The organism is Ramlibacter sp. WS9 (genome assembly GCF_003797765.1).
GTDB lineage: Bacteria > Pseudomonadota > Gammaproteobacteria > Burkholderiales > Burkholderiaceae_C > Ramlibacter.
On the sequence record NZ_RKMB01000002.1, the window covers coordinates 276,715 to 385,486 of the forward strand.

Genomic DNA, 108,772 nt, shown 5'->3' on the forward strand with positions numbered 1-108,772 from the left:
CGAGCGCGGCGCGCAAGTTGTCGTGTTCCGCATCGAGCCGGTCCAGCCATTCGAGCGCCTGGGGCCCAATCAATGCGTTCGCGCCAGCCTCGGCAAGACCCATGAAGTAGCTGAAGTGGCGCGCCTGCGCCGCATCGGTGAGCCCCGATTCGGTCAGCTTCTCACCGGCGTACTGCTTGATGGTTTCCAGCAGCCGGTAGCGCGTTTCAGTGCCTTCCTGCGTTTGCGCGATCAGCAGGGACTTGGCGACCAGCTGATCGATGAAATCGAACACCGGAGCTGGGGCCGGTGCCTCGTGCGCGGCGACGTTTTCCGCTGCCTCGAGCGAGAAGTCGCCCGCGAACACCGACAGCGCGTTGAGCACCTCGCGCTCCTCGGGGGCGAGCAGGTCGTAGCTCCAGTCCACCAGCGCGCGCAGCGTGCGTTGCCGCGGCAACGCGGTGCGCAGGCCGCCCGTGAGCAAGCGGAAGCGGTCATCGAGGCGTCGCGCAATTTCCTCCACCGACAGGGCCGTCAGCCGCGCCGCGGCGAGCTCGATCGCCAGCGGGATCCCATCGAGCTGCCGGCACACCTGCGCAACGGCGGCGGCGTTGCCGGGCGTGAGCGCAAAGGCAGGCCGGACGGCGATGGCCCGGTCGACGAAGAGCTGAGCGGCTTCACTGGCGATGACGGACGCCGGCATCGGGGACTCGGCGGGTTCTGGCAGGGTCAGCGACGGCACCCGATAGAGGGTCTCGCCTTCGACGCCGAGCGCCTGGCGACTGGTGGCCAGCAGCACCAGCCCAGGCAGTGCCCGCAACAGCGCCTGCGCGGTCTTCGCGGCTTCATCCAGGAGGTGTTCGCAGTTGTCGAGCAGCAGCAGCACCCGCTGGTCGCGCAGCGTGCTCTCGATCAGCGCCATCGGCGGCGTGTCACCCTCGGCACGCGCGCCCAATGCCGCCACGATGGCCCTGGGCACGAGCGTGGCGTCGATCAGCTGCGCGAGTTCGACCAGCCATACACCATCGGGAAAATCGGCGACGAGCCGGCCCGCGGCCTCCAGGGACAAGCGCGTCTTGCCTGTGCCGCCCGCACCCACCAGCGTCACCATCCGGGATCGGCGCAGCTGCTCGCTGACTTGTTCCAGCGCTTGCTGGCGGCCGATGAACAGGGTCAGCGACGAAGGCAGGTTCGTGCGCCGCGCCTCCCGGGCATTCACCGCGGCTGGTTGAGATTCTTCCGCGACCTCGCCGACGAAGCGATAGCCCCGCTTCGGCAGGGTCTCGATCAGTCCTTCGCCGAGCGCTTTGCGCAGCTGGGAAATGTGGGAGGTGAGGCTGCCCTCTTCGACGACGACGCCCGCCCATACCGACTGCAGCAGTTCATCCTTCGTGACCGGCCGCCCGCGCGCCTCCACCAGCGCAACGAGGACGTCGACCGCTTTGGGCGTCAGCGCGACACGTTCACCGTCGCGATACAGCACCCGCCCGCCGGCATCGAGGCGAAAGGGGCCGAACTGCAGGCGCTGGCTGGCTGGCATGGGAGGGAAGAGCAATCCATCAGAAAACCATCAGATATTACGCAGGATTTCCAGAAGGCCGGCTCCTACGATCCGTTCACCTCAACCCACCCATGGAGCCACCATGTCTTTGCGCATCAACGATACCGCCCCCGACTTCCAGGCCGCCACCACCCACGGCCCGATCCGCTTCCACGACTGGATGGGCGACGGCTGGGCCTGCCTGTTCTCGCACCCGAAGGATTTCACCCCGGTCTGCACCACCGAGCTGGGCTACATGGCCCGGATCGAGCCGGAGTTCACCCAACGCAACTGCAAGCTGATCGGCCTTTCGATCGACCCGGTGGACACCCATGCCAAGTGGGCCGCGGACATCGAGGAGACGCAAGGCTACCTGCCCAAGTACCCGATGATCGGCGACACCGACCTGGCCGTGGCCAAGCTGTACAACATGCTGCCGGCGGAGGAAGGCGGCACCTCCGAAGGCCGCACGGCCGCCACCAACGCCACGGTGCGATCGGTCTTCATCATCGGCCCGGACAAGAAGGTCAAGCTGATGCTGACCTACCCGATGACCACCGGCCGCAACTTCGACGAGATCCTGCGCGTGCTCGACTCGATGCAGCTCACCGCCAAGTACAAGGTGGCGACGCCGGTGAACTGGAAGCAGGGCCAGGACGTGATCATCACGGCCGCGGTGTCGAACGACGAGGCGGACAAGTTGTTCCCCGGCTTCAAGACCATCAAGCCCTACCTGCGCACCACGCAGCAACCGGGCTGAGCCGCATCATGGCCACCCCCCGCATCACCATCCTGGGCGCCGGCTTTGCCGGCCTGGAGCTGAGCACCTTGCTGTCGGAGGCGCTGGGTGACCAGGTGCAAGTCACCCTGATCGACCAGAGCGATGCGTTCGTCTTCGGCTTCTCGAAGCTGGATGTGATGTTCGGCCGCTCGACGCTGGATGCCGTGCGCATGCCCTACAGCCGCTTCGCCAAGCCGGGCGTGCGCCTGCTGCGTGAGTCGATACACGCCATCGACCCCGAGACCCGGTGCGTCACGACCGATGCCGGCACGCACGACTGCGACTATCTCGTCGTGGCGCTCGGTGCCGACTACGACATCGCGGCGACGCCGGGCCTGGAAAGCGCCAACGAGTTCTACACGGTGGCCGGCGCGAACCGCCTGCGGGGCATCCTGCCCGGGTTTTCGAAGGGGCACGCCGTCATCGGCGTCTGCGGCGCGCCCTACAAGTGCCCACCGGCGCCGAGCGAGTGTGCGCTGATGCTGCACGACCTGCTCGCGAGCCGCGGCGTGCGCGAGCAGTGCGAGATCACGCTGGTGCTGCCGCTGTCCAGCCCGGTGCCGCCGTCGCCGGAGACCAGCCGCGCCCTGATGGGCGCGTTTGCAGAACGCGGGATCCGCTTCATGGCCAACCGGCGCGTGAGCTCGGTGGACGCGCAGCGCGGCGTGGCGACGCTGGACGACGGCACTGAACTGGCCTGGGACCTGTTCCTGGGCGTTCCCAAGCACCGCGCCCCGGCCGTGGTGCAGGCCGCCGGCATGGCGGCCGAGGACGGCTGGGTGCCGGTGAACCCGCGCACGCTCGAGACCCGCTTCCCCAAGGTCTACGCCGCCGGCGACATCGCCAACACCGGCACACCGAAAGCCGGCGTTTTCGCCGAGGGTGCGGCCAAGGCGGTGGCCAGCGCGCTCATCGCGCGCATCCGCGGCGAGGGCGAGCCTTCGCTCTATGCGGGTGCGGGCACCTGCTACATCGAGTTCGGCGCCGGCCGGATCGGACGCGTGGACGTCGACTTCTTCTCAGGCCCCAAACCGACGGGCACCTACCACGCACCCGACGTGGCCTCACGGGTGCACAAGGAGCACTTTGGGGCGAGTCGCCGGGCACGCTGGTTTGGCCTGTGAAGACGGGGACTCAATCGGGCCGCCCATGAAAAACCCCTGCGGCTTGCCTGCCGCAGGGGCTGTAAAGACCGGGTTGAAGAAACTTGCAAAGAACTCCCGGTAACACAGAGATTACGCGGGCAGGCGCGCTATTTCTGTGCTGGAAATCACCTTTTTGCCGATTGAGGCCGCTGTTACCTTTGGCCCGTTGTCAGCGCAACAGGCCCGGCGGCCGTGGGGACATGTGCAACGCGGCCTGGGAGCGCGCCATGCAGCGTCTATATTTGCGGCCCTATGACCCAGACCCTGGCAACCGCTCTCTCCGACTTCCCCATCACGCGCAAATGGCCGGCGCAGCACCCCGACAGGCTGCAGCTGTATTCGCTGCCTACGCCCAATGGCGTGAAGGTTTCGATCATGCTGGAAGAAGCCGGCCTGCCCTATGAAGTGCACCTGGTCTCGTTCGGTACCAACGACCAGATGTCACCGGAATTCCGCTCGCTCAGTCCGAACAACAAGATCCCGGCCATCATCGATCCCGACGGCCCCGGCGGAAAGCCGCTGCCGCTGTTCGAGTCGGGCGCGATCCTTCTGTACCTCGCCGAGAAAACGGGCAAGTTCATGACGGGCAGTGCCGCCGGCCGTTACGAAACCATCCAGTGGCTGATGTTCCAGATGGGCGGCATCGGCCCGATGTTCGGCCAGGTGGGCTTCTTCCACAAGTTCGCCGGCAAGGAGTACGAAGACAAGCGCCCGCGTGACCGCTACATCGACGAAGCGAAGCGCCTGCTCAACGTGCTGGAGCAGCACATGGCCGGCCGGGCCTGGCTCGTCGGCGACGAGTACACGATCGCCGACATCGCAACGTGGCCCTGGGTGCGGAACCTGGTCGGCTTCTACGGCGCCGGGGACTTGGTGGAGTTCGCGAAATTTCCCAACGTCAAGCGCGTGCTGGATGCTTTCCTGGCCCGGCCCGCGGTCGAGCGCGGGTTGAACATTCCGAAGCGGCCAGGCTGACAACTCCTGTCATGCCTGACTTGATCTGGCATCCATGCCCGATTTGTCATTGCGGACTTGGTCCGCAATCCATGACTTTGCTTTCCACTGTGGTGGCGCGGCCGGCGGCCGAGTCACGTATGTGCGCGCGCGACCGTCGCACGCCAACAATGTCTCAGAGCGCCAGGCGGTATCCGGCAGGGCCGATCTCTGTGGCGGCTGGGATTCTTGGCCTGGGGCCGGGCGCGCTTGCGCGCTTCGTTGACTAGCTCGCCGGACTTGTCCGAGCACAGCGGCCTTAGGCGCTGTGCGAGTTGTACGGCGCCGGTCCCAGGCCAAGAATCTCAGCGAAGTCGGCGCAACAGCGACGACCGGCACAGTGTGAGGCCCTGCCGGGTACCGCCTGGCGCGACGCGAGGATGAAGAACACAAGAAATCCGGAAGTCATGGATTGCGGATCAAGCGAGAGAGTCTGCAATGACGGGATATCAACGGCGCGCCTTGGCGCGCGCCGTCTTGCCTGGCTGCTCGATCGGCAGCCGTGTGTCGGCCTTCACCTCCTTGAGCACCACGCTGGACCGCACGTGCGTCACGCCGGGCAGCTTGAACGCGGTCTCGTGCAGGAAGCGTTCATACGCCTTGATGTCCGGCATCAGCACCTTGAGCACGTAGTCGGCTTGTCCTGTGGTGGAGTAGCAGCTGACGATCTGCGGGCAGGCCGCCACCTCCTTTTCGAACTGCTGCACGACGTCCTCGTTGTGGCGCGTGAGGTTGACCTCGGCGATGACGCACAGTGCCAGCCCGACCTTCTCGCGATCGATCAGCGCTGTGTAACCGCGGATGACGCCGTTGGCCTCCATCTCCTTGATGCGCTTCCAGCACGGTGTGCTGGACAGCCCCACCCGGTCGGCCAGCTGCTGCACCGTCTGGTGCGAGTCGCGCTGGAGTTCGGTGAGCAGCACCACGTCCTGCCTGTCCAACTCTTCCATTCTCTTCGTCTCCTTGAACCTGTAGAAGGATATTCTCCAAACATTGTGGATTTGGAGAAGAAAAGAAGCAAATTCTCTGTGTGAAGTCCTACGCTCGGCGGCATGTCCCAGACACTCCTGCGCCCCGATTACCAGCTGTCCGACGCCTTGTGGGCGCGCGAGGGGCAGATCTTCCTCACGGGCACCCAGGCCGTCGTCCGCCTGATGCTGATGCAGCGGCAGCGCGACGCCGCCGCGGGTCTTGCGACACAGGGCTTCATCAGCGGCTACCGCGGCTCGCCGCTGGGCATGGTCGACAAGGCCGTGTGGCAAGCCGGCAAGAAGTTCGAAGAGCAAGGCATCCGCTTCCTGCCCGCGATCAACGAGGAACTGGCGGCCACGGCTGTCCTGGGCACGCAGCGCGTCGAGGCCGACCCGCAGCGCACCTGCGAGGGTGTGTTCTCGCTCTGGTATGGAAAGGGCCCGGGCGTGGACCGCGCCGGCGATGCGCTGAAACACGGCAATGCCTACGGCGCGTCGCCACACGGCGGCGTGCTGATGGTGGCGGGCGACGATCACGGCTGCGTGTCGTCGTCGATGCCGCACCAGAGCGACCAGACGTTCCAGTCGTGGCATGCGCCCATCGTCTCGCCGGCGAGCGTGGCCGAGTACCTGGAGTTCGGCCTGTACGGCTGGGCCCTCTCGCGCTACTCGGGCAACTGGGTCGGGTTCACCGCGCTGTCGGAGGTGGTGGAGAGCAGCAGCACCGTCGATCTGGACTTGATCAACGCACGCATGGCCGCGTGGCAGGACAAGGCGACCATCGATGCGATCACCGGCTACAAGGCGCCCGCGACCGGCCTGCATTACCGCTGGCCCGACCTGCCGTCGCTTGTGATCGAGCAGCGGCTGCACGCCAAGCTCGATGCGGTGCGCGCCTTTGCGCGAGTGAACAGCATCGATCGCGCGGTTGTCGACAGCCCGCGGGCCGCCTGCGGCATCGTCACCGCCGGCAAGGCGCACTACGACTTCATGGAAGTGCTGCGGCGGCTGGACATCGCGCCCGAGACTTTGGCCAAGCACGGCGTGCGCATCATCAAGCTGGGCCTGACCTACCCCGTCGAGCCGCTGCGCATCGGCGAGTTCGCTCGCGGCCTGCGCGAAGTGCTGGTGATCGAGGAGAAGGGTCCCGTCGTCGAGTCGCAGCTGCGCGACATGTTCTACAACGCGCCCAATCGCCCGGTGATCGTCGGCAAGCGCAACGGCATGGGCGACCCGCTGGTTTCTGAAGTGGGCGAACTGCGGCCATCGCGCCTGATCGAGATCGTCGCCAACTGGCTGGCCGCGCACTTCCCCGACCTGGACCGCCGCCACCTGGTGCGCGACTTCACCCCGCCACAGCTGCTATCCAACGCGAGCGACAGCGTCAAGCGCCTGCCCTACTTCTGCGCCGGCTGCCCGCACAACACCAGCACCAAGGTGCCCGAAGGCTCGCACGCGCAGGCAGGCATCGGCTGCCACTTCATGGCCAGCTGGATGGACCGCGACACCGAGGGCCTGATCCAGATGGGCGGCGAGGGCGTGGACTGGGTGTCGCACGCGATGTTCACCAAAGTGCCGCACGTGTTCCAGAACCTGGGCGACGGCACGTACTACCACTCGGGCTACCTCGCGATCCGCCAAGCGGTGGCGGCCAAGGCCACGCTGACCTACAAGATCCTGTTCAACGACGCGGTGGCGATGACCGGCGGCCAGCCGGTGGACGGCATCATCACTGTCGATGGCATCGCGCGCCAGGTCGAGGCGGAAGGCGTCAAGCAGGTGATCGTCGTGTCCGATGACATCTCCAAGTACGACGCGATCCACAACCGCTTCCCCGCCGGCACGGAATTCCACGACCGCGCCGAACTCGACGCGGTGCAGCGCCGCCTGCGCGAGATGCAGGGTGTCACCGTGCTGATCTACGAGCAGACCTGCGCCGCCGAGAAGCGGCGGCGCCGCAAGAAGGGCGAGCTGGTCGAGCCCACCCGTCGCCTGTTCATCAACGACCGCGTCTGCGAGGGCTGCGGCGACTGCTCGGTGCAATCCAACTGCGTCGCCGTGCTGCCCATCGAAACACCGCTCGGACGCAAGCGCAAGATCGACCAGAGCGCCTGCAACAAGGACTACTCGTGCGCCAAGGGGTTCTGCCCCAGCTTCGTCGGCGTGCTGGGCGGCCAGCCGCGCAAGAAGGCCGGTGCGCTGACGCGGCGCGCGAGTGAAGTGGCGCGGCTGGTGGACTCGCTTGCACGTCCGCCCGCGCATCAATGGACCGGCCCGTATGACCTGCTCTACACCGGCGTCGGCGGCACCGGCATCGTGACCGTGGGCGCACTCACAGCAATGGCCGCGCACCTGGAGGGCAAATCGTCCAGCACGCTGGACTTCATGGGCTTTGCGCAAAAAGGCGGCAGCGTGCTGGCCTTCGTGCGCATCGCCGACACCCCGTCGCGCCTGAACCAGGTGCGCATCGACACGCAGCAGGCCGATGCCATCGTGGCCTGCGACGCGGTGGTCGGCGCTTCGGCCGAAGCCTTGCAGACCGTACGCCACGGCCGCACCCGCGTGCTGGCCAACACGCACGAGCTGCCGGTGGCCGAGTCGCTGCACAACCCGGACGCGCAGATGAAGATCCCGCAGCTGATCGAGAAGCTGCGCTTCGCTGCCGGCGACGACCGTGTCGAAACGCTGGACGCACAGGGCCTGGCGGAAGCGCTGCTCGGCGATTCCATTCTCGCCAACATGCTGGCACTGGGTTACGCGTGGCAGCGTGGCCTGTTGCCTGTGGGATTGGAATCCCTGCTGCGCGCGATCGAGTTGAACAACGTCGCGGTGGACACGAACAAGCTGGCCTTCTCGCTGGGCCGCCTGGAAGCCGCCGCGCCGTCCGCGCTGCGCCAGCTGCTGCAAGGCGACAGCCTGGACGTGGCGCCGTCCGAAACGCTGGATGCGTTGATCGCGCGGGGCGTGGCGCATCTGGCTCGCTACCAGAACGCGGGCTATGCCGCGCGCTACGTTGACTTTGTGAATGAAGTGCGCGCGCGCGAGGCCCAACTGGACGCCGACGCCAACCTGCCCCTCACCACCGCCGTCGCGCGCAGCTTGCTCAAGCTGATGGCCTACAAGGATGAATACGAGGTGGCCCGCCTCTACACCGACGGGCAATTCCAGGAAACGTTGCGGCAACAGTTCGAAGGCGACTTCGAACTGGAGTTCTACATGGCGCCGCCATTCCTCGCGCGTTCCAAAGACGGGCAGCCTCCGCGCAAGATCCGCATCGGTTCCTGGCTGTACCGGGCGATGCAGCTATTGGCCAAGGGCCGCAAGTTGCGCGGCACACCGCTGGATCTGTTTGGAAGGACGCATGAGCGGCGAATGGAGCGCGAGCTGATCGAGAGTTATGTGGGGCGCATCCGCTCGCTGCTGCCCGCACTCGATGCGCAGCGCGTGGCTCTGGCCACCGACATCGCGGCGCTGCCACTGTCGATGCGCGGCTACGGACATGTGAAGATGGCCAATGTGGCGATGGCACGCCTACGCGAAACCGAACTGCTGCATCGCTTCGATCCGGAAACCTATCCGCGGCCCGCGCCGGAACTCCCCCAGACGGGCCAACTGCGCGGCATCGCGATCGTCAACGAGCGCAAGGCGGCCGTTTAGGAATCGGCTCAGGCAACGTCGGACGCGTCGGCCTGGCAATACATCGCGGCGGCGGTTTCGAATGCGCGCAGCCGCTCGGGCGGGGCCGGCGCGGCTGCTAGCTGCTGGCCCTGGACGCCGCGGCGCTGCAGCAGCATCACGATGCCGGCGCCAGCGGCGAAGACGAGCAGGTACTGCAAGGTGAACAGGCCCGACCACACCAGGTGCTGATACCGCTCGGACGCCCCGATCCACGCGTACATCTCGGCCGGTATCCCCATGAACCACCAGTAGAGCAAGCCCTGGCGATTGGCTGCATCCACGAAGTTGAGCCATTGGCCAACGGCCGACGATACGGCACCCAGGGCGATCGCCAAAGAGAGATAGACCGGCCAACGGCGGCTGAGGAAGTTACTGCTTGGCATACGGCGTAATTTATAGTTGCGCCGCCGAATAGCCATTGCACTACTGCCCACTATTCCTGTGAAATCAGGCACAGAATGGCGACCATGAATCGAAGACTGCTGTTGGTGGCCGGCACCTGGCTCGCGCTGGGTGGCTGCTCGGTCGCATCGCGCGCGCAGGCGCAACCCATCTACAAGGTGACGCTCGATCAGCTGGAGCGCGTGCTGGCACGCCGCTTCCCGCTGCGCTACCCCGTCAGCGGCCTGCTGCAGATCGAGATGCGCCAGCCGCGCCTTCGCCTCTTGCCCGAGCAAAATCGGCTGGGCAGCGAACTGCCGATCGAGGCGGCGGGCCCCGCCTTGCGGCGCCCCTACTCTGGCAGCGTGGATGTCGACTTTGCGTTGCGCTATGAAGCCAGCGACCAGTCGATCCGCGCGCACGGCATCCGTGTGAACGCCGTGCATGTGGAAGGTCTGGGGCGCGACGCGGCCCGGCTGATCGACGGCTACCTGCGGCAGCTGTCGGACCAGGCGCTTGCGGAGGTGGTGGTGCACAAGCTGCGCCCGGAAGACCTGGCGCTGCCGTCGACGATGGGCCTGGAGCCCGGCAGCATCACCGTTACGCCGCAAGGGCTCGTGATTGGGTTTGTTTCCAAACAGCCGGCTTAGGGTCGCCCCATCCGGACATCGCTACTTATAAGGCCAGCAAAGCACCTTGCTCAAGAGCGGGTCGGAAGTGAACTTGTTCCGATCCACGGACTTCAGCGAGCGCAATGCGTTCTGTGCACCGAGAGGGTTTGATGTCGTGCACGCATCCGCGGCAGCAGTGAGCTTCACCGCAGCAGATTCATCATTGGTAAGCGCGTGCTTCTCTGGACCGAACAAGTTGGATATGCCGTCGAACTTCACAGGTTCGAGCCTTGCGCGGTAGAGATTTGAAGGCTGGTGGATTTGCGCCTCGAACACCACTGATCGGTAACCATTGCGAGCGACCTCAACGTTATATTTTCCATAAGGGAGTTCGAACTTGGAACTCTGGCGCGCGTTGGCATTGATCACCGGCGCGCCCGTTCTGGCGTCGTAGATGTAGATACGGGTGTCCGGGGCGTCTGAGTCCTGGATACCATGGACCGCAAGCCACAACTCGCCACGATCCCGATCACTGTTTTGGGTCTGCGCATGCGCGCTCGACAACCAGAAAGTGGCCCGTGCGGCTGGCTGACCCGTCGTCTCCAAGGTGGCTTGCTTTGCCCCTGGCACGGACGGCGGTTTGACCAGCGCGTTGAGCATCGCCAACACGCCGGCTCCAAGGATGAACGCTTCTTTGGCCTCACGCGGCTTGTATGCGAAAGTGACCAGCGCGGAAAATAGACAGAAGAAGACCAGGGCAAGAACGAACCAGATACCGGCTTGATCGCTGCCGGCAAATACACGGGAAAACCAGCCGCCCGTCTTTATAAGGACCGCCGCTTTCTCGTTCATGACTCCGTCAAACACCGTGACAGCCGCAGCGGCGCCCATCGAACAGATGTAGATGGAGATGCCCAGCGGCAAGTCGGCTGTACGCGCCGCTCCCTGCTTGTCATCCCCGCGATCGGACTCGTTCCCCATGATGGCGCTCCTTTTGGGCTCTACGACCCTCAGGCTGTACCTTGCCAAAGTCCGGCCGCCTTCGCACCCACCGAATTGATTAGGGAAAAACCCTCGCTTCGCCTGGATCGGCAAGGATTTGGCGCGCGCCCCGCTGGGTGTCCATGTACTCGCGCATGCGGTAGATGCGGCCATCTTTCACTTCGATCACGAAGCAGTAGTCGTTGTCGTAGTGGCCGCCGTTGGAGAGCGTGCCCTGGAAGCGTGTCTCCAGCACAGCGACGGCGCCTTCGGCTGTCAGGCTCCGGGGCGTGGACTGCACGTCGCCGACGAAGAGCGTCTGAAGTTCGCGCGACAGGAACCGTACGATCGTTGTCCGGTCCAGGACGAAGTCGGTGTAGCCCAGCGCTGCGCCTGTGGCATTGCCGGGCGGCGCGAACCACTTAGCGTCTTCGGTGAATACGGCTTCGATTTGCGCGGCGTCACGCGTGCCGAAAGCCTTCCATGCGTTCTTGACGATGTCTTTGGTGGTGTTCGAATCCATGAGGGCTCCTTGGTGTGAAGTCTCATGATCGGCTGCGGCAGGCGGCTTGGCTGGCTGTTTTCGGACGCATGCATCCGGGCCCTACGAGCCTCCAAGAAGTGAAGGCGGTCATCGCAAAACCCTAATCCAGAACGCCTATGCGACAAGCGCTCTCACCTTGTTGACAAAACCGGAGTAGTTTGCGAACGATGCCGCATCGTTAAGAGCGAGAATCTTATCAAGAAACTTTTTCTTGTTGAAGATCCGTTCAGTCTTAGTCCCTCCATACTCTATATCTATCGTCCTTGTTTCGTAAACGTCGTCGGTGAACAAGCCCGGATCGTATAGGTTTTCGATCCCCTTCTTGGCGAGGCCATTTCCGCCCCAGACCGGAAGCGCGTAGGTGTGAAATGCATCGGTTTCAGCAATCGCCGATACCAAATCAGCAGCATCGCAGTCCCAGACGAAAAGGAAACTCCCGGCGTGGCTACCGCTCCGCATGACTTCAAATGCATTTTTCAGTTGTTGGCTGCCTGTACGATCCTCCGCCCCACTTATTACGCCGACCTTGTCGATCAGATCAGGGGCCAAGATAGACAACGCCTTCCTCAAGTGCTCCGTATTTTTGCCTTCGGTGACTATCTGAAGACCCGTACTTGTCAGTTTTGCAAGCAACCCCTCGTACATCTCGCGAAACCTCTCGTTCTGGTGAATCATCAGTTCGTAGACTTCGACAAGCTGTGGATCCGTCATGGGGGTAATAGCAAGACCGGTCTGAATGTCAATTGCGCGGGTTCTTTCCGAACACGTTTCTGCCAGACCCATGTGTAGGAAAGGGGAATGAGAGCTCACGAGAAATTGAATCTTGGGAAACAGTTCAAGTAGTCGGGGGAGAGCCTCCTTCTGAAGCTTTATGTGAAGGTGCTTGTCGATCTCGTCAACCAATACAATTCCGGTTATCTCCTCGAGCTTAATGTTGGTCGCATTTAAATCAGCGATCCGGCAAATTTCGCCGAACAAGCAAAGCAGGGCCGCCTCCCCGGATGACAGTCGAAACAGATTGGGGTACAGCATAGTCGGATCCGGTTCGTCGGTGACGATCTGCAATCGCGTCGCTCCCATATTGCGCTGCCCGACACCCAAGCGAACAGGTCTATTCAACTTTGGCTCAAGAATTTCACATAGTATCTTGTTGATATTGCCGAAGGTAGCTGCGTTTCCCGTTTGGGTGTATTGGAGATCCAGCGTGACATCCATCAACCAGTTCGTCAGCAATGGCAGGCATCCTGTGCTTTCAAGTGGTCGCCCTAAGCGCCCCGAATAGGGGCTCTGCTTTGTGAACTGCGGCTCTTGCTGATGGGTGTAACGCAAATAGGACGGGACTTCAAAGCGGTACGGTGGAAAGTACGCGGTGACGTTTTTTCCAAAAATCTCATGCGCGCGTTCACGGGTGAGCTTTGGTGAGATCGCCTTGGCGGCACCCAATTGCTTGACACTGTTGGCCAGATGCTCCTCGTAAGGGATTACTTCTTCCAAAGCAACTGCGGCAGCGTACTCTGCTTCGGTACAAGGCCCTCGGACATCTGAAAAATCAATGACGTCTGCGCCCTCCATGAAGCGCATATAGACGATAGAGGGTTTGCTCCTATCAACTGCGTCGAGTGGGCTAGACAGGCGAAAGTAGGCTTTCGAGTCGCTTGCCACGTCGGTATAGTAGTTTTTGGTCATCTCATAGAAGGCGTCCACTATGTACGACATTAGCGTGGTCTTGCCCCGGCCGTTTATTGCGGATAGCAAGGCGATTTCTTTCTCGAAGAACTTCAAGCGCAGATTTCCAAACGGAGCGCGATTCCAGATAACTATCTCGCTTAAATGCATTGTTCCTCCAGAAACATTTGTGCGTACATCCTAAAGGCACGCACGTGGACTTGCATTTTTTAGCCTTCACGCCACTCAGTGCAGCAAAGCGACCGCGCCAGAGAACGTGAAGAACGCCGCCGCCGTGGTCAGCAGGATGATCCTGGCGATCCGCCCTGTATCGGCGCCGAACCGCTCTGCCAACAACGCCACATTGCTCGCAGAAGGCAAGGCCGCCACCAGCACCATCACCGTCAGCGCGAACTTGCCCAGCGGCAGTCCTAGCGCAATCGCGATGCTGCCCACACCCCACACCAGCACCGGGTGCACCAGCAGCTTGAACAGCGCGACCGGCACAAAGTCGCGCCAGGGCATCGGGTCATGCTCTTCCAGTGCCGCGACGTATTGCGACCGGGCCAGCACCGCGCCGATGGTGAACAGCGCCACGGGTGACGCCGCGTCCGCGAGGAGGCCGATGGTCTGCGCTACGGGCTTGATCGGCTCCAGCTGCAATGCGGACGCCACGCCGCCCAGCACGATGGCCCAGGGCATTGGGTTGAGCGCGACGCCTTTCAATGCGTTTGTCGCTGCCTTCGCGGCGCCGTGTTCATCGGCGCCGTCCAGGCGGGAGAGCGCGATGCACAGCGAACTAGTGACGAGCAGGTCGACCAGGATGGTGAGGATCGCCGGCCCCGCCGCTTGCGCGCCGAGCAGTGCCACCAGCAGCGGCACGCCCATGAAGCCGGTGTTGGGAAAGGCCGCGACCAAGGCGCCGAAGGACGCATCGTTCCACCCGATGCGCGAGTTGCGGCTGGCCCAGACCACGAAAGCCACCATCGCCAGCGCACACAACATGTAGACCGTCACCGCTGCCGCATCCAGCAGCTGCGCGATGGGCGTGCTGGCACCGAATCGGTACAGCATGCAGGGCAGCGCGAAGTACAGGACGAAGGTGTTGAGCCCCGGGATCGCGTCCAGCGGCAGCATGCGCCGTCGCGCCGCGACGTAGCCGCACAGCACCAGGGCGAAGAAAGGGAAAGTGACCAGCAGGATGGCGAGCACGAAGATATTGTCGCTGCTTGTGCAATATCTCTCGCAGCGGTGCGGTGCCCTCACCCCAGCCCTCTCCCAGAGGGAGAGGGCGCGACATCCCCGGTATGATTCGGCGGCTTCCTCCGCTGTCCCTCCCCTTCCCTTTTCCCCCCCGAATGTCCGCCGGCCTCAACTTTGCCCAGCAGGAAGCTGTGAACTACATGCACGGGCCCTGCCTGGTGCTGGCGGGCGCGGGCTCCGGCAAGACGCGCGTCATCACGCACAAGATCGGGCGGTTGATCACGGCGGGGTTGGAGGCCAAGCGCATCGCGGCCATCACCTTCACCAACAAGGCGGCTGCGGAGATGCGCGAGCGGGCCAAGAGCCTGATCGGGCGCGAAGCCCGAGACGTGCTGATCTGCACCTTCCACGCGCTGGGCGTGCGCATGCTGCGCCAGGACGGCGCTGCGCTGGGCTTGAAGCCGCAGTTTTCGATTCTCGACAGCGACGACGTGACCAGCATTTTGAAAGACGCGGGCGGCAGCACCGACGCGGCCACAGCGCGCCAGTGGCAATGGGCGATCAGCCTGTGGAAGAACATGGGGCTGAATGCCGCGCAGGCCGAGGCCCAGGCCAAGGACGACAACGAGCGCGTCACGGCGCGCATCATGGCGCGCTATGAAGAGCGCCTGGCGGCTTACCAGAGCGTGGATTTCGACGACCTGATCGGCCTGCCGCTCAAGCTCTTGCAGCAGCACGCCGAGGTGCGTGAAAAGTGGCAGGCGCAAATGGGCCACGTGCTGGTCGACGAATACCAGGACACCAACGCCACGCAATACGAGGTGCTCAAGCTGCTCGTCGGCGAGCGCGGCCGCTTCACCGCGGTGGGCGACGATGACCAGTCGATCTACGGCTGGCGTGGCGCGACGCTGGACAACCTGAAGAAGCTGCCGCTGGATTTCCCGCAGCTCAAGGTGGTGAAGCTGGAGCAGAACTACCGCTCTACCAGCGCCATCTTGCGTGCGGCCAACAACGTGATCGGGCCCAACCCCAAGCTGTTCCCGAAGACGCTGTTTTCGGAACTGGGCGAAGGCGAACCGGTGCGCGTGGTCGATGCCGACAACGAGGAACACGAGGCCGAGCGCGTGGTCGCACGCATCCAGTCGATTCGCGCCAATGGCCTCGGCCAGGAGTGGAAGGAGTTCGCGGTGCTCTACCGCGCGAATCACCAGGCCCGCATCTTCGAGCAGGCCCTTCGCAAGGCCCAGATTCCGTACAAGGTGTCGGGCGGGCAGAGCTTCTTCGACCGCGCGGAGATCAAGGACCTGTGCGCCTGGTTCCGCCTGTGGATCAACAACGACGACGACCCGGCCTTCCTGCGCGCCGTGACGACGCCCAAGCGCGGCATCGGCCACACGACGCTGCAGAACCTGGGCACTTTCGCCAGCAAGTACAAACTGAGCCTGTTCGAAGCGCTCTTCTCCAACTCGCTGGGTGCGGCCCTTCCGGCCAAGGCCGTGGGCAGCCTGCACGAGTTCGGCCGCTACGTGAACGACCTGGAATTCCGCGCCCGCCACACGCATGGCGCCGTGGACTCTCGCGCCTTCATGCTGGAGTGGCTCAAGGACATTGACTACGAGAAGCACCTGTACGACGGCGAGGACAGCGAGAAGGTGGCGGCCAGCCGCTGGACCAACGTGCTGGACTTCTGCGACTGGATGTCGCAGCGTGCGGGCGGCGAGATCGACGACACGGCGGGCGTGACGACCACGAGCGAGAAGAAGAGCCTGCTGGAAGTGGCCCAGACCATCGCCCTGCTCTCGACCATCAGCGAGCGCGAGCAGGACCAGAACGTGGTGACGCTGTCGACGCTGCACGCCTCCAAGGGCCTGGAGTGGCCGCACGTGATGCTGGTGGGCGTGACCGAGGGCATGCTGCCTTTCAAGCTCGGTGACGAAGACAACCCGACCGGCCGCGCCGATGGTCCGATGAGTGAAGGCATCCTGCAGCGGCTCCAGGAAGAGCGCCGATTGATGTATGTGGGCATCACCCGCGCGCAGCGCTCGCTGGCCGTGAGCTGGACCAAGAAGCGCAAGAAGGGCCGCGAGATGATCGCGGCGCAACCCAGCCGCTTCATCGCGGAGATGGCGTTGGAGAAGCTCACGACCAAGGAAGACCCGCGCGAGAAGCTCAAGGCCCTGCGCGCGGAATTCGCCAAGAAGGCGCTGGACACGGCGGCGGCCGCGGCCGCTGCGGCAGCGAGCGCGCCATGAAGCGTCGCGCCTCTCGGCTTCTCTTCGTCCTGGCGATGTCGGCCTGCGGCTTGGCGAGCGCACAGGACGTCGGCAGATCGGTCGCCGTTGCGTGTCCGAAGGCCCATGAAGTCACGCACGCCCACCTGCTGGGCATGTGGCGGGCCGAGTTCGACGGCCTCGCGCAGGGCGCCACGCTGCTGCTGGAAAAGCATCCGGAACTCGGCGAGAGCGTGCGCGGGCGCATCAACCGCAATGGCGAACGCGCTGAAGTGGCGGGCGATGTGGACGAGGGCGAATTCACACTGGAAGAATCCGAGAACGGCGTCAACATCAGCGCGACCTGGATGGGTGACGTGGTGGAAGGCTCGTGCGGCCGCGAGATTCGCGGCACCTGGCAAGCGGAGCGAGACCGGCGATCCCACAGCTTCGTGCTGCGCAAGATGTAGCTTGCCCGCGAGCCTTTCGCGGTGCCGGGTTGTGTCTCTTGACCCCGCCTTCGAAGTTTGTCACGCTCATCCACAAGCCCCGCGCCGGGGCCCCGACAAGGAGCCCGCATGAACATCCGGATAGCGCTTGCTGCCCTGCTCGTCTTCGCGCCCGCGCTGGCATGCGCCCAGAGCGTGTTCGACGGCAGCTGGATGGTCCAGAAGGAAGACAAGACCCTGGACCTCAATTCGGTCGTGACGTTCAAGGTGGGCCGGGAGGTGGCCGAACTCTCGACGCTCAGCGGGATCACCTACAAGGCCAAGCTCAATGGCGCCGATGCCAAGGTGGAAGGCGACCCGAAGACCACCACCGTTTCGGTCACCCGGCCCAGCAAGAACGTGCTGCTCGAGATATCCAAGCGGGACGGCAAACCGTGGCTTTCCATGCGCATGGCGGTCGAGCCCGACGGCAAGACCGCGAAGGTCACCTGGAAGAACCTGAACACGGACAAGGGCGGCAGCTACGAGATGGCCAAGCAGTAGGCCTGGGCGTCGTCGGATAAGAGTCGCCGTCGCGCTCAGATCGCGAAGTCGTACTCCACCGTGATGGGCGCGTGGTCGGAGAACTTTTCTTTCCTGTAAATCGCTTCCGTGCGCGCCAGGCGGGCCGTCGCGGGCGTGGCCAGGTGGTAGTCCAGCCGCCAGCCCACGTTGTTCAGGTAGGCCTGGCCGCGGTTGCTCCACCACGTGTAGCACTCTTCGGTCGTATCGGGCTTGAGATGGCGATAAACGTCGACCAGGCCCGTTTCGTCCAACAATTTTGTCATCCAGGCGCGTTCCTCCGGCAGGAAACCGCTGTTTTTCTTGTTGCTGCGGAAGTTCTTCAGGTCCTGTTCCTTGTGCGCGATGTTCACATCGCCGCACAGGATGAACTCCCGCTGTGACTTCAGCCGCGCGAGGTATGGGTCGAACTCATCCAGGAAGCGGAACTTGGCCTGCTGCCGCTCTTCGCCCGATGAGCCACTGGGGAAATAGCAGCTGATGACCGAGAACTTTCGCTGGGGCGTGTCGAAGCGCAGTTCGACATAACGGCCCTCGGCGTCGAACTCCTTGGAGCCGTAACCCACGACCACGTCGCTGGGCGCATGCTTCGTGTAAACCGCGACACCGGAATAGCCCTTCTTCTGCGCGTAATGGAAGTGTCCCTTCAGCCCGGCCATCTCCTCGAAACGCCCCTGGACGTCGGCGGCCTGGGCCTTGACTTCCTGCAGGCAAATACAATCCGGCTTGGTTTTTGCAAGCCATGCCTCCACACCCTTGGTCGCGGCCGAACGGATCCCGTTCATGTTGAGGCTGGTCAGTTTGAACAAGGAATTTCCCATGGCTTTCGGTATGACGGACCAGGATCAACTGGCCCAGGATTTTGTGCAGTTCTCGGTGGATTCGGGTGTGCTGCGCTTCGGCCAATTCAAGACCAAGGCGGGCCGCCTTTCCCCCTACTTCTTCAACGCCGGCCTCTTCGACGACGGCGCCAAGCTCGGGCGGCTGGCGCAATTCTATTCACAGCGCATCTTGGCCTCGAACATCGAATTCGACATGATCTTCGGCCCGGCCTACAAGGGTATTCCCCTGGCCGCCGCGGTGGCCATCGAACTTGCGCGTCTGGGGCGCAATGTGCCTTACGCGTACAACCGCAAGGAAGCCAAGGACCACGGCGAAGGCGGCACGCTGGTGGGCGCGCCGGTTCAAGGCAAGGTGCTGATCGTGGACGACGTGATGTCGGCGGGCACGGCGGCGCGCGAATCGATTGCCATCATCCAGGCCGCGGGCGCGGTGCCGCACGCGGTGGCCATCGCGCTGGACCGGCAGGAGATGGCCACGGAGAACGGAAAGGACGTCGCGCACAGCGCCGTGCAATATGTCCGCGACCAGCTGGGCCTGCACGTTTGCGCGATTGCGCGGCTCCAGGATTTGCTCCAGTATCTCAAGAACCACAGTGGCGAAGGCCTAGGCGCGTACCATGAGCAGGTACTCGCTTACAGGCAACGCTACGGCGTTGACTAAGGACCGATCGTGCCAGGCTCGGGACGCGACATCGTTGCCGCATTGCTGTTGGGGGCCGTGTGCATGCAGGTCTCCGCGCAAGGCATCTTCACGTGCGTCGACGCCAAGGGCCGCCGCCTGACGGCCGACCGTCCCATCCCGGAGTGCACGGACCGCGAGCAAAAAGAGCTCAACCCCACCGGCACCGTCAAGCGCAAGATCGGCCCCGTGCTCACGGCGGACGAACGCGCGGCGGAAGAGGAGAAGAATCGTAAGGCGCTCGAGGAGCGCAACCGCCTGGCCGAAGAAAAGAAGCGGGACCGGGCCTTGCTCATACGCTACCCCGACCAGCGCGCGCACGACAAGGAGCGGGTCGGCGCGCTCGCCGTTGCCGACGACGCTATCGTCCTCGCAAAGAAGAATGTGGAAGATCTTGCCAAGCAGCGCCGCAAGCTGGAGACGGAGCTGGAGTTCTATCAGAACAATCCGTCCAAGGTGCCGGGCATGCTGAAGCGCCAGGTCGAGGAAAACAACGAGCACACCGAAGCGCAAAAGCGCTTCATCGCGAACCAGGACAAAGAGAAGCTGCGCATCAACGCGCGCTTCGACGACGAGCTGGTGAAGCTCAAGCAGCTGTGGGCGCAGCGCGGAACGCCGCCTACGGCGGTGGGCGCAGCGTCCGCGCCGGCGAAGCGTTAGCTGTCCTTGTCATTGCGGACTCGATCCGCCATCCATGCATCGCTTGCCTAGACCGTGGGCGTGATCGGGGCGGCAATTACTCCGCGAGCTTTTTCCGCAGGAGGTCGTTCACTTGCGTCGGGTTGGCTTTGCCTTTGCTCGCCTTCATGGCTTGGCCCACGAGGGCGTTGAACGCCTTCTCCTTGCCGGCCTTGAATTGCGCGACGTTGTCGGGGTTGGCGGCGATCACTTCGTCGATGATTTTCTCCAGCGCGCCGGAGTCCGACATCTGCTTCAAGCCCTTGGCTTCGATGACCGCGTCGACGTCCTGCGCTTCGCCACTCCACAGCGCGTCGAACACCTGCCGCGCGGCGTTGTTGGAGATGGTTCCGTCGGCGATGCGCGCGATCAATGACGCGAGCATCGCTGATGTGACGGGCGTCTGTTCGATCGACACCTCGCCGGCATTGATGCGCCGCGACAACTCGCCCATGATCCAGTTGCTGGCCAGCTTGGGCTGGTCGCTGGCCTTGGCCGCGGCTTCGAAATAGGCGGCCATCGCCTTGCTCTGCGTCAACGTCGTCGCGTCGTACTCCGGCAGGCCATAGTCCTTCACGAAGCGCGCGGCCATCACGCGCGGCAGTTCCGCCATCTCGCTGCGCACGCGCTCCACCCATTCGGGCGCCACCACCAATGGCGGCAGATCGGGGTCGGGAAAGTAGCGGTAGTCCGCGGCGTCTTCCTTTGTGCGCATCGCACGCGTCTCACCGGTGTCGGGGTCGAACAGCACTGTGGCCTGCTGGATCGCGCGGCCGTCTTCGATTTCTTCGATCTGCCACCGGATCTCGTAGTCGATCGCCTGCTGCATGAACTTGAAGCTGTTCAGGTTCTTGATCTCGCGGCGCGTGCCCAACGGGCCACCGGGCTTGCGCACCGAGACGTTGGCGTCGCAGCGGAAGCTGCCTTCCTGCATGTTGCCGTCGCAGATACCGATCCACGTCACGATCTTGTGCAGCTCTTTGGCGTATGCCACGGCTTCGTCGGACGAGCGCATGTCGGGCTCGGTCACGATCTCCAGCAGCGGCGTGCCGGCGCGGTTCAGGTCGATGCCCGACTGGCCGATGAAATCTTCATGCAACGACTTGCCGGCGTCTTCTTCCAGGTGCGCGCGCACCAGGCGCACCGACTTCTTCTCGTCGCCAAGGTAAAACTCGACGCTGCCGCCTTGCACCACTGGAATCTCGAACTGGCTGATCTGGTAGCCCTTGGGCAAATCGGGATAGAAGTAGTTCTTGCGCGCGAAGATGCTCTTGGGCGCAATGGTCGAATTGACGGCGAGGCCGAACTCGATGGCGCGTTCCACCGCGCCCTTGTTCATCACCGGCAGCGTGCCCGGCAGCGCAAGGTCCACCGCGCAGGCCTGTGTATTGGGCTCGGCGCCGAAAGCCGTGGGCGCGCGGCTGAAGATCTTCGATTGCGTGGACAGCTGGGCGTGCGTCTCGAAGCCGATCACGACTTCGTAGCCCTGGATCAATTTGCTCATCTCAGTATCCCTCCGGCTTGCGGAGGTGGAAGTCGGTTGCTTGCTGGAAGCGGTGCGCGGCGTTCAACAGCTTGCCTTCGGCGAAGTAGTTGCCGAGCAACTGCAAACCCACCGGCATCTGCGCATCGCCGAAGCCCACGGGCACGCTCATGCCGGGCAGACCCGCGAGCGAACCCGGGAGCGTGAAGATGTCGGCCAGGTAATCGGCCAGCGGATCGTTGCCGTGCTCGCCGAGCTTCCACGCGACCGTCGGCGCGACCGGGCCGGCGATGACGTCGCATTGCTTGAACGCCTGCTGGAAATCGTCGGCGATCATGCGGCGGATCTTCTGCGCCTGCAGGTAATACGCGTCGTAGTAGCCGTGCGACAGCACGTAAGCACCGATCATGATGCGGCGCTTCACTTCGTCGCCGAAGCCTTCGGCGCGCGTCTTCTTGTACATGTCGAGCAGGTCGCCGTGCTGCTTCGCGCGATGGCCGAACTTCACGCCGTCGAAGCGCGAGAGGTTGGACGATGCTTCGGCCGGCGCGATGATGTAGTACACGGGGATCGCGAGCTCGGTGCGCGGCAGCGACACTTCCAACAGCTTCGCGCCGAGCTTCTGGTATTCCTTCAGCGCGTTGTCGATGGCGGCGCGCACGTCGGGCGCGAGGCCTTCACCGAAGAACTCTTTCGGGATGCCGATGCGCAGTCCTTCGATCGAGCCGTTCAAGGATTTCGTGAAGTCTTCCGCCGGCACGTCCAGCGACGTGGAGTCGCGGTCCGGGTCAGGCCCGCACATCGCCGACAGCAAGAGCGCGCAGTCTTCGGCCGTGCGCGCCATCGGGCCGGCCTGGTCCAGGCTGGAGGCGAACGCGATCATGCCGTAGCGCGATGCGCGTCCATACGTGGGCTTGATGCCGGTGATGCCGCAAAACGATGCGGGTTGACGGATCGAACCACCGGTGTCGGTGCCGGTCGTCGCGGGTGCGAGACGCGCCGCCACCGCCACCGCGCTGCCGCCCGAAGACCCGCCAGGGATGCGCGTGATGTCCCACGGATTCTTCACGGGCTTGAAGGCGGAGTTTTCATTGGACGAGCCCATGGCGAACTCGTCGCAATTCAATTTGCCCAGCGTGACCACGCCGGCGCGCGCCAGGTTCGCAACCACAGTTGCGTCGAACGGCGAGCGATAGTTGTCGAGTATCTTCGAGCCTGCGGTGCTCGGAAAATCCTTCGTGACGAAGATGTCCTTGTGCGCCATGGGCACGCCCGCCAGCGCACCGGCCTGGCCGCGCGCGATCTGTTCGTCGGCGGCGCGGGCCTGCGCCAAGGTGGCGTCTTCATCGGTCGACAGATAGGCACCCAGCGACTCATACGCCTTGCCGCGTGAGAGAAAGTGCTTTGCCGTTTCGACCGCGGAAACTTCTTTCCCGCGCAGCTTCCCGGCCAGCTCGGAGACCGTCAAATCCTGCAACGCGCTCATTCGATCACCTTCGGCACCAGGAACAGGCCGCGCTCCACCGCGGGTGCGCTGCGCTGGTTCGCCTCCCGGTTGTTCGGCTCGCTGGCCACGTCTTCGCGCAGGCGCAAAGCGACGTCCTGGATGGCGGCGACGGGGTGGGCCAGAGGCTCGACGCCTGAGGTATCCACAGCCCCAATCTTCTCCACGATGTCGAAGAAGCCGTTGATCTGGGTCAGCATGCGCTCGCTCTCGGATGGGCTCAACTCCAACCGGGCGAGGTTGGCGATCCGGGCGATGTCTTGGGAGGTCAATGCCATGGCGGAAAAAAGAGGTGTAACTCGGCGGTTTTGGCCCGTGGAAGGCCAGTTATTCACAGGGGATCGGGTATTATCCCGCCTTTAGTGCAGTGGCCGCGGAAGCGGCCTTTTTCGCAGAAGAAACGAGGACTTCCTGATGTTCGGAGCTTTCCGTCGGTATTTTTCGACCGACCTGGCCATTGACCTGGGCACCGCCAACACCCTGATCTTTGTGCGCGACAAGGGCATCGTTCTGGATGAACCCTCGGTGGTGGCGATCCGCCACGAAGGCGGCCCCCAAGGCAAGAAGACGATCCAGGCCGTCGGCCACGAAGCCAAGGCCATGCTGGGCAAGGTCCCGGGCAACATCGAGGCCATCCGTCCGATGAAAGACGGCGTGATCGCCGATTTCACCGTCACCGAGCAGATGCTCAAGCAATTCATCAAGATGGTCCATCCGCGGTCCGTCCTGAAACCGTCACCACGCATCATCATCTGCGTGCCCTGCGGTTCCACGCAAGTCGAGCGCCGCGCCATCCGTGAATCGGCGCTGGGCGCCGGCGCGTCCGAGGTGTACCTGATCGAAGAACCGATGGCCGCCGCGATCGGCGCCGGCCTGCCGGTGTCGGAAGCCTCCGGCTCGATGGTCGTCGACATCGGCGGCGGCACGACGGAAGTCGGCGTCATCTCGCTGGGCGGCATGGTCTACAAGGGCAGCGTGCGCGTCGGCGGCGACAAATTCGACGAAGCCATCATCAGCTACATCCGCCGCAACTACGGCATGCTGATCGGCGAGCCCACCGCCGAAGCGATCAAGAAGAACATCGGCTCGGCCTTCCCGGGCAGCGAAGTCAAGGAAATGGAAGTCAAGGGCCGCAACCTCTCCGAGGGTGTGCCGCGTTCCTTCACGATCTCCTCCAACGAAATCCTGGAAGCGCTGACGGACCCGCTGAACAACATCGTCTCGGCGGTGAAGAACGCGCTGGAGCAGACGCCGCCGGAACTGGGCGCGGACATCGCCGAGCGCGGGATGATGCTCACCGGCGGCGGCGCGCTGCTGCGCGACCTGGACCGCCTGCTGGCGGAAGAAACGGGCCTGCCCGTGCTGGTGGCCGAAGACCCGCTGACCTGCGTGGTGCGCGGCTGCGGCATCGCGCTGGAGCGCATGGAACGGCTGGGAAGCATCTTCACGAGCGAATGATTGTCTTGTCCCCTCTCCCTTTGGGAGAGGGTTAGGGTGAGGGCGCACCCGCCGGCCCTCACCCCAGCCCTCTCCCAAAGGGAGAGGGAGCGGAATCCAAAATGCCTCTCGGCACTCTCGACCGCAACCCGCCACCCTTCTTCAAGCAGGGCCCCTCCGCCCTGTCGAAGCTCATGGTGTTCAGCGCGATCGCGTTGTTCCTGATGGTGGCCGACACGCGCTTTCGCATCGGCCAGCCGCTGCGCGCTGTGGTTGGCACCGTCCTGTACCCGGTCCAGTGGGTTGCGATGCGGCCGGTGTTCCTGGCGCGCTACGGCGGGCAGTACTTCGAATCGCTCACGAGCGCTCAGGCGTCCGAGGCCGCGGCGCGGGCGAAACTCGCCTTGCAGTCGCAGCGGGCCAACCAGGTCGAACAGCTGGCGCTGGAAAACGAGCGGCTTCGCAAGTTGCTGCAGTTGCGCGAACGCGTGACCACGCCCGGCGATGCCGCCGAAGTGCTGTACGACGCGGCGGACCCGTACACCCGCAAGGTGATCATCGACAAGGGCCTGGCCAATGGCATCGAAGCCGGCTCGCCGGTGATCGACGAATCGGGCGTGCTGGGACAGGTCACCCGGGTCCATCCGCTGATCAGCGAGGTGACACTGATCACCGACCGCGACCACGCGATCCCCGTGCTCAACGCGCGCACCGGCGCGCGCAGCGTGGCGTATGGGGACCCGTCCACGCACAGCGGCTCGCTGGAACTGCGCTTCATGGCCGGCAACGCCGATGTCAAGCCCGGTGACCTGCTGACCACCAGCGGCGTGGATGGCGTTTACCCCGCCGGCCTGCCGGTGGCGCGGGTGGAGAAGGTGGAGCGCCGGGCCGACTCCGGCTTCGCGCGCATCACCTGCTCGCCGCAGGCGCTGGTCAACGGCGCCCGGCATGTGATGGTACTCAAGGCAGGCGCGGCCAACCTGCCGCCGCGGCCCGCGCCCGAAGATACCAACGCGCCGGTGAAGAAGGGCAAGAAAGCGAGCCTCACGCCATGATCATGCGCCCCGGCCAGCAGCTGCTGCTGCCCGCCAACCCGTTCTTCATCTGGGCCACCCTCCTGCTGGCGCTGCTGTGCAACATGCTGCCGCTCGGCCGCACGCCGTGGATGCCCGACTTCCTCGCTCTGGTGCTGGTTTTCTGGAGCGTGCACCAGCCGCTGCGCGTGGGCATCGGCTCCGCGTTCTTCTTCGGCATGGCGATGGACGTGCACCAGTCGGCGCTGCTGGGGCAGCATGCGCTGGCGTACACCATCCTCAGCTTCTTCGCGATCACGATCCACCGGCGGCTGCTCTGGTTCAGTGTGCCTTCGCAGGCGCTGCAGGTCCTGCCATTGTTCGCGGCGGCGCATGCGGTCGAGCTCGCGGTGCGGATGCTGGCCGGCGGCGTGTTCCCGGGCTTTTCCATCCTGCTGTCGCCCCTCCTGGAAGCCGTGCTGTGGCCGGTGGTGAGCGTGCTGCTGCTCGCGCCGCAGAGGCGTGCGCCCGACCCCGACGCGAACCGGCCGCTCTAGAACTTTGCGCGTGACGACGAGTCGCACACATCCAGGCCGCCTCCACCCATGACCGAACTTCGCAACGTAGAAGCTGACCTTTCGAGGTTCCGCGTGCGCGTGTTCGTGGCCAGCCTGGCCGTGCTGGTGTGCTTCCTGCTGCTCGCGAGCCGCCTGGTCTACCTGCAGGTGTTCCGCCATACCGACCTTTCCGAGCAGGCCGAGAACAACCGCACGGCCATCGTCCCGGTGGTGCCCAACCGCGGCCTGATCCTGGACCGCAACGGCGTCGTCCTGGCCACCAACTTCTCGGCCTACACGCTGGAGATCACGCCTGCGCGCCTGAAGGTCGGTCTGGACAAGCTGGTCGAAGAGCTGGGCCAGGTGGTGGAGATCCAGCCGCGCGACAAGCGGCGCTTCAAGAAGCTCCTGGAAGAGTCGAAGAACTTCGAGTCGCTGCCGATCCGCACGCGCCTGACCGACGAGGAAGTGGCCCGCTTCGCCGCCAACAGCTGGCGCTTCCCCGGCGTGGACATCAAGGCGCGCCTGTTCCGCAGCTACCCGTGGGGCGAATTGGCCAGCCACGTCATCGGCTACATCGGCCGCGTGAACCAGGCTGAAAAGAAGGTGATCGAAGAGTGGCCCGAGGAGAAGCAGGCCAACTACCGCGGCACCGAATACATCGGCAAACTGGGCGTCGAGCAGAGCTACGAGGACCAGCTGCACGGCATCACCGGCGTGGAGCAGGTGGAAACCTCCGCCGGCGGGCGCGCCGTGCGCAAGCTGGCCAGCAACCCGGCAACGCCCGGGCACACGGTGGTGATGTCGATCGACATCAAGCTGCAGAAGCTGATCGAGGATCTGTACGGCGACCGGCGCGGCGCGCTGGTGGCGCTGGACCCGAAGACCGGCGAGGTGCTGGCCTTCGTGAGCAAGCCGACGTTCGATCCCAACCTGTTCGTCGACGGCATCGACAGCGAAAACTGGATCGCGCTTAACGAGTCGCTGGACAAGCCGCTGCTCAACCGTGCGCTGCGCGGCACCTACCCGCCCGGCTCCACCTACAAACCTTTCATGGCGCTGGCCGCGCTGGAGACCGGCAAGCGCACGCCGCAGCAGAGCATCTCGGACCCCGGCTTCTTCATGTTCGGCGGCCACCGCTTTCGCGACGACAAGGAAGGCGGGCACGGCTCGGTCGACATGTACAAGTCGATCGTCCACTCGTGCGACACCTACTACTACATCCTGGCCAACGACATGGGCGTGGATCTGATGCACGACAACCTGAGCAAGTACGGCTTCGGCTCACTCACCGGCATCGACATCCTGGGCGAGTCGCGCGGACTCCTGCCGTCGACGCGCTGGAAGAAGGCCGCGTACCGCAAGCCGGAGCAGCAGAAGTGGTACGCCGGCGAGACGATTTCGCTGGGCATCGGCCAGGGCTACAACAACTTCACGATGCTGCAGCTCGCGCTAGCCACGGCCACCGTGGCCAACGACGGCGTGAAGATGAAGCCGCACCTGGTCCAGAAGGTGATCGACGTCGTGACGCGTGCGCCGACCAGCGCGGTGCATGAGGTGGTGGGCGAGCGTGTCGCCAAGCCCGAGAACATCGAGATCATTCGCAAGGCGCTGGTGGGCGTGAACCTCGAGGGCACCTCGGCGAGGTCGTTCGCGGGCGCGCCTTACACCAGCGGCGGCAAGACCGGCACGGCGCAGGTGATCGCCATCAAACAAGGCGAAAAGTACAACGCCGCCTCCATCGACGAGCGGCACCGCGACCATGCGCTCTTCATGGCGTACGCGCCGGCCGAGGACCCGAAGATCGCCATCGCGATGATCGTCGAGAACGCGGGCTTCGGCGCGCAGAACTCGGCGCCGATCGTGCGCCGCGCCTTCGACTACTACCTGATGGGCCTGTATCCCAGCGCGGAAGACCTCGCGGCGGTCAAGCTCGGCAAAGCGACCACGCCCATCGGCAAGCAGCGCGGCGTCGAAGCCGCCTGGCCCGCGGCAGGCACGCCGGCCGCGGGGGCTTCCGCGCCCGTGTCACCAGCCTCGGCTGCTGCCGCGGCCGTGCCCGCGAGCGCCGCGGTCAAGACATCGGCGCGCTAGCGCGTCATCGCGGACTCCGATCCGCAACCCACGACTCTCATGGCTGTCATTGCGGACTCCGCAATCCATGTCGCTCCGCTTGCACCACTTGGTAAACTGGTTTACCATATCGACTTCAACAACACGAGGAGAAGAACGATGTGGACCCAAAGCTACAGCAAGACCGTCGAGGGCCTGAGCGCCGCGCAGGTGTGGAAGGTGTGGAGCGACGTCGACAGCTGGCACGTCTGGCAGGACGACATCGAATACGCGCGGATGAACGGCCCGTTCGAAACCGGCGGCAGCTTCAAGTTCAAGCCGAAGGGCGGCCCCAACCTCACGCTGGAACTGTCCGACGTGCAGCCGAATACGTCGTTCGTGGACATCACGCGCTTCCCGCTCGCACGCATGGTCGACTCGCACGAGTTGATCGAGCGCGGCGGCGCTTTGGAGATCAAGACCACGATCCGCATGGAAGGCCCGCTGGCATTCCTCTGGCGCAAGATCGTGGGCGAGGACGTGGTCAAGAGCCTGCCGGCGCAGACCGACAAACTGATCGCGCAGGCCACGCTTGCCTGCGCCTGACTCGCCCTTCAAGCACGGCGAGGCCGACGCCAGCCCCGGCTTCCTGCTGTGGAAGATCACCGCGCTCTGGCAGCGGCGGCTCGCGCAGCTGCTGGGGGAATTCGGCATCACGCAGACGCAGTACGCGATCATCGCGTCGCTCCGGTGGTTCGAGCAGCAGCATGAGCCGCCCACGCAGGCGCATTTGGTGGAGCACGCCAAGATCGACAAGATGACGCTGTCCAAGGCCATCCGCAAGCTGGAGGACGACGGCCTGCTGCTGCGCGAACCTTCGCCGGACGACAGCCGCGCGTTCAGCATCCGGTTCACGCCCAAGGGACGCAAACTGGTGCAGCAGGCGGTGGTCGCGATCGAGCACGCCGACGACCAGTTCTTTTCGGTGCTCGGCGAGCGGCAACTGGCCGACTACAAAGCTTTGACGAAACGGCTCATTTCGGGCAACGAGTGAAGGAGCCACGCGCCGACTTCGTCGGGCATGGTTCGCACATGACCCGGCAGGTGGCCATCCGGGAAGCCCACATGCCCGCCGCCTTTGGGCCGCCACAGCGTGACGAAGCTGCCCACCTCATGCGGGCCCGGCAAACTGGCCGCCGGAACGAACGGATCGTTCAGCGCGTTGAGCACCAGCGCCGGGATGCGGATGCGGTGCAGGTGCGGCTTGGCCGAGGCACGCGCGTAGTAGTCGTCGGCGTTGCGAAAGCCGTGCAGGGGCGCGGTGAAGATGTCGTCGAACTCGTAGAGGTCGCGCGCGGCCATCAGCCGCTCGCCATCGAAAAGGCCGGGATGCTGCCGCAGTTTCTCCATGGCCTTGGGCTTCATGCTGCGCAGGAACATCGTCGTGTAGACCAGGCGGTTGAACCCGCGTCCGATGGCCTGCGATCCGGCCGCGAGGTCGATGGGTGAGCACACCGATGCCACGGCACTCACCACGTTGCCCGCTTCAGTGCCTGCTTCGCCCGCCCAGCGCATGAGCGCGTTGCCGCCGAGCGAGACACCCACCGCGACCACGGGTCCTTGGTGCTGCGCACGCAGGCGCGACAGGATCCAGCCGATTTCCTCATGGTCACCCGAGTGGTAGGCGCGCGGGCCCTGGTTGAGCTCGCCGCTGCAGCCTCGGAAGTGGGGTACGGCGAACGCCAGGCCGCGCTCGGCGGCGAAGTCGGCAAATGCCTCGGCGTAGTGGCTGCGCGACGAGCCCTCGAGACCGTGAAACAGGACAAGCAACGGTGCTTTGGGAAACGTGGGGGCACTATTGCTCAGCCAGTCGACGTCTAGAAAATCTCTATCTGGTGTGGTCCAGCGCTCGCGCCGGTACTGCGGCAACTCTCCAAAGACGCGGCGAGCGTAGAGCGCGGGCCAAATGGTCTGCAGGTTGCCGCCCGGCAACCACCACGGCGCGCGGTAATTCAATGCAGCACCTGTGGTGCGCCGGAGATTTCCTGGATCTCGCTGGAGGTGCCGGGGCTTGCGTGGTGCGCCACCATGCGCCAGCCCTGCGTCGTCTTGAAGTAGACATTGGTGGCGATGACCCACGCCTGAGCCGGCCCATCCGGCCCCAGCACCTCGACACGCTCGAGGACGTTGTGCACCGCAGCGGCGGCCGCATGCGCCTTGCGCGTGCGTTCGGGCCAGGCGCGGATGCTGCCGTTGCTGAACATGGCTTCGAAGGTGGCGCGTATCGCTATCGCACCGACCACGCGCGGGCCGCCGGGGTGGGTGCAGACGATGTCGTCGTCGTCGGCCCAGCAGGCCATCAGCTTGTCGATGTCGCCTTGCTGCAGCGCCTCGTAGAACGCGGCTTCGACGTCGTCGGCATTGCCTTCGAGGCTGGCGGCCTGGAGCTTGGTTCTTTTCATGGCGGATGGATGAGCCGATTCTGCCGTGGAATCAGGGCGTGAGCCACTGCCGCACGGCCGTGCGCATGTCGCCCTGCGCGGCGCGCCAGACCATCTCCGGCGCGGCAATGTGGATGCCGGGCGGCGCGAACTGCAGCGCCAGCGCCACGAACTCCGCCACCTTGACGGCGCGCACCGGCTGCTCGCTGCTGGGCACCATGAATTTGAAGACCGAGAGCATCCAGTGCGCCACGGCCGGCAGGAACCCCGGCGCCGCAGCCGGCCCGGGCTTTTGCGCCGAGCGCACGATGACGAGCCGCTCGAAGCCCAGCGTTGCCACCGCATGCTCGTCCAGGCTGGCCAGGCCCCGCTTGAGCGCCTCGGGGAGGCGGCCCTGCGCATGCGGCAGCACGACGGCCAACGTGGTGACCCCGCTGGCCCGCATCCAGCGCGCCAGTTCGGGCAACTGCTCGGGCACCGGCGTCCAAAGCGCGCGCTCGCGGTCGTGGAACAGCCGCGGCGGATCGAACAGGATGACGCCCATGTCGGCGGCGCCTGGCTGCCAGTCCGCGGGCGCATCGGACGCGACCACGTTCGTGACCACGCCACGCAGCCCGGCCTTGATGGGCTCGCGCACCAGCACCTCCGTGCGTTCGAACTGCTGCAGGCCGACCAGGCGCCGCATCACCTCATTGCCGAGCGTGCCCGTCGCGCCGGCAATGAGCAGGCGCGGCTTGCGCGCGGCGGGCTGCGGCCGATGGGCCGCCTGGAGCACTTGAATTGGGCCTGGATGCATCCCATCTATGCTACCGTTGCCCGCTTCGGGTGCGACACGGAAGGAACACAGGCATGAAACGCTGGCTCTTGATCATCATCTCCGCGCTGTCCCTCTCCGGCTGCGGCTACAACGATTTCCAGAAGCTGGACGAGCAGTCCAAGGCCGCGTGGAGCGAGGTGCTCAACCAGTACCAGCGCCGTGCCGACCTGGTGCCCAACCTGGTCGCCACGGTGAAGGGCGAGGCCAACTTCGAGCAGGAAACGCTGACGAAGGTGATCGAGGCGCGCTCCAAAGCGACGGCGGTGCAGGTCACGCCTGAAACGCTCAACAACCCGGAAGCCTTTGCCAAATTCCAGCAGGCGCAGGGCGAGTTGTCGAGTGCGCTGAGCCGGCTGCTGGTGGTGAGCGAACGCTACCCCGACTTGAAGGCCAACCAGAGCTTTCGCGAGCTGCGGGTGCAGCTGGAAGGCACGGAAAACCGCATCACCGTCGCACGCAACCGCTACATCCAGACGGTGCAGGAGTACAACGTGCTCTCGCGCAGCTTCCCCACCAACCTGACTGCGATGGTGTTCAAGTACCAGCCCAAGCCCGTGTTCTCTGTGCAGAACGAGGCGCAGATTTCGGTGCCGCCGTCGGTGGACTTCAACAAAAAGTAGCCTGCCCTTGAAAGCGCTGCTGATCCTGCTGTGGGCACTGGCCGCCTCGGTCTGCAGCGCGCAGGATCTCAAACCCATCCCGGCGCTGTCGGCCCACGTCGTCGACCAGACCGGAACGCTCGACGCGATCCAGGCCAAAGGCCTGGACGACAAGCTCATGGCGTTCGAGCAGGCCAAGGGCACGCAGATCGCGGTGCTGATGGTCGCGACGACGCAGCCGGAAGACATCGCCAGCTACGCCAATCGCGTGGGCAACGCGTGGAAGATCGGCCGCAAGGGCGTCGGTGACGGCGTGCTGGTGGTCGTGGCCAAGGACGATCGCAAGATCCGCATCGAAGTAGCCAAGACGCTGGAAGGCGCGATCCCCGACCTGGCGGCCAAACACATCATCGACGAAGCGATCACGCCGGAGTTCCGCAAGGGCGACTATGCGGCCGGCTTGCGCGCGGGCGTCGACCAGCTGATCGCGCGCATCAACGGTGAGGCGCTGCCGGCGCCGGCGCTGCCCAAATCCAAGTCCACCGCCAAAACCGGCGGGATGGGTTTCGACTGGATGGACATGGCGATCTTCCTGTTCTTCGCCGTGCCGATCGGTGGCAGCGTGCTGCGCGGGATGTTCGGTCGCAAGCTCGGCTCGTTCTTCACGGGTGCGGGCGTGGGGGCGGTTGCCCTGTTCATTACCTCAAGCCTTCTGGTCGCCGGTATCGCGGCGTTCGTCGCCCTCCTCTTCACCATCCTGTCTGGCAGCATGGGCCTGCCCACTGGGCGGCGTGGCGGCTTCGGGGGCGGACCCTGGATCGGCGGCGGTGGCGGTGGCTGGAGCGGCGGGAGCGGGGGCGGCAGCAGCTGGGGCGGCTCCGGCGGTGGTGGCGACTTCGGCGGCGGCGGCGCCTCGGGAGATTGGTGATGCAGCATCGCAAACCTCAAGGTTTCATCAAGCGGATGCTGCGCCACCGCTGGCTGGACGAATCCGACACGCGCAAGGCAATGCCGCCGGACATGGTGGAGCGCATCGCGCGCCGCGTGGCCGCGAGCGAGAAGCGCCACACCGGCGAGGTCCGCATCTACGTCGAAGCCGGCTTGCCGCTGAGCTACCTGTGGCGCAGCGCGACGCCGCGCGAGCGCGCCGTGGCGATGTTCGGCAAGCTGCGCGTGTGGGACACCGAGCACAACAACGGCGTGCTGATCTACCTGCTGCTGGCGGAACACGCCATCGAGGTGGTGGCCGACCGCGGCCTTGCGCGCCACGTGCCGCCCGAAGAATGGCGCGCCATCGTCGTGCGGCTCGGCGCCGCGCTGCACGAAGGCCGCTTCGAAGACGGGCTCACCCAGGCGCTGGAGGAAGTGTCGGCGCTCCTGGTGCAGCACTTCCCCGCGAGCGAGAGCGACGCGAACGACAACGAGCTGCCGGACGAACCGGTGCTCGGCTGATCCGCCGATCCGCTCAGGCGTCAGGCCTGCAGGAATCCCAGGCTGCGCGCGCTGCCGAAGTTCGCGAGATTCGGGAACACCGAGTCGATCTGGCTTTCCGACAGGCCCCACCAGCGCGACAACGTGGCGCCGTACTGGTCCACCGACGCCGTGGGAATCCAGCGGCCCTGCAGTTCCCATGAATCCTGGCCGACGTCGCTCGGCCCGCCCAGCACCAGTTCGGGGTACGCGCCGTAGGTGGTGTTGCCGTTCACCGCGCCGCCCATCACCAGTTGGTTGTTGCCCCACGCGTGGTCGGTCCCCAGGCTCTCGTTGGGTGCGAAGGTGCGCCCGAAATCGCTCTGCGTGAACGTGGTGACGTTGCTTGCCAGGCCCAGCACCTGGGTGGCCTGGTGGAACGCCGCCATCGCATCGGCGAGGGTCTTCATCAGCCCTGCGTGATGGCCCTGCAACGCGTTGCCGGAGATCTGGTCGCCGTGCGTGTCGAAGCCGCCCAGCGACGCGAAGAACACCTGCCGCGTGGTGCCGACGTGCGTCGGGATCGCGCTTCGGTACGCGATCAGCTTGGCGATCTGGTAGAGCTGCTTGGCCAGGCCGGTCGTCAACGCGCCCGTGGCGTTGGTCAGGGACGCGAACGCGGCGTTGATCGGCTCGCCCGGATTGTCGCGCGGGTTGATGCGCAGCGTCGGCGCCAGCGCGTCGGACACCGCGAAGGTGTCGCGCTGCTGGCTCGCGAACGCGTTGTAGATCTGCTGCTGGCCACTCTCGCCGTAGAGAGACATCAGCGCGCTCTTGCGTGCCGCGGCGGGGCCGCCGAAATAGCCATCGAACCCGAAGTTCGAACCCGGCCCCGGCACGACCAGCGGTGCCTGCAGGTCGCCGACGCCGAAGCGGCCGTTGCCTGCGGCCGAAACCACGAGGCTGCTTCGCGCCTGCGCCGCGCGCCCGCCCCAGCCGGTCCGCATGGTGGCGTCGTGGTAACCCGTTTCCCACAGGCCCTGCTGGTCGCTGTGCGAGAACAGGCTCTCCGGCACCACTTTGCCGAGCGTGCGGAAGTTGCGGTATTCGTTCTTGGTGAGCGGCTGGAACAGCGGGCCCACATTGAACACGGGAGCCAGCGCACCCGCCGACCAGACATTCGACAACGCGCCCATGGATGGATGCAGGCCGTAGTCGGTGCCCAGCGGCACCAGCGTGTCCTGCGGCAACGCCAGTTGCTTGCGAACCGCGGCGTACTGGCCGTAGCGCGTGCTGTCGCGCGGCGCCACCATGTTCATGCCGTCGTTGCCGCCGTACAGGAAGATGCAGACCAGCGCGCGGTAGTCGACCGATTGCGCCTGCGCCGCGCGCGGCATCAGCTGCGAAAGGGTGGTGCCCGCCATGACGGCGGCGGCCGTGGAGAGGAAGTGTCGTCTTTGCATGATGTCCTCTTCAGCGTGCGATCTGGTACTGGGGCGAAGCGAACACCAGATAGGCCGCGGTCTTGACGCGCTCCTTCAGGTAGCTCGACGAGTTGCTCGCGGTCCACGCGGCGACCGCGTTGATGATGGTCTGGCGGGCCGCCGGCGTGATGCGGCCGCCCAGGCCCACGCGCACCATCCGGTCGACCAGCTTGGCCGGGTCGGATGCATCGAGGAGGAACGGATCCAGGTTGACCTGCGTCGGCAGCGCGTTGGGCACGTTGGTCGAGGCAGCCGATCCGCCCCAGTTGACCAGGTAGTTCACGTAGTTGATGCGGGCCAGGCCGGTGTTGGCGTTGAGGATGCCGAACTGCGGGCCCTGGAGCTGGGTGCCCGCGACCGGGTAGTCGGGCCGGTAGTAGTTGAAGACCGAGGGCGGCCGGAACACGTGCTGCCCCAGTGCCTCGCCCCACCACCAGGTCAGCGGTTCGCCGTCGGTCGTGCCGTTGAGCGCGCGCAGCACGCCTGCAAAGAACTGCACCGGTTCGCGCAGCCGCCCGGCCTGGGCGGGCGGGGAATCGCCGCGCGCTTCCTGATCGAGCAGGATCGCCGTGACGGTCGCACGCAGGTCGCCCTTCACACCGGTGCCTATGCGGCCGTAGCGGCCGGTGTTGAACGCGTAGGAGACGCGCGCCACGTAGCCCGCACTCGGATTGCTGGTGACGAGGTGCTGGATCAGTTGGCGGCCGATGAAGGGCGCCATGTTGGGATGCGCCATCAGGCTGTCGAGCACGGACTCGAGCGCGGCTTCCGCGGTGCTGCCTGCAGGCACGGAGACAGTGCCGAGGAGCTTGCGCGTCGCGCTGTCATGGGCGGCGGGGCGCGCAACCATGTCGCCGTCGTAGAACCGGCAGTTGATGCCGTTGCGCGGCGCGCACCAGGCGGACTTGCCGCCCGGCGGATAAGTCCAGCCGGTCAGCGCGAAGGCGTATTCGCGGACACGCGCGTTGTCATAGGTGGCTTGGCACTTGCCGCCCTTGAGGCTGCCATCCTGTTCCAGCTCGCACGTGCCGATGGCGAACAGCTGCAGCAACTCGCGCGCGAAGTTCTCGTTGGGCGCCGTCTTGTTGTTGTTGACGTTGTTGAGGTAATCGCCCATCACCGGCGACAACGCCACTTTTTTGAGGACCGTGCGGTAGTTGCCGAAAGCGTTGGTGATGAAGTTGTTGTGCCAGTTGCGCAGGCCGTAAGTGCCCTCCACCTCCAGCTGCGACACCACATTGATCTGCGACAGCGCGAGCGCGACGCGCTGTCGCAACTGGTCGTTGCCGCTGACAGCGTTGCGGTAGAAGTCCCAGGCGAGCGGCTGGCTGGAGTAGTAGAAGTTCCAGCAGTTGGCCGTGCCGTTGTCGGCGCAGAAGTCGCTGCCGGTGTAGGTGTGGATGGCGTTCGTGCCGCCGCTCGCGTAGCGCGATGCGGCCACGACGAACTGCGAGTTGATCCACTGCTCGGCAGTGCCTTTGCCCAACTCCGTCAGCAATTTTTCGCTCGCGCCGAAAGTGGCTTGGTCGGCCAGCCGATACGCACCCAGCACCGAGAGGGAACCTCCCTTGAGTCTCGCGGCCTGTGCATCCTCCGCCATCGCGACAGCTTCATCGGCCGAAGCGCTGGGCTCGGACCCTTCGTTGCCTCCGCCGCAGCCGGCGAGGGCCAAGCCCAACATCGCGGCGCAAGCCGCCCGCTTCCAAGACCGCCGCAGGCGCGGCGTCCCCCCAATCTTCTTACCCATACGACGTCCCTCGTTGTTACGCTCGTAAAGTAAGTTATTGCTGGGTTGGTGACTGTGAAGGACGGTGAGGAAGCGTTACCGCTGAGCTTGGGCGAGACAAATCGTCACAGCTGAGCTGGAAATCCGTAAGAGCCGCGCAACAAATAAAAGGCCCCGTCTTGCGACGGGGCGCTGGTCGCTACGCTCCCGCGCCGAGGGCGGAAATAAAAAGGCCCCGTCCAAGGACGGGGCCAGAGCGCTGGTTTTTAGCGCGTTCTTATTTCGAAATCGTGTCTTACTTTTTCTGGCGGTACTTGCGCAGCGCTGCGATCTGCGCGGCCATCACGGCGAGTTCAGATTGTGCCTTGGCGATGTCGAGCTCGCCCTTGGCATTGCGCAGGGCTTCCTCGGCGGCGGCCTTGGCGGTGTTGGCCTTCTCTTCGTCCAAGTCCTTGCCGCGGATGGCGGTGTCGGACAGCACGGTGACCGTGTTGGGTTGCACTTCGAGCACGCCGCCGGCGACGAAGACGAACTCTTCGGTTCCGTCGGCCTTCTCGATGCGCACCGAGCCAGGCTTGATGCGGGTGATCAGCGGCGTGTGGCGCGGGTAGATGCCCAGCTCACCGGCCTCGCCGGGCAGCGCGACGAAGCGTGCTTCGCCGGAGAAGATGGACTCTTCGGCACTTACGACATCAACATGGATAGTGTTCATCTAATTCTCCTGAATCCAGCTTCTTCGTGGAACACCGCAGAACCGGCTTTGCCGGGCTGCTGGTGTTGCCCCCTTGAGGGGGAGGCGCCGAAGGCGCTTCGGGGGGGAGTCCTTTAAACCTTCTTGGCCTTTTCGAAGGCCTCGTCGATCGTGCCGACCATGTAGAACGCCTGCTCGGGCAGGTGGTCGCACTCGCCGTTGGTGATCATCTTGAAGCCGCGAATGGTTTCGGCCAGCGACACGTACTTGCCGGGCGAGCCGGTGAACACTTCAGCAACGTGGAACGGCTGCGAAAGGAAACGCTGGATCTTGCGGGCGCGGGCCACAGCCAGCTTGTCTTCCGGCGCCAGTTCGTCCATGCCCAGGATCGCGATGATGTCGCGCAATTCCTTGTAGCGCTGCAGCGTGTTCTGCACGGCGCGGGCCGTGTTGTAGTGGTCTTCGCCGACGACCAACGGATCGAGCTGGCGGCTGGTGGAGTCGAGCGGGTCCACGGCGGGATAGATGCCAAGCGACGCGATGTCGCGCGACAGCACGACGGTCGAGTCCAAGTGAGCGAACGTGGTGGCGGGCGACGGATCGGTCAAGTCATCCGCCGGCACGTACACGGCCTGGATCGAGGTGATCGAGCCGACCTTGGTGGACGTGATGCGCTCTTGCAAGCGGCCCATTTCTTCGGCCAGCGTCGGCTGGTAGCCCACGGCGGAAGGCATGCGGCCCAGCAGCGCGGACACTTCCGTGCCGGCCAGCGTGTAGCGGTAGATGTTGTCCACGAAGAACAGCACGTCGCGGCCTTCGTCGCGGAACGACTCGGCGATCGTCAGGCCCGTCAGCGCGACGCGCAGGCGGTTGCCCGGGGGCTCGTTCATCTGGCCGTACACCATCGCGACCTTGGACTCGGAGAGGTTCTCCTGGTTCACGACGCCCGAATCGGACATCTCGTGATAGAAGTCGTTGCCTTCGCGGGTGCGCTCACCCACGCCGGCGAACACCGACAGGCCGGAGTGCGCCTTGGCGATGTTGTTGATCAGCTCCATCATGTTCACGGTCTTGCCGACGCCGGCGCCGCCGAACAGGCCCACCTTGCCGCCCTTGGCGAACGGGCACACCAGGTCGATCACCTTGATGCCGGTTTCCAGCAGTTCTTGCGACGGCGACAGTTCGTCGTACGCGGGAGCCTTGCGGTGGATCGAAGCCGTGAGCGTGGCATCAACCGGGCCGCGCTCGTCGATCGGGTTGCCCAGCACGTCCATGATGCGGCCCAGCGTGGCCTTGCCCACGGGAACCGTGATCGGCGCGTTGGTGTTGTAGACCATGTTGCCGCGGCGCAGGCCGTCGGAGGAGCCCAGCGCGATGGTGCGGACGATGCCGTCGCCCAGCTGCTGCTGCACTTCCAGCGTCAGCGCCGTGCCGTCCATCTTCAGGGCGTCGTACACCTTGGGCATCCGGTCGCGCGGAAATTCCACGTCGACCACGGCGCCGATACATTGAACAATCTTGCCTTGCGTAGCTTGTGCTTGAGCCATTTGGTGCTCCAATAATTAATCTGTGGGTCTTTAAACAGCCGCGGCCCCGGCCACGATCTCCGAAAGCTCTTTCGTGATCGCCGCCTGGCGCGTCTTGTTGTAGACCAGCTTGAGCTCGGCAATCACGTTGCCGGCGTTGTCGGTGGCAGCCTTCATCGCCACCATGCGCGCCGATTGCTCGGACGCCATGTTCTCGGCGACAGCCTGGTACACCAGCGCTTCCACGTAACGCAGCAGCAGCTCGTCGATGACGGTCTGCGCGTCGGGCTCGTAGATGTAGTCCCAGCCCGGCTGGCCTTCGTCGCCCTTGAAGTTCTCGGCCGTGAGAGGCAGCAGCTGTTCGACCACCGGCTCCTGCTTCATGGTGTTGATGAACTTGGTGTACGAGAGGTACACGGCGCTCACTTCACCCTTCGCATACGCGTCCAGCAGGACCTTCACCGGGCCGATCAGCTTGTCGAGGTGCGGCGTGTCGCCCAGCTGGGTGACATGCGACACCACCTTGGCGCCGATGCGGTTCAGGAAACCCAGGCCCTTGTTGCCGATGGCGACCGCGTGGGCATCGGAGCCCGCGCCTTGCAGCTCGCGCAGCTTGGTGGTCACCATGCGCAGCACGTTGGTGTTCATGCCGCCGCACAGGCCCTTGTCGGTCGTGACCACGATGAAGCCTGCCGTCTTCGCGTCGTTCACTTTCATGAACGGGTGCGTGTACTCCGGGTTGGCCTTGCCGAGGTTGGCGGCGATGTTGCGCACCTTGTCGCTGTAGGGCCGCGCATGGCGCATCCGCTCCTGCGCCTTGCGCATCTTGGAGGCGGCCACCATTTCCATGGCCTTGGTGATCTTCTTGGTGTTTTCCACCGATTTGATCTTGCCTCGAATCTCTTTACCTGCAGCCACGTTGGCTCCTGTTAATTCAGAGACTTAAGCGAACGACTTCTTGAACGCCGTGATGGCGGCCGTCAGTTCGGCTTCGGCATCGATGCAGACCTTCTTGAAGGCCTTCTTGTCGTCGGCGTCAGAATCCTTGGCGGGCTTGTTGTCCCACTTGGCACCGTTCTTCTCGATGGTGGCCAGCAGGGCGGCGTGCTTGTCCTTCAAGTAGGCGTGCAAGCCGTGCTCGAAAGCCAGGACCTTCTTGACTTCGATGTCGTCCAGGAAGCCCTTGTTCACCGCGAACAGCGTGGCGCCCATCAGCGAGATCGGCAGCGGGCTGTACTGGGCCTGCTTCAGCAGTTCGGTCACGCGGGCGCCGCGGTCCAGCTGCTTGCGGGTGGCTTCGTCCAGGTCGGAGGCGAACTGCGCGAACGCGGCCAGTTCACGGTACTGCGCCAGGTCGGTACGGATACCGCCGGACAGGCCCTTGATCCAGTTGGTCTGGGCGGCGCTACCCACGCGAGACACCGAGATACCGGCGTTGATGGCGGGGCGGATACCGGCGTTGAACAGGCTGGTTTCCAGGAAGATCTGGCCGTCGGTGATCGAGATCACGTTGGTCGGAACGAAAGCGGACACGTCGCCGGCTTGCGTTTCGATGATCGGCAGCGCTGTGAGAGAACCGGTCTGGCCCTTGACTTCACCCTTGGTGAAGGCTTCGACGTAGTCGGCGTTCACGCGGGCGGCGCGCTCGAGCAGGCGGCTGTGGAGATAGAACACGTCGCCGGGGTAGGCTTCGCGGCCTGGGGGGCGGCGCAGCAGCAGCGAGACCTGGCGGTAGGCCACGGCCTGCTTGGACAGGTCGTCATAAACGATCAGGGCGTCCTGGCCGCGGTCGCGGAAGTACTCGCCCATCGTGCAGCCGGAGTACGCCGAGACGTACTGCATGGCAGCGGACTCGGAAGCCGAAGCGGCGACGACGATGGTGTATTCCATCGCGCCGGCCTGCTCCAGTGCGCGCACCATGTTCTTGATCGTGGATGCCTTCTGGCCGATCGCGACATAGACGCAGGTCATGTTCTGACCCTTCTGGTTGATGATCGCGTCGATCGCGACAGCCGACTTGCCGGTCTGGCGGTCGCCGATGATCAGCTCGCGCTGGCCACGGCCGATCGGCACCATGGAGTCGATCGACTTCAGGCCGGTGGCCATCGGCTGGCTCACCGACTGGCGGGCGATCACGCCCGGGGCGACCTTCTCGATCACGTCGGTCATCTTGGCGTTGACCGGGCCCTTGCCGTCGATCGGCTGGCCCAGGGCGTTGACGACGCGGCCGATCAGCTCGGGGCCGACCGGCACTTCCAGGATGCGGCCCGTGCACTTCACGGTGTCGCCTTCGGAGATGTGTTCGTATTCGCCCAAGATCACCGAGCCGACGGAGTCGCGCTCGAGGTTCAGGGCCAGGCCGAAGGTGGGGGTGCCATCCGCCGTGGGCGGGAATTCCAGCATTTCGCCGGCCATCACGTCCGACAGGCCGTGGATGCGGCAAATGCCGTCGGCCACGGACACCACGGTGCCCTGGTTGCGGATGTCGGCGCTGGCGGCCAGGCCCTCGATGCGGCTCTTGATCAGTTCGGAGATTTCTGCGGGATTGAGTTGCATGACTCTTTCCTTTCTAAGGGTTGGTCCGACAGCCTTTTAGGCGGTCAGCGCGACTTTCATTTGTTCCAGACGGGCCTTGACGGAGGTGTCGAGCACCTCGTCGCCGACCACGACGCGAATGCCGCCGATGAGGGACGGGTCTTCCTTGATGCTCACGTTGAGCTTGCGGCCGAACCGCTTTTCCAGTGCCGTCGACACACCGCCCAGGGCGGTGGTGTCCATCGGGAACGCGCTGTAGACGACCGCGTCGGACGAACCGCCCAGCGAGTTCTTCAGCTCGCGGAACTGCGCCGCGATTTCCGGCAGCGCGGCCAGGCGGCCGTTCTCGATGACGGCGCGCAGGAAGTTCTTCGCGTTGTCCGGCAACTGCACCTTGGCCACGTCGGCCACCACGTCGAACACCTGCTGGTCGCCGACCTTGGGGTTGCCGGCGAACTGCAGCAGCTGCGGGTTGGCGGCCACGGCGCCGAGGGCGTCGAGCCATTGGGACGTGCCGTTCAGGTCTGCTTTCGCTGACTTGAAGAGCGCCTCGGCGTACGGGCGGGCGATGGTGGCGAGTTCAGCCATGGCGATCTACCTCTTACAGCTCGGTCTGCAGGCGCTTGAGCAACTCGGCGTGAACGCCGGCGTTGACTTCCTTGCGCAGGATCTGCTCGGCGCCCTTGACGGCCAGCGCGGCAACCTGCTCGCGCAGGGCTTCACGGGCCTTGACGGTCTGCTGCTCGGCTTCGACCTTGGCGGCGGCGATGATCTTGTTCGCCTCTTCGGTCGCGCGGCCCTTGGCTTCCTCGACGATGTGCTGGGCGCGGCGCTCGGCGTCGGCCAGCAGGCCCGCCGTTTCGGTGCGCGTCTTGGCCAGCTCCTGCTCCACGCGCTTGTCGGCGGCAGCCAGGTCGGACTTGGCCTTGTCGGCGGCAGCCAGACCCTCGGCGATCTTTTTGGCGCGCTCGTCGAGCGCCGTGGCGATCGGCGGCCACACGAACTTCATCGTGAACCCGACCAGGATCAGGAACACGATCATCTGAATGATGAGGGTACCGGTAATACTCATTTAATTCCCCCGCCCCCGTTGCGGCTGCGCCGCTTCCCCCTCGAGGGGGCGACGCCTGCGGCCCGGCAAAGCCGGTTCCACGCGTCCACGCGAAGGCATATGCAGTTCATTGAGATTTACTTCGGCAGGTTGGCGATCTGGGCCAGGAACGGGTTGGCGGTGGCGAACCACAGCGCGATACCGGTGCCGATAATGAAAGCAGCGTCGATCAGGCCGGCCAAGAGGAACATCTTGGTCTGCAGTTCGCCCATCAGCTCGGGTTGGCGTGCAGCGGATTCGAGGTACTTGCTGCCCATGATGCCGATGCCGATACAGGCACCGATAGCGCCCAGACCGATGATCAGGCCGGCGGCCAGTGCGACAAAGCTGATAACTTGCATGAAGAGCTCCTAGAGGACTTGGTTGACGTAAAAAGAAAAAGGAAACAGCGAGAAAGGGTCAGTGCGCGTCGTGCGCCTGGCCGAGGTACACGAGCGCCAGCATCATGAACACGAACGCCTGCAGCGTGATGATCAGGATGTGGAAGATGGCCCAGGCCGTGCCGGCGACGATGTGAAGCAAGGCCAGGCTGATGCCCGTAGCCGACAGCGACCAGGCGCCGCCCAACAGGGCGATCAGCAGGAAGATCAGTTCGCCGGCGTACATGTTGCCGAACAGCCGCATGCCGTGCGAGACGGTCTTGGCGATGAACTCGATGATCTGGAAGACGAAGTTGAACGGCCACAGCAGCGGGTGGGCACCGAAGGGTGCGGCCACCATCTCGTGCATCCAGCCGCCCAGGCCCTTGACCTTGATGTTGTAGATCAGGCAGAGCAGCAGCACGGACACCGACAGGCCCATCGTCATCGACAGGTCAGCCGTGGGCACGACGCGCATGTAGGCGTGGTGCGGGTCATGACCGGCGGCGCCGTAGATCCATTGCCAGATCACCGGGACCAGGTCCACCGGCAGCAAGTCCATGGCGTTCATCAGGAAGATCCAGACGAACACGGTGAGTGCCAGCGGCGCGACGAGCTTGCGGCTCTGCGCGTTGTGCACGATGCCCTTGGCCTGCGTGTCCACCATCTCGACCAGGATTTCCACCGCGGCCTGGAAGCGGCCGGGCACGCCCGACGTGGCCTTGCGCGCGGCCAGCCACAGAAGCCAGCAGCCGATCACGCCCGTGGCGATGGCCCAGAGCAGCGAATCGAAATTGAAGACGGTGAAGTCGACGACGTTGGCGGCCTTGTGGTTCTGCCAGAAGGTCAGGTGGTGAATGATGTATTCACCAGCGGTTTGCCCGGATTCAGCAGCGTGTTCAGCAGCAGCCATGTTTCTTAGAAGCTCAAAGTTTTGCGTTCGAGGGTTTCGCCTTCGGCGCCGCTTTTGGAGCGTACGCCAGGGCGACCCAGTACACCTTCATCGTCAGAACCAGGCCCACCAGCAACGCCGGCCAACTCAGTTCTGGCACCAGCCCCGGCGCCGCCGCGAGCAGCGCAATCGACGAGGCGATCTTGACCATTTCCCACAACATGAACGCCACCGCCGCGGTGCCTGCGTTCAAGGATGAAAACCGCCCGGTGAGACCACGCGCAAAAATGGCCGCGGGGATCACCACGGCCAGCGCGCCATACCCGGCGGACCACCCAACGTTCTGCTTTCCCGTGATGCCCCAGGCGGCCAGCGCCACCAGGAACCCCACGACGACTTGCCCCCCCACAACCCACCACGGGGACACCGGGGGGTTTTGTTCGCGCAGCCGGCGCGCCTCTTCGGCGGTCAGCTGCTTGAACGGGAGCTCTTCTTCAGTCGTCTCCGGCAACGGGGCTATTGTTTTCATTGTTTGAAGCCCCACTTTCGTGCCCTGAATTTTTACAAAGCCCCTGATTATAAGTAGAAACCCCTGGCGATCCGACAATCCCACTATGCGCATCGGCTATGGTGCGATGTCAAAGGACCTTTTCACTGCGCAGCACAATGGTCCAGCCAGGATTTGCGATGAACGAAAACAACCTTCCCGACCTGCCCTGCTACCTCAACGGCGAGTTCACCAGCCTGCGCGAAGCGAAGGTCAGTGTGATGGACCGGGGCTTCATCTTCGGTGACGGAATCTACGAAGTGGTGCCCGTTTATTCGGGGCGGCCGTTCCGCTTCGAACACCACATGGCGCGGCTCGGGCGCAGCCTGGCCGAACTGCGCATCCCCAACCCGAAAACGCCCGCGGAGTGGCGCGAGCTGGTGGATCAGCTCATTGCGTCCTACGCAAAAGTACTTGGCAAAAATCCAACGGAAACCGACCAGCTGGTCTATATCCAGATCACGCGGGGCGTCGCGATGCGCGACCACACGATGGTTCCAGGCCTCACACCCACTGTGTTTGCGACCAGCAACAAGATCACCCCGCCTTCCGCAGCCGACCGCGCGAACGGCGTGGCCTGCATCACCGCCGACGACTTCCGCTGGAAGAAGGCCCATATCAAGAGCCTGAGCCTGGCCGGCGCGGTGCTTGCGCGCCAGATGAGCGCGGATGTAGGCGCCGCCGAAACCATCATGTTCCGGGACGACTTTTTGAGCGAAGGCGCCTCCGCCAATGTGTGGGTCGCAAAGAGCGGCACGCTGCTGGGCGCGCCCAAGGACAACCTGGTGCTGGAAGGCATCCGCTATGGGCTGATCGAAGAGCTGTGCCGCCAGGCGGGCATCCCCTTCGAGCTGCGCCGTATCTCGCGGGGCGAAGTCTTCGAGGCCGACGAGTTGCTGCTCTCCAACGCCAGCAAGGAAATACTGCCGGTCACACGGCTCGACGGAAAGGCCGTTGGAATCGGCCGCCCAGGCCCCATCTTCGAGAAGCTCTACGCCGGCTACCAACGCGCCAAGCAGAACGCCTGACCCATGACCTCACCCTCTTCCGCCCCTACGCCCCCGGACGCCCGCAAGGAGTCCCTGATCGAATACCCGTCGCGCTTCCCCATCAAGGTGATGGGCGCGAACGTCGACGGTTTCGTTCGCGCCATCACCTCGATCGCCAAGCAATTCGATCCGGCGTTCGACGCGGCGAGCGTCGAACTGCGCGATAGCAAGGCCGGCAACTACCTCGGCGTCACCATCACCGTGACCGCGACCAGCCGTGAACAGCTCGACGAGCTGTACCGCACGCTGTCGACGCACCCCATGGTGAAAGTGGTTCTCTAGCCATGGAGGCCTTCGTTCGTGGCCGGGTGGAGTACCTGCCCACTTACGAGGCGATGCAGGCATTTACTGCCGCGAGGACCGACTCGACCGCCGACGAACTGTGGCTCTGCGAGCACCCGCCCGTGTTCACGCAAGGGCTGGCGGGCAAGCCGGATCACGTGCTCGACGCCGGCGCCATTCCGGTCGTCGCCACCAACCGCGGTGGCCAGGTGACGTATCACGGTCCGGGCCAGGTGGTCGCCTATCCGCTGCTGGACCTGCGCCGCGCCGGCTACTTCGTCAAGGAATACGTCTACCGGATCGAAGAGGCGGTGATTCGCACGCTCGCGCATTTCGGGGTGACGGGGCACCGGGTGGCGGGCGCGCCGGGGATTTATGTGCGGCTGGACGATCCGTATTCGCACCAGGCCTTGGCCGGCCCCCTTCCTGCCGACGACCCTTTCCGCGGCCTGGGCAAGATCGCCGCCCTGGGCATCAAGGTCAGCCGGCACTGCACGTATCACGGCGTCGCGCTCAACGTGGCGATGGACCTGGAACCCTTCGTACGTATTCACCCCTGCGGCTACCCCGGGCTGAAAACCGTGGACCTTTCTACAATCGGGGTATCCACCACCTGGGACGAAGCGGCGCAGATCCTGGGCCGCAAGCTCGCCGCGCATCTGGCGCCTTAAGGAAACCATGAGCTCGAACGAAGTCGTGCGCGAAGCGCAGACGCAAGAGAACTACCAAGCCGGCGCCAAACAAAAGGCCGCCGCCAAGCTGTCCCGCATCCCGGTGAAGGTCGAGCAGGCCGAAGTGCTGAAGAAGCCCGAGTGGATCCGCGTAAAGGCCGGCTCGCCGACCACCCGCTTCTACGAGATCAAGGAGATCCTGCGCGAGGCCAAGCTGAACACGGTGTGCGAGGAAGCCTCCTGCCCGAACATCGGCGAATGCTTCGGCAAGGGCACGGCCACGTTCATGATCATGGGCGACAAGTGCACGCGCCGCTGCCCGTTCTGCGACGTCGGCCACGGCCGGCCCGATCCGCTGGACGTGAACGAGCCGGACAACCTCGCCAAGACCATCGCCCGGTTGAAGCTGAAGTACGTGGTGATTACCTCGGTGGACCGTGACGACCTGCGCGACGGCGGCGCAGGCCACTTCGTCGAATGCATCCGCAAGACCCGCGAGCTCTCGCCCGGCACCACCATCGAGGTGCTGGTGCCGGACTTCCGCGGCCGTGACGACCGCGCGCTGGAAATCCTCAAGGCCGCGCCGCCGGACGTGATGAACCACAACCTGGAAACGATTCCGCGCCTGTACCGCGAAGCGCGCCCAGGTTCGGACTACGCTTTCAGCCTGAACCTGCTCAAGAAGTTCAAGGCATTGCACCCCAATGTGCCGACCAAGAGCGGCATCATGGTCGGCCTGGGCGAGACGGACGATGAGATCCTGCAGGTCATGCGCGACATGCGCGAGCACAACATCGACATGCTGACCATTGGCCAGTACCTTGCGCCATCCACGTCGCATTTGCCCGTGCGCCGCTACGTGCACCCCGACACCTTCAAGATGTTCGAGGCCAAGGCGCACGAGATGGGTTTCTCGCACGCCGCCGTCGGCGCGATGGTGCGTTCCAGCTACCACGCCGACGAGCAAGCCCACGCCGCGGGCGTCGCCAACACCTGATCATGGACACGGCGCGCAGCCTGTTGTCGTTGCGCACCTATGGCGCGTCGCACGGCAGCCATGCGCACGATCACTTCCAGGCACTGGTCGGCGTGGACGGCGTGCTTGAACTCGAGATCGAAGGACGTGGCTTGCGCATCGCCAAGGGCGACGCCTTCCTGGTGAGTCCGGGCGAGCGCCACGATTTCGAGGCGCGCGGCGGCAGCCGCTGCCTGGTGCTCGACACCGATTTGCCCCTGTGGTCGGGATGCCGCACACGGCCGGAACGTCCGCAAACCTTCAGGCCGCTGGCGCAATATCTGGCGCAAGCGCTTGCGCAGGATCAACCGCTTGCCGCCCTTCATGGGCCTGCGTTGCTGCTGGAAGCCTGGCGGCCGGCCGGCGCGGAGCCGCGCGCACGACGCCCGATCGACTGGAACAAGCTTGCAGAGTGGGCGCAGGTGCATATGCGCCAACCGGTGACGGTCGCCGACCTGGCGAACCAAGTGTTCCTGAGCGCCAGCCAGCTCACGCAGCGTTGCCATGAGATGCACGGCATGGCGCCGATGCATTGGCTGCGCACGCAGCGCCTGGCTCACGCGCGGCAATTGCGTGACAGCGGCCTGGCCGTTGCGGAGGTCGCGCGCCGCACGGGTTACCGCTCGCCTTCGGCGCTGACCGCGGCGCTGCGCCGCTTCTTGCCGCACTGACGCGCGTTGCGCGACGACGCGCCGCTGTCCCGCGACGACCGCAAGCCCTAAGCTTGCTTCCATGCATCCGCACCTCCACGCGCTCGGCGCGATCGCCCTGTGGGCCACGCTGGCGTCGCTCGGCGTCTGGCTGCGCCACGTGCCGCCCTTCCTGCTGACCGGCCTCGCCCTGGTCATCGGCAGCATCCCCTCCTGGCCGCTGGCTCGCCAGTGGAAGGTGCCGGCGTCGACCTTGGCGCTCGGCGTCTACGGCCTGTTCGGCTTCCACTTCCTGCTGTTCATCGCGCTGCGGCATGCGCCTGCGGTGGAAGCGAACCTGGTCAATTACCTGTGGCCGCTGCTCATCGTCGTGCTGGCGCCGGCGCTACTGCCCGGGATGCGTTTGCGCGCCGTGCACGTCATCGCGGCGATCACCGGTTTTGCCGGCGCTGCCCTCGCAATCCTGGGCGCCGGGGCGGGGACGGGCGGCGGCTGGGCCTGGGGCTACCTGCCCGCCCTGGGCTCGGCCTTCATCTGGGCCACCTATTCGTTGCTGACGCGTCGCGTTGCAGCCTTCCCGACGGCGGCGATCGGCCTGTTCGGCCTGGTGTCCGGGCTGCTCTCGCTGTTGTGCCACTGGTTGCTGGAGCCCAGCATCACGCTGCAAACACGCGACTGGCTGCTGATCGCGGCCATGGGACTGGGCCCATTGGGCGCGGCCTTCTTCCTCTGGGACAAGGCGCTCAAGCGCGGCGACCCGCGGCAGATCGGCATCCTGAGCTACGTCACACCGCTGGCGTCCACCGCGTTGCTGATGCTGGCCAGTGGCAGCCCGCTCACAGCCAGCATTGCGGCCGCCGCGCTGCTGATCATCGGCGCCGCCGTGATGGGAACGCGGACCTAGTTAGCCTGCCATCAAGGCGGCCGGGTCCTCGGCGTCGAGCATCTGCTGCGCCCATGGCGCGAGCCGTGCTGTATCCGCGCGCAGCACCTCCTGCTTGACGGCGAGGATTTGTGCCGGGTGCATCGAGAAGCTGCGCAGCCCCAGGCCCAGCAGCAATCGTGTGAGTGTGGTGTCGCCCGCCATTTCTCCGCAAACGCTCACGCCCTTGCCTTGCGCATGGCATTCGCGAATCGTCTCGGCCACCAGCCGCAACACAGCCGGATGGAGCGGGTCATACAGATGCGCCACCGATTCGTCGGCGCGGTCAATTGCCAACGTGTACTGGATCAGGTCGTTGGTGCCGATCGACAGGAAGTCGAAGTACTTGAGGAAAATCTTCAGCGTCAATGCCGCTGCGGGGATTTCGATCATCGCGCCCAGCTTGACTGGCCCGTAGGCGACGCCGCGGTTGTCCAGCTCGGCGCGGGCGAAGTCGATCAGCGACAAGGTCTGGCGAATCTCGCTCGCATGCGCCAGCATCGGGATCAGCATGTTGACCTGGCCGTGCGCCGCCGCGCGCAGGATGGCGCGCAGCTGGGTAAGGAACATCGCCGGGTCCGCCAAACTCCAGCGGATGGCCCGCAAGCCCAGCGCCGGATTGAGGTGGGCCTCGTCGCGCACCGAGTCGTCCAGCGGCTTGTCGGCGCCCACGTCGACGGTTCGAATCGTCACGGGCAATCCTTCCATGCCTTCCACCGCGCGGCGGTAGGCCTGGTACTGCTCTTCCTCATCGGGCAGGTCACCGCGGCGGCCCATGAACAGGAACTCACTGCGGAACAGGCCGACACCGACGGCGCCCGCCTTCAATGCGGTCGGAGCATCTTCGGGCAGTTCGATATTGGCCAGCAGCTCGATCTTCTGGCCGTCCATCGTCACCGCGGGCGTGTGGCGCAGGCGCGAGAGCCGCCCGCGTTCGAGTTCGCCCTGGCGCTGCTTGAAGCCGTACTCGGCGAGGATGATCGGCGACGGGTCCACGATCATCACGCCCGCGTCGCCGTCGATGATGATCCAGTCGTCCTGCCGCACCAGTGCACTGGCGCTGCGCGCGCCGACCACCGCCGGAATGTCCATGCTGCGCGCGACGATGGCGGTGTGGGAATTGCGCCCGCCGACGTCGGTGACGAAGCCCGCGAACACGCTCTGCTTGAACTGGAGCATGTCGGCCGGCGAGAGGTCGTGCGCAATCATCACGAGCGGCACGTCCATGCTGTCGTCGAGCAGCAGGTCCTGCTGGGTCTTGCGGCGCGAGCCCGCGCTGGGCGGCGCGACCGGCGAGGCGACACCCTTCATGTAGCGCAGGATGCGTTCGGCCACCTGCTCCAGGTCGGCCTTGCGGCCTCGCAGGTAGTCGTCCTCCATGTCGTCGAACTGGCGCGAGATCACCTCGAGCTGCGTCGTCAGCGCCCACTCGGCGTTGTACAGGCGGTCGGTGATCCAGTGCTTGACGCCGTTGATCAGTTCCTCGTCTTCCAGCAGCATCAGGTGCACGTCGAGCAGCGCCGACAGTTCCTGCGGCGCCTCCTTCGGGCCCATCAGGCTGATGGTCTGCTGCAGCCGGTGGATCTCTTCGACCACGGCATTGCGACCGGCACGCACGCGCGCGATCTCCTCATCGGCCTGGCCTGCCTCGATGAAATAGTGGGCGACATCCACCCGGCTGGACGCCATCAGCACGGCGCGCCCGATGGCGATGCCGCGGGCGACAGCCAGGCCATGGACCGAAAATGTCATGCGCCGCGTCCCTTCATTCACCCTCTCCGAACTTGTCGGCGATCAGCGCGAGCAACGCGTCCATCGCCTCCTGCTCCTTGTCGCCATTGGTTTCGACCGTGATCTCGCTGCCGATGCCGGCGGCCAGCATCATCACGCCCATGATGCTCTTGGCGTTGACGCGCCGGTCGCCGCGGCTGAGCCAGACCTCGCACGGGTAGCTTCCGGCCAGCTTTGTGAGCTTGGCCGAGGCGCGGGCGTGCAGGCCCAGCTTATTGCTGATGGTCGTGTTGGTCCTGATCATTGTTTCTCCGCGCCTGGTTTTGCGGCGCCGTGATAGCTACCTGCATCACGCCCTGGGTGCCGCCGACCACGGCCCGCGACACCAGTGCATCCAGCAGTTCGTTGCGATAGCTGACGCTGCGCAGCAGCATCGGCAGGTTGACGCCGGTGATGAGGCGCGACTTCACCCCGTCCACCAGCTTTTGCGCCACATTGCTGGGCGTGGCGCCGAAGATGTCCGTCAGCACCAGCACGCCCTTGACCTGCGGCAGCCGAAACAGCTGGTCCATCGCGATGCGGGCCGTCGCCAGCGTCTCTTCCGGCGGCAGGTTGGGCTGCACGTCGATGGCGGCCAAGTGGGCGCCGCAATCCGGAAAGACGTGCAGGGCGCACTCCCGCAGCGCATGCGCCAGCGGCGCGTGGGCGATGATGAGGATCGCGTTCATTGAGGGGAATTATCCTTTGCAAGCATGAAGTACCCATAGGACATAACGCTGCAGCAGAAGAATACGGCCATCGCCGAGCGGAAAGACGCCACCTGCCCCAGGCCAACGGCGGCGAAACCGTCGACCAAAAGGCCGATGCCCCACTGGATCACGAACACGCCAGCGAAGATCACGAGGTTGTAGGCAGACAGGGCCCGGCCCGCGGCGGCCGGCGGAAATGCCATGCCCACCGCCGGCTGGGCCAGCGACACGAACGTGGAAGTCATGCAGAACAGCGCCCAGGCCCAGGCGCCCGCGGCCGGCCCCGCTATGATAATGCTAGCAAGCACGGCGAAATTCAGCGGCAGCCCGACCGCGATAAGGCGTTCCGTGGACAAGCCTTTGCGTGCCAGCCAGGGATTGACCATCCCCCAGCCCCAGAAGGTGCACAGCATGCAGATGTTGATGATGAACAGGCCGCCCGCCGCCTCCAGCGGCGCGTAACCCGAGACGCGCACCAGCCAGGGGCCTGCCCAAAGGGTCTGCATCGCGAGCAGCCCGCCGTAGGTGAAGAAGCCGATCGGCGCCATCCGCCGGAAATAGGGATGCTTCCAGACTTCGGAATAGCCACGGCGCGGCGCGCCCGCGGCGGGTGCCGTGACTTCCCAAGCCGGCACTTTCCAGGCGATCACCGCCATGGCGACAGCGATCGCCGCGGCGAGGCCCCAAAACAGCGGCCGCCAACCGAACACGGGCATCAGCCACTGCACCGGCAGCGTCGAGGCGACCATGCCGAAGGAGCCTGTCATCAGCATCCACGAATTGGCCCGGAGCTGGGACGCCGGTTCGAGCCATCGCCGAAACCCGGTCAAGGGCGCCATCAGGCAGGCGCTCACGCCGACGCCGCACAGCATGCGCGCCGCCAGCAGGCCCGAAAAACTCGTTGCCGCCGAAAACGCCAGGCACCCCGCCAAGGCGACCAGCAGGAAACTGAGGATGACCTTCTTCGGGCCATGACGGTCCAGCCAAGTGCCTAGCGGCAATTGGGTCGCTGCGAAGCCAAGGAAGTAGCCGCCCGCCAAAAGGCCCAGGTCGCGCGCGTTCAACTCGAACTCGCGCGTCAGTGTCGGCGACAGCGTGGCCGTGATGGCTCGCAATAGGGCCGAGAAGAAATACGCGAACGCAAAGGCCAGGAAAACGACGATGGCCGTGCGGCGCGACAAGACGTTGAAGGTTGCCCCCACGCTTGCCACTGCGTGTGCTGCGCTGCCCCCCGAGGGGGCCTTCGCGTCTTCGGGCGGCCGTGCGCCGCTCACTCCAACCTCAGCCCCGAAAAGAAGACTTCCGCGATCTCGGGCTTGAGCTCGTTGCTGTAGATCACCGCCTGGAACACATGGCTGCCCCGCGCGAAGTAAGCGGCATGGCTCTCGACCTTGCTGCCGTCCGCGCGCTTCCCGCTCGCGACAACCTGCAGCGACTGGCGCAGGTCCAGCGCGCCGGGCGGCCGAAACGCGACTTCCTGCGCCGCTTCGCTTTTGAGGTTCAACAAGGTGGCCGTTTTCCACTGGGCCAGCACTTCTCCCAATCGGGCGGGGTCGCCGATATCGGCATGCAGCACCGCGAAGGTGGCTCCTCCGGTGTCGCAGCCCAGCACCTCCAGGCTTACCTCGCGGCCGGCCATGGGCACGGTGCGGGCGCCCTTGTCGGGCTTGCACGGGAGCATCGCCTTCAGCGGCGTCGGCTCGACCCGGAGTTCGCGCCAATTGAACGTGGGAGAGCAAGCGGCCAGGGTGGCTGCGCTGACGAGGAACAGCGCGGCGAGTGTTCGGGGCATGATGGGATTATCCTGTCACGACCCAACGCCGCAGTCTCCATGAATTCACTTGACGGAATCCGTGTCCTCGATCTTTCCCGCGTGCTCGCGGGCCCCTGGTGCACACAAACGCTGGCGGATCTCGGCGCCGACGTGATCAAGATCGAGCGGCCCGGCAGCGGCGACGACACGCGCACCTGGGGACCGCCTTTCCTGAAAGATTCGACCGGCGCCGACACGGCCGAGGCAGCCTATTACCTGGGGACCAACCGCAACAAACGCTCGGTCACCTGCGACATCGCGCAGCCCGAAGGACAGGCACTCATTCGCGAACTGGCTGCGCAGTGCAACGTGTTCGTCGAAAACTTCAAGGTCGGCGACATGGCCCGCTATGGGCTCGACTACGCGTCGCTGCGTGGCGCGAACCCCAGGCTCGTCTATTGCAGCGTGACCGGGTTCGGCCAGACCGGGCCGTACCGGGAGCGCGCCGGCTACGACTACGCGATCCAGGGCATGGGCGGCCTGATGAGCATCACCGGCGAGCGCGACGACATCGGTGGCGGCCCGCAGAAAGTCGGTGTGGCCGTGGCCGACCTGTTCACCGGGATGTACGCGACGGTCGCCATCCTCGCGGCGCTGCGCCATGCGGAGAAGACCGGCGAAGGCCAGCACGTCGACATGGCGCTGCTCGACACGCAGGTCGCGATGCTGGCCAACCTGGGCGCCAACTACCTGGTCAGCGGCAAGGTGCCTGGCCGCGCCGGCAATGCGCACCAGAACATCGTGCCCTACCAGGTGTTCGAGGTGGCGCCCGGTGCTGGCGGCCAGAAGGATCACCTGATCCTGGCGGTGGGCAACGACAGCCAGTACGCGAAGTTCTGCCAGGTCGCGGGCCGGCCGGAGCTGGCAAGCGATGCGCGCTTCAGCAAGAACCAGGACCGCGTGCGCAGCCGCGATGTGCTCGTGCCCATGCTGGAAGCCGTCATGCTCACGCGCACCAAAGCCGACTGGCTGGCCGCGCTGGAGGCGGCCAAGGTACCCTGCGGCGCGATCAACAACCTCGCCGAGGTGTTTGCCGATCCGCATGTGGCGGAGCGCGGCATGGTGACGCCGTGGAATCATCCGTTCCGGCCGGACTTGCAGCTGGTGTCCAGTCCGATCAAGTTGAGCGCCACCCCAGTGCGCACGGACTTGCCGCCGCCACTGCTGGGACAGCACACGGAAGAAGTGCTGCGCGAGCTGCTTCGGTGCGATGATGACCGTGTGCGGCAACTGCGAAACGGCAAGGTGATCTGAAATGGCCCAATTCGTCCTGGTTCATGGCGCATGGCATGGCGGCTGGTGCTGGCGTGACGTGGTGCAGCAGCTCACGGCGGCGGGCCACCGCGTCTACGCGCCGACGCTCACAGGCCTCGGCGAGCGTGCGCACCTCATGTCGCCCGCGATCACGCTGGAGACGCACATTGCGGACGTACGAGGCGTCATCGAGATGGAGGAGCTCGACGACGTGGTGCTGGCCGTGCATTCGTATGCCGGCATGATCGGAACGGCCATCGCCGACCGGTTGCCGCAACGCTTGCGCCACCTGGTCTATGTGGACGCGGTCGTGCCGAAACGCGGCGAGAGCTGGAGCAGCACACACGCCAGTGCCACACGTGAAGCGCGGCTGGCGGCGGCGCAGGCGTCCCCCGACTACAGCTTTCCGCCGCCCGATCCGACGGTGTACGGCCTGAAGGACTCTCAGCGCCAATGGGCCATGCGCCGGCAGACTCCGCATCCCGGCCACACCTACCAGGCGCCATTGGACTTCGACCCTGCGCGGGTCGCGGCCGTGCCGCGCACTTTCGTGAGCTGCACCCAGCCCGCGCTGGCCACGATCGATGCGATCAGGCCGCGGGTTGTCGATCCCGGCTTCTGGGACGGCGCCTGGCTCGGCGGTGGGGGCTCACGCTTCGTGGAGCTGCCAACCGGACACGATCCCATGATCAGCCTGCCGGTGCTGTTGACGCGCATCCTGCTGGATTGCCTCGCCCCGGTGGAAGGCCGCAGCTGAGCGCGGAAACGGCCGAAGGCCTAAAATCCAGCCATTCCATGGGAACAGCTGTTCGATGAAGAAAATCTTGTTGGGTGCCGCCATTGCGGCTGTGGTTGCCGCCGCGGGTGCGGCGCTCGTGCTGGGCACGGGTGCTTCCGCAGCCCCGCAGTCCACGTTCGTGCTGCTGGATGGGTCGAGCAAGACGACGGCCGATCTCAAGGGCCGCGTGACGCTGGTCAACTTCTGGGCCACGAGCTGCACGACCTGCGTGGCGGAGATGCCCAGGATCGTGGCCACCTACGACAAGTACCAGGCCAGAGGCTTCGACACGATGGCCGTGGCCATGAGCTACGACCCGCCCAGCTACGTCGTCAACTACGCACAGACACGCAAGCTCCCGTTCAAGGTCGCGATCGACAACACAGGTGTCGTGGCCAAGGCGTGGGGCGACGTGCAGCTGACGCCCACGACCTATGTGGTGAACAAGCGCGGGGAGATCGTCAAGCGCTATGTGGGCGAACCGAATTTCGCCGAGCTGCACCAGCTGATCGAGAAGCTACTGTCGGAGACGTGAGATGCGTGGGCCACCGCGGAACCGGCTTCGCCGGGCCGCTGGTGGCGCCCCCTTGAGGGGGAGAGGGCAACGCCCGAGGGGGCATCGCCGCAGGCGCTTCGGGGGTGGTCTTAGTCCTTGCGGAACGCGTCGTGGCAGGCCTTGCAGGTGTTGGCGGTGGAGCCGAAGGCCACCTTCAGGTTGTCCAGGCTGTTGGTCTTGGCCGCTGCGAGCAGCTTGCCGGTTTCGCCGACGAGCTTTTCGTTGTGCTCCTTGAACTTGGCCTGCTCGCTCCAGATTTCCGCCTTGGCACGGGTCGGCGTCACCTTGTCGGTGCCAGGGCCGAAGCCTGCCCACGGGAGCCTGGCCATTTCGGCGACGATCTCCGCGTTTTCTGTGGCGGCCTTCGCGTCAAAGGGCACGCGGCCATTCGCCATGGCACCGATGCGGCCGAAGTGCTGGGCCATCACGAACAGCGCGCCCTGGCGGTACTTGACGGCGTCTTCAGGCTTGGCGAACTGGGCCGAAGCCGGGGAGGCCAGCGTCAGGGCGGCAGCGGCGAGGGCGAGCGAGGCGGCAATTTTCATGAGTTTCTTCTCCGAGGTTGTCAAAAGTTTTGCAGGGGCAACTCCTGCTGAGTGGAGTTTGCGGGAAAAGTTCTCGCGGAACTTGCGGTACAGGGAATCTACTAATCCCCATCCACACGGCCGAGTGCGGCCCGGACCCGAGGAAAATTCAACAATCCATCCGGAGGAAATTCTTATGTCGAACAAGGTTAGGGTGTGGGACCTGCCCACACGCCTCTTTCACTGGGCGCTGGTCGCCTGCATCCTGGCGTCGCTCATCTCGGGCTACCGCGGCGGCGACGCAATGGTGTGGCATGCGCGGATCGGCTACACGGTGTTGACCCTGCTGCTGTTTCGCATCGTCTGGGGCTTCGTGGGCGGGCGCTGGTCGCGCTTCGCTTCGTTCCTCTATTCGCCGGGCAGCGTCGTCAATTATTTGCGCGGCAAGGCGCACCCGGACCACCTTGTCGGCCACAACCCGCTGGGCGCCGGCTCGGTGTTCGCCATGCTGGCTTTCCTGTTGGCGCAGTTGGCCACCGGGCTGATCGGGGATGACGAAATTGCTTTCACCGGGCCATTCAACAAGTTCGTCGAAACCAGCAAGGGCCTCGCGGCCACTTGGTACCACAAGCGGATCGGGCAGTGGGTGATCCTGGGCCTCGTGGTGCTGCACATTGTCGCGGTTCTCTACTACCTCTGGAAGAAGAACGACAACCTCATCAAGCCGATGCTGCACGGGGACAAGCAGCTCGGCAGCACCGCGGCGCCCTCGCGCGACGACGCCGCTTCGCGATTTGCGGCGCTGTTCGTCTTTGGCCTTTGTGCCGGTGCCATCACCTGGCTGGTGAAACTGGGCGGTTGAGGCGGGCCCGGCCCGGCGTGCGCGCGGTTTCGCAAGGCGCTAAACTGGCGGGCCCCAAAGCTCTATCCATTGGCGTGCAACCGCAACAGCTTCCCCAGGTCCAGCTCGTCACGCCGGACACGCCTCAAGCGCTCGACACGCTGCGCGACATCTTCAAGGAGTACGCGCGCGGCCTGGGTGTGGACTTGTGCTTCCAGCAATTCGACGAAGAGCTCGCCACGTTGCCGGGCGACTATGCGCCGCCGCAAGGTGCGCTTTTCCTCGCCTTGGTCGACGGCCAGCCTGCCGGGAGCTGCGCGCTACGGCCGATAGAAGACACCGACTACCCCAATGCCGCGGAGATGAAGCGCCTTTACGTGCGTGACGCTTTCCGTGGCCTGGGCCTGGGCCGCCAGTTGGTCGAGGCTACGCTGGACGCCGCACGCCAGGCGGGATACGCCTGCGTGCTGCTGGACACCCTCGACGACATGGAGGCAGCGCGCGCGCTGTACGAGGACCTGGGCTTCGAGGACATCCCGCCCTACTATCACAACCCGATTCCGGGCGCGCACTACTTGAAAGCCGATCTTTAACCTTTGGCTTGCGCCAACAAGGTCGCGGCGTCGCTCACTTCGAACTTGCCCGGCGCTTCGACGTTCAGCGAAGCGACCTTGCCGTCTTTGACCAGCATCGAGTAGCGCGCGCTGCGCACGCCCATGCCCTTGGACGTAAGGTCCAGCGTCAGGCCGGCGGCCTTGGCGAAGTCGCCGCTGCCGTCGCCGAGCATGCGGACCTTGTCGCCCGTCTTCTGGTCGCGCGCCCAGGCGCCCATGACGAAAGCGTCGTTGACGGAGAGGCACCAGATCTCATCGACACCGGCCTTCTTGAACTCGTCGGCGCTCGTCACGAATCCGGGCACATGCTTGGCGGAACAGGTGGGCGTGAAGGCGCCCGGCAGCGCGAACACGGCGATGGTCTTGCCGGCGGCGGCGTCTTGAACCTTCACAGGGTTCGGGCCGATGCTGCAGCCGTTGCCTTCAACCTCGGAATATTCCTGCAGGGTGACGTCCGGGAGAGCGTCTCCGACCTTGATCATGATGGGTGCCTTTCTATGTCGACAAAAAAGAAACGGCCCACATTGTGAGCCGTTTTGCGGGGGTCTGCAGCGCGTGAGCGATCAGACTTCGATGGCCTTCTCGACCAGGCGGGTCGCAACCCAGTTCTTGGTCTTGGAGATCGGGCGGCTTTCGGTGATCTCGATCACGTCGCCAGTGTGGTACTCGCCCTTTTCGTCATGGGCGTGGTACTTGCTCGACTTGGCAACGATCTTGCCGTAGAGCTCGTGCTTCACACGGCGCTCCACCAGGACCGTCACGGTCTTGGCGCGCTTGTCGCTCACGACCTTGCCGATCAGGGTGCGCTTGAGGGATGTTTTGGCTTCCGTCATGGTGCTTGTCCTTACTTGGCGGTCTTGGCGGACTCAGCCTGCTTCTGGGCCAGGATGGTCTTCGCGCGGGCGATGTCGCGGCGCGTGATACGCAGCGTGCCGGTGTTGGTCAATTGTTGCGTCGCCTTCTGCATGCGCAGGCCGAAGTGGGCCTTCTGCAGGGATTTGACTTCGGCTTCGAGGCCGGCAACGTCTTTTTTGCGCAGTTCAGTAGTTTTCATTTTTCATCACTCCTGAATTACGCGCCGATCATGCGGCTGACGAAGGTCGTGCGCAGCGGCAGCTTGGCGGCTGCCAGGCGGAACGCTTCGCGGGCGAGCTCTTCGCTCACGCCGACGATCTCGAACACGACCTTGCCCGGCTGGATTTCGGCCACGTAGTACTCGGGGTTGCCCTTGCCGTTACCCATCCGCACTTCAGCGGGCTTGGTGGAGATCGGCTTGTCGGGGAACACACGGATCCAGATGCGGCCACCACGCTTCACGTGGCGGGAAATCGCGCGGCGCGCGGCTTCGATCTGGCGGGCCGTCAGGCGGCCACGGTCCGTGCACTTCAGGCCGAAGTCACCGAATGCCACCGAGTTGCCCCGGGTGGCGATGCCGGTGTTACGGCCCTTCTGCTCTTTGCGGTATTTGCGGCGAGCGGGTTGCAGCATGTTTACTCTCCTTTACCGTCAGCGGGCGTGGTGCCTGCCGGCGCTGCCTTGCGGACGCGCTTAACGGTAGATTTCGGTGCATCGGCACCTGTCGTTGCTTCGGCGGGTTTGTCGCTGCCATCGGCGGGAGCGACGTTGCCAGCACCAGCTGCGGGGCGGCGGGGGGCGGGACCACGGCGGTCACCGGTCGGGCGGTCGCCCGGGCGGCCATCGCGGCGGGGGCCACGCGGACGGCGCTCTTCCTCGGCACGGGGCTCGACGATCGCCGGCAAATCATTGCGGCCGAGCGTGTCGCCCTTGTAGACCCAGACCTTGACGCCGATGACGCCGTAGGTGGTCTTGGCTTCGGAGAAACCGTAGTCGATGTCGGCGCGCAGCGTATGAAGCGGCACGCGGCCTTCGCGGTACCACTCGGTGCGCGCGATCTCGATGCCGTTCAGGCGGCCGGCGGACATGATCTTGATGCCCTGGGCGCCCAGGCGCATCGCGTTCTGCATGGCGCGCTTCATCGCGCGGCGGAACATGATGCGCTTTTCGAGCTGCTGGGTGATCGAGTCGGCGATCAGCTGGGCATCGATTTCGGGCTTGCGCACTTCCTCGATGTTCACTGCCACCGGCACGCCCAGGCGCTTGCCGAGTTCTTTTTTGAGCGCTTCGATGTCTTCGCCCTTCTTGCCGATCACCACGCCCGGGCGAGCCGAGTAGATGGTGATGCGGGCGCTCTTGGCGGGGCGCTCGATGAGGACGCGCGAAACCGCGGCGTTCTTCAGCTTGCCCTTCAGGTACTCGCGCACCTTGATGTCTTCGGCCAGCATGCCGGCGAAGTCACGGTTGTTCGCGTACCAACGGCTGGCCCAGTTGCGGCTGACCGAAAGACGGAAGCCGGTAGGATGGATTTTTTGTCCCATGGTGTCCTGAGCCTTTAGTTGCCAACGGTCAAGTACACGTGGCACGTGGGCTTGACGATGCGATTGCCGCGGCCTTTGGCGCGCGCGGTGAAGCGCTTGAGCGAAGCGCCCTGCTCGACGTAGATGGTCTTGACCTTCAGCTCGTCGATGTCGGCGCCGTCGTTGTGTTCGGCGTTGGCGATGGCGGACTCCAGGACCTTCTTGACGATTCCCGCAGCTTTTTTCTGCGTGAAGTTCAGGATGTTCAGGGCTTGGTCCACTTTCTTGCCACGGATCAGGTCGGCGACCAGACGGCCCTTGTCGACCGAGAGGCGCACACCGCGGAGGACTGCACGTGTTTCAGACATGGTTCACCTTCACTTCTTCTGGACTTTTTTGTCCGCCGGGTGACCCTTGAAGGTGCGCGTCAGGGCGAATTCGCCGAGCTTGTGGCCCACCATCTGGTCGGTGATGTAGACAGGGACGTGCTGCTTGCCGTTGTGCACGGCGATCGTCAGACCGATGAACTCGGGCAGGATCATGGAGCGGCGCGACCAGGTCTTGATCGGTTTCTTGTCCTTCGTGGTCACGGCCTTGTCGGCCTTGGCCACCAGGTGGTGGTCAACGAAAGGACCTTTTTTGAGTGAGCGAGTCATTCGTTAACCCCTTACTTCTTGCGACGCGACACGATCATGACCTGCGTGCGCTTGTTGTTACGGGTACGGTAACCCTTGGTCAGATTGCCCCACGGATCGACGGGGTGACGGCCTTCGCCGGTCTTGCCTTCGCCGCCACCGTGCGGGTGGTCAACCGGGTTCATCACCACACCGCGAACGGTCGGACGGATACCCATGTGGCGCTTCACGCCGGCCTTGCCCAACTGGCGCAGGCTGTGCTCTTCGTTGGCCACTTCGCCAATGGTCGCGCGGCATTCGATGTGGATCTTGCGAACCTCACCGGAGCGCATGCGCACCTGGGCGTACGTGCCTTCGCGAGCCAGCAGCGTCGCGGAGGTACCGGCCGAACGGGCGATCTGGGCACCGGCACCGGGCTTGAGCTCGATGCAGTGGATCGTCGAGCCCACCGGGATGTTGCGAACCGGCAGCGTGTTGCCGGCACGGATCGGGGCTTCCGAACCGCTCAGCAGCACCGAGCCGACTTCCAGGCCGCGCGGGGCGATGATGTAGCGGCGCTCACCGTCGGCGTAGCACACCAGTGCCAGGTGGGCGGTGCGGTTCGGGTCGTACTCGATGCGTTCGACCTTGGCCGGGATGCCGTCCTTGTTGCGAACGAAGTCGACAACGCGGTAGTGGTGCTTGTGCCCACCGCCCTTGTGGCGGGTGGTGATGTGGCCGTTGTTGTTGCGGCCGGACTTCTGGAACTGGGGCTCCAGCAGCGGCGCGTACGGTTCACCCTTGTGGAGGTGATCCCGCGAGATCTTCACCATGCCGCGATGGCCTGGTGAAGTCGGTTTCATTTTGATGACTGCCATAGTCTTACGCGCTTACGCGGCCTCCCCGTTCAGGTTCAGCTCTTGACCGGGCTTGAGCATCACGTAGGCCTTGCGAACGTTGTCGCGGCGACCCACCGAGCGGCCGAAGCGCTTGGTCTTGCCTTTGGTGTTGACCACCGAGACGCCCTTGACCTCGACCTTGAACATCAGTTCAACGGCCGCCTTGATCTCGGGCTTGGTGGCGTCCTGCAGCACCTTGAAAGTCACTGCGTTGGTCTTGTCGGCCACGTGCGTGGCCTTTTCGGAAACGATCGGAGCGATCAGAACCTTCATCAGGCGGCCTTCGTCGAACTTGGCGCGCGATGCGGGAGTGGGATTGACGCGGCTCATGCGAACATCTCCTTGAGCTTGTCCATGGCGCCCTTGGTGACGAGCACCTTCTTGTAATGCACCAGCGACAGCGGATCGGCGTAACGCGGCTCGACGACGAGCACGTTCACCAGGTTGCGCGAGGCCAAGTACAGGTTCTCGTCCACTTCCTCGGCGATCACCAGGACCGAAGCCCCGAGGTTCATGGCCTTGAAACGGGCGGCCAGCTGCTTGGTCTTGGGCGAATCCACCTTCATGGACTCGACCACGGCCAGCCGGCCTTCGCGGGCCAGCTGCGAGAAGATGGCGGCCATACCAGCGCGGTACATCTTCTTGTTGATCTTCTGGGTGAAGTTTTCGTCCGGCATGTTCGGGAAAATCCGGCCGCCCCCGCGCCACAGCGGCGAGGAAGTCATACCGGCACGGGCGCGGCCCGTTCCCTTTTGCTTGAACGGCTTCTTGGTCGAGTGCCGGACTTGTTCGCGGTCCTTCTGGGCGCGCGTGCCCTGGCGGGCATTGGCCTGGAAGGCGACGACGATCTGGTGCACCAGGTCTTCGTTGTATTCACGGCCGAACACGGTCTCGGGCGCGTCGTACTTCGACGCCGCCTGGCCTTGTTCGTTCAGGAGTTCGAGTTGCATGTTACTTCGCTCCCTTCGCAGCGGAAGACTTGTCAGCCCCTGCGGTAGCGGGCTTGGCCTTCACGGCCGGGCGGACGGTGACGAAGCCGCCCTTGGAGCCGGGAACGGCGCCGCGGATCAGCAGCAGGCCACGGGCCTCGTCGATGCGGATGACGTCCAGGTTCTGGGTGGTGACGGTGTCGTCGCCCAGGTGGCCCGTCATGCGCTTGCCGGGGAACACACGGCCGGGATCCTGCGCCATGCCGATCGAGCCGGGCACGTTGTGCGAACGGCTGTTGCCGTGCGACGCGCGCTGCGAGCTCATGTGGTGGCGCTTGATGGTGCCGGCGAAGCCCTTGCCGATGGTCGTGCCCTGCACGTCCACCTTCTGGCCGACGGTGAAGATGTCGGCGGCAGGCACGGTGGCGCCAGCTGCGTACTTGGCAGCGGTATCGGCGGTGACGCGGAATTCCTGGATGATTTCACCGGCCTCCACGCTTGCCTTGGCAAGGTGGCCGGCTTGCGGCTTGGTCACACGCGAAGCTTTGCGCGAACCGAACGTGACCTGCAGGGCCACGTAGCCGTCGTTCTCTTCAGATTTGACCTGGGTCACACGGTTGTTCGACACATCCACCACCGTGACAGGAACTGCATCCCCATCATCGGTGAACAGGCGCATCATGCCCACCTTGCGGCCCAGCAACCCGAGGGAGTTGCTCAGACTCATTTTTTGCTCCAAAACTCCCGCCGCAGCCGCTGCAATTGGCTTCTGCGTTTGACACGCCCCTTTTGGGATGAACCCTGAGGGACGCGGCGAAAGAAGGTTGATAAATTCGCCCACTTGGGGCGTCTCATACGCTTCACCCAATTTGGGCGAAGTCGGCGATTATAGCCCGCCCCTGGAAATACTGCAAAGACCCGGCCCCTCCGGCGCGCCTGCCGCCTCAGCTTTTGGAGAATTCATTGCGCCTGACTGCCCTGTTCCTGGCCTTGGCCACCGCCGGCCCGGCCTCTTTTGGCGCGGAATGGACCGGGACTTCCGCCCGGCTCGTCGCCGCCCCCGCCGATCTGCTCGCTTCCTGCCGGGCCGGCATCGCGGCTTCGCGCGACCAGATGGCCCGGGTCAAGTCGGCCCCGCCCCGGGAGGAAGCCGCTCTGGCCGCCTACGACGCGGCCCAGCAGACACTGGGAAGCGCGGGCGCCGTGGGCTACCTTGCCAAGGAAGTGCACCCCGACAAGCCCCTGAGAGAAGCAGGAGAAACCTGTGTCCAGGAAGTTTCGGCGGTATCGACCGAATACTCCCTGGACCGCCCGACCTACGAGGCGCTGTCGAAGATCGATCCTGCGGGCCTGGACGCGCCCACCCGCCACTACCTTGAGCGCACGCTGCTGCGCTTCCGCCTCGCGGGCGTCGACCGGGATGACGCCATTCGCGGCCGTGTGCTGCAACTCAACGATGACCTCACCAAGCTGAGCCAGGAATTCAACCGGAACATCCGCGACAGCGTCCTCACGCTCGAAGTGGAGCCTGCGGACCTGGAAGGACTTCCTGCCGACTTCGTGCGAGCGCATCCGCCCGGCGCCAACGGCAAGGTGAAACTCTCCACCGACAGCCCCGACTACGTGCCTTTCATGTCCTATTCGAAGAGCGTGCGGGCGCGGGAGGCATTCTGGAAGCTCTACCGCCTGCGTGCCCACCCGGCCAACCTCGCCACTCTCGACAAGATGCTGGCCAGGCGCCACGAGCTCGCCACGTTGCTGGGATATTCGAACTGGGCCGACTACGTGACGGCCGACAAGATGATCGGCAACGCGGCCCGGGCCGGCGAGTTCATCGACCGGATCTCGAACGCGGCCGCAAAGCGCGCCGAGCGCGATTACGGTGACCTGCTGGCTCGCAAACGCAAGGACGACGCCTCGGCCACACAGGTCCTCCCATGGGAAAGCGGCTACCTGGGCGATCGGATCAAGGCCGAGCAATACGGCGTGGAGTCGCAGCAGGTACGGCCCTACTTCCAGTACGACAACGTGAAGAAGGCGGTGCTCGACATCACCGGACGCATGTTCGGCCTGCGGTATGAGCGCATCGCCGACGCAAAGGTGTGGCACCCGGACGTCGAGACCTACGATGTCTACGACGGCAAGGAGCGGCTGGGGCGCATCCACCTCGACATGCACCCGCGCGTCAGCAAATTCAAGCATTTCGCTCACTTCTCGCTGGCCAAGGGCAAGAAGGGGGTGTCACTGCCCGAGAGCGTGCTGGTGTGCAACTTCCGCCAACCGACGGCCAACGACCCGGGCCTGCTGGAATACGGCGACGTGCGCACGTTTTTCCACGAGTTCGGCCACCTGATCCACGCTGTGGTGGGCGGCCACACGCGTTGGGCGGGCATCTCGGGCGTGGCGACGGAACGTGATTTTGTCGAGGCGCCGTCGCAGATGCTCGAGGAGTGGATGCGCGACGCGAAGACCCTGCAGTCGTTTGCCATCCACTACCAGACGAAGCAACCGATCCCGATGGACCTGGTCGAGCGCCTGCGCAAGGCCGACGAGCTCGGCAGGGGCATGCAGGTGCGCACGCAGATGTCGTATGCGGCCGTCAGCCTGGGGTTGCACAACCGCGATCCCAAGGGGCTGGACACCACCGCTTTCGTCGCGCAGATGACGGAGAAGTACACGCCCTACAAGCACGTGCCCGGCACGTACTTCCACGAAGCCTTCGGCCACCTCGATGGCTACTCGGCGATCTACTACACCTACATGTGGTCGCTCGTCATCGCAAAGGACATGTACAGCGCGTTCAGCGCACAGGGCGACATCATGAACCCGGCGGTCGCGCGCAAATACCGCGATGCCGTGCTCGCGCCGGGCGGCTCCAAGCCGGCGGCCGAGCTCGTGCAGGACTTCCTCGGCCGGCCATACGGCTTCGCGTCCTACCAGCGCTGGCTGGACCAGGACTGAACACGAGCCCCAAAGAAAAACGCCGCGAAGTTCGCGGCGTTTTTCATGGAGAGCTTGAAGCCCTTACTGCAGCTTGATCTCGACGTCCACGCCGGCCGGCAGGTCCAGCTTCATCAGCGCGTCGACGGTCTTGTCCGTCGGGTCGACGATGTCCATCAGGCGCTGGTGCGTGCGGATTTCGAACTGGTCGCGGCTCGACTTGTTGACGTGCGGCGATCGCAGGATGTCGAAACGCTTCATGCGCGTCGGCAGGGGCACGGGGCCCTTGACGATGGCACCGGTGCGCTTGGCGGTGTCGACGATCTCAGCGGCGGACTGGTCGATCAGCTTGTAATCGAAGGCCTTGAGGCGGATGCGGATTTTCTGTTGGGTGGCCATGATTACTCCAGGATCTTTGCGACGACGCCCGAACCCACGGTCTTGCCGCCTTCGCGGATGGCAAAGCGCAGGCCTTCTTGCATGGCGATGGGGTTGATCAGCTTGACGGTGATCGACACGTTGTCGCCGGGCATGACCATTTCCTTGTCCTTGGGCAGCTCGATGGCGCCCGTCACGTCCGTGGTGCGGAAGTAGAACTGGGGACGGTAGTTGTTGAAGAACGGCGTGTGACGGCCACCTTCGTCCTTGCTCAGCACGTACACCTCGGCGGTGAAGTGCGTGTGCGGCTTGATCGAGCCGGGCTTGCACAGCACCTGGCCGCGCTGCACGTCTTCGCGCTTGGTGCCGCGAAGCAGGATACCGACGTTGTCGCCGGCCTGGCCCTGGTCCAGCAGCTTGCGGAACATTTCCACGCCGGTGCAGGTGGTCTTCTGGGTAACGGCAATGCCGACGATCTCGATTTCTTCGCCGACCTTGACGATGCCGCGCTCGATACGGCCGGTCACCACAGTGCCGCGGCCAGAGATGGAGAACACGTCTTCGACAGGCATGAGGAAGGCGCCGTCCACCGCACGCTCGGGCGTGGGGATGTAGCTGTCCATGGCTTCAGCCAGCTTCATGATGGCCTGCTCGCCCAGTTCGCCCTTGTCGCCTTCCAAGGCCAGCTTGGCGCTGCCGTGGATGATGGGGGTGTCGTCGCCGGGGAAGTCGTACTTGGACAGGAGTTCGCGCAGCTCCATCTCGACGAGTTCGAGCAGCTCGGCGTCGTCGACCATGTCGCACTTGTTCAGGAACACCAGGATGTAGGGCACGCCGACCTGGCGGGCCAGCAGGATGTGCTCGCGGGTCTGGGGCATGGGGCCGTCAGCGGCCGAGCACACCAAAATCGCGCCGTCCATCTGGGCAGCGCCGGTGATCATGTTCTTGACGTAGTCGGCGTGGCCGGGGCAGTCGACGTGGGCGTAGTGGCGGTTGGCCGTTTCGTATTCCACGTGGGCGGTGTTGATGGTGATGCCGCGCGCTTTTTCTTCAGGAGCCGCGTCGATCTGGTCGTACGCCTTGGCTTCGCCGCCAAACTTGCTGGCCAGCACCGAGGTGATCGCCGCCGTCAACGTGGTCTTGCCATGGTCCACGTGGCCAATCGTGCCTACGTTGACGTGCGGCTTGGTCCGCTCGAATTTTCCTTTTGCCATTTCAAATCTCCAAAGAGCATGCCCGTGTCGGGTTTAACGTCTGCACTGTGTTGCTGATTCCCCCGCCACGGGCAGCGGGGGGCACACAGTCGCAGACAGCGAAATTACTTGGCTCGTGCGGCCACGATGGCCTCGGCGACGTTACGGGGAGCTTCGCTGTAGTGCTTGAACTCCATCGTGTACGTGGCACGGCCTTGCGACATCGAACGCAGCGTGGTCGAGTAGCCGAACATTTCCGACAGCGGCACTTCGGCCTTGATGGCCTTGCCGCCACCAACCATGTCTTCCATGCCCTGCACCATGCCACGGCGGGACGACAGGTCGCCCATCACGTTGCCGGCGTAGTCTTCAGGCGTCTCGACTTCCACGGCCATCATCGGCTCCAGAATCACGGGGCCGGCCTTCCGGCAGCCTTCCTTGAAACCGAAGATGGCGGCCATCTTGAACGCCAGTTCGTTCGAGTCCACGTCGTGGTACGAACCGAAGTGCAGCGTCACCTTGACGTCGACCACCGGGTAGCCGGCCAGCACGCCTTGCGTGACGGCTTCGTTGATGCCCTTTTCCACCGCGGGGATGAACTCGCGCGGAACCACACCACCCTTGATGGCGTCGACGAACTCAATGCCCTTGCCGGGTTCGTTCGGCTCGATCTTGAGCACGACGTGACCGTACTGGCCCTTGCCGCCGGACTGGCGCACGAACTTGCCTTCAGCGTCTTCGATCGTCTTGCGGATCGTTTCGCGGTAGGCCACCTGCGGCTTGCCGACGTTGGCTTCCACACCGAATTCGCGCTTCATGCGGTCGACGATGATTTCCAGGTGCAGCTCGCCCATGCCGGCGATGATGGTCTGGCCGGATTCTTCGTCCGTGCGCACGCGGAACGACGGGTCTTCCTGGGCCAGGCGGTTCAGGGCGATGCCCATCTTTTCCTGGTCGACCTTGGTCTTGGGCTCCACGGCCTGCGCGATCACGGGCTCGGGGAACACCATGCGCTCGAGCATGACGATGGAAGACGGGTCGCACAGGGTCTCACCCGTGGTGACGTCCTTCAGGCCCACGCAGGCGGCGATGTCACCGGCGCGGATCTCGTCCACTTCCAGGCGGTTGTTGGCGTGCATCTGCACGATACGGCCGATACGCTCCTTCTTGCCACGGATCGGGTTGTAGACGCTGTCACCCTTGGACAGCACGCCCGAGTAGACGCGCACGAATGTGAGCTGGCCCACGAACGGGTCGGTCATCAGCTTGAACGCCAGTGCCGAGAACTTCTCGCTGTCGTCAGCCCTGCGGGTCGTCGGCTTTTCGTCGTCGTCCATGCCCTTGACCGGGGGAATGTCCACCGGCGAGGGCATGAGTTCGATCACGGCGTCCAGCATGCGCTGCACACCCTTGTTCTTGAACGCGGTGCCGCAGAGCATCGGCTGGATTTCGCTGGCGATCGTGCGCGTGCGCAGGCCGAGCGTGATCTCCTCTTCGGTCAGATCACCCTCTTCCAGGTACTTGTTCATCAGCTCTTCGCTGGCTTCGGCCGCGGCTTCGACCATCTTCTCGCGCCATTCCTTGGCCTGCTCGAGGAGCTCGGCCGGGATTTCAGCGTAGTTGAACTTCATGCCCTGAGAGGCTTCGTCCCAGAGGATGGCCTTCATCTTGCGCAGGTCGACCACGCCGGTGAAGTTTTCCTCGGCGCCGATCGGGATCACGATCGGCACGGGGTTGGCCTTCAGGCGCAGCTTCATCTGCTCATAGACCTTGAAGAAGTTCGCACCGGTGCGGTCCATCTTGTTGACGAACGCGAGACGCGGCACCTTGTACTTGTTGGCCTGGCGCCACACGGTTTCCGACTGCGGCTGCACGCCGCCCACGGCGCAGTACACCATGCAGGCGCCGTCCAGCACGCGCATGGAACGCTCCACCTCGATGGTGAAGTCCACGTGGCCGGGGGTGTCGATGATGTTGATGCGGTGCTCGGGGAACGACAGGTCCATGCCCTTCCAGAAGCAGGTGGTGGCAGCGGACGTGATCGTGATGCCACGTTCCTGCTCCTGCTCCATCCAGTCCATGGTCGCGGCGCCATCGTGCACTTCGCCGATCTTGTGATTCACACCGGTATAGAACAGGATGCGCTCGGTGGTCGTGGTCTTGCCGGCGTCGATGTGAGCCGAAATACCAATGTTGCGATAGCGCTCGATGGGCGTCTTGCGGGCCATGATGATCTTTCGTTGAAAAGGGCACAGGCCCGCTCGTGGCGGGCCCGTATTCCAGGATATGGGGACGGTTCTTAGAAGCGGAAGTGGCTGAAGGCCTTGTTCGCCTCGGCCATGCGGTGCACTTCGTCACGCTTCTTCATGGCGCCGCCACGGCCTTCCGTGGCTTCCATCAGCTCGTTGGCCAGGCGCATGGCCATGGACTTCTCGCCGCGCTTCTTGGCGGCTTCCTTCAGCCAGCGCATCGCCAGGGCCAGGCGGCGCACCGGGCGCACTTCAACCGGCACCTGGTAGTTGGCACCGCCGACGCGGCGGGACTTCACTTCGACCATGGGCTTGACGTTGTTGATCGCCATGGTGAAGGCTTCGACCGGGTCCTTGCCCGGGTTCTTCTTCTCGATCTGCTCCAGAGCGCCGTAAATGATGCGCTCGGCGATCGCCTTCTTGCCGCCTTGCATGATGACGTTCATGAACTTGGCGAGCTCGACATTGCCGTACTTGGGATCCGGCAGGATTTCACGTTTAGGGACTTCGCGACGACGTGGCATGGTTTCACCTCTTAATTTGCTTCAGCTGGCTTTTCCCTTTCGGGGGCCTAGAAAGCCATCAGGCCTTCGCTTACTCGACCCACGCGGACAATTCCGCGCTTCGGGTCACTACGCTCAAACAGCCTGCCAGGGCTGATTGGGCACCGACAAAACTACCAAATACTTCTTCGGGCCAAAGCCGTTAGGCTTTCTTCGGCCTCTTCGCGCCGTACTTGGAGCGGGACTGCTTGCGATCCTTCACGCCCTGCAGGTCCAGCGAACCGCGCACGATGTGGTAACGCACACCGGGCAAGTCCTTGACACGACCGCCGCGAACCAGCACCACGCTGTGTTCCTGCAGGTTGTGGCCTTCGCCGCCGATGTAGGAAATGACTTCGAAGCCGTTGGTCAGGCGGACCTTGGCGACCTTACGAAGGGCCGAGTTCGGCTTCTTCGGCGTCGTGGTGTACACGCGAGTGCACACGCCCCGGCGCTGGGGGCTGTTCTGCATCGCGGGGCTCTTGGATTTGGTCTTTTCGACCTCCCGCCCCTGACGCACGAGTTGATTGATGGTTGGCATTGAACGTCCCTAAACGTCGTGAAATTGAAAAACCGAAAGGAAAGCTTCTCCCACCCCAAATTGCGGGAAAGCCCTCGAGTATATCGCGACTCGCGAAATTGCTCAAATTGCGATCGAGGCACAGAGGTTTTGGATCCCCGCCTTCGCGGGGATGACGCCGCCCGCCGGCTCTGCCGGCTTCGGCGGCGTCACTTGATCCAAAGGCGCACTGCATCCCACGCACGGCTGAGCACACCCGCCTGCTCCACCGCCTCCAGCGCCACGAGCGGGACGTCGAGCAAAGGCTGGTCGCCAACGCTCACCTTCAGCGTCCCCACGGACTGGCCTTTGGTCAGCGGCGCGATCAATGGATCGGGGCGCGCGACCTGTGTCTTGATCTTGGTGGCCGAGCCGGCCGGCACGGCAACCACCACTGCCTGCGGACGGCCGAGCTTGGCCGTCTTCTGGGTCCCCTTCCAGACTTGCGGCTCGACCACGGGCTGGTTCGCGTCGAAGAGCTTGATGCCCTCGTAGGCCGTGTAGCCCCAGTTGAGCAGCTTCTGGGCCTCGTTGGCGCGCGCGTTTTCGCTGGTGGCGCCGAGAATGATCGCGAGCAGCCGCCGGCCGCCGACATTGGGGAAGTCACGCTTGGCCGTGGCGATGAGGCAGTAGCCGGCCGCGTCGGTGTGGCCGGTCTTCAGGCCGTCCACCGTCGGGTCGCGGAACAGCAGCATGTTCCGGTTGGTGTCGTTGGACGTCGGCGTCCCCTCGTAGCGGTACTTCTTGATGGCGTAGTAGTGCATGTACTCGGGGAAGTCCTGCATCAGCCGCGTCGCGAGGATGCTGAGGTCGCGCGCGGTCGTGGAATGGCCCGTCACCGTCAGGCCCTCAGGATTGCGGTACGAAGTGGCCTTCATGCCCAGCGCTTTCGCCTGCTCGTTCATGAGCTGCACGAACCGCTCGGCCGTGCCGCCCACGCCCTCGGCCAAAGCCATGGTCGCGTCGTTGCCCGACTGGACGATCATCCCCTTGATCAGGTCGTCCACGGGCACCTGCATGCTGGGGTCGATGAACATTCGCGACCCCGGCATCTTCCAGGCCCGTGGGCTGACCGGCAGGGTCTGCTTCAGGTCCAGCTTCTTGCTGCGCAGCGCGTCGAACACCAGGTACTGCGTCATCAGCTTGGTGAGCGATGCGGGCTCCACCGGCGTGTCGATGTCGCGCGCCGCCAGCAGCTGGTTGGCGGACATGTCGAGCAGCAGGTAGCTGCGCGCGGCGATCTCCGGTGGCTGCGGCACCTGCGCCAAGGCGCCAAAGCACAGCAGGAAAAGGAAAGGCGCCATGAGCGCCCGGATTGTTTTTTGCATGGGGACGGAAACTTCAGGATCGAAGGTGCCGCAGCACCAGATTTTTGAGGAGAGGCAATTGTCCGTGAAAGAAATGGCCACCCCCGGGAACCACCGTAACGGGAAGTGACTGCGGCCGTGCCCAGTCCATCACGCTGGACAGGGCCACGGTGTCGTCCTCCTCGCCATGAATCACCAAGGTCAGGTCATGCGCCTCTGGGGGCAATGTCGCAACCTCGAAACGCGACGCGGCGGTGCCCACCAGCACGATCTTTTCCATGGGGCGCGAGGGCCACAAGGCTTCGATGACGCGCGTGGCGACGAAAGAGCCGAACGAGAAGCCCGCCAATGCCAGCGGCCCGTCCGCGGCCTCGGCGGCGATCACGGCAAGCATGTCGCTGGTTTCGCCGCGGCCTTCGTCGTGAACACCTTCGGTGACTCCGACGCCGCGAAAGTTGAAGCGCACCGCGGCCCAGCCCGATTGCACGAAAGCGCGCGCCAGCGTCTGTACCACCTTGTTGTCCATCGTGCCGGCGAAAAGCGGGTGCGGATGCGCAATGACGGCCGTGCCGCGCAGCGTCTCCCCCGCCGCGGGCTCGTCGCGCAGCAGCTCGATCACACCGGCCGGGCCGGCCATCTGGAAACGCCGGGTCCGGGAGTTCATCGGCCCAGGTGGGGCGGCGTCAGCAGCCGCTCCACGACGCGCCCGTTCTTGAGGTGCGACTCGACGATCTCGTCGATGTCATGCTGGTCCACATAGGTGTACCAGACGGCTTCCGGGTAGACCACGGCCACGGGGCCGGCAGCGCATCGGTTCATGCAGCCGGCCTGGTTGACACGCACTTGCCCAGGCGCTGAGAGTCCGAGCGATTTGACCTGCGCCTTGCAGCGGTCATAGGCCTCCTTGGCATGGTGCTCCGCGCACGACGCCTCGTTGTCGCGCTGGTTGAGGCAAAAGAAGATGTGGCGCTCGTAATACGAGTTCTGGGGGGCGTCGCTCATACGTCCATTCTATTTTGCGCGTCGCTGCGCGAGACGCGCACCAGCACATACGCCAGCGCCGCATAAGGCCACAGCCATCCCAGCCACTGGGCCAAGCCATTGAAACGGATGAAGCGGCCCTGCTCCCAGGTCTGCAGCGTCTGGGCGAAATACGCGCTCGCGGGTGCCTGGTTGAGCAGGCTCAGGTGTACGACCAAGGCCAGCAGCACCAGGGCGGCACACGCCCGGGCCGGAGCGGGCAGCAGCGCAACGGCGACGGCCAGGCCCACCCCCAGTCCGACCCACACCGGCAGGTTCAGCCAGGCCCAGGCATGCGTGGGACCCCAGCTCAACGCCGCGGACAGGGCCGTGGCCCCGACGCCAACGCCGATCGCCGCGACCGCGAACAACGCGCGGTGGCCGATCGAGCGGATGACGGAAAAACCGAGCAGGCATGGGATGAGCGCGCCCAGGGCCACGCACAGCAGCTCGGTGCCCGGCACCAGCGGCTGCAATTCGACATCGCGCACCGGCAACCATTCCAGAAAAGGCGTATCCAGCAGCCAGTCTGCCAATGCCCCTTCCACTCGCTCGAACACCTGGCCCAACCCCAGGGGTACCGAGGCAGGGAACAAGAGCGCGAATGGCCACAACGCCAGCAGGACCAGCGCACCGCGCGATTCGTCCATGAACCACCGCACCCGGAACCGGCTCCAGCGGTCGATGGCGCCGGCCAGCTCCAGGCCGCCGGCCAAGACCGCGCCCAGCAGGGTCCCGCCGACATTCAGAGCGAAGTCGACGTTAGAGGGAACCCTTGCGGGCAAATACGTCTGCAGCGCTTCCATGCACAGCGACAACGCAGCGCCGGTGAGCACGGCCACCACGATGGCGGCGCTGTTGGCCCGTGGCCCGCCCCTTCCGCCGCCGCGCCGCAGAAAGCTGAGCGCGAGCAAGAATCCCAGCGGCACGTAGCCCGCGACGTTCGCCGCCACGTCGAAGCCCGTCCAGTACTTGGGCAACGGACTCCAGAAGAACTCCCAGGGCGCGATGCCCTGATCGCGCCAGCCCGAAAACGGGTACAGGCTGGCGTAGACGATCAGCGCAACGTAGGCTTGGGACAGGGGCCAGGCAGATGTCTTGTGCATCCCGCCGGGCCTCAAAACGGTTTGACGACAACCAGCACGACAATGGCCACCATCAGCAGCACGGGCGCTTCGTTGAACCACCGGTACCACCTATGGCTGCGCCGGTCGCGACCGGCCTCGAACCCGCGAAGCAGCACGGCACACATGCCGTGATACGCGATGGCGAGCAGCACGAAGGCGAGCTTTGCCGACAGCCAGTGCTGGCCTTTGCCGATGCCGTATCCGAGCCACAGCCAAAGGCCCAGGCCCAGTGCCGGCACGGCCAGGAAGGTGGAAAACCGCAGCAGCTTGCGCGCCATCAACAGCAGCCGCTCTCGCTCGGCCTGCGACCCCGGAGCCACCATCGCCAGGTTCACGAAGATGCGCGGGAGATAGAAAAGCCCTGCAAACCAGCTTGCGATGAAGACGATGTGGAAGGACTTGACCCAGAGCATGGCTGCCAGTGTAGGGACAAAAAATCCGCGCAAAAAAACCGGCCAAAATCCGCGCAAAAAAAACCCCGGCCAAAAGCCGGGGTGGGAAGCCTTTTTGCTGTCACACATTAAGGCACCCGCTCAGGGAGGAAAAGCGGGGAGCGGCGAACCGCCCATGCGTAATTTAACAAACCGCCCGCCCGTATTCAAGGGCGTAGTACCGCATTTACCGTCTAAGTGCGGCATGTCATACAAATCATCTACGTGAACACACCTATAGTCACCGCATTGCGAAACGCGATGTCAGCGCCTTGGCGGGGCGGCAGGCGCATCGCCGGCCCGCCGCGCGAATAGAGGACAATTTCTTTCATGACCCTCCACGCCCCTTACCCGCAAGGCCGCCCGCGACGGCTGCGCCGTGACGAATTCACGCGCAACCTGGTGCGCGAAAACAACTTGACCGCGCACGACCTGATCTATCCCGTGTTCGTGCTGGACGGCAAGCAGCGTCGTGAAGCGGTTTCGTCGATGCCCGGCGTCGAGCGCATGAGCCTGGACCTGTTGCTGCCGGTCGCGGAGCAATGCGTCGCGCTCGGCATCCCTGTGATGGCGCTATTTCCCGCCATCGACCCGAGCTTGAAGACCCCTGACGGCCGTGAGGCCTTCAATACGCAGGGCCTGGTGCCACGTGCGGTACGCGAACTCAAGAAGCATTTCCCCGGCCTGGGCGTGATGACCGACGTGGCGCTCGACCCGTTCACCAGCCACGGCCAGGACGGGCTGCTGGACGAGACCGGCTACATCCTCAATGACGAGACCGTCGAAGTGCTGGTGCAGCAAGCCCTGGTGCAGGCCGAGGCCGGCGTCGATATCGTCGCGCCGAGCGACATGATGGACGGCAGGATCGGCGCGATCCGCTCGGGGCTGGAATCGAAGGGGCTCATCCATACGCGCATCATGGCCTACAGCGCCAAGTACGCCAGCGCCTTCTACGGCCCGTTCCGCGATGCGGTCCAGTCCGCCACCAACCTGGGCAAGAGCAACAAGAAGGTCTATCAGATGGACCCGGGCAACAGCGACGAGGCATTGCGCGAGGTCGCCATGGACATCGCCGAGGGCGCCGACATGGTGATGGTCAAACCGGGGATGCCCTACCTGGACGTGGTGCGGCGCGTGAAAGACGAATTCCGCGTCCCCACCTTCGCCTACCAGGTGAGCGGCGAGTACGCGATGCTCAAGGCGGCCGCGCAAAACGGCTGGCTCGACCACGACGCCGTGATGATGGAAAGCCTGCTCGCCTTCAAGCGCGCCGGTGCGGACGGTGTGCTGACCTACTTCGCGCTGGATGCCGCGAAGCTGCTGCGGCGCTGATGGAACCGCGCATGCACATCGTCGAGTTCGCATCCGGCACCCTGCGATTCCTGGAGAAAGTCCCGGCCAGCGCGCCGGCCAACGGATTCATCTGGATCTACCTCGAGCGCGAGTCGCTGGAGCAGGAGATCGGCGCCGTGCAGCAGGCCGCGCAGAGCCTGGGCGGCTCGGCCCTGCTGGACCTGCACGTGAAGGACCTGGCCAACCGAGCCCACCCCTCGCATTACGACTACACCTCGGTGTACGACCTGGTGATCTTCCGCCGCCTGGCAACCGAAGCGGAGGTGCGCGCCGAAACACCGCAGCCACCTCCGCCACCCGAAGGCCCCCTCGCAGCATTCGAGGGCATACGCACGCGCGCGGTGGGCTTCGCCGTGTTCGACCGGCTGCTCATCACCGTGCACCCCGCCGGCTGCTTTGCGGCCAACACCTTCATCCAGCGCTTCCTGGCGGACGCCGTACAAACCGAAGGGCTCTCGGCTGCGGCGCGCAGCCGCCTGCCCACCGGGTCGTCCGACCTCATGCTGCGCATGCTCAACCTCATGGTCGACAGCTACCTCGACCTACGCAAGGAACTGAGCACCGGCCTCGAACAGTGGCAACAATTGCTTCTCGCGCCGCGCTCGCGCGGGGCGGATTGGCGCGCCCTGATGTCTGCGCGCACCGCTCTGCACACGCTCGAAGACCTGTGCGAAGGGCAGAACGACGCGATGCAGGAATGGCTGGACACGCAGCGCGAACAGCCTGCGCCCTGGATGGCGCAGGCCGAGCGCGACTCCATGCTCGCCCGGGCCCGGGACGTGAGCGAGCACATCCAGCGGGTGATGCACCACGTGCGCCGGATGGAACAAGGCGCCGAGACGGCGGTGCAGTTGCACTTCTCAGCGCTGGGGCATCGCACCAACGAGATCATGCGGGTGCTCACCGCATTGACAGCGGTGTTCCTTCCCTTGAACTTCATCACCGGATTTTTCGGCATGAATTTCGAGTTCCTGCCGTTCATCCATTCGGCGACGGCCATGTGGGTGATGCTGAGCGTGATGGCGACTGTCGCCATCACAGTGGTGCTCGTTTTCTGGCGGAAGCGCTACCTGGCGCGCAGCGGGCGCTAGTTTCCGGCAGGAAATCCGCATGAGCAACCACCGCCACCCCAAGCCCGCCGAGCCTTCGGCAACGGGTGATTACCGCGGTGCCCAGACCGGTGAGGACGTCACCCGCCGGAACGTGCGGGCGATGCATCAGCTCGAAGAAGCGGCCAACGCCCGGCGCAGCGGCGCCGACCGCGTGGCCTCCGCGATCGCGCGCTTTTGCGGCAGCATGACCTTCGTGTGGATCCACGTGGTGGTGTTCTCCGCCTGGATCGGCTACAACGCGCTGCCGTGGTTCGAGCACTTCGACCCCTACCCCTTCACGTTCCTCACACTCGTCGTTTCGCTGGAAGCGATCTTCCTGTCGACCTTCATCCTGATCAGCCAGAACTACGACATGCGCATTTCCGAGCGGCGCAACCAGCTCGACCTGCAGATCAACCTGCTGGCCGAGCAGGAGAACACCAAGGCCTTGCAAATTCTCGAGCGCATCGCCAGGAAGGTAGGCGCCCACCACGTGAGCGACGATCCCCAGGTGAAGGCATTGGAGGAAGCCACGCGCCCCGACGCGCTGGTCGACCAGATCGAGGAAGCCTGGCGGGACGAGGCGGGCGGACAGGCGCCGAAAACCCCCTCCTAGCTCACTTGACGCCGAACAGCGTGGCGCCGTTCTCCCAGGCGATGCGGCGCGCGGCGTCCGGCGGCAAGTCGCCGAGCCAGGTGCGATAGCCCTTCATCAGCTCGTCGTAATACTGCCACCGCTGATTGACCCAGGTGTCCGAACCGATCATGAATCGGGCCGGATATTTCAGCAGCAACTCGCGCCACTCGGGGCACAGCTTTCCGCCGTCGCAGGTCAGCCCCGGCCGGTACGACAGCTCGCCCATGAGCAGCGGGTAGCGCGTGAACAGCTGGTCGACGCGCGCGGCGGGCGCCCCGCCGATGCCGGTGTGGGCCCAGATCAGGCGGACCTTCTGGCCCTTCGAGGGTGTGTTGGCCATCAGCAGGTCGATCGCGACATCGTCCACGTGCGCCAGCACGGCGAGGTTCCTTTCTTCGGCCAGCGCCATCAGCTTCTTCGCGACCGGTCCGTTGGCGTTGGTACTGTCGTACAAATGAAATTCGCCGATGCCGCGGAACGGGCCGGCGGCGGTGCCGCGCGCGAGTTCGGCCTGCACCAGCTCGTAAATGCTCTCGTCGCGGAACCAGTTGTCGTAGTCCGCGCGATCACGGTAGAGGCGCACGAACGGCACCACCGTCACGCCGGCCGCACGGGTCAGCGGTGACGAGGCCAGCGCTTTGGTGCCGTCGTTGGGCCGCGAGTTGGAGACGATCGCCTCCACGCCATTGCGTTGCATCCGCGCCAGCACGTCGGGCAGCGGGTGCGGCGATTGGGCCTCTTCGTTGTAGTGCAGGTGCGCGTCGAACAGCGGGCCGCTGTAGTCCGCTGCGTGCAGAACACCCGGACCGGCCAATGCCAGCGCCAGGGCCGCGAGGACGTGGCGCGCCATTTCAGGCCAGGTGCGTGCCGAAGAACGCCAACGTCCGCTCGCGTGCGAGCTTTGCCGACGCCTCGTCGTACGAGCCGCGCTGGTCGCAATTGAAGCCATGGTTGGCGTGGTAGACGTGGACTTCCACTTCGGGGTGCGCCTTCTTGAACGCTTCCACGCTGTCCAGCGAAATCCAGTGGTCCTGGTCACCGAAATGCGCCATCGTCGGCACCTTCGGTTTGCGCGCGATTTCATCGGGTGTCGTCATCCCGCCGCCGTAGTACGTCACGGCTGCGGAGAGCCCATCGAGCGTGCAGGCCGCGCGCCAGGTGAGCAGGCCGCCCCAGCAAAAACCGGTGATACCCACTTTGCCCGCCTGCGCAGCGTGCCCGATGGCGGCCTGGATGTCTTGCAGCACGCCGGGCGCGGGCAAGGCTTCGACGGCTGTCTTGAGCGCAAAGCCGGCGTTCATCTCATCGGTGCTGTAGCCGATGTCCACGCCCGGCTTGACGCGATGGAAGGTCGATGGCGCGACCACCAGGTAACCGTCGGCCGCATAGCCGTCGGCGACCGAGCGAATGTGCGAATTCACCCCGAAGATTTCCTGCAGCACCACGAGCCCGGCCTTGGGCTGGCCGGCGGGCTGCGCAACGTAGGCGGGGAAGGTGAAGCCATCCGCGGACTTGAGGTCGATGAAATTGCCCATCTGTCACTCCTTTTGCTGTAATGGGGGGGTACGGCGAGCGTGCAAGCTTACCGCCGGATCGGAGCGAGGAGACAGCATTTGAAGCAAGTCCTATTGGTCACCGGGGCAAGCCGCGGCATCGGCGCCGCCACCGCGGTGCTGGCGGCAGCGCAAGGCTTTTCGGTCGCGGTGAACTACACCGCGCAGGCGGCGGCCGCCGATGATGTCGTGAGCTGCATCCGTGCCGCGGGCGGCGAAGCCATCGCGATACAGGCTGATGTGGCCCAGGAAGAGCAGGTGCTTGCGATGTTCGAAACCATCGACACCAAGCTCGGGCGGCTCACGGCGCTGGTCAACAACGCCGGCGTGGTGGACGTGGCGGCCCGCGTCGACGAAATGAGCGTGGCGCGGCTCAAGCGCATGTTCGACATCAACGTACTGGGCTCTTTCATCTGCGCGCGCGAGGCTATCCGCCGGATGAGCACGCGCCATGGCGGGACGGGCGGGGCCATTGTCAACGTGTCCAGCGCGGCATCGCGGCTGGGGTCGCCGGGCCAGTACGTGGACTACGCCGCGGCGAAAGGCGCCATCGACGTATTCACCACCGGCCTGGCCAAGGAAGTGGCCGCCGAGGGCATCCGGGTCAATGCCGTTCGGCCCGGCCTCATCGAAACCGACATCCACGCGTCCGGCGGCATCCCGGACCGTGTCAAGCAGCTCGAACACCTGGTCCCCATGCAGCGCGGCGGCAGTGCCGACGAGGTGGCCCAGGCCATCTGCTGGCTGTTGTCGCCGGGTGCCAGCTACACGACCATGTCGTTGCTCGACGTTTCGGGAGGCCGATGATGAAGGAATGTCTTCGCAACGAGCCGGCCCGCATGGGCTCGCCTGGCTGGGCGCACTAAATGGACTTCAAGCCGCTGGTCACCCTGCTTGCGATCGTCAATCCGTTGGCGATTGTTCCCTTCTTCATCCACTACACCCAGGGATTCACGCGGGCACAGCGGCGTGAAACCATTTGGACCGCATCCTTCGCGGCCTTCCTGGTCATCGCCGCCAGTGCCGTCCTGGGCATCCAGATCCTCGAGTTCTTCAGCATTTCGCTGGCCAGCTTCCAGGTCGGCGGTGGCATGCTGCTGTTGACGAGCGCGCTCAACATGCTGAATGCGCAGCCGGCGGAAGCCAAGCCCAACACGCGCGACATGGAGGAAGGCGCCGCCAAAGCGGCCATGGGCGCCAGCATTGCCGTGGTGCCGCTCACCATCCCGCTGCTCACGGGGCCGGCGACCATCTCCACCGTGGTGATCTATGCGGAGAAGGCCAAGGACTTCTGGCAGTTGGCGACGCTGGCGGGGTATGGCGTTGTGATCGGCCTGGCCACCGCCCTGTGCTTCGCGCTGGCGGACCCGATCGCGCGAGTGCTGGGCCGCACCGGCATCAACGTGATGACGCGCTTGATGGGCCTGATTCTCGCGGCGCTGGCGGTGGAGGTGATGGCCGACGGCCTGCACAAGCTCTTCCCGATTCTGGCCAGCCGGCTCTAACGCGGCGCTACTGCTTCTGCAGGGCCTTCACCAGCTGGCTGCTGGTATTGCGCAGGCGCTGCGCCAGCAACTGCGTGAGCTTGACCAGCAGTTTGGCGCCGACGGCCGGATGCGCCGTGATCAGCCGGCCCACGGCGGCGCGGCTAAGGACCGCTGCTTCGACTTCACTCAAGGCCCAGCAACTCGCATAGCGCGGCTCGCCATCGAGCATCGACATCTCGCCCAGTGCCGCCCCTTGTTTCAGCACGGCCAGGCGCGTGATGTCGCCGGGCTCCTGGTCGTCCGAACTCGTGCCGACCTTGCGCTTGCCCACATCGACGGTGCCTCGCAACAGCAGCATCATCCAGTCGCTGGCTTCGTCTTCGGCGATCAGCAGCTGCCCTGGCTGCGCCCGGACCCGCAGCATGCCCGCGCCCAGCATGTCGGCTTCGGCCGGGGTGAAGTCACGCAGCAGCGCAGACAGCTGGAGCAACTCGGGGCTTTGCGAAAGACGCTCGCAATGCCCCAGCAACTCCAGGCCGCGGTCCTGCAGTTGTTCTTCGAGCGTCGCCGCGGCCATGGTCGAAGCAGCGCGCTAGCGCAGGCTTTGCAGCCACTGGGCGATTTCGCGGGCCGCAGCATCCGTTGCTGAAGCCAGCGCCCGCACGCCGCCGGCCGCGTCCGGCGTGGGCGCAGGCTCGCGGATGGCAAAGGTTCTCTGGGCCAGCAACCTCTCGCCGGCGGGCGTGTTGTCCATCAACGTGACGCGCAATCGCAGCAGTCCCCAGCTGCGGTTTGGCGACTCGAAGAGGTGCGAGAACTCTTCCAGATCGACCCGCATGACCCGGGGAGCGACGCCGTTGCGCGCCAGGGCCGCGCTGTCACCGGGATCGAGGATCGCGCGGTTCTGGCCCAGCTGCTGGCGCAGGCGCTGGCGCACCAGCTGGGGTGGGGGCGCGCTCCAGCGCGCCTGCGAATAGGGCTTCAGCTGGTGCTCGTCCGCGTAACCGAGACGGTACAGGATGGACGACCCGTCGAGCGCACCTGCTGCCTCGATGTCGTGCAGCACCAGCGAGGACTGTGTGGACGGCGCGGGCGTGAACGGCGCGGCCGCAACGCTGGGGCCGAAGTCGTAGAGCGTGCTGCGCACCGGTTTGTCGGGCAAAGCCGAACACGCGGCCAGCGACGCCGAACAAACCAGAGCGGCCCAGCGCCAGTTGGCGGACTTCCTCATTTGCCACCTCCGGGCGCGGTGAAGCCGGGTTCGCCCGGCCCGGGGTCGACCGTGCCCGAGCCGAAGATCAGCGATTGCGGGTTGTCGTTGACCGTGTTCGCAGTACGAGCCAGCTGGCGCACCGCCCGGGAAGTTTCCTCGGTCACACGGTTGATGCGCGGCAGCGTCGCGGAATTGAAGCTGTCCGCGGCGTGTGAAAGCGCCTGCGTGCCTTCGGCCAAGCGGTCCATCGGGCCATCCTTTTCGTTCAACCTGCGGACGGTCTTGCCGAAGTCCGACGCGGTTTTGCCCACCTCGTCGGCACTCTTCTGCACGGACACCATGGCAGGGTCGACACGCGTCGCCACAGTCGCATCCAGCCGCTTGGCCATCTGGCTGGCATCGTTCGCGGCCGTGCCCAGGTTCTCCAACGCGGTGGAAAACCGTTTCTGGTTTTCGTCGCCCAGCAGCTGGTTCATGCGGCCACTGAGCTGCTCCACACGATCCAGGATCACTTCGCCCTTGGCTGTGAGCTTCGACAGCAGCCCCGGCTGAAGTGGGATGCGCGGCGGGTGGCCGTCTTCCGGCTGCAAGCGTGGCGCTGGTTTGCCGGTGTCGTCGAGCTGCACGAACGCCAGGCCCGTGACGCCCTGGAAACTCAGCGTGGCGAACGTGTCTTTGGTGATGGGCGCCTCGTGGTCCACTTCCAGGCGCATCAGCACATTGCCGGTCGCTTTCGGGTCGAACCCGATGGACGCCACCTTGCCGACGTCCACGCCCCGATAGCGCACGGCCGCCTGCGCCTGCAGGCCGGTGACGATTTCGCGCGTGGAAATCTCGTAGATGTCGCGTTCCCCCGTGTCCCGCGTGAGCCAGGCCGCGAGCGCGACCAGCAGCACCGTGACGGCCACCACGAAAATGCCAGCGGCCATCGCATGGGCTTTGTTTTCCATAGACTTCCTTTTTACACGCTTCTAGATCGCAAAGGGGTACTCGCGCAGCAGTTCCATGGCGCGCTGGCCCCTTTCGCCGAGGAAAAAATCGTGGATGAACGGGTGCTGGAATGCAATCACGTCCTTCGGCGCAGCTGCGACGATGACCTTGCGATCGGCGAGCACGGCGATGCGGGTCGACAGCTCGAAGAGGGTGTCCAGGTCGTGCGTGACCATGATGACGGTGAGTTCCAGGTCGCGGTGCAGCGATCGCAGCAGCGTGACGAAGCCGTCGGAGCTCTCCGGATCGAGCCCCGCTGTCGGCTCGTCGAGCAGGAGCAGCGGCGGGTCCATGATCAGCGCCCGTGCGAGCGCCGCGCGCTTGATCATGCCTCCGGACAGGTCGGAGGGCATCTTGTCCGCGTCTTCGGGCTTCAGGCCCACCATCTGCAGCTTGACCATCGCCGCCTCGCGGATGAGGGCCGGCGGCAGGGTCTTGAGTTCGCGCAGGGGAAAGGCGATGTTCTCCAGCACGCTGAATGCGGAGAACAGCGCGCCGTGCTGGAACAGCATGCCGATGCGGCTGGCCGCGCCCCGCTGGCCCAGCCCGCCGACCGGCTGGCCCAACACCAGGATGTCGCCGCGGGCAGGCGTTTCCAGGCCGAGGATCTGGCGCAGCAGCACGGTCTTGCCGGTACCCGAGCCGCCCACGATCGACAGCACCTCGCCGCGCTGAACGGTGAGGTCCAGGTCCTGGTGCACGACGAATTTCTTTTCCGGCGTGGTGAACTCGCTCCACAGCTTGCGGATGTCCACCATCGGCGCGCCGCGGTCGGGTGAAGTGCCGGCGTGCGAATCCACGGGTCAGATCCCCACGTCCTTGAACAGCACCGCGAACAGCGCATCGACGAGGATCACGACAGTGATGGACGTGACCACGGAAGCCGTCGTGCCCTCGCCCAGGCTCTGCGTGTTGGGCTTGACGCGCAAGCCGAAGTGGCAGCCGATCAGCGCGATCAGGATGCCGAACACCACTGACTTGCCGCTCGCCAGGCCCAGGTTGCCGGGGCTGACCGCCTGCGGCAACGCGTTCATGAAAAACGTCGGCGTGATGCCCAGCGAAATATCCGCCGCCAGCATGCCACCCGCAAGCGCGGCCAGCGTGGTCCAGACGCTGATGAGCGGCATCGCCACCGCCAGTGCCATCGCGCGCGGCATGACCAACCGGAAGCTGTGCGAGATCCCCATCACGCGCATGGCGTCGAGTTCGTCGGTGACGCGCATCACCCCGATCTGCGCCGTGATCGCGGAGCCGGACCGGCCCGCGATGAGGATGGCGGCCAGCATGGGTCCCAATTCGCGGATCAACGCGATGCCCAGGATGTTCACGATGAAAGCGTCGGCACCGAACTGCCGCAATTGCTGCGACGTCAGATAGGCGAGCACGACGCCGATGAGGAAACCCACCAGCGCCGTGATCGGTAGCGCCGTGGCGCCGATGCGGTACAGGTGGCCCGACAAGTCGCGCCAGGGGCCTTCATGGGGAGCGCGCGCCAGCCGCCCGATGTTCAACGCCAGCTGGCCGATCAACCGTACGAAGGACTTGAGGTGATCGCCCGCGTAGAGCACGGCCTCGCCCATCGCCAGGTAGCGGCCTCGCCAGGTCGTCTTGCGTCGAGGCGGCGGGTCCACGGTAAAGCTGGCCACACGTTCCAGCACCGCGCGCTGCGCGGGCTGCAACTCCAGTTGCCGCGGCCACTGCCGGCCCCAGTGGTCCCACAGAAGTTGCGCGCCCACATGGTCGAGCTGGTCGGCGCCGCTCAGGTCCCAGCCCTGCTGCGCGGAGGTCGCGGCGAGGCGGGCTCGCAGGGACTTGAGGAGCTTCGGCTGCGCGAACTGCGCCGCGGTCCATTGCCCCAGCAAATGCAGGCGCGCCCCATCCGCGGCAGTCGGCTGCTCGATGCGAGGCGTGAAATCCGGCATGAGGGGAGGGGCTTCCTGAGTAACCCGCCATCCTAACTGCAGAGTGCCCGGCACGTGCGCCCACCGGCGCCTGGCGCGGCAGTGACACAACAGCCGCACGCCACGGCGTATAAAAGCGGCAACGAGAAGGAACTGGATGAGCGAGACCTCCACCCCCGAATTGCTGGCCGAACGGCATGGCGCCGTGCTGCGGCTGACCATCCAGCGCGAAGAGCGCCGGAACGCGATGAGCCACGGTGTGCTCGCTGGCATGGGCCAGGCCCTGGATGAGGCACAAGCCGACCGCTCGCTGCGGGCGATCGTCATCACCGGTGCGGGCACCAAGGCGTTCTGTGCGGGCGCGGATCTGCAGGCGGCCCACGCCTTCACCGCCGATTACTCCGAACCCTACGTCACCCTGGCGTTGCTGCTGCGCAAGGCCAAGGCCAGCACGGTGCCGCTGATTGCCCGCGTCAACGGTGCCTGCATGGCCGGGGGCATGGGCCTGCTTTCGATGTGCGACATGGCTGTGGCCGGCAGCCATGCGGTGTTCGGCCTGCCGGAAGTGAAGGTGGGCGTGTTCCCCGCGCAGGTGCTGTCGGTGCTCCAGCACCTGGTCCCGCGCCGCAAGCTGGCCGAGATGTGCCTGACCGGCGAGCCGCTCACGGCCGCGCAGGCGCTCGAATACGGCCTGGTGAACTACGTCGACGACGATGTGGACGCCAAACTCGACTGGCTGCTGGAGCGCCTGCTGGACAAGTCGCCCGCCGCCATTCGCCGCGGCCTGTACACCATGAAAAAAATCGAATCGATGGCCTTCGAGGAATCGGTGTCCTTCACCGAAAGCCAGATCGCCCTGTTCACGCTGACCGAGGATGCCAAGGAGGGCCAGCAGGCTTTCCAGCAAAAGCGCAAACCGCAATGGACGGGCAAATGACGGCCGGCAACACGGCGGACAAGGTGGTTCGCATCGGCGGCGCATCGGGCTTCTGGGGCGACAGCAGCGTCGGCGCGCCGCAGCTGGTGAGACTGGGCCAGCTCGACTACCTGGTGTTCGACTACCTGGCCGAGCTCACCATGTCCATCCTCGCCGCGCAGCGCGCCAAGGAGCCCGCGCTGGGCTATGCGACCGATTTCGTGACGGTCACGATGAAGGCCATCCTCAAGGACGTGATGGCACAAGGCATCCGCGTCATCAGCAACGCCGGCGGCGTCAATCCGCAGGCTTGCGCACAGGCCATCGCGGCGCTGGCAGCCGAGCAAGGCCTTAGCGTCAAGGTCGCGGTGGTCGAGGGCGACGACGCCATGCCGCTTGTGCCGCAGCTGCGCGAAGAAGGCATCACCGAACTGCAAAGCGGCGCGAGCCTTCCCGCCAAGGTGCTGACCGCCAATGCCTACCTGGGCGCGCTGCCGGTCAAGCAGGCCCTCGATGCCGGGGCGCAGATCGTCATCACCGGCCGTTGCGTCGACAGCGCCGTGACGCTGGGCGCGCTGATGCACGAGTTCGGCTGGGACGCGCGCGACTACGACCGGCTCGCGCGCGGCAGCCTGGCCGGGCACATCATCGAGTGCGGCTGCCAGGCCACCGGCGGCCTGCATACGGATTGGGAGTCGGTGCCTGACTGGGCCCACATCGGCTATCCCATCCTCGAATGCCATGCCAACGGCAGCTTCGTCGCCACCAAACCACCGGGCACCGGCGGGCTGGTGACCACCGCAGTGATCGCCGAGCAGATGCTCTACGAGATCGGCGACCCTCGGCGCTACCTGCTGCCGGACGTCACCTGCGACTTCTCCCAAGTCCGGCTGGAACAGGTGGGCGAGCATCGTGTGCGGGTGCAAGGTGCGCACGGCATCGCGCCCGGGCCGGCCTACAAGGTGTCGTCGACGTACGTGGACGGATTCCGATGCAGCGCGCAGCTCACCGTCGTCGGCGTTGACGCCGCCCGCAAGGCACAGCGCACCGGCGAGGCAATTCTCGAACGCTCGCGCGAATTGTTCGCGCAGAACGGCTTGGCCGACTTCAGCCGAACGCTCATCGAAGTGCTGGGCTCGGAGCAAGGCAACTTCGGCCCGCACGCAAGAACGGCGCACGTGCGCGAAGCCGTGCTCCGCGTCGCGGTGATGCATCCCCAGAAGGCAGCGCTTGAAATCTTCGCACGCGAGATCGCCCCGGCGGGCACCTCATGGGCTCCGGGCACGACCGGCGCCGACGGGCGGCCGCGGCCCGCACCGGCGATCAAGCAATTCGCCTTTCTCCTGGACAAGGCGCGGCTGGCACTGCGGGTGGTGATCGGCGACGAAGTTCTTCCGGTTGAAGTGCCTTCGGGTCAGCCGGTTGTGCCTCCAGCTTCCACCGCAAGCATTCCGCCGGCGACGCCCATCGACGGGCCTTTCGCCAAAGTCCCTCTTGTCCGCCTGGCCTGGGGCCGCAGTGGCGACAAGGGCGACAGCTCCAACATCGGCATCATCGCGCGCAAGCCCGAGTGGCTGCCGTTGTTGCGCGAGCAGCTCACCGAGGAGCGCGTCGCGCAATGGCTCGCTCACCTGGTGCATGGGACAGTCACGCGCTTCGATGTGCCCGGCATCCACGCGATGAATTTCCTGTGCACCCGGGCGCTCGACGGCGGCGGTATGGCGTCACTGCGCAATGACCCATTGGGCAAGGGGATGGGGCAGATCCTCTTGACGATGCCAGTGCGTGTGCCGCCGCAGTGGCTTGCGGATCAGGGCTGAGCGACGATGCGCCTATGGCAGAGCCAGGTTGGGTCCGGCTCGACCCGCACGAGGACTCCGGGCTTCGGTTGCGCTTTCATTGGAATCCCTTTTCCATCTGGCTGCGCAGGTGGTCCACCACGCACTGCACCGCGCGCGGCACCTGAGCCGACCACGGCCTGATCGCGTAGATCGCCTCTCCGAAAAAGCCCAGCGGACGCCACCCGGGCAACAGCGGTACCAGCTCACGCGCACCCAGATGTCCCGCCGCACTGAAGTCCGGCAGCAAGCCGATCCCCACCCCAGCCAGCACAGCGTCCCGCAACACCTCGCTGTTGTTGGCACGAAGCGGCCCGCTGACCGAAACCGCCACGCGCTCGGGCTTGCGGCCGCCCTCCTTCTCGAACGACCAGCTCTGGCTACCGCCGTCGCGCAGGTAGGCCAGGCACGCGTGGCCCGACAGTTCGGATGGGTGGGACGGCTTGCCGTGCATGCGCAGGTAGGCCGCACTCGCCACCAACAGCGAGCGCGAGCCGCAGAGGCGCCAGGCGACATGGGTTTCCGGCGGCGACTGGGTGTGGCGCACGGCCAGGTCGAAGCCCTCCTGGGCCAGGTTGACGAAGCGGTCGCTGAGGTCGAGCTCGAGGCGAATTTCCGGGTACTGCCGCAGCAGCGCGGGAAGCGCGGGCGCGATGTGCTGCCGCCCCAGGGCCACGGGCGCCGTGACGCGCACCAGGCCGCGCGGTCTGCCCGCCGAATCCTTGATCCCCGCGAAGCTTTGCTCGATCCGGGTGAAAGCGCCTTGTGTCTCGTCGACCAGCAGCTGGCCGGCCTCCGTCAGGCCGACCGAGCGCGTGGTGCGGCGAACCAGCGGGACGCCCGCTGCGCGTTCCAGCTCGGCAATGCGCATGCTGACCGACGCCTTGGACACGCCCAGTCGCCTCGCCGCCTGGGTGTAGCTTCGCGTCTGCGCCAGCACGGTGAGCAGGTGGAGATCGGAAAAGACCGGTGCGGCGAGGGTGCTCATGAGACTCTTGTTGTTCAGTTAATTGAACAATGTAGTCAAGAAACCGCTATTTTCAAAGCCCCCGGCGAGGCATAGACTGGCGCTCCGTTGTTCCCCTATCGAAAGCCCCGCATGAACGCCCCGGACAAGACCCTTTCCAACGCCACCACCGCCTCGATCGAACATTGGATTGGCGGGCGCGTGGTGCCCGGCCAGAGCGGCCGCCGAGCCGATGTCTTCAACCCGGCCACCGGCGCTGTTTCCGGCCAGGTCGCACTGGCCAACAATGCCGAGGTCGCTGCGGCCGTCGCATCTGCCCAAGCCGCCTTCCCGGCTTGGGCCGACACGCCGCCGATCCGGCGTGCGCGCGTGATGTTCAAGTTCCTGGAACTGCTCAACCGCCATCGCGACGAGCTGGCGCACGCCATCACCGCCGAACACGGCAAGGTGTTCACGGACGCGCAGGGTGAAGTCACTCGCGGCATCGACATCGTCGAGTTCGCCTGCGGCATCCCGCAACTGCTCAAGGGCGACTACACCGACCAGGTCTCCACCGGCATCGACAACTGGACGATGCGCCAGCCGTTGGGCGTGGTGGCCGGCATCACGCCGTTCAACTTCCCGGTGATGGTGCCGATGTGGATGTATCCCGTGGCGATCGCGGCCGGCAACACCTTCATCCTGAAGCCCAGCCCGCTCGATCCGTCGGCGTCGCTCATGATGGCCCGGCTGCTGAAAGAAGCGGGCCTGCCCGACGGCGTCTTCAACGTCGTGCAGGGCGACAAGGACGCGGTGGATGCGTTGCTGGAACACCCCGACGTGAAGGCGATCTCCTTCGTCGGCTCCACCACAATCGCGCAGAAGATCTACGAGACCGGCGCGCGCCACGGCAAGCGGGTGCAGGCGCTGGGCGGCGCCAAGAACCACATGGTCGTGATGCCGGACGCCGACATGGAGCAGGCCGTCGATGCGCTGATCGGCTCGGCCTTCGGCTCCGCTGGCGAGCGTTGCATGGCGATCTCGCTGGCCGTGCTGGTGGGTGAAGCGGCCGACAAGATCTTGCCGATGCTCGCCGAGCGCACCGAGCAACTCAAGATCAAGAATGGCGTCGAACTCGACGCTGAGATGGGTCCCATCGTCAGCGCGGCGGCGGCCAGCCGTATCGCCGGCTACATCGGCCACGGCGAAACCGAAGGCGCCAAGCTGGTCGTCGACGGCCGCAAGTTCCAGGCGGCCAAGGCAGGTGCCGGATGCGACAACGGGTTCTGGATCGGCGGCACGCTTTTCGACAACGTCACGCCCGACATGAAGATCTACAAGGAAGAAATCTTCGGCCCGGTGCTGGGCTGCGTGCGCGTGAAGGACCTGGCCGCGGCGACAGAGTTGGTCAATTCGCACGAGTACGGCAACGGCGTCTCGTGCTTCACGCGTGACGGCAACGTGGCGCGCGAGTTCTCGCGGCGCGTGCAGGTCGGCATGGTCGGCATCAACGTGCCGATCCCGGTGCCCATGGCCTGGCACGGCTTTGGCGGCTGGAAGAAGAGCCTGTTCGGCGACATGCATGCCTACGGCGAGGAAGGCGTGCGGTTCTACACCAAGCAGAAATCCATCATGCAGCGCTGGCCGGAAAGCATTGGCAAAGGCGCCGAATTCGTCATGCCCACAGCCAAGTAAGTTTCGTGGATAGCCAGCGCAGTAAGCTCCGCCGATGAGTGACACCACCTTCGACTACGTGATCATCGGCGCCGGCACGGCCGGCTGCCTGCTGGCCAACCGGCTTTCCAAGGATCCGTCCAAGCGGGTGCTGCTGCTCGAAGCGGGGCGCAAGGACGACTACCACTGGATCCATATTCCGGTGGGCTACCTGTATTGCATCGGCAATGCGCGCACCGACTGGCTGTACAACACCGAGGCGGACGCGGGACTGAATGGCCGCCAGTTGCGCTACCCGCGCGGCAAGACGCTGGGCGGCTGCTCCAGCATCAACGGCATGATCTACATGCGCGGCCAGGCGCGCGACTACGACAGCTGGGCGCAGGCCACAGGCGACGCCAACTGGACGTGGAGTAACTGCCTGCCCGCGTTCAAGAAGCACGAGGACTATTACAAGGGCGCCGATGCCGCGCACGGTGCGGGCGGCGAATGGCGCGTCGAGCGGCAGCGCCTGCGCTGGGACATCCTCGACGCATTCGCCCAAGCGGCGCAGGAGGCCGGCGTGCCCCACAGCGAGGACTTCAACCGCGGCGACAACGAAGGCGTGGGCTATTTCCAGGTCAACCAGAAAGCGGGCTGGCGCTGGAACACGGCCAAGGCCTTTCTGCGGCCTACCTGCTACGGCCGCCCCAACTTCGAGATGTGGACCAGCGCGCAGGTGAGCCGCCTCGTCATCGAAACGCAAGCCGACGGCAGCAAACGGTGCACCGGTGCACGGGTGTGGACGGGCAACGAGATGGCGACCGTGACGGCCACCGAGGAGGTTCTTCTGTGCGCGGGTAGCATCGGGTCGCCGCAGATCCTGCAGTTGTCCGGGATTGGCCCCGCTGGTTTGCTGGCGCAGCGCGGCATCGCTGTGGTGCACGATTCGCCCGGGGTGGGCGAAAACCTGCAGGACCACCTGCAGATCCGCGCGGTGTTCAAGGTCGACGGCGTCACCACGCTCAACACACTGGCCAACAGCTGGTGGGGCAAGATGAAGATCGGCCTGGAGTACGCGCTCAAGCGCAGCGGGCCGATGAGCATGGCGCCGTCGCAGCTGGGCGCCTTCACGCGCAGTTCGCCCGACCAGCCCTATCCCAACATCGAATACCACGTCCAGCCTCTCAGCCTGGATGCTTTCGGCGAGCCGCTGCACAGCTTCAATGCGTTCACGGCCAGCGTCTGCAACCTGAACCCGACCAGCCGTGGCAGCGTGCGCATCCGCTCGAACAAGTTCGAGGATGCGCCGGCGATCGCGCCCAACTACCTGAGCACGCCTGAAGATCGCAAGATCGCCGCGGATTCATTGCGCGTCACGCGCCGCATCGTGTCGCAGCCCGCACTGGCGAAGTACCAGCCGGAAGAATGGAAACCCGGCCTGCAGTTCCAGAGCGACGACGAACTGGCCCGGCTGGCGGGCGACATCGCCACCACCATCTTCCATCCGGTGGGCACCACCAAAATGGGGCGCGACGACGATCCCATGGCGGTGCTCGACTCCCAATTGCGGGTGCGTGGGATCACGGCCCTGCGCGTGGTGGACGCGGGCGCCATGCCCACGATCACCAGCGGCAATACCAACTCACCCACCCTGATGATGGCGGAGAAGGCCGCGGAGTGGATCCTGCGCGACGCCGCGCGCGCCTAGGGCCTGTTAACGCTAGCGGATGCCGCCGACGTAGCGCGGCACATTCGGATCGCGCGGTCGGGGTGTCTTTCCGGGTTCCAGGACGGAGTCGGCAAAACCGGTTTCCGGCATGACCGAGTGGCTGAACTCGCTGGCAGGGGCATGCACCGCGTGCGACGTCACGGATGCGGCCGCACTCCGGTCCTTCAGCAGGTGCGCCGCCGTCTGCGCCAGCGGCACGCGCTGCGCGGGCGTCGGCTCCAGCACCGCGCGCTCCAGCTTGTCCGCCCACTCCGTCAGCTCGGCGTGACCGTCTTCCAGCGCCTTGGCCCGGGCGAAGCGAACGACCTCGAGCGCATATTCGAGATTCCCCGCCATCCATTCGGTGTCGGTCACGCGGCCGGTCTTGCGCCGCAGCATCACATGCAGGTGGGCGGCGATAGCGAGTTTCTGGCTGACGAGCATGGGGACCTCCGTTGGGGACATTCGCTAACTGGACAGCCGCTCGCGGTGCTGCGCGATGTCCAGCCCGGTCAACTCGGTTTGTTCGTCCACCCGCAGGCCGACGATGAGCTTGGTGACCAACAGCAGCACGGCGCTCATCACCAGGCTGTACGCGCTCACCGCCAGCACCGCGATGGCCTGGGTGACGATGCTGCCTTCGACGCCCGAGATCGGCTTGCTGGCGAGCAGGCCTGTGAGCAGCGCGCCGACGATGCCGCCGATACCGTGCACGCCGAAGACATCCAGCGAATCGTCGGCGCGCAGCAGCCGCTTGAGCGCGGTGGCGCCCCAGTAGCAGGCCAGGCCGGCGAGCGTGCCGATCAGCAGCGCCGAGCGCGGCGTGACGAAACCGGCTGCGGGCGTGATGGCCACCAGGCCCGCAACGAGCCCGGAGCACAGGCCCAGCAGCGAAGGCCGGCCGCGGATGATCCATTCGCCGAACATCCAGGCCATGGCACCCGCGGCGGCGGCGATGTGTGTGACCGCCATCGCCAGCCCGGCGCGGCCGTCCGCTGCCACGGCCGAACCGGCGTTGAAGCCGAACCAGCCCACCCACAGCATGCCCGCGCCGGCCATCGTGAGGCCCAGGTTGAAGGGTTCGAAGGCTTCGCGCCCGTAGCCGCGGCGCGGACCCAGGAAGTACGCGCAAACCAGTCCGGACACTCCGGCGTTGATGTGCACCACGGAGCCACCCGCAAAATCAAGGGCGCCGAGCCGGGCCAGCCAGCCGCCCGGCTCCCAGACCCAGTGCGCGATCGGCGCGTACACGAGCAGCGACCACATGCCGATGAACCACAGCATGGCGGAGAACTTCATCCGCTCGACGAAGGCGCCCACGACCAACGCCGCCGTGATGATGGCAAACGTGAGCTGGTACATGGCGTAGACGGATTCAGGGATGTTGGGGGCGATGTGGCTGACCATCACCTTGCCCGGCTCCTTCAGGTAGTCCAGTCCCTCGAACCACAGGCGGCTGCCGTTGCCCAGCAAGCTGTTGCCCGGCGTGAAGGCCCACGAATAGCCGACCGCGAACCACAGCAGGCTGATCATCGCGGCGATGGCCACCACGCACGCCATCGTGTTGATCACGCTCTTCTTGCGCACCATCCCGGCATAGAACAGCGCGATGCCCGGCAGAGTCATCAGCAGCACCAAAGCGGTGGACGTCATCATCCAGGCCGTATCTGCGGCGTTCAACGTGTCTTGCGCCACTAGGCCAGGCCGTGTGAGGGGTGCTGGGGCGGCCGGGGGCTGCGCGGGCTTGGCGTCCGACACTGCCGATTGGAGGGCCGCCGTGGCTGCCACGGCGGCAGCGCCCGGTGCCGGCTCGGTGCCCGCGACAGGCGCTTGCGCCCACGCGAGCGATGCGCCCAACGTCAACCCGGCTATAAGGACCCCACGGCTCAATGCACGACGCGCAATTTCCCTCATGGCTCTTGTCCTTTGATAAGTTTGCCCAACGGAGGTGCTTTCGCATAAGTCGTGCCACATGGTACGCATGCTTACCGTTTGCACCACGAACGCTCGCCAAGCCGCGGTTCAGGTGGCGGGAGCGGGGCGGGAAAGTCCTGATGCACTACGGGGGTGCGAACGCTAGAGTCCGTCCACTCGCAAGCGGGCGTTAAAAGTCCGCGAGGGCGAGGGACCGAGGAGACAACCCCAGAATACGAATTAGATTCGAATCAGGCGTACCACGAGACGCCGCTCACAAGGCGCCGCTGTTGCGGCGCCTTTTTCTTTGTGCGGCTGAGTTGGTGCGCGGCGGATAATCCCTGACCATGGATGACATCGTTCGCCAGGCCATCGCCAAATGGCCCAATGTCCCCCACTGCTACGGCTGGCTCGGGCTGGATGCACGGGGCAACTGGTATATGCGCGACGATCGCATACAGGCGGCGGGGCCCTTCCCGCAGAACAAGGGTTCGCTGCTGCGCCACGAAAAGCTGGTCGATTTCATTCATCGCAATTACGACCACGACGCCCAGGGCCAGTGGTTCTTTCAGAACGGGCCGCAACGCGTCTACGTTGAACTTGAACTGACGCCCCTCGTGTGGCGCCTGGACGCCGCGCACGAAGTGACTTCCCACACCGGCCAGGGCGCCAATGCGCGCCGCTGCCTTGTCGACGAACTGGGACGGCTTTACCTGGACTGCGACCTGGGCTTCGGACTCGTCCACACGCTGGACGTCATGCAGGCCGCCGACGCCATCGAACAAGGGCGCTGGACACCGCAGGAGATGCCGTCCGCCGAGCTGCCGGAGCGGTTTGGGTATGTGTGCAGCCCTGCTGCGTTGCGGCCGGCCGCGCAGCGCACCTGAACGAAAAAGGGCCGATCAGCGACCGGCCCTTTTTGACATTGGAGCGCGAGGCTTATTTGGCGCTGTTCACCATGTATTCGACCGCCGCCCGCAGCTCGGGTTCGGACGCGCTGCTGCCGCCCTTGGGTGGCATCGCGCCCTTGCCCTTGAGGACGCTTTGTACCAGCACCGGCATGCCCTGCTTGACGCGGGGTGCCCAGGCGGCTTTGTCGCCCAGCTTCGGAGCGTTGGCAACGCCAGCAGCGTGGCAGGCCATGCAGGCTTGCTTGTACAGTGCCTCGCCAGAGCCACCAGCGGCTGCGACCGTTTGGGGTGCAGCTGCGGCTGCAGGGGCAGGCGTGACAGGAGCCGGGGCCGCTGCTGCTGCCGCAGCCGTCTGCACCACAGCGGCGCCGGATGCGGCGGCCGTCGGCGCTGCAGCAGCCGGAGCCTTGGGCTCGGCGAATTTGGCACCGCCTGTGTTGGCCAGATAGGCCACTGCACGCGCGATCTCGACGTCGTTGAAATCGCCACCGCTTTGTGCAGGCATGGCGCCCTTGCCCTTCAGCGCGGAAGTGACCAGCGCGTCGAAGCCAGTGCGGATGCGTGCGCCCCAGGCCGCGGCGTCTCCCACCTTCGGCGCGCCGGCGGCGCCAGGCATGTGGCACGCTGTGCATTGGGCCTTGAACACTTCCTCGCCGCTCTTGAGCGGCCGGTTGGCGTCGCGAATCTCGACCATGCCGACCTTGCGGATGCGTTCGGCCACGCCTTTGTCGAGATCCTGTGCGGTCACGCCGCCGAGGGCGTGGCTCTCAGCCTGCCTGCTGCCGGCCGGCTTGTTTTCGTTCACCACATAGGCCACGAGGCCGATGATGGCGAACACAGGAATGACGAAAGAGAAAAAAACCGCGAGCAGCAGTTGTTTCGGGGTCTTGATCGGGCCGGTGTGGGCTTCTTCCTGCGTGCTGTCGCTCATGGCGTCCTCAAATTAGGCGGGGCGTTTAAATCAACCTTTGATTATAGCTGGCGGGTCGGGGCTAACCCTAAGCGCATCGTGTGTGGCGTGGACACCTCAAGCATCAGGGATAATGCGCGCTCGCACTTTAATTGCGGCTGTAGCTCAGTGGATAGAGTATTGGCCTCCGAAGCCAAGGGTCGTGGGTTCGATCCCCGCCAGCCGCACCATTTTTTCTTCACCACATCCACCACTTGCAATCGTGCAATGGGCAGCGATGTGACGCTTGCGATCTACGATCTCACGGCGCTCGATCTCGCGCCCGTTCCGCGCATCCACACCCTATTGCGCAAACCACAAAGTACAAACAAAAACGCCCACTGTTGAGTGGGCGTTTGCTGCTGGCGGAGACCGCTAGCATGTTGGTTGCGCGAGCAAGATTTGAACTTGCGACCTTTGGGTTATGAGCCCAACGAGCTACCAGGCTGCTCCATCGCGCGTCGATGTTTGAATTATACGCGGCTCTCGCCCGCTTATTCGGCTGTAGGGGCTTCGCCTTCAGCAATTTCAGGGCGGTCGACCAATTCGACCAGTGCCATCGGCGCGTTGTCGCCGACGCGGTAACCCATCTTGAGGATGCGGGTGTAGCCACCCGGGCGCGTCTGGTAACGCGGGCCGAGTTCAGCGAACAACTTGGTCACGATGTCGCGGTCGCGCAGGCGGTCGAATGCCAGGCGGCGGTTCGCCACCGTGGGTTCCTTGGCCAGCGTGATCATGGGCTCGACGACGCGGCGCAGTTCCTTGGCCTTGGGGACCGTGGTCTTGATGACTTCGTGCTGGAGCAGCGAGTTCATCATGTTGCGCAACATCGCGAGGCGGTGCTCGCTGGTGCGGTTGAGTTTACGAAGGCCGTGGCCGTGACGCATGGTGTGTTCCTTTCTTTATCAATAAAAGACAGCCGGATCAGGTACTGCCAGTTCACCATCGAGGCCGAAACGACGGCCTCTTTCTCTCTTAACGCTTGTCCAGGCCGGCGGGCGGCCAGCTCTCGAGCTTCATGCCGAGCGTGAGGCCACGCGAGGCAAGAACTTCCTTGATTTCGTTGAGCGACTTGCGGCCCAGGTTCGGGGTCTTGAGCAGCTCGTTCTCGGTGCGCTGGATCAGGTCACCGATGTAATAAATGTTCTCGGCCTTCAGGCAGTTGGCCGAACGCACGGTGAGCTCGAGCTCGTCGACAGGGCGCAACAGGATCGGATCGAACTGCTGCGAGCTGCGCTGAACCGGGGCGTCGAACGCAGCCAGCTCGCTGCCTTCCAGCTGCGCAAACACGGCGAGCTGCTCGACGAGGATCTTGGCCGAGGCGCGGACCGCGTCTTCCGCCGTGATCGCGCCGTTGGTTTCGATCTCGACCACCAGCTTGTCCAGGTCGGTGCGCTGCTCGACACGAGCGCTTTCGACCGTGTAGCTGACGCGCTTGACCGGCGAGAACGAGGCATCGAGGACGATGCGGCCGATCGACTTCGTCGGCTCGTCCGCATAGCGGCGCATCGTGCCGGGCACATAGCCGCGGCCCTTCTCGACCTTGATCTGCATGTCGATCTTGCCGCCTTGCGACAGATGGGCGATCACGTGGTCGGGGTTGATGATCTCGACGTCGTGCGGGGTCTGGATGTCGGCAGCCGTGACGACGCCTTCGCCATCCTTGCGCAGCGACAAGGTGACTTCATCGCGGTTGTGCAGCTTGAAGACCACGCCCTTGAGGTTCAGCAGGATGCTGACGACGTCTTCCTGGACGCCGTCGATCGACGAATACTCGTGCAAGACACCGGCGATGGTGACTTCCGTTGCCGCATAACCCACCATCGAGGACAACAGGACCCGGCGCAGTGCGTTGCCCAGGGTATGGCCGTAGCCGCGCTCGAACGGCTCCAGCGTCACCTTGGCACGGTTGGTGCCAAGCTGTTCCACATTGATGGCTTTGGGTTTCAGCAGGTTGGTTTGCATGCAGGACTTCCTCTCAATACCCCCGGCTCGTTACACCGGTAAGGCTGGTGAAGTGCCCTGCGCGCGGTGCCCCACGCGCAAGGAACGAAAAACTACGAGTACGAGGCCGCACAGCGGCCTCGTTTTCTCCTTCTGTACTCGCTTAACGCGAGTACAGTTCCACGATCAGCGCTTCCTTGATGTCGGCCGCGAATTCGTCGCGGTCCGGCACCTTCTTGAAGACGCCTTCGGCCTTGTCGGCATTCACTTCGACCCAAGCGGGCAAGCCGACTTGCTGGGCCAATTGCAGGGCCTCGACGACACGGTTCTGCTTCTTGGACTTGTCGCGGATGGCAATCACGTCGCCGGTCTTGACCAGGTACGACGGGATGTTCACTGGGTTGCCATTCACCGTGACGGCCTTGTGCGACACCAGCTGCCGCGCTTCGGCACGCGTGGAGCCGAAACCCATGCGATACACCACGTTGTCCAGGCGGGACTCGAGGATGAACAGCAGGTTGGCGCCGGTGTTGCCCTTGCGGCGATCGGCTTCTTCGAAGTAACGGCGGAACTGGCGCTCCAGGATGCCGTACATGCGCTTGACCTTCTGCTTCTCGCGCAGCTGCAGGCCGAAATCGGACGTGCGCTGGCCGGAAGTGCGGCCATGCTGGCCGGGCTTGGAGTCGAATTTGGCCTTGTCCTGGATCGAGCGGCGGGCGCTCTTCAGGAAAAGGTCGGTGCCTTCACGGCGGGAGAGTTTGGCCTTGGGGCCGAGGTAACGTGCCACTTTGCTTCCTTTTCATCATCTGCCGCGGCCGGCAACAATGTTGTCACCGCGGGAGCCATCAGCCTGGGCCGATGGCGGTGGGCTTTGGTTAAAAATTAAATACGACGACGCTTTTGAGGGCGGCAGCCGTTGTGGGGAACCGGGGTCACGTCGGCGATCGACGTGATGCGGATGCCCAGCGCGGCCAGTGCACGCACCGACGACTCGCGACCGGGGCCGGGGCCCTTGATCTCGACGTCGAGGTTCTTGATGCCTTGCTCGATCGCGGCGCGGCCGGCGACTTCCGAAGCCACCTGGGCTGCGAAGGGCGTCGATTTGCGCGAGCCCTTGAAGCCCTGGCCGCCCGAGGACGCCCACGACAGGGCATTGCCCTGGCGGTCGGTGATCGTGATGATCGTGTTGTTGAAGGACGCGTGAACGTGGCAGACGCCGTCGGACACGTTCTTGCGAACCTTCTTGCGCACGCGCTGCGCTGCGTTATTGGCGGGAGCTTTTGCCATGACTTATCTCTTTCCCGATTATTTCTTGAGGGCCTGAGCGGCCTTGCGCGGACCCTTGCGGGTGCGTGCGTTGGTGCGCGTGCGTTGGCCGCGCATCGGCAGGCCGCGGCGATGGCGGAAGCCACGGTAGCAACCGATGTCCATCAAACGCTTGATGTTCATGGTCGTCTCGCGGCGCAGGTCGCCCTCGATGGTGAACTGGGCGATGGAGTCGCGGATCTTTTCGAGATCGCTATCCGTCAGGTCCTTCACCTTCTTGGAATACGGAATGCCCGTGGCTTCGCAAATCTTGCGAGCGCGGGTTCGGCCGATGCCGAAGATAGCCGTCAGGCCGATTTCGGCGTGCTGATGCGGCGGAATGTTGATGCCAGCGATACGTGCCATGTGCGTCTTTCCTATAACTCTCTAATCAACCCTGGCGCTGCTTGTGGCGCGGATCCGTGCAGATCACGCGAACAATGCCCTTGCGACGGATGATCTTGCAGTTGCGGCAAATTTTCTTGACCGAAGCCGAAACTCTCATTGCTACTCTCCTAAATTCAGTCTGTGCGCTTACTTCGCGCGGAACACGATCCGTGCCCGCGACAAGTCGTAGGGCGTCAACTCAACGGTGACCTTGTCACCAGGGAGGATCCGGATGTAGTGCATCCGCATCTTTCCCGATATATGTCCGAGCACTACGTGCCCGTTTTCAAGCTTCACGCGAAACGTCGCGTTCGGCAGGTTCTCCACAACCTCACCCTGCATCTGGATGACATCGTCTTTCGACATTGTTCTTCAGCCGCCCAGTGAGGTCTTGAAATTGGCTTTCTTCAGCAGCGACTCATATTGCTGCGACATCAAATAATTCTGTACCTGCGCCATGAAGTCCATCGTCACGACCACGATGATCAACAGGGAGGTGCCGCCGAAATAGAACGGCACGTTGTACTTCAGGATCAGGAACTCGGGCAACAGGCAGACGAAGGTGATGTACACCGCGCCGGCCAGCGTCAGCCGGACCAGGATCTTGTCGATATAGCGGGCCGTCTGCTCGCCCGGGCGGATACCCGGAATGAACGCGCCGCTCTTCTTCAGGTTGTCTGCGGTCTCGCGGCTGTTGAACACCAGGGCCGTATAGAAGAAGCAGAAGAACACGATCGCGCTGGCATACAGCATCACATAGATCGGCTGGCCAGGCGAAAGCGTCGCGGCAATGTCCTTGAGCCAGCGCAGGCTGTCACCCGTCGCGAACCAGCTAACCACCGTGGCAGGCAGCAGGATGATCGACGACGCAAAGATCGGCGGGATCACGCCGGCCATGTTCAGCTTCAGCGGCAGGTGCGAGGACTGGCCGCCATAGACCTTGTTGCCCACCTGCCGGCGCGCGTAGTTCACGAGGATCTTGCGCTGGCCGCGTTCGACGAACACCACGAAATAGGTCACCAGACCCACCAGCGCGACGATCAGAACGGCGACCAGGATGCTCATGGCGCCGGTTCGCACCAGCTCCAGCAACCCGCCGATTGCGCTGGGAAGCCCCGCCGCAATACCCGCGAAGATCAGGATCGAGATGCCGTTGCCCAGGCCGCGCTCCGTGATCTGCTCACCGAGCCACATCAGGAACATCGTGCCGGCCGTCAGGCTGATCACCGCCGTGAGGCGGAAGCCCAGACCCGGGCTCATCACCAAACCGGCCGAGCCCTCGAGCGCCATCGCGATGCCGAGCGACTGGAACAGTGCCAGGCCGAGCGTGCCATAACGGGTGTACTGCGTGATCTTGCGGCGGCCGGCTTCGCCCTCTTTCTTCAGCTGCTCGAACGTCGGCACGACGTAGGTGAGCAGCTGCATGATGATCGAGGCCGAGATGTACGGCATGATGCCCAGCGCGAACACCGTGAAGCGCGACAGCGCGCCGCCCGAGAACATGTTGAACAGGCTCAGGATGCCGCCCTGCTGGCCCTTGAACAGCTCTGCGAGCTGGTCCGGGTTGATACCGGGTACAGGAATGTGCGCGCCGACGCGGTAAACCACCAGCGCAAGCAACAGGAAGACCAGCCGGCGACGCAGGTCGCCGTACTTGCCGGTCTTCGCAATTTGAGCGCTAGTTGCCACTGTCGGTATCCTTCAATTCAGCCAATCAGACCACGCTGCCGCCGGCCGCCTCGATGGCAGCCTTGGCACCCGCGGTCGCGAGAATGCCCGTCACCTTGACGGCCTTCTTCAACTCGCCGGACTTGATGACCTTGACGTTCTTGATCATCTCGCCGATGAGGCCGGCTTGCTTCAGGGACAGCAGGTCCACCTCGGCCGCGCCGAGGCGCTCGAGAGCAGCCAGCGTGACTTCGGCGTTGAACTTGGCCGTTTGCGACTTGAAGCCACGCTTGGGCAGGCGACGCTGCAGCGGCATCTGGCCGCCTTCGAAGCCAACCTTGTGGTAGCCGCCCGCACGGGACTTCTGTCCCTTGTGGCCGCGACCCGCGGTCTTGCCCAGGCCGGAGCCGATACCACGGCCGACACGGCGCTTGTAGTGCTTGGCGCCATCGGCGGGCTTGATGTTATTGAGTTCCATCTCGATACCTCTAGACGATCTTGACCAGGTAGTCGATCTTGTTGATCATGCCGCGCACTGCCGGGGTGTCCTGCAGTTCGCTCACGCTGTTCAGCTTGCGCAGGCCCAGGCCGCGCACCGTGTCGCGGTGCGATTGCTTGGTGCCGATCGGGCTGCGGACCAGCTGGACCTTGACGGTTTTGGTTTCGGTTGCCATGTGAATACTCCGGGTCAGGCGGTGAAGAGCTCTTCGACCGACTTGCCGCGCTTGGCCGCGACGTTCGCGGGCGTGGTCGACTTGCGAAGCGCGTCGAACGTGGCGCGAACCATGTTGTAGGGGTTGGTCGAACCGTGGCTCTTGGCCACGATGTCGGTGATGCCCATGACTTCGAACACAGCGCGCATCGGGCCGCCGGCGATGATGCCGGTACCGCGGGGCGCCGGCGACATCATGATGCGGGCCGCGCCGTGCTGGCCGTACACCGTGTGGTGGATGGTGCCGTTCTTGAGCGACACCTTGGTCATGTTGCGGCGTGACTCTTCCATGGCCTTCTGGACGGCAGCCGGCACTTCTTTCGACTTGCCCTTGCCCATGCCGACCTTGCCGTCGCCGTCGCCGACCACGGTCAGTGCGGCGAAACCGAGGATACGGCCGCCCTTCACCACCTTGGTCACGCGGTTGACCGCGATCATCTTCTCGCGCATCCCGTCTTCGGGACCGTCACCTTGGGTTTTCGCTTGAACTCTTGCCATGATGTTTTTCCGTGTCCGTTAGAACTGCAGGCCGGCTTCGCGGGCGGCATCGGCCAGCGCCTTGACGCGGCCGTGGTACGCAAAACCTGCGCGGTCGAAAGCGACCTTCTCGACGCCGGCGGCCTTGGCCTTCTCGGCGATCAGCTTGCCCACCTGCTGGGCTGCGGCGACATTGGCGCCCTTGCCCGCGCCGCCGAGCGACTTGCGCAGATCGGCTTGTGCGGTGGAGGCCGTGGCCAGCACCTTGCTGCCGTCTTCGGAGATGACGGTGGCATAGATGTGCAGATTGGTGCGGTTCACGGTCAGACGCGCCACGCCTTGCGTTGCAATGCGGATGCGGGTCTGGCGCGAACGGCGCAGTCGTTGCTCTTTTTTGGTCAACATGGTGCTGCCCCTTACTTCTTCTTGGTCTCTTTGATCGTGATCTTCTCGTCCGCGTAGCGGATGCCCTTGCCCTTGTAGGGCTCGGGCGGACGAACAGCACGAATCTCGGCGGCGATCTGGCCAACGCGTTGGCGATCTGCGCCCTTGACGACGATTTCAGTGGGTGTCGCGGTGGCCACGGTGATGCCGGCAGGCATTTCCATGTTGACCGGGTGCGAATAGCCCACCGTCAGGTTCAGCTTGGTACCTTGTGCCTGGGCCTTGTAGCCCACGCCGATCAGGGTCAGCTTCTTTTCGAAGCCCTTGGTCACGCCCTGCACCATGTTGTTCACCAGCTGGCGCATGGTGCCGCTCATGGCGTTGGCTTCGCGGGAATCGTTGGCAGGAGCAAAGCTCAGCTTGCCGCCTTCACTCGTGATCTTGACCAGCGAGTTCTGGGTCAGCGACAACGCGCCGCCCGTGCCCTTGACACTGATCTGGTCTTCCTTGATCTGCACATCCACGCCTTGCGGGACGGCGACCGGCATTTTTCCGACTCGGGACATTTTTAGTTCCTTCCCTTTAGGCGACGTAGCAAAGAACTTCGCCACCGACACCGGTAGCGCGCGCCTTGCGGTCGGTCATCACGCCCTTGGGCGTCGTGACGATCGCCACGCCCAGGCCGTTTTGGACCTGAGGGATGGCGCCCGCACCCTTGTACACGCGCAGGCCGGGACGGCTCACGCGCTCGATGCGCTCGATCACCGGACGGCCGGCGTAGTACTTCAGGGCGATTTCAAGTTCGCTCTTGCCGGCTTCGGTCTTGACCTGGAAGCCGTCGATATAACCCTCGTCCTTCAGGACTTGGGCAATGGCCACCTTCACTTTGGAAGACGGAACCGACACCGTAGGCTTGGCCACCATCTGCGCATTGCGGATGCGGGTCAGCAGGTCGGCAATGGGATCACTCATGCTCATATCTGTCTCTCCTGCCGGTTACCAGCTGGCCTTGATCATCCCCGGGATGTCGCCGGTGAAGGCCATCTCGCGGATCTTGGCGCGTGCCAGACCGAACTGCTTGAACGTGCCACGCGGACGGCCCGTGATCGCGCAGCGGTTGCGCTGGCGGGTCGGGTTCGCGTTGCGGGGGAGCTTCTGCAGCGCCAGGCGGGCAGCCGCGCGCTCTTCGTCGCTCTTCTTGAAATCGTTGGCGATTGCCTTCAGCTCCGTGCGCTTCGCAGCGTACTTGGCGACCAGTTTGTCTCGCTTGAGCTCGCGCTCGATCAAAGCCATTTTTGCCATGGTTCGCCTCAGTTCTTGAAGGGGAAACGGAAGCCGGCGAGCAGCGCCTTGGCTTCTTCGTCGTTCTTGGCCGTCGTCGTGATCGAGATGTTCAGGCCGCGCAGGGCGTCGACCTTGTCGTACTCGATCTCGGGGAAAATGATCTGCTCTTTCACGCCGATGTTGTAGTTGCCACGGCCGTCGAAAGCGCGGCCGGAAATGCCGCGGAAGTCACGCACTCGCGGCAGGGCCACGGTGACGAAACGGTCCAGGAATTCCCACATGCGCTCGCCGCGCAGCGTCACCATCGTGCCGATGGCCTGGCCTTCGCGGATCTTGAAACCGGCGATGGCTTTCTTGGCCTTGGTCACGACCGGCTTCTGGCCGGAGATCTTGGTCAGGTCGGCCACGGCGTTGTCCATGACCTTCTTGTCGGCGACGGCTTCCGAGACACCCATGTTCAGGGTGATCTTCGTCAGGCGCGGGACCTGCATCGGCGACTTGTAGCCGAACTTGGCGGTCAACTCGGGGACCACCTTCTCGCGATAGTGTTGTTGCAGTCGTGCCATGGTCATGCCGCCTTGATTTCTTCGCCGCTGGACTTGAAGACGCGAACGTGCTTGTCGCCGTCGGTCTTGATGCCCACTCGGTCAGCCTTGCCCGTGGCGGCGTTGAAGATCGCCACGTTGGATTGGTGGATGGGCATCGATTTCTCGACGATGCCACCGGTCGCACCCTTCATCGGGTTCGGCTTGGTGTGCTTCTTGACGATGTTGATGCCTTCGACGATGACGTGGTCATCGTCCTTGCGCAGCACCACTTTGCCACGCTTGCCCTTGTCACGGCCCGCGAGCACGATGACTTCGTCGCCTTTGCGAATCTTGTTCATGACGCGTCCTTCTTTACAGAACTTCAGGGGCCAGGGACACGATCTTCATGAACTTCTCGGTGCGCAGCTCGCGCGTCACCGGGCCGAAGATGCGGGTGCCGATGGGCTCCAGCTTGTTGTTGAGCAGCACGGCGGCATTGCCGTCGAACTTGACGAGGGAGCCATCGGAGCGGCGGATGCCCTTGGCGGTGCGAACGACGACGGCACTGTAGACCTCGCCCTTCTTCACGCGGCCACGGGGCGCGGCTTCCTTGATGCTCACCTTGATAATGTCGCCAACGCTTGCGTAGCGACGCTTGGAACCGCCGAGCACCTTGATGCAAAGAACGGACTTCGCACCGGTGTTGTCGGCGACTTCGAGCCGGGATTCTGTCTGGATCATTTCAAATATTCCCAACTTGTACCTGGATCGCTCCAGGTCAGTCTTGGGCCTGTCGGCAGCCGCTTTCGCTTCGCGAAAAGCAGCCTTCGATTAGGCGGGTCATGTACCCCACGAGGCACACATTCATCTGCGCGCTTTTAAAGCGCAGCCCGCGATTATGGCAAACCTTCGGGCGGGTGTCAAACGGGTTACGAAGGAAAGGCGAGATAAAGCCGCGCCAAATCCTGAAAAGCCCTCACTTGCGGATCGACTCCTGTCTCTTGCTGCAGGATGGCGCCGACCTCGGCTGCCAATGACCCGGCCAGCCTGGCGTCCAGGAACAGCAGGCGCCAGCGCCGGGCCAGCACGTCTTCTGCCGTCCGGGCATATTCTTTTTGCGCGGCGAACCGGACCATCGCTTCGGTCAGTCCGGCGCCCAGTTCCCTGCCGGCGCCCGTCATCGCGGCGACTTCTGCAGCCTCACTGCCGTAGGAATGGGGGCCCTGGGCGTCGCTGATGCGGGGACGTTTGGCCGGCAATCCGTCCCCGCCGATCAAGCGCAAGTCAGCAGTCACTCCCGACCTGGTTCTTTCCAGCAAACCCCTTTCAACACACTTGTCCAGAACATCTTCCGCCATGGCGCGGTAGGTCGTCCACTTGCCGCCGGTCACAGTGACCAGGCCGCTGCGGCTGACGAGAACCGTGTGCTCCCGGCTGAGACCCTTGGTGTCGTCGCCGTCCTCCCCCTGAGGTTTGACCAGCGGTCGCAGGCCGACCCACATGCTGCGGATGTCTAAGCGCGCAGGCGCTCTATTGAGATAACGGCCCGACTCCTGGAGGATGAATTCCAGCTCTTCCTTGAACGGACGAGGCTCTTCCGGGAGGTCGTTCCGGGGCGTGTCGGTCGTTCCCAGAATGATTTTCCCCAGCCACGGAACCCCGAACAGCACACGCCCGTCCGCTGTCTTGGGCACCATCAGCGCATGGTCGCCGGGCAGGAACTCCCGGTCCACCACGATGTGCACGCCCTGGCTGGGCGCCACCATCGGCTTGACCGGCCGGCCGATCGCATCCCCGTCTTTCTGGCGAAACTGGTCAACCCACACACCTGCTGCATTGATCACACAGCGCGCGCTCAAGTCAAAGGCTCGCCCCGTTTCCTGGTCCTTGCAGGTGAGCCCCACCACTTTGCCGCTTTCGTGGCGCAATCCGGTCGCCGCACAGTAGTTGACGACCAAGGCCCCGCGCGACGCGGCCGTGCGGGCGAGCGCCAGAGCAAGGCGGGCGTCGTCGAACTGGCCATCCCAATACTTCACACCACCCTTCAACCCCTTTGCCAAGGCGGTGGGAAGGCAGGCCAGCGTCTGCTCACGGCTGAGGAATTCCGTGGGGCCCAGGCCCGCCTTGCCGGCCAACGCGTCGTACATCTTGAGGCCCGCCCCATAGAACGGCGTCTCCCAGAAGCGATACGAAGGCATCACGAACGGCAGCGGCTGCGCCAGGTGCGGCGCGTTGTTCAGCAACGTCGTGCGCTCGTGCAGAGCTTCGCGGACGAGGGCGATGTTGCCCTGTGCCAGGTAACGCACCCCGCCATGGACCAGCTTGGTGGCCCGCGACGACGTGCCCTTGGCGAAGTCATGCGCCTCGACCAGCACCACCGAAAAGCCACGGGCCGCAGCGTCCAGCGCCACCCCCAGGCCCGTCGCACCGCCGCCAATGATCGCGACGTCATAGGTGATGGTGCGCGCCAGCTGCGAAACCAGGTGCTGTCGATTCATGCGCCTCATTCTCTACGACACGCTGCTCGCCGCTTCCATGGAGAACCCGAGGGCGCCGGCGATAGACTTGAGTCATGACCGGCACCACGCAAAACAACACTTCGCAAGCCATCGCCTTCATCGGTGGCGGCAACATGGCCAGCGCCATCATCGGCGGGCTGATCCGGCAGGGCTTGTCTGCCGCGGAAATCGAAGTGGTCGAGCCTTTCGCCGAGGCGCGCGACAAGTTGCGCACACAGTTCGGCATCACCGCACAGGCCGCAGCAGGCCCCGCACTGGCGCGCGCGCAGCTGGTCGTGTGGGCGGTCAAGCCCCAGACGTTCAAGGATGCCGCCGCCCAGGCCAAGCCGTACACCGGCAACGCGCTCCACTTGAGCGTGGCCGCCGGCATTCGTTCCGACAGCATCGCTCAGTGGCTTGCTACCGAGCGCATCGTGCGGTCCATGCCCAACACGCCGGCTTTGGTCGGCAAAGGCATGACAGCGCTGTTCGCGCGCCCCGGCGTGTCGCAGGGCGACAAGGCGCGCGTCGAGCAAGTCATCGCCACCACGGGTGCGTCGCTGTGGGTGGAGGAAGAAGCGCACCTCGACGCCGTCACCGCGCTTTCCGGCTCGGGCCCCGCCTATGTGTTCTTCTTCCTGGAAGCCATGACCCAAGCCGGCGTCGAAATGGGCTTGACGCGGGAGCAGGCGTATCAGCTCTCGGTCGCGACCTTCGTGGGTTCCGCAGAACTGGCGCAAGCGTCCGACGATCCGCCCGAAGTGCTTCGCCAGCGCGTCACCTCCAAGGGCGGCACAACCTATGCGGCCATCACTTCCATGGAGCAGGACCAAGTGCAGCCGCGGTTCGTGAAGGCTCTGCACGCGGCGCGGCAGCGTGCCAAGGAGTTGGGCGACGAGTTCGGCGCCTGACCATTTTCAGCCGATTACTTCAGTCCATAGCCGGCGACGACACCGGCGAACACCGTGAACCCGAGCCAGTGGTTGACGCGAAAGGCCTTGAAGCACCCCTCGCGCTCCCGGCCTCGTATCAGCGTGAAGTGCCAGACGGCATGCGCGGCTGCCGCTACCGTCGTCAAAAGCACGATAGCCAGAGGAATCCGGTCGATCAGCACGGCCGCCCAAATGCCCAGGTAGGCTGCGTAGCAGAGCATGACCACAGCAATATCTGCGCGACCCAAGGTGATGGCCGATGTCTTCATGCCAATGCGAATGTCATCGTCGCGGTCCACCATCGCGTATTCGGTGTCATAGGCGACCACCCAGAACAGGTTGCCCAACAGCAGCACCCACGCCACCAGCGGCACGCGCGACTGCACAGCCGCGAACGCCATCGGGATGCCGAAGCTGAACGCCACGCCCAGCACCGCCTGGGGCATCGAGACGAATCGCTTGGCGTAGGGATAGACGATGGCGATGGCCAGCGCCGCGAACGACCACGTGATGGCGGCCGCGTTGGTGGTCAGCACCAGGCCGAAAGCGGCCAGCGCCAGCGCCGCACCCAGCAACAACGCCTCGCGCGGCGCGATGGCGCCTCGCGTCACCGGGCGCTGAGCAGTGCGCTTGACGTGCCGGTCGAACTCGCGGTCGGCCACATCGTTGACGCAGCAGCCGGCACTGCGCATGAGGATGGTTCCGAGCGTGAACACCGCCAGCAGGTGCCAGCCCGGAAACCCATGGGCGGCGATCCACAGGGCGCTCAGCGACGGCCATAGAAGCAGCAGCCAGCCGGCTGGCCGGTTCCAGCGGATCAGGTCCAGGTACAGATCGAGTTTCTCTCGCAACATCACAGCCCGACTTGGCGAAGATCCAGCTTGCCATCCCGCATCGGCGGACACCAGAAGCACGCCCCATTCACCGGCTTGGAGATGCCGAAGATCGCATCGACCACCCCGTCTTCCTGGCCCGCCATGCGGCGCATCTGGGTCTCGAAGGCATAGAGAGATCGGCCGAAGGCGACGAACATCAAGCCGGCCTGCATGCTCATCATCCACGGCATCGACCGGCGCAGCATGAAGGCCGGCGGATCGAAGCTTTCCTGCGCCGTGCGCTTGACGTGCGCCGAGGTCGGCGAGTCGTCGATCTCCTCGTTGTCTGCGAGGCGCCGGCCGATGTGGTGATCGCGTTCGTCATCCGCCAACTTTTCGAAAGCGTCGAGGTCATGAACCCACTGCTGCACGGCAACGAAACTGGAGCCGTCCAGCCCCTCGCCTTGCCCATGCACGAATGCCGCTTCCTCCGCCGCCTCGCCCACAGGGTTCTCGGTGCCGTCCTCATAGCCAGTCAGGTCGTGCCCGTGACCGCTCTCGCCAAGCGCATGGCGGAAGGCGTCGACCACATGGCGGATGGCGAACGCGGGGGCCAGCGCCTTCTGCACCTTGCGCGTGAGGTGCAGCAGGTCGCCCAGGTCGTCGCCACGAACCCAGCACCACAGCGT

At 64.8% G+C, this 108,772-nt stretch carries 126 protein-coding genes and 2 tRNA genes (2 of these 128 running past the window's edge); 43 read left to right on the forward strand and 85 right to left on the reverse strand.

Annotated features, from left to right (window positions below):
* On the reverse strand, positions 1-1,519 hold the 5' portion of the coding sequence (locus EEB15_RS04270) for a winged helix-turn-helix domain-containing protein (RefSeq protein WP_141508290.1). 1,238 nt of this gene lie to the left of the window's left edge; the window shows 1,519 of its 2,757 coding nt (coding positions 1-1,519); it begins with the start codon at positions 1,517-1,519; its stop codon lies beyond the left edge, outside the window.
* 103 nt (positions 1,520-1,622) lie between these two features.
* On the opposite strand from EEB15_RS04270, the gene EEB15_RS04275 reads away from it, so the two are divergent.
* The 3 genes from EEB15_RS04275 (at position 1,623) to EEB15_RS04285 (ending at position 4,420) form a co-directional block, all read left to right on the forward strand.
* A complete protein-coding gene (locus EEB15_RS04275; RefSeq protein WP_141508291.1) occupies positions 1,623-2,279 on the forward strand; it encodes a peroxiredoxin in 657 nt (218 codons plus the stop codon).
* A gap of 8 nt (positions 2,280-2,287) precedes the next feature.
* Positions 2,288-3,424, forward strand: a complete 1,137-nt coding sequence (locus EEB15_RS04280; protein WP_141508292.1) for an NAD(P)/FAD-dependent oxidoreductase — start codon at positions 2,288-2,290, stop codon at positions 3,422-3,424.
* Positions 3,425-3,697: 273 nt separating this feature from the next.
* The gene (locus tag EEB15_RS04285; protein ID WP_141508293.1) at positions 3,698-4,420 is read left to right on the forward strand and encodes a glutathione binding-like protein; all 723 of its coding nucleotides are present in this window, start codon (positions 3,698-3,700) and stop codon (positions 4,418-4,420) included.
* Between the two features lie 467 nt (positions 4,421-4,887).
* Here EEB15_RS04285 and EEB15_RS04290 read toward each other — a convergent pair whose 3' ends face one another.
* On the reverse strand, positions 4,888-5,388 hold the full coding sequence (locus tag EEB15_RS04290; protein WP_141508294.1) for an Lrp/AsnC family transcriptional regulator: 501 nt from the start codon (positions 5,386-5,388) through the stop codon (positions 4,888-4,890).
* 102 nt (positions 5,389-5,490) lie between these two features.
* On the opposite strand from EEB15_RS04290, the gene EEB15_RS04295 reads away from it, so the two are divergent.
* Positions 5,491-9,066 (forward strand): indolepyruvate ferredoxin oxidoreductase family protein, encoded by a 3,576-nt coding sequence (locus EEB15_RS04295; protein ID WP_141508295.1) that lies wholly within the window; start codon positions 5,491-5,493, stop codon positions 9,064-9,066.
* 8 nt (positions 9,067-9,074) lie between these two features.
* On the opposite strand, the gene EEB15_RS04300 is transcribed toward EEB15_RS04295, so the two are convergent.
* Positions 9,075-9,470: a hypothetical protein gene (locus EEB15_RS04300; RefSeq protein WP_141508296.1), complete on the reverse strand. Its 396-nt coding sequence runs from the start codon at positions 9,468-9,470 to the stop codon at positions 9,075-9,077.
* 84 nt (positions 9,471-9,554) lie between these two features.
* Here EEB15_RS04300 and EEB15_RS04305 point away from each other — a divergent pair, with 84 nt between their 5' ends.
* A complete protein-coding gene (locus EEB15_RS04305) occupies positions 9,555-10,118 on the forward strand; it encodes a DUF1439 domain-containing protein (protein ID WP_141508297.1) in 564 nt (187 codons plus the stop codon).
* 21 nt (positions 10,119-10,139) lie between these two features.
* On the opposite strand, the gene EEB15_RS04310 is transcribed toward EEB15_RS04305, so the two are convergent.
* The 4 genes from EEB15_RS04310 to EEB15_RS04325 all read right to left on the reverse strand — a co-directional run bounded on the left by EEB15_RS04310 (position 10,140) and on the right by EEB15_RS04325 (position 14,481).
* Positions 10,140-11,060 carry a hypothetical protein gene (locus EEB15_RS04310; RefSeq protein WP_141508298.1) on the reverse strand — a complete coding sequence of 307 codons (921 nt, stop codon included), beginning with the start codon at positions 11,058-11,060 and terminating at the stop codon, positions 10,140-10,142.
* Between the two features lie 79 nt (positions 11,061-11,139).
* A complete protein-coding gene (locus tag EEB15_RS04315) occupies positions 11,140-11,583 on the reverse strand; it encodes a nuclear transport factor 2 family protein (RefSeq protein WP_141508299.1) in 444 nt (147 codons plus the stop codon).
* Between the two features lie 135 nt (positions 11,584-11,718).
* Positions 11,719-13,386 (reverse strand): AAA family ATPase, encoded by a 1,668-nt coding sequence (locus tag EEB15_RS04320; protein WP_199236451.1) that lies wholly within the window; start codon positions 13,384-13,386, stop codon positions 11,719-11,721.
* A 129-nt stretch (positions 13,387-13,515) separates the two neighbouring features.
* Positions 13,516-14,481: an AEC family transporter gene (locus EEB15_RS04325; RefSeq protein WP_141508301.1), complete on the reverse strand. Its 966-nt coding sequence runs from the start codon at positions 14,479-14,481 to the stop codon at positions 13,516-13,518.
* Between the two features lie 146 nt (positions 14,482-14,627).
* Between EEB15_RS04325 and EEB15_RS04330 the strand changes: the two genes are divergently transcribed.
* From EEB15_RS04330 to EEB15_RS04340, 3 genes are all read left to right on the forward strand, one after another.
* Positions 14,628-16,724 (forward strand): ATP-dependent helicase, encoded by a 2,097-nt coding sequence (locus EEB15_RS04330; protein ID WP_141508302.1) that lies wholly within the window; start codon positions 14,628-14,630, stop codon positions 16,722-16,724.
* Positions 16,721-17,152 (forward strand): hypothetical protein, encoded by a 432-nt coding sequence (locus EEB15_RS04335; protein ID WP_141508303.1) that lies wholly within the window; start codon positions 16,721-16,723, stop codon positions 17,150-17,152. Before EEB15_RS04330 ends, EEB15_RS04335 begins: the two co-directional genes overlap by 4 nt.
* Positions 17,153-17,260: 108 nt before the next feature.
* A complete protein-coding gene (locus tag EEB15_RS04340; RefSeq protein ID WP_141508304.1) occupies positions 17,261-17,674 on the forward strand; it encodes a hypothetical protein in 414 nt (137 codons plus the stop codon).
* A gap of 35 nt (positions 17,675-17,709) precedes the next feature.
* Here EEB15_RS04340 and EEB15_RS04345 read toward each other — a convergent pair whose 3' ends face one another.
* Complete coding sequence (locus EEB15_RS04345) at positions 17,710-18,501, reverse strand: exodeoxyribonuclease III (protein ID WP_141508305.1); 792 nt, start codon at positions 18,499-18,501, stop codon at positions 17,710-17,712.
* A gap of 22 nt (positions 18,502-18,523) precedes the next feature.
* On the opposite strand from EEB15_RS04345, the gene pyrE reads away from it, so the two are divergent.
* Together pyrE and EEB15_RS04355 are read left to right on the forward strand one after the other, a co-directional pair.
* Positions 18,524-19,195 carry an orotate phosphoribosyltransferase gene (pyrE, locus tag EEB15_RS04350; protein WP_141508607.1) on the forward strand — a complete coding sequence of 224 codons (672 nt, stop codon included), beginning with the start codon at positions 18,524-18,526 and terminating at the stop codon, positions 19,193-19,195.
* Between the two features lie 9 nt (positions 19,196-19,204).
* The gene (locus EEB15_RS04355; protein ID WP_233259349.1) at positions 19,205-19,873 is read left to right on the forward strand and encodes a DUF4124 domain-containing protein; all 669 of its coding nucleotides are present in this window, start codon (positions 19,205-19,207) and stop codon (positions 19,871-19,873) included.
* A gap of 76 nt (positions 19,874-19,949) precedes the next feature.
* Here the strand turns inward: EEB15_RS04355 and gatB are convergent, their stop codons facing one another.
* The 3 genes from gatB to gatC are packed head-to-tail and all read right to left on the reverse strand — an operon-like array spanning position 19,950 to position 23,156.
* Positions 19,950-21,395: an Asp-tRNA(Asn)/Glu-tRNA(Gln) amidotransferase subunit GatB gene (gene gatB / locus EEB15_RS04360; RefSeq protein WP_141508306.1), complete on the reverse strand. Its 1,446-nt coding sequence runs from the start codon at positions 21,393-21,395 to the stop codon at positions 19,950-19,952.
* 1 nt (position 21,396) lies between these two features.
* Entirely contained in the window at positions 21,397-22,860 is a 1,464-nt protein-coding gene (gatA, locus tag EEB15_RS04365) for an Asp-tRNA(Asn)/Glu-tRNA(Gln) amidotransferase subunit GatA (RefSeq protein ID WP_141508307.1), read from the reverse strand.
* The gene (gatC, locus tag EEB15_RS04370; RefSeq protein ID WP_141508308.1) at positions 22,857-23,156 is read right to left on the reverse strand and encodes an Asp-tRNA(Asn)/Glu-tRNA(Gln) amidotransferase subunit GatC; all 300 of its coding nucleotides are present in this window, start codon (positions 23,154-23,156) and stop codon (positions 22,857-22,859) included. The genes gatA and gatC overlap by 4 nt, the downstream gene beginning before the upstream one ends.
* Before the next feature lie 136 nt (positions 23,157-23,292).
* On the opposite strand from gatC, the gene EEB15_RS04375 reads away from it, so the two are divergent.
* From EEB15_RS04375 to EEB15_RS04400, 6 genes are all read left to right on the forward strand, one after another.
* Positions 23,293-24,336, forward strand: coding sequence for a rod shape-determining protein (locus EEB15_RS04375; protein WP_141508309.1), 1,044 nt, complete (start codon positions 23,293-23,295; stop codon positions 24,334-24,336).
* Positions 24,337-24,437: 101 nt separating this feature from the next.
* The gene (gene mreC, locus EEB15_RS04380) at positions 24,438-25,370 is read left to right on the forward strand and encodes a rod shape-determining protein MreC (RefSeq protein ID WP_141508310.1); all 933 of its coding nucleotides are present in this window, start codon (positions 24,438-24,440) and stop codon (positions 25,368-25,370) included.
* Positions 25,367-25,885 carry a rod shape-determining protein MreD gene (gene mreD, locus EEB15_RS04385; protein ID WP_141508311.1) on the forward strand — a complete coding sequence of 173 codons (519 nt, stop codon included), beginning with the start codon at positions 25,367-25,369 and terminating at the stop codon, positions 25,883-25,885. Before mreC ends, mreD begins: the two co-directional genes overlap by 4 nt.
* A 48-nt stretch (positions 25,886-25,933) precedes the next feature.
* Entirely contained in the window at positions 25,934-27,979 is a 2,046-nt protein-coding gene (gene mrdA, locus EEB15_RS04390; RefSeq protein WP_141508312.1) for a penicillin-binding protein 2, read from the forward strand.
* A gap of 138 nt (positions 27,980-28,117) precedes the next feature.
* A complete protein-coding gene (locus tag EEB15_RS04395) occupies positions 28,118-28,543 on the forward strand; it encodes an SRPBCC family protein (protein ID WP_158289989.1) in 426 nt (141 codons plus the stop codon).
* Positions 28,530-28,991: a MarR family winged helix-turn-helix transcriptional regulator gene (locus EEB15_RS04400; RefSeq protein WP_141508314.1), complete on the forward strand. Its 462-nt coding sequence runs from the start codon at positions 28,530-28,532 to the stop codon at positions 28,989-28,991. The genes EEB15_RS04395 and EEB15_RS04400 overlap by 14 nt, the downstream gene beginning before the upstream one ends.
* Here the strand turns inward: EEB15_RS04400 and EEB15_RS04405 are convergent.
* The 3 genes from EEB15_RS04405 to EEB15_RS04415 are packed head-to-tail and all read right to left on the reverse strand — an operon-like array spanning position 28,949 to position 31,174.
* Positions 28,949-29,953 carry a YheT family hydrolase gene (locus EEB15_RS04405; RefSeq protein WP_141508315.1) on the reverse strand — a complete coding sequence of 335 codons (1,005 nt, stop codon included), beginning with the start codon at positions 29,951-29,953 and terminating at the stop codon, positions 28,949-28,951. The genes EEB15_RS04400 and EEB15_RS04405 overlap by 43 nt on opposite strands.
* Positions 29,950-30,399: a nuclear transport factor 2 family protein gene (locus EEB15_RS04410; protein ID WP_141508316.1), complete on the reverse strand. Its 450-nt coding sequence runs from the start codon at positions 30,397-30,399 to the stop codon at positions 29,950-29,952. Before EEB15_RS04410 ends, EEB15_RS04405 begins: the two co-directional genes overlap by 4 nt.
* A gap of 31 nt (positions 30,400-30,430) precedes the next feature.
* Positions 30,431-31,174, reverse strand: a complete 744-nt coding sequence (locus EEB15_RS04415) for a hypothetical protein (protein ID WP_141508317.1) — start codon at positions 31,172-31,174, stop codon at positions 30,431-30,433.
* Between the two features lie 53 nt (positions 31,175-31,227).
* Between EEB15_RS04415 and EEB15_RS04420 the strand changes: the two genes are divergently transcribed.
* Genes EEB15_RS04420 through EEB15_RS04430 form a run of 3 tightly spaced genes read left to right on the forward strand, consistent with a single transcriptional unit; the run spans position 31,228 to position 33,246 of the window.
* On the forward strand, positions 31,228-31,815 hold the full coding sequence (locus EEB15_RS04420) for a LemA family protein (RefSeq protein WP_141508318.1): 588 nt from the start codon (positions 31,228-31,230) through the stop codon (positions 31,813-31,815).
* A gap of 7 nt (positions 31,816-31,822) precedes the next feature.
* Entirely contained in the window at positions 31,823-32,722 is a 900-nt protein-coding gene (locus tag EEB15_RS04425; RefSeq protein ID WP_370283342.1) for a YgcG family protein, read from the forward strand.
* Positions 32,722-33,246, forward strand: coding sequence for a TPM domain-containing protein (locus EEB15_RS04430; RefSeq protein WP_141508319.1), 525 nt, complete (start codon positions 32,722-32,724; stop codon positions 33,244-33,246). The genes EEB15_RS04425 and EEB15_RS04430 overlap by 1 nt, the downstream gene beginning before the upstream one ends.
* Before the next feature lie 20 nt (positions 33,247-33,266).
* Here the strand turns inward: EEB15_RS04430 and EEB15_RS04435 are convergent, their stop codons facing one another.
* The 11 genes from EEB15_RS04435 to EEB15_RS04490 all read right to left on the reverse strand — a co-directional run bounded on the left by EEB15_RS04435 (position 33,267) and on the right by EEB15_RS04490 (position 44,057).
* Positions 33,267-34,667: a DUF1501 domain-containing protein gene (locus EEB15_RS04435; protein ID WP_141508320.1), complete on the reverse strand. Its 1,401-nt coding sequence runs from the start codon at positions 34,665-34,667 to the stop codon at positions 33,267-33,269.
* 10 nt (positions 34,668-34,677) lie between these two features.
* On the reverse strand, positions 34,678-36,369 hold the full coding sequence (locus EEB15_RS04440; protein ID WP_233259350.1) for a DUF1800 family protein: 1,692 nt from the start codon (positions 36,367-36,369) through the stop codon (positions 34,678-34,680).
* 340 nt (positions 36,370-36,709) lie between these two features.
* Positions 36,710-37,126 (reverse strand): F0F1 ATP synthase subunit epsilon, encoded by a 417-nt coding sequence (locus tag EEB15_RS04445; protein ID WP_141508322.1) that lies wholly within the window; start codon positions 37,124-37,126, stop codon positions 36,710-36,712.
* Between the two features lie 113 nt (positions 37,127-37,239).
* Complete coding sequence (atpD, locus tag EEB15_RS04455; protein ID WP_141508324.1) at positions 37,240-38,652, reverse strand: F0F1 ATP synthase subunit beta; 1,413 nt, start codon at positions 38,650-38,652, stop codon at positions 37,240-37,242.
* Between the two features lie 30 nt (positions 38,653-38,682).
* On the reverse strand, positions 38,683-39,549 hold the full coding sequence (atpG, locus tag EEB15_RS04460) for a F0F1 ATP synthase subunit gamma (RefSeq protein ID WP_141508325.1): 867 nt from the start codon (positions 39,547-39,549) through the stop codon (positions 38,683-38,685).
* A 24-nt stretch (positions 39,550-39,573) separates the two neighbouring features.
* Positions 39,574-41,187 carry a F0F1 ATP synthase subunit alpha gene (gene atpA, locus EEB15_RS04465; RefSeq protein ID WP_141508326.1) on the reverse strand — a complete coding sequence of 538 codons (1,614 nt, stop codon included), beginning with the start codon at positions 41,185-41,187 and terminating at the stop codon, positions 39,574-39,576.
* Positions 41,188-41,223: 36 nt separating this feature from the next.
* Positions 41,224-41,754: a F0F1 ATP synthase subunit delta gene (locus EEB15_RS04470; RefSeq protein ID WP_141508327.1), complete on the reverse strand. Its 531-nt coding sequence runs from the start codon at positions 41,752-41,754 to the stop codon at positions 41,224-41,226.
* A gap of 13 nt (positions 41,755-41,767) precedes the next feature.
* A complete protein-coding gene (locus tag EEB15_RS04475) occupies positions 41,768-42,238 on the reverse strand; it encodes a F0F1 ATP synthase subunit B (RefSeq protein WP_141508328.1) in 471 nt (156 codons plus the stop codon).
* A gap of 116 nt (positions 42,239-42,354) precedes the next feature.
* Positions 42,355-42,618, reverse strand: a complete 264-nt coding sequence (gene atpE / locus EEB15_RS04480; RefSeq protein WP_141508329.1) for a F0F1 ATP synthase subunit C — start codon at positions 42,616-42,618, stop codon at positions 42,355-42,357.
* 58 nt (positions 42,619-42,676) lie between these two features.
* A complete protein-coding gene (gene atpB / locus EEB15_RS04485) occupies positions 42,677-43,549 on the reverse strand; it encodes a F0F1 ATP synthase subunit A (protein WP_141508330.1) in 873 nt (290 codons plus the stop codon).
* 13 nt (positions 43,550-43,562) lie between these two features.
* Entirely contained in the window at positions 43,563-44,057 is a 495-nt protein-coding gene (locus tag EEB15_RS04490; protein WP_141508613.1) for an ATP synthase subunit I, read from the reverse strand.
* 158 nt (positions 44,058-44,215) lie between these two features.
* Here EEB15_RS04490 and EEB15_RS04495 point away from each other — a divergent pair, with 158 nt between their 5' ends.
* The 6 genes from EEB15_RS04495 to EEB15_RS04520 all read left to right on the forward strand — a co-directional run bounded on the left by EEB15_RS04495 (position 44,216) and on the right by EEB15_RS04520 (position 48,646).
* Positions 44,216-45,103: an aminotransferase class IV gene (locus EEB15_RS04495; RefSeq protein WP_233259351.1), complete on the forward strand. Its 888-nt coding sequence runs from the start codon at positions 44,216-44,218 to the stop codon at positions 45,101-45,103.
* A 3-nt stretch (positions 45,104-45,106) separates the two neighbouring features.
* Positions 45,107-45,406: a YbeD family protein gene (locus EEB15_RS04500; protein WP_141508331.1), complete on the forward strand. Its 300-nt coding sequence runs from the start codon at positions 45,107-45,109 to the stop codon at positions 45,404-45,406.
* A 2-nt stretch (positions 45,407-45,408) separates the two neighbouring features.
* Positions 45,409-46,077 carry a lipoyl(octanoyl) transferase LipB gene (gene lipB, locus EEB15_RS04505; RefSeq protein ID WP_141508332.1) on the forward strand — a complete coding sequence of 223 codons (669 nt, stop codon included), beginning with the start codon at positions 45,409-45,411 and terminating at the stop codon, positions 46,075-46,077.
* 7 nt (positions 46,078-46,084) lie between these two features.
* Positions 46,085-47,074: a lipoyl synthase gene (lipA, locus tag EEB15_RS04510; protein WP_141508333.1), complete on the forward strand. Its 990-nt coding sequence runs from the start codon at positions 46,085-46,087 to the stop codon at positions 47,072-47,074.
* A gap of 2 nt (positions 47,075-47,076) precedes the next feature.
* Positions 47,077-47,763, forward strand: coding sequence for an AraC family transcriptional regulator (locus tag EEB15_RS04515; RefSeq protein WP_141508334.1), 687 nt, complete (start codon positions 47,077-47,079; stop codon positions 47,761-47,763).
* Between the two features lie 61 nt (positions 47,764-47,824).
* Positions 47,825-48,646: a DMT family transporter gene (locus EEB15_RS04520; protein ID WP_141508335.1), complete on the forward strand. Its 822-nt coding sequence runs from the start codon at positions 47,825-47,827 to the stop codon at positions 48,644-48,646.
* On the opposite strand, the gene ptsP is transcribed toward EEB15_RS04520, so the two are convergent.
* From ptsP to EEB15_RS04550, 5 genes are all read right to left on the reverse strand, one after another.
* Entirely contained in the window at positions 48,647-50,416 is a 1,770-nt protein-coding gene (gene ptsP / locus EEB15_RS04525; RefSeq protein WP_141508336.1) for a phosphoenolpyruvate--protein phosphotransferase, read from the reverse strand. It lies immediately after the preceding gene.
* 13 nt (positions 50,417-50,429) lie between these two features.
* Complete coding sequence (locus EEB15_RS04530) at positions 50,430-50,699, reverse strand: HPr family phosphocarrier protein (RefSeq protein ID WP_141508337.1); 270 nt, start codon at positions 50,697-50,699, stop codon at positions 50,430-50,432.
* Entirely contained in the window at positions 50,668-51,123 is a 456-nt protein-coding gene (locus tag EEB15_RS04535; RefSeq protein WP_141508338.1) for a PTS sugar transporter subunit IIA, read from the reverse strand. Before EEB15_RS04535 ends, EEB15_RS04530 begins: the two co-directional genes overlap by 32 nt.
* Positions 51,120-52,346 (reverse strand): MFS transporter, encoded by a 1,227-nt coding sequence (locus EEB15_RS04540; protein WP_141508339.1) that lies wholly within the window; start codon positions 52,344-52,346, stop codon positions 51,120-51,122. Before EEB15_RS04540 ends, EEB15_RS04535 begins: the two co-directional genes overlap by 4 nt.
* Positions 52,347-52,414: 68 nt before the next feature.
* On the reverse strand, positions 52,415-52,936 hold the full coding sequence (locus tag EEB15_RS04550; protein ID WP_141508340.1) for a hypothetical protein: 522 nt from the start codon (positions 52,934-52,936) through the stop codon (positions 52,415-52,417).
* 39 nt (positions 52,937-52,975) lie between these two features.
* Here EEB15_RS04550 and EEB15_RS04555 point away from each other — a divergent pair, with 39 nt between their 5' ends.
* From EEB15_RS04555 to EEB15_RS04565, 3 genes are read left to right on the forward strand one after another with little or no spacing between them, the layout of a single operon-like run.
* On the forward strand, positions 52,976-54,211 hold the full coding sequence (locus EEB15_RS04555; RefSeq protein WP_141508341.1) for a CaiB/BaiF CoA-transferase family protein: 1,236 nt from the start codon (positions 52,976-52,978) through the stop codon (positions 54,209-54,211).
* 1 nt (position 54,212) lies between these two features.
* Complete coding sequence (locus EEB15_RS04560) at positions 54,213-54,968, forward strand: alpha/beta fold hydrolase (RefSeq protein WP_141508342.1); 756 nt, start codon at positions 54,213-54,215, stop codon at positions 54,966-54,968.
* A gap of 55 nt (positions 54,969-55,023) precedes the next feature.
* Positions 55,024-55,524 carry a TlpA disulfide reductase family protein gene (locus EEB15_RS04565; protein WP_141508343.1) on the forward strand — a complete coding sequence of 167 codons (501 nt, stop codon included), beginning with the start codon at positions 55,024-55,026 and terminating at the stop codon, positions 55,522-55,524.
* A gap of 110 nt (positions 55,525-55,634) precedes the next feature.
* On the opposite strand, the gene EEB15_RS04570 is transcribed toward EEB15_RS04565, so the two are convergent.
* The gene (locus tag EEB15_RS04570; RefSeq protein WP_141508344.1) at positions 55,635-56,090 is read right to left on the reverse strand and encodes a cytochrome c; all 456 of its coding nucleotides are present in this window, start codon (positions 56,088-56,090) and stop codon (positions 55,635-55,637) included.
* A gap of 175 nt (positions 56,091-56,265) precedes the next feature.
* On the opposite strand from EEB15_RS04570, the gene EEB15_RS04575 reads away from it, so the two are divergent.
* Positions 56,266-56,931, forward strand: a complete 666-nt coding sequence (locus EEB15_RS04575) for a cytochrome b/b6 domain-containing protein (protein WP_141508345.1) — start codon at positions 56,266-56,268, stop codon at positions 56,929-56,931.
* A 74-nt stretch (positions 56,932-57,005) separates the two neighbouring features.
* Entirely contained in the window at positions 57,006-57,503 is a 498-nt protein-coding gene (locus EEB15_RS04580) for a GNAT family N-acetyltransferase (protein ID WP_141508346.1), read from the forward strand.
* Here the strand turns inward: EEB15_RS04580 and EEB15_RS04585 are convergent.
* The 11 genes from EEB15_RS04585 to rplC all read right to left on the reverse strand — a co-directional run bounded on the left by EEB15_RS04585 (position 57,500) and on the right by rplC (position 63,068).
* Complete coding sequence (locus EEB15_RS04585) at positions 57,500-58,006, reverse strand: peroxiredoxin (RefSeq protein WP_141508347.1); 507 nt, start codon at positions 58,004-58,006, stop codon at positions 57,500-57,502. The two genes, EEB15_RS04580 and EEB15_RS04585, sit on opposite strands and share 4 nt — an antisense overlap.
* Before the next feature lie 81 nt (positions 58,007-58,087).
* The gene (gene rpsQ / locus EEB15_RS04590) at positions 58,088-58,357 is read right to left on the reverse strand and encodes a 30S ribosomal protein S17 (protein WP_141508348.1); all 270 of its coding nucleotides are present in this window, start codon (positions 58,355-58,357) and stop codon (positions 58,088-58,090) included.
* 11 nt (positions 58,358-58,368) lie between these two features.
* The gene (rpmC, locus tag EEB15_RS04595; RefSeq protein ID WP_141508349.1) at positions 58,369-58,578 is read right to left on the reverse strand and encodes a 50S ribosomal protein L29; all 210 of its coding nucleotides are present in this window, start codon (positions 58,576-58,578) and stop codon (positions 58,369-58,371) included.
* A gap of 17 nt (positions 58,579-58,595) precedes the next feature.
* Positions 58,596-59,012: a 50S ribosomal protein L16 gene (gene rplP / locus EEB15_RS04600; RefSeq protein WP_141508350.1), complete on the reverse strand. Its 417-nt coding sequence runs from the start codon at positions 59,010-59,012 to the stop codon at positions 58,596-58,598.
* Positions 59,013-59,014: 2 nt separating this feature from the next.
* Positions 59,015-59,920: a 30S ribosomal protein S3 gene (gene rpsC, locus EEB15_RS04605; protein ID WP_141508351.1), complete on the reverse strand. Its 906-nt coding sequence runs from the start codon at positions 59,918-59,920 to the stop codon at positions 59,015-59,017.
* Positions 59,921-59,934: 14 nt separating this feature from the next.
* Positions 59,935-60,267: a 50S ribosomal protein L22 gene (gene rplV / locus EEB15_RS04610; protein ID WP_141508352.1), complete on the reverse strand. Its 333-nt coding sequence runs from the start codon at positions 60,265-60,267 to the stop codon at positions 59,935-59,937.
* A 9-nt stretch (positions 60,268-60,276) separates the two neighbouring features.
* Complete coding sequence (gene rpsS, locus EEB15_RS04615) at positions 60,277-60,555, reverse strand: 30S ribosomal protein S19 (RefSeq protein WP_013899633.1); 279 nt, start codon at positions 60,553-60,555, stop codon at positions 60,277-60,279.
* 11 nt (positions 60,556-60,566) lie between these two features.
* A complete protein-coding gene (gene rplB / locus EEB15_RS04620; RefSeq protein WP_141508353.1) occupies positions 60,567-61,391 on the reverse strand; it encodes a 50S ribosomal protein L2 in 825 nt (274 codons plus the stop codon).
* Between the two features lie 12 nt (positions 61,392-61,403).
* Positions 61,404-61,742 (reverse strand): 50S ribosomal protein L23, encoded by a 339-nt coding sequence (gene rplW / locus EEB15_RS04625; RefSeq protein ID WP_141508354.1) that lies wholly within the window; start codon positions 61,740-61,742, stop codon positions 61,404-61,406.
* Positions 61,739-62,362 carry a 50S ribosomal protein L4 gene (rplD, locus tag EEB15_RS04630; protein WP_141508355.1) on the reverse strand — a complete coding sequence of 208 codons (624 nt, stop codon included), beginning with the start codon at positions 62,360-62,362 and terminating at the stop codon, positions 61,739-61,741. Before rplD ends, rplW begins: the two co-directional genes overlap by 4 nt.
* A gap of 1 nt (position 62,363) precedes the next feature.
* On the reverse strand, positions 62,364-63,068 hold the full coding sequence (gene rplC / locus EEB15_RS04635) for a 50S ribosomal protein L3 (protein ID WP_141508356.1): 705 nt from the start codon (positions 63,066-63,068) through the stop codon (positions 62,364-62,366).
* A gap of 236 nt (positions 63,069-63,304) precedes the next feature.
* Here rplC and EEB15_RS04640 point away from each other — a divergent pair, with 236 nt between their 5' ends.
* Positions 63,305-65,302: a M3 family metallopeptidase gene (locus EEB15_RS04640; RefSeq protein WP_199236452.1), complete on the forward strand. Its 1,998-nt coding sequence runs from the start codon at positions 63,305-63,307 to the stop codon at positions 65,300-65,302.
* A 63-nt stretch (positions 65,303-65,365) separates the two neighbouring features.
* Here EEB15_RS04640 and rpsJ read toward each other — a convergent pair whose 3' ends face one another.
* The 10 genes from rpsJ to EEB15_RS04690 form a co-directional block, all read right to left on the reverse strand.
* Entirely contained in the window at positions 65,366-65,680 is a 315-nt protein-coding gene (rpsJ, locus tag EEB15_RS04645; protein WP_027102403.1) for a 30S ribosomal protein S10, read from the reverse strand.
* 2 nt (positions 65,681-65,682) lie between these two features.
* A complete protein-coding gene (gene tuf / locus EEB15_RS04650) occupies positions 65,683-66,873 on the reverse strand; it encodes an elongation factor Tu (protein WP_141508357.1) in 1,191 nt (396 codons plus the stop codon).
* Between the two features lie 104 nt (positions 66,874-66,977).
* The gene (gene fusA / locus EEB15_RS04655) at positions 66,978-69,080 is read right to left on the reverse strand and encodes an elongation factor G (RefSeq protein WP_141508358.1); all 2,103 of its coding nucleotides are present in this window, start codon (positions 69,078-69,080) and stop codon (positions 66,978-66,980) included.
* Between the two features lie 71 nt (positions 69,081-69,151).
* Positions 69,152-69,625, reverse strand: a complete 474-nt coding sequence (rpsG, locus tag EEB15_RS04660; protein WP_141508359.1) for a 30S ribosomal protein S7 — start codon at positions 69,623-69,625, stop codon at positions 69,152-69,154.
* 181 nt (positions 69,626-69,806) lie between these two features.
* Entirely contained in the window at positions 69,807-70,184 is a 378-nt protein-coding gene (gene rpsL, locus EEB15_RS04665) for a 30S ribosomal protein S12 (protein ID WP_017759704.1), read from the reverse strand.
* Positions 70,185-70,372: 188 nt separating this feature from the next.
* Positions 70,373-71,506, reverse strand: a complete 1,134-nt coding sequence (locus EEB15_RS04670; RefSeq protein ID WP_233259352.1) for a D-alanyl-D-alanine carboxypeptidase family protein — start codon at positions 71,504-71,506, stop codon at positions 70,373-70,375.
* A gap of 37 nt (positions 71,507-71,543) precedes the next feature.
* Positions 71,544-72,173 (reverse strand): alpha/beta hydrolase, encoded by a 630-nt coding sequence (locus EEB15_RS04675; RefSeq protein WP_141508361.1) that lies wholly within the window; start codon positions 72,171-72,173, stop codon positions 71,544-71,546.
* On the reverse strand, positions 72,170-72,511 hold the full coding sequence (locus EEB15_RS04680; RefSeq protein ID WP_141508362.1) for a ferredoxin: 342 nt from the start codon (positions 72,509-72,511) through the stop codon (positions 72,170-72,172). The genes EEB15_RS04675 and EEB15_RS04680 overlap by 4 nt, the downstream gene beginning before the upstream one ends.
* Entirely contained in the window at positions 72,508-73,635 is a 1,128-nt protein-coding gene (locus EEB15_RS04685; RefSeq protein WP_141508363.1) for a VanZ family protein, read from the reverse strand. The genes EEB15_RS04680 and EEB15_RS04685 overlap by 4 nt, the downstream gene beginning before the upstream one ends.
* Positions 73,636-73,646: 11 nt before the next feature.
* The gene (locus EEB15_RS04690) at positions 73,647-74,069 is read right to left on the reverse strand and encodes a CopD family protein (protein ID WP_141508364.1); all 423 of its coding nucleotides are present in this window, start codon (positions 74,067-74,069) and stop codon (positions 73,647-73,649) included.
* A gap of 348 nt (positions 74,070-74,417) precedes the next feature.
* Between EEB15_RS04690 and hemB the strand changes: the two genes are divergently transcribed.
* The 3 genes from hemB to EEB15_RS04705 are packed head-to-tail and all read left to right on the forward strand — an operon-like array spanning position 74,418 to position 77,147.
* On the forward strand, positions 74,418-75,419 hold the full coding sequence (gene hemB / locus EEB15_RS04695) for a porphobilinogen synthase (protein WP_141508365.1): 1,002 nt from the start codon (positions 74,418-74,420) through the stop codon (positions 75,417-75,419).
* An 11-nt stretch (positions 75,420-75,430) separates the two neighbouring features.
* On the forward strand, positions 75,431-76,531 hold the full coding sequence (locus EEB15_RS04700) for a magnesium transporter CorA family protein (RefSeq protein ID WP_141508366.1): 1,101 nt from the start codon (positions 75,431-75,433) through the stop codon (positions 76,529-76,531).
* Positions 76,532-76,550: 19 nt separating this feature from the next.
* Positions 76,551-77,147, forward strand: a complete 597-nt coding sequence (locus EEB15_RS04705; RefSeq protein WP_141508367.1) for a DUF1003 domain-containing protein — start codon at positions 76,551-76,553, stop codon at positions 77,145-77,147.
* Between the two features lies 1 nt (position 77,148).
* Here EEB15_RS04705 and EEB15_RS04710 read toward each other — a convergent pair whose 3' ends face one another.
* Together EEB15_RS04710 and EEB15_RS04715 are read right to left on the reverse strand one after the other, a co-directional pair.
* A complete protein-coding gene (locus EEB15_RS04710) occupies positions 77,149-78,018 on the reverse strand; it encodes an amidohydrolase family protein (protein WP_141508368.1) in 870 nt (289 codons plus the stop codon).
* Between the two features lies 1 nt (position 78,019).
* The gene (locus tag EEB15_RS04715; protein ID WP_141508369.1) at positions 78,020-78,703 is read right to left on the reverse strand and encodes a dienelactone hydrolase family protein; all 684 of its coding nucleotides are present in this window, start codon (positions 78,701-78,703) and stop codon (positions 78,020-78,022) included.
* Between the two features lie 78 nt (positions 78,704-78,781).
* On the opposite strand from EEB15_RS04715, the gene EEB15_RS04720 reads away from it, so the two are divergent.
* Together EEB15_RS04720 and EEB15_RS04725 are read left to right on the forward strand one after the other, a co-directional pair.
* Positions 78,782-79,528, forward strand: coding sequence for an SDR family oxidoreductase (locus tag EEB15_RS04720; protein ID WP_141508370.1), 747 nt, complete (start codon positions 78,782-78,784; stop codon positions 79,526-79,528).
* Between the two features lie 59 nt (positions 79,529-79,587).
* A complete protein-coding gene (locus EEB15_RS04725; RefSeq protein WP_141508371.1) occupies positions 79,588-80,226 on the forward strand; it encodes a MarC family protein in 639 nt (212 codons plus the stop codon).
* A 7-nt stretch (positions 80,227-80,233) separates the two neighbouring features.
* Here the strand turns inward: EEB15_RS04725 and EEB15_RS04730 are convergent, their stop codons facing one another.
* The 5 genes from EEB15_RS04730 to EEB15_RS04750 are packed head-to-tail and all read right to left on the reverse strand — an operon-like array spanning position 80,234 to position 84,333.
* Entirely contained in the window at positions 80,234-80,785 is a 552-nt protein-coding gene (locus EEB15_RS04730) for a Crp/Fnr family transcriptional regulator (RefSeq protein WP_141508372.1), read from the reverse strand.
* Between the two features lie 15 nt (positions 80,786-80,800).
* Positions 80,801-81,439, reverse strand: a complete 639-nt coding sequence (locus EEB15_RS04735; RefSeq protein ID WP_141508373.1) for an ABC-type transport auxiliary lipoprotein family protein — start codon at positions 81,437-81,439, stop codon at positions 80,801-80,803.
* Positions 81,436-82,371 (reverse strand): MlaD family protein, encoded by a 936-nt coding sequence (locus EEB15_RS04740; RefSeq protein ID WP_141508374.1) that lies wholly within the window; start codon positions 82,369-82,371, stop codon positions 81,436-81,438. The genes EEB15_RS04735 and EEB15_RS04740 overlap by 4 nt, the downstream gene beginning before the upstream one ends.
* Positions 82,372-82,392: 21 nt before the next feature.
* Complete coding sequence (locus EEB15_RS04745; RefSeq protein WP_141508619.1) at positions 82,393-83,169, reverse strand: ABC transporter ATP-binding protein; 777 nt, start codon at positions 83,167-83,169, stop codon at positions 82,393-82,395.
* A gap of 45 nt (positions 83,170-83,214) precedes the next feature.
* Positions 83,215-84,333, reverse strand: coding sequence for an ABC transporter permease (locus tag EEB15_RS04750; RefSeq protein WP_141508375.1), 1,119 nt, complete (start codon positions 84,331-84,333; stop codon positions 83,215-83,217).
* 136 nt (positions 84,334-84,469) lie between these two features.
* Here EEB15_RS04750 and EEB15_RS04755 point away from each other — a divergent pair, with 136 nt between their 5' ends.
* A complete protein-coding gene (locus tag EEB15_RS04755; protein WP_141508376.1) occupies positions 84,470-85,249 on the forward strand; it encodes an enoyl-CoA hydratase/isomerase family protein in 780 nt (259 codons plus the stop codon).
* Complete coding sequence (locus tag EEB15_RS04760) at positions 85,246-87,048, forward strand: acyclic terpene utilization AtuA family protein (RefSeq protein ID WP_141508377.1); 1,803 nt, start codon at positions 85,246-85,248, stop codon at positions 87,046-87,048. The genes EEB15_RS04755 and EEB15_RS04760 overlap by 4 nt, the downstream gene beginning before the upstream one ends.
* Positions 87,049-87,124: 76 nt before the next feature.
* Here EEB15_RS04760 and EEB15_RS04765 read toward each other — a convergent pair whose 3' ends face one another.
* Positions 87,125-88,054 (reverse strand): LysR family transcriptional regulator, encoded by a 930-nt coding sequence (locus tag EEB15_RS04765; protein ID WP_141508378.1) that lies wholly within the window; start codon positions 88,052-88,054, stop codon positions 87,125-87,127.
* A 111-nt stretch (positions 88,055-88,165) separates the two neighbouring features.
* Between EEB15_RS04765 and EEB15_RS04770 the strand changes: the two genes are divergently transcribed.
* Both EEB15_RS04770 and EEB15_RS04775 read left to right on the forward strand, forming a co-directional pair.
* Positions 88,166-89,707, forward strand: a complete 1,542-nt coding sequence (locus EEB15_RS04770) for a CoA-acylating methylmalonate-semialdehyde dehydrogenase (RefSeq protein WP_141508379.1) — start codon at positions 88,166-88,168, stop codon at positions 89,705-89,707.
* Between the two features lie 34 nt (positions 89,708-89,741).
* Positions 89,742-91,376 (forward strand): GMC family oxidoreductase, encoded by a 1,635-nt coding sequence (locus EEB15_RS04775; protein ID WP_141508380.1) that lies wholly within the window; start codon positions 89,742-89,744, stop codon positions 91,374-91,376.
* A 12-nt stretch (positions 91,377-91,388) separates the two neighbouring features.
* Here the strand turns inward: EEB15_RS04775 and EEB15_RS34565 are convergent, their stop codons facing one another.
* Positions 91,389-91,820, reverse strand: coding sequence for a hypothetical protein (locus EEB15_RS34565; protein ID WP_370283358.1), 432 nt, complete (start codon positions 91,818-91,820; stop codon positions 91,389-91,391).
* Positions 91,821-91,844: 24 nt separating this feature from the next.
* The gene (locus EEB15_RS04785) at positions 91,845-93,290 is read right to left on the reverse strand and encodes an ammonium transporter (RefSeq protein WP_141508381.1); all 1,446 of its coding nucleotides are present in this window, start codon (positions 93,288-93,290) and stop codon (positions 91,845-91,847) included.
* A gap of 347 nt (positions 93,291-93,637) precedes the next feature.
* Between EEB15_RS04785 and EEB15_RS04790 the strand changes: the two genes are divergently transcribed.
* Positions 93,638-94,177: a DUF2946 family protein gene (locus EEB15_RS04790; RefSeq protein ID WP_141508382.1), complete on the forward strand. Its 540-nt coding sequence runs from the start codon at positions 93,638-93,640 to the stop codon at positions 94,175-94,177.
* 52 nt (positions 94,178-94,229) lie between these two features.
* On the opposite strand, the gene EEB15_RS04795 is transcribed toward EEB15_RS04790, so the two are convergent.
* A complete protein-coding gene (locus EEB15_RS04795; RefSeq protein ID WP_141508383.1) occupies positions 94,230-95,132 on the reverse strand; it encodes a cytochrome c5 family protein in 903 nt (300 codons plus the stop codon).
* Between the two features lie 133 nt (positions 95,133-95,265).
* On the opposite strand from EEB15_RS04795, the gene EEB15_RS04800 reads away from it, so the two are divergent.
* A tRNA-Arg gene (locus tag EEB15_RS04800) sits at positions 95,266-95,341 on the forward strand.
* 193 nt (positions 95,342-95,534) lie between these two features.
* Here EEB15_RS04800 and EEB15_RS04805 read toward each other — a convergent pair.
* The 20 genes from EEB15_RS04805 to EEB15_RS04900 all read right to left on the reverse strand — a co-directional run bounded on the left by EEB15_RS04805 (position 95,535) and on the right by EEB15_RS04900 (position 106,336).
* Positions 95,535-95,611, reverse strand: a tRNA-Met gene (locus tag EEB15_RS04805).
* Between the two features lie 33 nt (positions 95,612-95,644).
* Positions 95,645-96,037 (reverse strand): 50S ribosomal protein L17, encoded by a 393-nt coding sequence (gene rplQ / locus EEB15_RS04810; RefSeq protein WP_141508384.1) that lies wholly within the window; start codon positions 96,035-96,037, stop codon positions 95,645-95,647.
* Between the two features lie 88 nt (positions 96,038-96,125).
* A complete protein-coding gene (rpoA, locus tag EEB15_RS04815; protein ID WP_013902950.1) occupies positions 96,126-97,115 on the reverse strand; it encodes a DNA-directed RNA polymerase subunit alpha in 990 nt (329 codons plus the stop codon).
* 142 nt (positions 97,116-97,257) lie between these two features.
* Positions 97,258-97,881, reverse strand: coding sequence for a 30S ribosomal protein S4 (rpsD, locus tag EEB15_RS04820; protein ID WP_141508385.1), 624 nt, complete (start codon positions 97,879-97,881; stop codon positions 97,258-97,260).
* Positions 97,882-97,976: 95 nt separating this feature from the next.
* The gene (gene rpsK / locus EEB15_RS04825; RefSeq protein ID WP_013902952.1) at positions 97,977-98,381 is read right to left on the reverse strand and encodes a 30S ribosomal protein S11; all 405 of its coding nucleotides are present in this window, start codon (positions 98,379-98,381) and stop codon (positions 97,977-97,979) included.
* An 18-nt stretch (positions 98,382-98,399) separates the two neighbouring features.
* The gene (gene rpsM / locus EEB15_RS04830; protein WP_141508386.1) at positions 98,400-98,765 is read right to left on the reverse strand and encodes a 30S ribosomal protein S13; all 366 of its coding nucleotides are present in this window, start codon (positions 98,763-98,765) and stop codon (positions 98,400-98,402) included.
* A gap of 25 nt (positions 98,766-98,790) precedes the next feature.
* The gene (rpmJ, locus tag EEB15_RS04835) at positions 98,791-98,904 is read right to left on the reverse strand and encodes a 50S ribosomal protein L36 (protein ID WP_141508387.1); all 114 of its coding nucleotides are present in this window, start codon (positions 98,902-98,904) and stop codon (positions 98,791-98,793) included.
* 29 nt (positions 98,905-98,933) lie between these two features.
* Positions 98,934-99,152 (reverse strand): translation initiation factor IF-1, encoded by a 219-nt coding sequence (infA, locus tag EEB15_RS04840; RefSeq protein WP_007869286.1) that lies wholly within the window; start codon positions 99,150-99,152, stop codon positions 98,934-98,936.
* Positions 99,153-99,158: 6 nt separating this feature from the next.
* Complete coding sequence (gene secY, locus EEB15_RS04845) at positions 99,159-100,475, reverse strand: preprotein translocase subunit SecY (protein ID WP_141508388.1); 1,317 nt, start codon at positions 100,473-100,475, stop codon at positions 99,159-99,161.
* 25 nt (positions 100,476-100,500) lie between these two features.
* The gene (rplO, locus tag EEB15_RS04850) at positions 100,501-100,932 is read right to left on the reverse strand and encodes a 50S ribosomal protein L15 (protein WP_141508389.1); all 432 of its coding nucleotides are present in this window, start codon (positions 100,930-100,932) and stop codon (positions 100,501-100,503) included.
* A gap of 10 nt (positions 100,933-100,942) precedes the next feature.
* Positions 100,943-101,128, reverse strand: coding sequence for a 50S ribosomal protein L30 (gene rpmD, locus EEB15_RS04855; RefSeq protein WP_141508390.1), 186 nt, complete (start codon positions 101,126-101,128; stop codon positions 100,943-100,945).
* A 14-nt stretch (positions 101,129-101,142) separates the two neighbouring features.
* Positions 101,143-101,664 (reverse strand): 30S ribosomal protein S5, encoded by a 522-nt coding sequence (rpsE, locus tag EEB15_RS04860; protein ID WP_141508391.1) that lies wholly within the window; start codon positions 101,662-101,664, stop codon positions 101,143-101,145.
* Between the two features lie 18 nt (positions 101,665-101,682).
* Positions 101,683-102,048 (reverse strand): 50S ribosomal protein L18, encoded by a 366-nt coding sequence (gene rplR, locus EEB15_RS04865; RefSeq protein ID WP_141508392.1) that lies wholly within the window; start codon positions 102,046-102,048, stop codon positions 101,683-101,685.
* Between the two features lie 11 nt (positions 102,049-102,059).
* Positions 102,060-102,593, reverse strand: coding sequence for a 50S ribosomal protein L6 (rplF, locus tag EEB15_RS04870; RefSeq protein WP_141508393.1), 534 nt, complete (start codon positions 102,591-102,593; stop codon positions 102,060-102,062).
* A 16-nt stretch (positions 102,594-102,609) separates the two neighbouring features.
* Positions 102,610-103,005: a 30S ribosomal protein S8 gene (rpsH, locus tag EEB15_RS04875; RefSeq protein WP_141508394.1), complete on the reverse strand. Its 396-nt coding sequence runs from the start codon at positions 103,003-103,005 to the stop codon at positions 102,610-102,612.
* A gap of 18 nt (positions 103,006-103,023) precedes the next feature.
* Positions 103,024-103,329: a 30S ribosomal protein S14 gene (gene rpsN / locus EEB15_RS04880; RefSeq protein ID WP_141508395.1), complete on the reverse strand. Its 306-nt coding sequence runs from the start codon at positions 103,327-103,329 to the stop codon at positions 103,024-103,026.
* Between the two features lie 8 nt (positions 103,330-103,337).
* Entirely contained in the window at positions 103,338-103,877 is a 540-nt protein-coding gene (gene rplE / locus EEB15_RS04885; protein ID WP_141508396.1) for a 50S ribosomal protein L5, read from the reverse strand.
* A gap of 2 nt (positions 103,878-103,879) precedes the next feature.
* Positions 103,880-104,197, reverse strand: coding sequence for a 50S ribosomal protein L24 (gene rplX / locus EEB15_RS04890; RefSeq protein ID WP_141508397.1), 318 nt, complete (start codon positions 104,195-104,197; stop codon positions 103,880-103,882).
* A 13-nt stretch (positions 104,198-104,210) separates the two neighbouring features.
* Positions 104,211-104,579: a 50S ribosomal protein L14 gene (gene rplN / locus EEB15_RS04895; RefSeq protein WP_048438475.1), complete on the reverse strand. Its 369-nt coding sequence runs from the start codon at positions 104,577-104,579 to the stop codon at positions 104,211-104,213.
* Positions 104,580-104,767: 188 nt separating this feature from the next.
* On the reverse strand, positions 104,768-106,336 hold the full coding sequence (locus EEB15_RS04900) for a glycerol-3-phosphate dehydrogenase/oxidase (protein ID WP_141508398.1): 1,569 nt from the start codon (positions 106,334-106,336) through the stop codon (positions 104,768-104,770).
* Between the two features lie 74 nt (positions 106,337-106,410).
* Between EEB15_RS04900 and proC the strand changes: the two genes are divergently transcribed.
* Positions 106,411-107,247, forward strand: a complete 837-nt coding sequence (gene proC / locus EEB15_RS04905; protein WP_141508399.1) for a pyrroline-5-carboxylate reductase — start codon at positions 106,411-106,413, stop codon at positions 107,245-107,247.
* A gap of 14 nt (positions 107,248-107,261) precedes the next feature.
* Here the strand turns inward: proC and ubiA are convergent, their stop codons facing one another.
* Together ubiA and EEB15_RS04915 are read right to left on the reverse strand one after the other, a co-directional pair.
* Positions 107,262-108,122 carry a 4-hydroxybenzoate octaprenyltransferase gene (gene ubiA, locus EEB15_RS04910; protein WP_141508400.1) on the reverse strand — a complete coding sequence of 287 codons (861 nt, stop codon included), beginning with the start codon at positions 108,120-108,122 and terminating at the stop codon, positions 107,262-107,264.
* Positions 108,122-108,772 carry the 3' portion of a Dyp-type peroxidase gene (locus EEB15_RS04915; RefSeq protein ID WP_141508401.1) on the reverse strand. It continues 261 nt past the right edge of the window, so 651 of the gene's 912 nt are visible here — the last part of the coding sequence; its start codon lies off the right edge, out of view; the stop codon is at positions 108,122-108,124. The genes ubiA and EEB15_RS04915 overlap by 1 nt, the downstream gene beginning before the upstream one ends.

Coding starts and splice junctions, on each gene's coding strand:
- rplX (WP_141508397.1), bottom strand. CDS start 104,197: ATGAACAAGATTCGCAAAGGCGACGAAGTCATCGTGCTCGCGGGCCGT.
- EEB15_RS04395 (WP_158289989.1), top strand. CDS start 28,118: ATGTGGACCCAAAGCTACAGCAAGACCGTCGAGGGCCTGAGCGCCGCG.
- EEB15_RS04535 (WP_141508338.1), bottom strand. CDS start 51,123: ATGAACGCGATCCTCATCATCGCCCACGCGCCGCTGGCGCATGCGCTG.
- pyrE (WP_141508607.1), top strand. CDS start 18,524: ATGACGGACCAGGATCAACTGGCCCAGGATTTTGTGCAGTTCTCGGTG.
- EEB15_RS04565 (WP_141508343.1), top strand. CDS start 55,024: ATGAAGAAAATCTTGTTGGGTGCCGCCATTGCGGCTGTGGTTGCCGCC.
- EEB15_RS04670 (WP_233259352.1), bottom strand. CDS start 71,506: ATGGCGCCTTTCCTTTTCCTGCTGTGCTTTGGCGCCTTGGCGCAGGTG.
- EEB15_RS04705 (WP_141508367.1), top strand. CDS start 76,551: ATGAGCAACCACCGCCACCCCAAGCCCGCCGAGCCTTCGGCAACGGGT.
- rplF (WP_141508393.1), bottom strand. CDS start 102,593: ATGTCCCGAGTCGGAAAAATGCCGGTCGCCGTCCCGCAAGGCGTGGAT.
- rpsM (WP_141508386.1), bottom strand. CDS start 98,765: ATGGCACGTATCGCTGGCATCAACATTCCGCCGCATCAGCACGCCGAA.
- rpoA (WP_013902950.1), bottom strand. CDS start 97,115: ATGCAAACCAACCTGCTGAAACCCAAAGCCATCAATGTGGAACAGCTT.
- rpsN (WP_141508395.1), bottom strand. CDS start 103,329: ATGGCAAAAATGGCTTTGATCGAGCGCGAGCTCAAGCGAGACAAACTG.
- rplQ (WP_141508384.1), bottom strand. CDS start 96,037: ATGCGTCACGGCCACGGCCTTCGTAAACTCAACCGCACCAGCGAGCAC.
- EEB15_RS04410 (WP_141508316.1), bottom strand. CDS start 30,399: ATGAAAAGAACCAAGCTCCAGGCCGCCAGCCTCGAAGGCAATGCCGAC.
- tuf (WP_141508357.1), bottom strand. CDS start 66,873: ATGGCAAAAGGAAAATTCGAGCGGACCAAGCCGCACGTCAACGTAGGC.
- EEB15_RS04310 (WP_141508298.1), bottom strand. CDS start 11,060: ATGGGGAACGAGTCCGATCGCGGGGATGACAAGCAGGGAGCGGCGCGT.
- atpD (WP_141508324.1), bottom strand. CDS start 38,652: ATGGCTCAAGCACAAGCTACGCAAGGCAAGATTGTTCAATGTATCGGC.
- EEB15_RS04785 (WP_141508381.1), bottom strand. CDS start 93,290: ATGAGGGAAATTGCGCGTCGTGCATTGAGCCGTGGGGTCCTTATAGCC.
- gatC (WP_141508308.1), bottom strand. CDS start 23,156: ATGGCATTGACCTCCCAAGACATCGCCCGGATCGCCAACCTCGCCCGG.
- EEB15_RS04755 (WP_141508376.1), top strand. CDS start 84,470: ATGAGCGAGACCTCCACCCCCGAATTGCTGGCCGAACGGCATGGCGCC.
- EEB15_RS04690 (WP_141508364.1), bottom strand. CDS start 74,069: ATGCTCTGGGTCAAGTCCTTCCACATCGTCTTCATCGCAAGCTGGTTT.
- EEB15_RS04315 (WP_141508299.1), bottom strand. CDS start 11,583: ATGGATTCGAACACCACCAAAGACATCGTCAAGAACGCATGGAAGGCT.
- rpsJ (WP_027102403.1), bottom strand. CDS start 65,680: ATGGCCACCCAACAGAAAATCCGCATCCGCCTCAAGGCCTTCGATTAC.
- EEB15_RS04770 (WP_141508379.1), top strand. CDS start 88,166: ATGAACGCCCCGGACAAGACCCTTTCCAACGCCACCACCGCCTCGATC.
- proC (WP_141508399.1), top strand. CDS start 106,411: ATGACCGGCACCACGCAAAACAACACTTCGCAAGCCATCGCCTTCATC.
- EEB15_RS04725 (WP_141508371.1), top strand. CDS start 79,588: ATGGACTTCAAGCCGCTGGTCACCCTGCTTGCGATCGTCAATCCGTTG.
- EEB15_RS04765 (WP_141508378.1), bottom strand. CDS start 88,054: ATGAGCACCCTCGCCGCACCGGTCTTTTCCGATCTCCACCTGCTCACC.
- mrdA (WP_141508312.1), top strand. CDS start 25,934: ATGACCGAACTTCGCAACGTAGAAGCTGACCTTTCGAGGTTCCGCGTG.
- rplC (WP_141508356.1), bottom strand. CDS start 63,068: ATGAGTCTGAGCAACTCCCTCGGGTTGCTGGGCCGCAAGGTGGGCATG.
- EEB15_RS04795 (WP_141508383.1), bottom strand. CDS start 95,132: ATGAGCGACAGCACGCAGGAAGAAGCCCACACCGGCCCGATCAAGACC.
- infA (WP_007869286.1), bottom strand. CDS start 99,152: ATGTCGAAAGACGATGTCATCCAGATGCAGGGTGAGGTTGTGGAGAAC.
- EEB15_RS34565 (WP_370283358.1), bottom strand. CDS start 91,820: ATGCTCGTCAGCCAGAAACTCGCTATCGCCGCCCACCTGCATGTGATG.
- EEB15_RS04700 (WP_141508366.1), top strand. CDS start 75,431: ATGCACATCGTCGAGTTCGCATCCGGCACCCTGCGATTCCTGGAGAAA.
- EEB15_RS04575 (WP_141508345.1), top strand. CDS start 56,266: ATGTCGAACAAGGTTAGGGTGTGGGACCTGCCCACACGCCTCTTTCAC.
- rpsQ (WP_141508348.1), bottom strand. CDS start 58,357: ATGACGGAAGCCAAAACATCCCTCAAGCGCACCCTGATCGGCAAGGTC.
- EEB15_RS04490 (WP_141508613.1), bottom strand. CDS start 44,057: ATGAAAACAATAGCCCCGTTGCCGGAGACGACTGAAGAAGAGCTCCCG.
- rplV (WP_141508352.1), bottom strand. CDS start 60,267: ATGTCTGAAACACGTGCAGTCCTCCGCGGTGTGCGCCTCTCGGTCGAC.
- rpsS (WP_013899633.1), bottom strand. CDS start 60,555: ATGACTCGCTCACTCAAAAAAGGTCCTTTCGTTGACCACCACCTGGTG.
- rplO (WP_141508389.1), bottom strand. CDS start 100,932: ATGGAACTCAATAACATCAAGCCCGCCGATGGCGCCAAGCACTACAAG.
- rplD (WP_141508355.1), bottom strand. CDS start 62,362: ATGCAACTCGAACTCCTGAACGAACAAGGCCAGGCGGCGTCGAAGTAC.
- gatA (WP_141508307.1), bottom strand. CDS start 22,860: ATGAGCGCGTTGCAGGATTTGACGGTCTCCGAGCTGGCCGGGAAGCTG.
- EEB15_RS04515 (WP_141508334.1), top strand. CDS start 47,077: ATGGACACGGCGCGCAGCCTGTTGTCGTTGCGCACCTATGGCGCGTCG.
- EEB15_RS04570 (WP_141508344.1), bottom strand. CDS start 56,090: ATGAAAATTGCCGCCTCGCTCGCCCTCGCCGCTGCCGCCCTGACGCTG.
- lipB (WP_141508332.1), top strand. CDS start 45,409: ATGGAGGCCTTCGTTCGTGGCCGGGTGGAGTACCTGCCCACTTACGAG.
- EEB15_RS04730 (WP_141508372.1), bottom strand. CDS start 80,785: ATGGCCGCGGCGACGCTCGAAGAACAACTGCAGGACCGCGGCCTGGAG.
- ubiA (WP_141508400.1), bottom strand. CDS start 108,122: ATGTTGCGAGAGAAACTCGATCTGTACCTGGACCTGATCCGCTGGAAC.
- atpB (WP_141508330.1), bottom strand. CDS start 43,549: ATGGCTGCTGCTGAACACGCTGCTGAATCCGGGCAAACCGCTGGTGAA.
- EEB15_RS04560 (WP_141508342.1), top strand. CDS start 54,213: ATGGCCCAATTCGTCCTGGTTCATGGCGCATGGCATGGCGGCTGGTGC.
- mreC (WP_141508310.1), top strand. CDS start 24,438: ATGCCTCTCGGCACTCTCGACCGCAACCCGCCACCCTTCTTCAAGCAG.
- rplW (WP_141508354.1), bottom strand. CDS start 61,742: ATGAGCCGCGTCAATCCCACTCCCGCATCGCGCGCCAAGTTCGACGAA.
- EEB15_RS04470 (WP_141508327.1), bottom strand. CDS start 41,754: ATGGCTGAACTCGCCACCATCGCCCGCCCGTACGCCGAGGCGCTCTTC.
- EEB15_RS04295 (WP_141508295.1), top strand. CDS start 5,491: ATGTCCCAGACACTCCTGCGCCCCGATTACCAGCTGTCCGACGCCTTG.
- EEB15_RS04675 (WP_141508361.1), bottom strand. CDS start 72,173: ATGAACTCCCGGACCCGGCGTTTCCAGATGGCCGGCCCGGCCGGTGTG.
- EEB15_RS04430 (WP_141508319.1), top strand. CDS start 32,722: ATGCAGCATCGCAAACCTCAAGGTTTCATCAAGCGGATGCTGCGCCAC.
- fusA (WP_141508358.1), bottom strand. CDS start 69,080: ATGGCCCGCAAGACGCCCATCGAGCGCTATCGCAACATTGGTATTTCG.
- EEB15_RS04735 (WP_141508373.1), bottom strand. CDS start 81,439: ATGAGGAAGTCCGCCAACTGGCGCTGGGCCGCTCTGGTTTGTTCGGCG.
- EEB15_RS04775 (WP_141508380.1), top strand. CDS start 89,742: ATGAGTGACACCACCTTCGACTACGTGATCATCGGCGCCGGCACGGCC.
- rplN (WP_048438475.1), bottom strand. CDS start 104,579: ATGATCCAGACAGAATCCCGGCTCGAAGTCGCCGACAACACCGGTGCG.
- EEB15_RS04710 (WP_141508368.1), bottom strand. CDS start 78,018: ATGGCGCGCCACGTCCTCGCGGCCCTGGCGCTGGCATTGGCCGGTCCG.
- rpsH (WP_141508394.1), bottom strand. CDS start 103,005: ATGAGCATGAGTGATCCCATTGCCGACCTGCTGACCCGCATCCGCAAT.
- EEB15_RS04375 (WP_141508309.1), top strand. CDS start 23,293: ATGTTCGGAGCTTTCCGTCGGTATTTTTCGACCGACCTGGCCATTGAC.
- EEB15_RS04495 (WP_233259351.1), top strand. CDS start 44,216: ATGAACGAAAACAACCTTCCCGACCTGCCCTGCTACCTCAACGGCGAG.
- EEB15_RS04335 (WP_141508303.1), top strand. CDS start 16,721: ATGAAGCGTCGCGCCTCTCGGCTTCTCTTCGTCCTGGCGATGTCGGCC.
- EEB15_RS04685 (WP_141508363.1), bottom strand. CDS start 73,635: ATGCACAAGACATCTGCCTGGCCCCTGTCCCAAGCCTACGTTGCGCTG.
- EEB15_RS04305 (WP_141508297.1), top strand. CDS start 9,555: ATGAATCGAAGACTGCTGTTGGTGGCCGGCACCTGGCTCGCGCTGGGT.
- rpsK (WP_013902952.1), bottom strand. CDS start 98,381: ATGGCAAAAGCTCCCGCCAATAACGCAGCGCAGCGCGTGCGCAAGAAG.
- rpsL (WP_017759704.1), bottom strand. CDS start 70,184: ATGCCAACCATCAATCAACTCGTGCGTCAGGGGCGGGAGGTCGAAAAG.
- EEB15_RS04435 (WP_141508320.1), bottom strand. CDS start 34,667: ATGCAAAGACGACACTTCCTCTCCACGGCCGCCGCCGTCATGGCGGGC.
- rpmC (WP_141508349.1), bottom strand. CDS start 58,578: ATGAAAACTACTGAACTGCGCAAAAAAGACGTTGCCGGCCTCGAAGCC.
- rpsE (WP_141508391.1), bottom strand. CDS start 101,664: ATGGCAAGAGTTCAAGCGAAAACCCAAGGTGACGGTCCCGAAGACGGG.
- rpmJ (WP_141508387.1), bottom strand. CDS start 98,904: ATGAGAGTTTCGGCTTCGGTCAAGAAAATTTGCCGCAACTGCAAGATC.
- EEB15_RS04750 (WP_141508375.1), bottom strand. CDS start 84,333: ATGCCGGATTTCACGCCTCGCATCGAGCAGCCGACTGCCGCGGATGGG.
- lipA (WP_141508333.1), top strand. CDS start 46,085: ATGAGCTCGAACGAAGTCGTGCGCGAAGCGCAGACGCAAGAGAACTAC.
- atpE (WP_141508329.1), bottom strand. CDS start 42,618: ATGCAAGTTATCAGCTTTGTCGCACTGGCCGCCGGCCTGATCATCGGT.
- EEB15_RS04440 (WP_233259350.1), bottom strand. CDS start 36,369: ATGTTGGGCTTGGCCCTCGCCGGCTGCGGCGGAGGCAACGAAGGGTCC.
- hemB (WP_141508365.1), top strand. CDS start 74,418: ATGACCCTCCACGCCCCTTACCCGCAAGGCCGCCCGCGACGGCTGCGC.
- EEB15_RS04475 (WP_141508328.1), bottom strand. CDS start 42,238: ATGAGTATTACCGGTACCCTCATCATTCAGATGATCGTGTTCCTGATC.
- EEB15_RS04715 (WP_141508369.1), bottom strand. CDS start 78,703: ATGGGCAATTTCATCGACCTCAAGTCCGCGGATGGCTTCACCTTCCCC.
- rpmD (WP_141508390.1), bottom strand. CDS start 101,128: ATGGCAACCGAAACCAAAACCGTCAAGGTCCAGCTGGTCCGCAGCCCG.
- EEB15_RS04740 (WP_141508374.1), bottom strand. CDS start 82,371: ATGGAAAACAAAGCCCATGCGATGGCCGCTGGCATTTTCGTGGTGGCC.
- EEB15_RS04420 (WP_141508318.1), top strand. CDS start 31,228: ATGAAACGCTGGCTCTTGATCATCATCTCCGCGCTGTCCCTCTCCGGC.
- EEB15_RS04330 (WP_141508302.1), top strand. CDS start 14,628: ATGTCCGCCGGCCTCAACTTTGCCCAGCAGGAAGCTGTGAACTACATG.
- rplB (WP_141508353.1), bottom strand. CDS start 61,391: ATGGCAGTCATCAAAATGAAACCGACTTCACCAGGCCATCGCGGCATG.
- EEB15_RS04585 (WP_141508347.1), bottom strand. CDS start 58,006: ATGATCAAGGTCGGAGACGCTCTCCCGGACGTCACCCTGCAGGAATAT.
- EEB15_RS04340 (WP_141508304.1), top strand. CDS start 17,261: ATGAACATCCGGATAGCGCTTGCTGCCCTGCTCGTCTTCGCGCCCGCG.
- gatB (WP_141508306.1), bottom strand. CDS start 21,395: ATGAGCAAATTGATCCAGGGCTACGAAGTCGTGATCGGCTTCGAGACG.
- EEB15_RS04275 (WP_141508291.1), top strand. CDS start 1,623: ATGTCTTTGCGCATCAACGATACCGCCCCCGACTTCCAGGCCGCCACC.
- rpsG (WP_141508359.1), bottom strand. CDS start 69,625: ATGCCACGTCGTCGCGAAGTCCCTAAACGTGAAATCCTGCCGGATCCC.
- EEB15_RS04900 (WP_141508398.1), bottom strand. CDS start 106,336: ATGAATCGACAGCACCTGGTTTCGCAGCTGGCGCGCACCATCACCTAT.
- atpA (WP_141508326.1), bottom strand. CDS start 41,187: ATGCAACTCAATCCCGCAGAAATCTCCGAACTGATCAAGAGCCGCATC.
- EEB15_RS04680 (WP_141508362.1), bottom strand. CDS start 72,511: ATGAGCGACGCCCCCCAGAACTCGTATTACGAGCGCCACATCTTCTTT.
- EEB15_RS04555 (WP_141508341.1), top strand. CDS start 52,976: ATGAATTCACTTGACGGAATCCGTGTCCTCGATCTTTCCCGCGTGCTC.
- EEB15_RS04550 (WP_141508340.1), bottom strand. CDS start 52,936: ATGCCCCGAACACTCGCCGCGCTGTTCCTCGTCAGCGCAGCCACCCTG.
- EEB15_RS04445 (WP_141508322.1), bottom strand. CDS start 37,126: ATGAACACTATCCATGTTGATGTCGTAAGTGCCGAAGAGTCCATCTTC.
- rplE (WP_141508396.1), bottom strand. CDS start 103,877: ATGGCACGACTGCAACAACACTATCGCGAGAAGGTGGTCCCCGAGTTG.
- rplR (WP_141508392.1), bottom strand. CDS start 102,048: ATGTTGACCAAAAAAGAGCAACGACTGCGCCGTTCGCGCCAGACCCGC.
- EEB15_RS04290 (WP_141508294.1), bottom strand. CDS start 5,388: ATGGAAGAGTTGGACAGGCAGGACGTGGTGCTGCTCACCGAACTCCAG.
- EEB15_RS04280 (WP_141508292.1), top strand. CDS start 2,288: ATGGCCACCCCCCGCATCACCATCCTGGGCGCCGGCTTTGCCGGCCTG.
- EEB15_RS04530 (WP_141508337.1), bottom strand. CDS start 50,699: ATGATCAGGACCAACACGACCATCAGCAATAAGCTGGGCCTGCACGCC.
- rplP (WP_141508350.1), bottom strand. CDS start 59,012: ATGCTGCAACCCGCTCGCCGCAAATACCGCAAAGAGCAGAAGGGCCGT.
- EEB15_RS04415 (WP_141508317.1), bottom strand. CDS start 31,174: ATGCATCCAGGCCCAATTCAAGTGCTCCAGGCGGCCCATCGGCCGCAG.
- EEB15_RS04760 (WP_141508377.1), top strand. CDS start 85,246: ATGACGGCCGGCAACACGGCGGACAAGGTGGTTCGCATCGGCGGCGCA.
- EEB15_RS04500 (WP_141508331.1), top strand. CDS start 45,107: ATGACCTCACCCTCTTCCGCCCCTACGCCCCCGGACGCCCGCAAGGAG.
- mreD (WP_141508311.1), top strand. CDS start 25,367: ATGATCATGCGCCCCGGCCAGCAGCTGCTGCTGCCCGCCAACCCGTTC.
- EEB15_RS04285 (WP_141508293.1), top strand. CDS start 3,698: ATGACCCAGACCCTGGCAACCGCTCTCTCCGACTTCCCCATCACGCGC.
- EEB15_RS04790 (WP_141508382.1), top strand. CDS start 93,638: ATGGATGACATCGTTCGCCAGGCCATCGCCAAATGGCCCAATGTCCCC.
- ptsP (WP_141508336.1), bottom strand. CDS start 50,416: ATGACATTTTCGGTCCATGGCCTGGCTGTCGCCCGCGGCATCGCCATC.
- EEB15_RS04300 (WP_141508296.1), bottom strand. CDS start 9,470: ATGCCAAGCAGTAACTTCCTCAGCCGCCGTTGGCCGGTCTATCTCTCT.
- rpsC (WP_141508351.1), bottom strand. CDS start 59,920: ATGGGACAAAAAATCCATCCTACCGGCTTCCGTCTTTCGGTCAGCCGC.
- EEB15_RS04520 (WP_141508335.1), top strand. CDS start 47,825: ATGCATCCGCACCTCCACGCGCTCGGCGCGATCGCCCTGTGGGCCACG.
- EEB15_RS04745 (WP_141508619.1), bottom strand. CDS start 83,169: ATGGTGGACATCCGCAAGCTGTGGAGCGAGTTCACCACGCCGGAAAAG.